General features: G+C 38.3%; 117 protein-coding genes, 1 other RNA gene, 1 pseudogene, 5 riboswitches and 1 other annotated feature (1 of these 125 running past the window's edge). Of the genes and pseudogenes, 90 read left to right on the top strand and 29 right to left on the bottom strand.

The features are described from left to right. Positions 1 to 481, bottom strand: partial view of a quinolinate synthase NadA gene (gene nadA, locus FHR85_RS07960; RefSeq protein ID WP_167262343.1) — the beginning only. The gene continues 620 nt to the left of window position 1, outside the view; only the first 481 of its 1,101 coding nucleotides appear in the window; it begins with the start codon at positions 479 to 481; its stop codon lies off the left edge, out of view. A 2-nt stretch (positions 482 to 483) separates the two neighbouring features. Next, a complete protein-coding gene (gene nadC / locus FHR85_RS07955) occupies positions 484 to 1,332 on the bottom strand; it encodes a carboxylating nicotinate-nucleotide diphosphorylase (RefSeq protein ID WP_167262342.1) in 849 nt (282 codons plus the stop codon). Positions 1,333 to 1,439: 107 nt separating this feature from the next. On the opposite strand from nadC, the gene FHR85_RS07950 reads away from it, so the two are divergent. The 14 genes from FHR85_RS07950 to rnr all read left to right on the top strand — a co-directional run bounded on the left by FHR85_RS07950 (position 1,440) and on the right by rnr (position 17,727). Beyond that, on the top strand, positions 1,440 to 2,564 hold the full coding sequence (locus FHR85_RS07950; protein ID WP_167262341.1) for an IscS subfamily cysteine desulfurase: 1,125 nt from the start codon (positions 1,440 to 1,442) through the stop codon (positions 2,562 to 2,564). A gap of 6 nt (positions 2,565 to 2,570) precedes the next feature. Continuing rightward, positions 2,571 to 3,110 (top strand): transcription repressor NadR, encoded by a 540-nt coding sequence (locus tag FHR85_RS07945; RefSeq protein ID WP_167262340.1) that lies wholly within the window; start codon positions 2,571 to 2,573, stop codon positions 3,108 to 3,110. 150 nt (positions 3,111 to 3,260) lie between these two features. Next, positions 3,261 to 4,676: an alanine/glycine:cation symporter family protein gene (locus FHR85_RS07940; protein WP_167262339.1), complete on the top strand. Its 1,416-nt coding sequence runs from the start codon at positions 3,261 to 3,263 to the stop codon at positions 4,674 to 4,676. A 201-nt stretch (positions 4,677 to 4,877) separates the two neighbouring features. Then, positions 4,878 to 5,135 (top strand): glutaredoxin family protein, encoded by a 258-nt coding sequence (locus FHR85_RS07935; RefSeq protein ID WP_167262338.1) that lies wholly within the window; start codon positions 4,878 to 4,880, stop codon positions 5,133 to 5,135. 156 nt (positions 5,136 to 5,291) lie between these two features. Further along, entirely contained in the window at positions 5,292 to 6,314 is a 1,023-nt protein-coding gene (locus tag FHR85_RS07930) for a sugar-binding transcriptional regulator (RefSeq protein WP_167262337.1), read from the top strand. A gap of 23 nt (positions 6,315 to 6,337) precedes the next feature. Further along, a complete protein-coding gene (gene gap / locus FHR85_RS07925) occupies positions 6,338 to 7,348 on the top strand; it encodes a type I glyceraldehyde-3-phosphate dehydrogenase (protein WP_167262336.1) in 1,011 nt (336 codons plus the stop codon). A gap of 65 nt (positions 7,349 to 7,413) precedes the next feature. Further along, on the top strand, positions 7,414 to 8,649 hold the full coding sequence (locus FHR85_RS07920) for a phosphoglycerate kinase (protein WP_424923981.1): 1,236 nt from the start codon (positions 7,414 to 7,416) through the stop codon (positions 8,647 to 8,649). Beyond that, entirely contained in the window at positions 8,650 to 9,411 is a 762-nt protein-coding gene (tpiA, locus tag FHR85_RS07915) for a triose-phosphate isomerase (RefSeq protein ID WP_167262335.1), read from the top strand. After that, a complete protein-coding gene (gpmI, locus tag FHR85_RS07910; protein WP_167262334.1) occupies positions 9,404 to 10,942 on the top strand; it encodes a 2,3-bisphosphoglycerate-independent phosphoglycerate mutase in 1,539 nt (512 codons plus the stop codon). The genes tpiA and gpmI overlap by 8 nt, the downstream gene beginning before the upstream one ends. 236 nt (positions 10,943 to 11,178) lie before the next feature. After that, positions 11,179 to 12,462, top strand: coding sequence for a phosphopyruvate hydratase (gene eno, locus FHR85_RS07905; RefSeq protein ID WP_167262333.1), 1,284 nt, complete (start codon positions 11,179 to 11,181; stop codon positions 12,460 to 12,462). A 638-nt stretch (positions 12,463 to 13,100) separates the two neighbouring features. Further along, positions 13,101 to 14,360: a dicarboxylate/amino acid:cation symporter gene (locus tag FHR85_RS07900; protein ID WP_167262332.1), complete on the top strand. Its 1,260-nt coding sequence runs from the start codon at positions 13,101 to 13,103 to the stop codon at positions 14,358 to 14,360. A gap of 79 nt (positions 14,361 to 14,439) precedes the next feature. Next, positions 14,440 to 14,673: a preprotein translocase subunit SecG gene (gene secG, locus FHR85_RS07895; protein WP_167262331.1), complete on the top strand. Its 234-nt coding sequence runs from the start codon at positions 14,440 to 14,442 to the stop codon at positions 14,671 to 14,673. Positions 14,674 to 14,796: 123 nt separating this feature from the next. Then, on the top strand, positions 14,797 to 15,543 hold the full coding sequence (locus tag FHR85_RS07890; protein ID WP_167262330.1) for an alpha/beta hydrolase: 747 nt from the start codon (positions 14,797 to 14,799) through the stop codon (positions 15,541 to 15,543). Between the two features lie 24 nt (positions 15,544 to 15,567). Beyond that, positions 15,568 to 17,727, top strand: a complete 2,160-nt coding sequence (gene rnr / locus FHR85_RS07885; protein ID WP_167262329.1) for a ribonuclease R — start codon at positions 15,568 to 15,570, stop codon at positions 17,725 to 17,727. 26 nt (positions 17,728 to 17,753) lie between these two features. Here rnr and FHR85_RS07880 read toward each other — a convergent pair whose 3' ends face one another. Further along, positions 17,754 to 18,623 (bottom strand): GNAT family N-acetyltransferase, encoded by an 870-nt coding sequence (locus FHR85_RS07880; protein ID WP_167262328.1) that lies wholly within the window; start codon positions 18,621 to 18,623, stop codon positions 17,754 to 17,756. 203 nt (positions 18,624 to 18,826) lie between these two features. On the opposite strand from FHR85_RS07880, the gene smpB reads away from it, so the two are divergent. Together smpB and ssrA are read left to right on the top strand one after the other, a co-directional pair. Beyond that, positions 18,827 to 19,285 carry an SsrA-binding protein SmpB gene (gene smpB, locus FHR85_RS07875; protein WP_167262327.1) on the top strand — a complete coding sequence of 153 codons (459 nt, stop codon included), beginning with the start codon at positions 18,827 to 18,829 and terminating at the stop codon, positions 19,283 to 19,285. Between the two features lie 85 nt (positions 19,286 to 19,370). Further along, positions 19,371 to 19,730: a transfer-messenger RNA gene (gene ssrA, locus FHR85_RS07870) on the top strand. Between the two features lie 196 nt (positions 19,731 to 19,926). Here the strand turns inward: ssrA and FHR85_RS07865 are convergent. Then, positions 19,927 to 21,156 carry a mechanosensitive ion channel gene (locus FHR85_RS07865; protein WP_167262326.1) on the bottom strand — a complete coding sequence of 410 codons (1,230 nt, stop codon included), beginning with the start codon at positions 21,154 to 21,156 and terminating at the stop codon, positions 19,927 to 19,929. A gap of 313 nt (positions 21,157 to 21,469) precedes the next feature. Between FHR85_RS07865 and FHR85_RS07860 the strand changes: the two genes are divergently transcribed. The 3 genes from FHR85_RS07860 (at position 21,470) to ftsW (ending at position 25,606) form a co-directional block, all read left to right on the top strand. Beyond that, positions 21,470 to 22,294, top strand: a complete 825-nt coding sequence (locus FHR85_RS07860) for an alpha/beta fold hydrolase (protein WP_167262325.1) — start codon at positions 21,470 to 21,472, stop codon at positions 22,292 to 22,294. Positions 22,295 to 22,414: 120 nt separating this feature from the next. Continuing rightward, positions 22,415 to 24,025, top strand: coding sequence for an ABC-F family ATP-binding cassette domain-containing protein (locus FHR85_RS07855; RefSeq protein ID WP_167262324.1), 1,611 nt, complete (start codon positions 22,415 to 22,417; stop codon positions 24,023 to 24,025). 441 nt (positions 24,026 to 24,466) lie between these two features. Continuing rightward, positions 24,467 to 25,606 (top strand): putative lipid II flippase FtsW, encoded by a 1,140-nt coding sequence (ftsW, locus tag FHR85_RS07850; RefSeq protein WP_167262323.1) that lies wholly within the window; start codon positions 24,467 to 24,469, stop codon positions 25,604 to 25,606. Positions 25,607 to 25,652: 46 nt separating this feature from the next. Here ftsW and FHR85_RS07845 read toward each other — a convergent pair whose 3' ends face one another. From FHR85_RS07845 to FHR85_RS07830, 4 genes are read right to left on the bottom strand one after another with little or no spacing between them, the layout of a single operon-like run. Beyond that, positions 25,653 to 26,063, bottom strand: a complete 411-nt coding sequence (locus FHR85_RS07845; protein ID WP_167262322.1) for a Fur family transcriptional regulator — start codon at positions 26,061 to 26,063, stop codon at positions 25,653 to 25,655. A 5-nt stretch (positions 26,064 to 26,068) separates the two neighbouring features. Continuing rightward, entirely contained in the window at positions 26,069 to 26,914 is an 846-nt protein-coding gene (locus FHR85_RS07840; protein ID WP_167262321.1) for a metal ABC transporter permease, read from the bottom strand. A gap of 17 nt (positions 26,915 to 26,931) precedes the next feature. Beyond that, a complete protein-coding gene (locus FHR85_RS07835) occupies positions 26,932 to 27,684 on the bottom strand; it encodes a metal ABC transporter ATP-binding protein (RefSeq protein ID WP_167262320.1) in 753 nt (250 codons plus the stop codon). 24 nt (positions 27,685 to 27,708) lie between these two features. Next, the gene (locus tag FHR85_RS07830) at positions 27,709 to 28,728 is read right to left on the bottom strand and encodes a metal ABC transporter substrate-binding protein (RefSeq protein WP_167262319.1); all 1,020 of its coding nucleotides are present in this window, start codon (positions 28,726 to 28,728) and stop codon (positions 27,709 to 27,711) included. Between the two features lie 154 nt (positions 28,729 to 28,882). Between FHR85_RS07830 and FHR85_RS07825 the strand changes: the two genes are divergently transcribed. From FHR85_RS07825 to FHR85_RS07775, 12 genes and pseudogenes are all read left to right on the top strand, one after another. Continuing rightward, positions 28,883 to 29,269, top strand: coding sequence for a DUF302 domain-containing protein (locus FHR85_RS07825; RefSeq protein WP_167262318.1), 387 nt, complete (start codon positions 28,883 to 28,885; stop codon positions 29,267 to 29,269). Between the two features lie 83 nt (positions 29,270 to 29,352). Continuing rightward, positions 29,353 to 29,559: a copper chaperone CopZ gene (gene copZ / locus FHR85_RS07820; protein ID WP_167262379.1), complete on the top strand. Its 207-nt coding sequence runs from the start codon at positions 29,353 to 29,355 to the stop codon at positions 29,557 to 29,559. 63 nt (positions 29,560 to 29,622) lie between these two features. Continuing rightward, positions 29,623 to 29,718, top strand: a pseudogene (locus FHR85_RS14620) (IS1595 family transposase); the annotation flags it as partial. A gap of 192 nt (positions 29,719 to 29,910) precedes the next feature. Beyond that, positions 29,911 to 30,468, top strand: a complete 558-nt coding sequence (locus tag FHR85_RS07815; RefSeq protein WP_167262317.1) for a SurA N-terminal domain-containing protein — start codon at positions 29,911 to 29,913, stop codon at positions 30,466 to 30,468. A 129-nt stretch (positions 30,469 to 30,597) separates the two neighbouring features. After that, a complete protein-coding gene (locus FHR85_RS07810; protein WP_167262316.1) occupies positions 30,598 to 31,515 on the top strand; it encodes a proline dehydrogenase family protein in 918 nt (305 codons plus the stop codon). Between the two features lie 199 nt (positions 31,516 to 31,714). Next, positions 31,715 to 34,099 (top strand): 3-hydroxyacyl-CoA dehydrogenase/enoyl-CoA hydratase family protein, encoded by a 2,385-nt coding sequence (locus FHR85_RS07805; protein ID WP_167262315.1) that lies wholly within the window; start codon positions 31,715 to 31,717, stop codon positions 34,097 to 34,099. A gap of 33 nt (positions 34,100 to 34,132) precedes the next feature. Continuing rightward, positions 34,133 to 35,308 (top strand): acetyl-CoA C-acetyltransferase, encoded by a 1,176-nt coding sequence (locus FHR85_RS07800; RefSeq protein WP_167262314.1) that lies wholly within the window; start codon positions 34,133 to 34,135, stop codon positions 35,306 to 35,308. 24 nt (positions 35,309 to 35,332) lie between these two features. Then, entirely contained in the window at positions 35,333 to 37,111 is a 1,779-nt protein-coding gene (locus FHR85_RS07795) for an acyl-CoA dehydrogenase family protein (protein WP_167262313.1), read from the top strand. 117 nt (positions 37,112 to 37,228) lie between these two features. Then, entirely contained in the window at positions 37,229 to 37,588 is a 360-nt protein-coding gene (locus FHR85_RS07790) for an arsenate reductase family protein (RefSeq protein ID WP_167262312.1), read from the top strand. 70 nt (positions 37,589 to 37,658) lie between these two features. Further along, positions 37,659 to 38,042 carry a glycine cleavage system protein GcvH gene (gene gcvH, locus FHR85_RS07785; RefSeq protein ID WP_167262311.1) on the top strand — a complete coding sequence of 128 codons (384 nt, stop codon included), beginning with the start codon at positions 37,659 to 37,661 and terminating at the stop codon, positions 38,040 to 38,042. A gap of 78 nt (positions 38,043 to 38,120) precedes the next feature. After that, positions 38,121 to 38,477: a toprim domain-containing protein gene (locus FHR85_RS07780; protein ID WP_167262310.1), complete on the top strand. Its 357-nt coding sequence runs from the start codon at positions 38,121 to 38,123 to the stop codon at positions 38,475 to 38,477. 3 nt (positions 38,478 to 38,480) lie between these two features. Next, positions 38,481 to 38,813 carry a thioredoxin family protein gene (locus FHR85_RS07775; RefSeq protein WP_167262309.1) on the top strand — a complete coding sequence of 111 codons (333 nt, stop codon included), beginning with the start codon at positions 38,481 to 38,483 and terminating at the stop codon, positions 38,811 to 38,813. A gap of 383 nt (positions 38,814 to 39,196) precedes the next feature. Here FHR85_RS07775 and FHR85_RS07770 read toward each other — a convergent pair whose 3' ends face one another. After that, positions 39,197 to 39,625 carry a TlpA family protein disulfide reductase gene (locus tag FHR85_RS07770; RefSeq protein WP_167262308.1) on the bottom strand — a complete coding sequence of 143 codons (429 nt, stop codon included), beginning with the start codon at positions 39,623 to 39,625 and terminating at the stop codon, positions 39,197 to 39,199. Between the two features lie 97 nt (positions 39,626 to 39,722). Then, positions 39,723 to 39,831: riboswitch (SAM riboswitch) on the top strand. A 91-nt stretch (positions 39,832 to 39,922) separates the two neighbouring features. Next, positions 39,923 to 40,035: riboswitch (SAM riboswitch) on the top strand. Between the two features lie 84 nt (positions 40,036 to 40,119). Here FHR85_RS07770 and FHR85_RS07765 point away from each other — a divergent pair. The 11 genes from FHR85_RS07765 (at position 40,120) to FHR85_RS07715 (ending at position 51,106) form a co-directional block, all read left to right on the top strand. Continuing rightward, positions 40,120 to 41,148 carry an ATP-binding cassette domain-containing protein gene (locus FHR85_RS07765; RefSeq protein ID WP_167262307.1) on the top strand — a complete coding sequence of 343 codons (1,029 nt, stop codon included), beginning with the start codon at positions 40,120 to 40,122 and terminating at the stop codon, positions 41,146 to 41,148. Then, complete coding sequence (locus FHR85_RS07760) at positions 41,138 to 41,806, top strand: methionine ABC transporter permease (RefSeq protein ID WP_167262306.1); 669 nt, start codon at positions 41,138 to 41,140, stop codon at positions 41,804 to 41,806. The genes FHR85_RS07765 and FHR85_RS07760 overlap by 11 nt, the downstream gene beginning before the upstream one ends. A 56-nt stretch (positions 41,807 to 41,862) precedes the next feature. Then, a complete protein-coding gene (locus tag FHR85_RS07755) occupies positions 41,863 to 42,702 on the top strand; it encodes a MetQ/NlpA family ABC transporter substrate-binding protein (RefSeq protein ID WP_167262305.1) in 840 nt (279 codons plus the stop codon). A gap of 236 nt (positions 42,703 to 42,938) precedes the next feature. Next, positions 42,939 to 43,079, top strand: a complete 141-nt coding sequence (locus FHR85_RS07750; protein WP_167262234.1) for a YuzK family famiily protein — start codon at positions 42,939 to 42,941, stop codon at positions 43,077 to 43,079. Between the two features lie 467 nt (positions 43,080 to 43,546). Continuing rightward, complete coding sequence (gene sufC, locus FHR85_RS07745; protein WP_167262304.1) at positions 43,547 to 44,332, top strand: Fe-S cluster assembly ATPase SufC; 786 nt, start codon at positions 43,547 to 43,549, stop codon at positions 44,330 to 44,332. A 19-nt stretch (positions 44,333 to 44,351) separates the two neighbouring features. Then, the gene (sufD, locus tag FHR85_RS07740; protein ID WP_167262303.1) at positions 44,352 to 45,659 is read left to right on the top strand and encodes a Fe-S cluster assembly protein SufD; all 1,308 of its coding nucleotides are present in this window, start codon (positions 44,352 to 44,354) and stop codon (positions 45,657 to 45,659) included. Beyond that, positions 45,659 to 46,882, top strand: coding sequence for a cysteine desulfurase (locus FHR85_RS07735; protein WP_167262302.1), 1,224 nt, complete (start codon positions 45,659 to 45,661; stop codon positions 46,880 to 46,882). Before sufD ends, FHR85_RS07735 begins: the two co-directional genes overlap by 1 nt. Further along, positions 46,872 to 47,321 (top strand): Fe-S cluster assembly sulfur transfer protein SufU, encoded by a 450-nt coding sequence (sufU, locus tag FHR85_RS07730; RefSeq protein ID WP_167262301.1) that lies wholly within the window; start codon positions 46,872 to 46,874, stop codon positions 47,319 to 47,321. The genes FHR85_RS07735 and sufU overlap by 11 nt, the downstream gene beginning before the upstream one ends. A gap of 44 nt (positions 47,322 to 47,365) precedes the next feature. Next, entirely contained in the window at positions 47,366 to 48,763 is a 1,398-nt protein-coding gene (gene sufB / locus FHR85_RS07725) for a Fe-S cluster assembly protein SufB (protein ID WP_167262300.1), read from the top strand. A gap of 602 nt (positions 48,764 to 49,365) precedes the next feature. Next, entirely contained in the window at positions 49,366 to 50,619 is a 1,254-nt protein-coding gene (locus FHR85_RS07720; RefSeq protein ID WP_167262299.1) for an aminopeptidase, read from the top strand. A 157-nt stretch (positions 50,620 to 50,776) separates the two neighbouring features. Further along, positions 50,777 to 51,106: a four-helix bundle copper-binding protein gene (locus FHR85_RS07715; protein ID WP_167262298.1), complete on the top strand. Its 330-nt coding sequence runs from the start codon at positions 50,777 to 50,779 to the stop codon at positions 51,104 to 51,106. Between the two features lie 133 nt (positions 51,107 to 51,239). Here the strand turns inward: FHR85_RS07715 and FHR85_RS07710 are convergent, their stop codons facing one another. Beyond that, a complete protein-coding gene (locus FHR85_RS07710) occupies positions 51,240 to 52,259 on the bottom strand; it encodes an aromatic acid exporter family protein (RefSeq protein WP_167262297.1) in 1,020 nt (339 codons plus the stop codon). Between the two features lie 176 nt (positions 52,260 to 52,435). Here FHR85_RS07710 and FHR85_RS07705 point away from each other — a divergent pair, with 176 nt between their 5' ends. The 6 genes from FHR85_RS07705 (at position 52,436) to FHR85_RS07680 (ending at position 59,513) form a co-directional block, all read left to right on the top strand. Next, a complete protein-coding gene (locus tag FHR85_RS07705) occupies positions 52,436 to 53,266 on the top strand; it encodes a sulfite exporter TauE/SafE family protein (protein WP_167262296.1) in 831 nt (276 codons plus the stop codon). Positions 53,267 to 53,331: 65 nt separating this feature from the next. Then, positions 53,332 to 54,705, top strand: a complete 1,374-nt coding sequence (locus tag FHR85_RS07700; RefSeq protein WP_167262295.1) for a bifunctional metallophosphatase/5'-nucleotidase — start codon at positions 53,332 to 53,334, stop codon at positions 54,703 to 54,705. Between the two features lie 62 nt (positions 54,706 to 54,767). Beyond that, positions 54,768 to 55,079: a YunC family protein gene (locus tag FHR85_RS07695; RefSeq protein WP_167262378.1), complete on the top strand. Its 312-nt coding sequence runs from the start codon at positions 54,768 to 54,770 to the stop codon at positions 55,077 to 55,079. Between the two features lie 55 nt (positions 55,080 to 55,134). Then, entirely contained in the window at positions 55,135 to 55,920 is a 786-nt protein-coding gene (yunB, locus tag FHR85_RS07690; RefSeq protein WP_243864193.1) for a sporulation protein YunB, read from the top strand. Between the two features lie 53 nt (positions 55,921 to 55,973). After that, positions 55,974 to 56,142, top strand: a riboswitch (Lysine riboswitch). Between the two features lie 131 nt (positions 56,143 to 56,273). Then, the gene (locus FHR85_RS07685) at positions 56,274 to 57,809 is read left to right on the top strand and encodes a Na+/H+ antiporter NhaC family protein (RefSeq protein WP_167262294.1); all 1,536 of its coding nucleotides are present in this window, start codon (positions 56,274 to 56,276) and stop codon (positions 57,807 to 57,809) included. Between the two features lie 321 nt (positions 57,810 to 58,130). Beyond that, the gene (locus FHR85_RS07680) at positions 58,131 to 59,513 is read left to right on the top strand and encodes a sodium-dependent transporter (protein WP_167262293.1); all 1,383 of its coding nucleotides are present in this window, start codon (positions 58,131 to 58,133) and stop codon (positions 59,511 to 59,513) included. 35 nt (positions 59,514 to 59,548) lie between these two features. Here the strand turns inward: FHR85_RS07680 and FHR85_RS07675 are convergent, their stop codons facing one another. Next, the gene (locus FHR85_RS07675; RefSeq protein WP_167262292.1) at positions 59,549 to 60,505 is read right to left on the bottom strand and encodes a M23 family metallopeptidase; all 957 of its coding nucleotides are present in this window, start codon (positions 60,503 to 60,505) and stop codon (positions 59,549 to 59,551) included. Positions 60,506 to 60,617: 112 nt separating this feature from the next. On the opposite strand from FHR85_RS07675, the gene FHR85_RS07670 reads away from it, so the two are divergent. Next, positions 60,618 to 60,890, top strand: a complete 273-nt coding sequence (locus FHR85_RS07670; protein ID WP_167262291.1) for a YutD family protein — start codon at positions 60,618 to 60,620, stop codon at positions 60,888 to 60,890. 40 nt (positions 60,891 to 60,930) lie between these two features. On the opposite strand, the gene FHR85_RS07665 is transcribed toward FHR85_RS07670, so the two are convergent. Then, complete coding sequence (locus FHR85_RS07665) at positions 60,931 to 61,203, bottom strand: cytosolic protein (protein WP_167262290.1); 273 nt, start codon at positions 61,201 to 61,203, stop codon at positions 60,931 to 60,933. A 15-nt stretch (positions 61,204 to 61,218) separates the two neighbouring features. After that, positions 61,219 to 61,503: an SAV0927 family protein gene (locus FHR85_RS07660; RefSeq protein ID WP_167262289.1), complete on the bottom strand. Its 285-nt coding sequence runs from the start codon at positions 61,501 to 61,503 to the stop codon at positions 61,219 to 61,221. A gap of 105 nt (positions 61,504 to 61,608) precedes the next feature. Here FHR85_RS07660 and FHR85_RS07655 point away from each other — a divergent pair, with 105 nt between their 5' ends. From FHR85_RS07655 to FHR85_RS07645, 3 genes are read left to right on the top strand one after another with little or no spacing between them, the layout of a single operon-like run. Next, positions 61,609 to 62,058, top strand: coding sequence for a DUF86 domain-containing protein (locus tag FHR85_RS07655; RefSeq protein WP_167262288.1), 450 nt, complete (start codon positions 61,609 to 61,611; stop codon positions 62,056 to 62,058). 1 nt (position 62,059) lies between these two features. Then, positions 62,060 to 62,827: a TIGR01457 family HAD-type hydrolase gene (locus tag FHR85_RS07650; RefSeq protein ID WP_167262287.1), complete on the top strand. Its 768-nt coding sequence runs from the start codon at positions 62,060 to 62,062 to the stop codon at positions 62,825 to 62,827. Between the two features lie 23 nt (positions 62,828 to 62,850). Continuing rightward, positions 62,851 to 63,816: a 2-hydroxyacid dehydrogenase gene (locus tag FHR85_RS07645; RefSeq protein WP_167262286.1), complete on the top strand. Its 966-nt coding sequence runs from the start codon at positions 62,851 to 62,853 to the stop codon at positions 63,814 to 63,816. 58 nt (positions 63,817 to 63,874) lie between these two features. Here FHR85_RS07645 and FHR85_RS07640 read toward each other — a convergent pair whose 3' ends face one another. Further along, positions 63,875 to 64,096 carry a NifU family protein gene (locus tag FHR85_RS07640; RefSeq protein WP_167262285.1) on the bottom strand — a complete coding sequence of 74 codons (222 nt, stop codon included), beginning with the start codon at positions 64,094 to 64,096 and terminating at the stop codon, positions 63,875 to 63,877. A gap of 178 nt (positions 64,097 to 64,274) precedes the next feature. Here FHR85_RS07640 and FHR85_RS07635 point away from each other — a divergent pair, with 178 nt between their 5' ends. From FHR85_RS07635 to FHR85_RS07605, 7 genes are all read left to right on the top strand, one after another. Continuing rightward, the gene (locus tag FHR85_RS07635; RefSeq protein ID WP_167262284.1) at positions 64,275 to 64,601 is read left to right on the top strand and encodes a YuzD family protein; all 327 of its coding nucleotides are present in this window, start codon (positions 64,275 to 64,277) and stop codon (positions 64,599 to 64,601) included. A 48-nt stretch (positions 64,602 to 64,649) separates the two neighbouring features. After that, positions 64,650 to 64,886, top strand: coding sequence for a YuzB family protein (locus FHR85_RS07630; protein ID WP_167262283.1), 237 nt, complete (start codon positions 64,650 to 64,652; stop codon positions 64,884 to 64,886). Between the two features lie 16 nt (positions 64,887 to 64,902). Continuing rightward, positions 64,903 to 65,778 carry a diaminopimelate epimerase gene (dapF, locus tag FHR85_RS07625; RefSeq protein WP_167262282.1) on the top strand — a complete coding sequence of 292 codons (876 nt, stop codon included), beginning with the start codon at positions 64,903 to 64,905 and terminating at the stop codon, positions 65,776 to 65,778. A gap of 47 nt (positions 65,779 to 65,825) precedes the next feature. Further along, positions 65,826 to 66,182: a HesB/IscA family protein gene (locus FHR85_RS07620; protein WP_167262281.1), complete on the top strand. Its 357-nt coding sequence runs from the start codon at positions 65,826 to 65,828 to the stop codon at positions 66,180 to 66,182. 348 nt (positions 66,183 to 66,530) lie between these two features. Continuing rightward, a complete protein-coding gene (locus tag FHR85_RS07615) occupies positions 66,531 to 67,142 on the top strand; it encodes a TetR/AcrR family transcriptional regulator (RefSeq protein WP_167262280.1) in 612 nt (203 codons plus the stop codon). A 49-nt stretch (positions 67,143 to 67,191) separates the two neighbouring features. Further along, positions 67,192 to 68,469 carry an MFS transporter gene (locus FHR85_RS14550; RefSeq protein ID WP_341770946.1) on the top strand — a complete coding sequence of 426 codons (1,278 nt, stop codon included), beginning with the start codon at positions 67,192 to 67,194 and terminating at the stop codon, positions 68,467 to 68,469. Between the two features lie 304 nt (positions 68,470 to 68,773). After that, on the top strand, positions 68,774 to 69,232 hold the full coding sequence (locus FHR85_RS07605; protein WP_167262279.1) for a hypothetical protein: 459 nt from the start codon (positions 68,774 to 68,776) through the stop codon (positions 69,230 to 69,232). Between the two features lie 455 nt (positions 69,233 to 69,687). Here the strand turns inward: FHR85_RS07605 and FHR85_RS07600 are convergent, their stop codons facing one another. Together FHR85_RS07600 and FHR85_RS07595 are read right to left on the bottom strand one after the other, a co-directional pair. Continuing rightward, complete coding sequence (locus tag FHR85_RS07600) at positions 69,688 to 69,858, bottom strand: hypothetical protein (RefSeq protein ID WP_167262278.1); 171 nt, start codon at positions 69,856 to 69,858, stop codon at positions 69,688 to 69,690. Between the two features lie 16 nt (positions 69,859 to 69,874). After that, positions 69,875 to 71,212, bottom strand: a complete 1,338-nt coding sequence (locus FHR85_RS07595) for an MATE family efflux transporter (protein WP_167262277.1) — start codon at positions 71,210 to 71,212, stop codon at positions 69,875 to 69,877. Between the two features lie 375 nt (positions 71,213 to 71,587). On the opposite strand from FHR85_RS07595, the gene FHR85_RS07590 reads away from it, so the two are divergent. Next, positions 71,588 to 72,199, top strand: coding sequence for a cupin domain-containing protein (locus FHR85_RS07590; RefSeq protein ID WP_167262276.1), 612 nt, complete (start codon positions 71,588 to 71,590; stop codon positions 72,197 to 72,199). A 251-nt stretch (positions 72,200 to 72,450) separates the two neighbouring features. Here FHR85_RS07590 and FHR85_RS07585 read toward each other — a convergent pair whose 3' ends face one another. Continuing rightward, positions 72,451 to 73,437, bottom strand: a complete 987-nt coding sequence (locus tag FHR85_RS07585; RefSeq protein ID WP_167262275.1) for an NAD(P)/FAD-dependent oxidoreductase — start codon at positions 73,435 to 73,437, stop codon at positions 72,451 to 72,453. A gap of 301 nt (positions 73,438 to 73,738) precedes the next feature. Between FHR85_RS07585 and FHR85_RS07580 the strand changes: the two genes are divergently transcribed. The 3 genes from FHR85_RS07580 (at position 73,739) to FHR85_RS07570 (ending at position 76,178) form a co-directional block, all read left to right on the top strand. Then, the gene (locus tag FHR85_RS07580) at positions 73,739 to 74,959 is read left to right on the top strand and encodes an NAD(P)/FAD-dependent oxidoreductase (RefSeq protein ID WP_167262274.1); all 1,221 of its coding nucleotides are present in this window, start codon (positions 73,739 to 73,741) and stop codon (positions 74,957 to 74,959) included. Positions 74,960 to 75,158: 199 nt separating this feature from the next. After that, positions 75,159 to 75,476, top strand: a complete 318-nt coding sequence (locus FHR85_RS07575; protein WP_167262273.1) for a YuiB family protein — start codon at positions 75,159 to 75,161, stop codon at positions 75,474 to 75,476. Positions 75,477 to 75,539: 63 nt separating this feature from the next. Continuing rightward, positions 75,540 to 76,178 (top strand): 3D domain-containing protein, encoded by a 639-nt coding sequence (locus tag FHR85_RS07570; protein ID WP_167262272.1) that lies wholly within the window; start codon positions 75,540 to 75,542, stop codon positions 76,176 to 76,178. Between the two features lie 52 nt (positions 76,179 to 76,230). Here the strand turns inward: FHR85_RS07570 and FHR85_RS07565 are convergent, their stop codons facing one another. Further along, positions 76,231 to 76,710: a divergent PAP2 family protein gene (locus FHR85_RS07565; protein ID WP_167262271.1), complete on the bottom strand. Its 480-nt coding sequence runs from the start codon at positions 76,708 to 76,710 to the stop codon at positions 76,231 to 76,233. 136 nt (positions 76,711 to 76,846) lie between these two features. On the opposite strand from FHR85_RS07565, the gene FHR85_RS07560 reads away from it, so the two are divergent. Next, positions 76,847 to 78,325 carry a leucyl aminopeptidase gene (locus FHR85_RS07560; RefSeq protein WP_167262270.1) on the top strand — a complete coding sequence of 493 codons (1,479 nt, stop codon included), beginning with the start codon at positions 76,847 to 76,849 and terminating at the stop codon, positions 78,323 to 78,325. Positions 78,326 to 78,366: 41 nt separating this feature from the next. Here FHR85_RS07560 and FHR85_RS07555 read toward each other — a convergent pair whose 3' ends face one another. Both FHR85_RS07555 and deoD read right to left on the bottom strand, forming a co-directional pair. Further along, positions 78,367 to 78,969: a biotin transporter BioY gene (locus FHR85_RS07555; protein WP_167262269.1), complete on the bottom strand. Its 603-nt coding sequence runs from the start codon at positions 78,967 to 78,969 to the stop codon at positions 78,367 to 78,369. A 132-nt stretch (positions 78,970 to 79,101) separates the two neighbouring features. Further along, positions 79,102 to 79,812 carry a purine-nucleoside phosphorylase gene (gene deoD / locus FHR85_RS07550; protein WP_167262268.1) on the bottom strand — a complete coding sequence of 237 codons (711 nt, stop codon included), beginning with the start codon at positions 79,810 to 79,812 and terminating at the stop codon, positions 79,102 to 79,104. A gap of 217 nt (positions 79,813 to 80,029) precedes the next feature. Between deoD and FHR85_RS07545 the strand changes: the two genes are divergently transcribed. Further along, positions 80,030 to 80,446 carry a hypothetical protein gene (locus FHR85_RS07545; protein ID WP_167262267.1) on the top strand — a complete coding sequence of 139 codons (417 nt, stop codon included), beginning with the start codon at positions 80,030 to 80,032 and terminating at the stop codon, positions 80,444 to 80,446. Between the two features lie 209 nt (positions 80,447 to 80,655). Here FHR85_RS07545 and FHR85_RS07540 read toward each other — a convergent pair whose 3' ends face one another. After that, positions 80,656 to 81,462 carry a VLRF1 family aeRF1-type release factor gene (locus tag FHR85_RS07540; protein ID WP_167262266.1) on the bottom strand — a complete coding sequence of 269 codons (807 nt, stop codon included), beginning with the start codon at positions 81,460 to 81,462 and terminating at the stop codon, positions 80,656 to 80,658. A 195-nt stretch (positions 81,463 to 81,657) separates the two neighbouring features. Between FHR85_RS07540 and FHR85_RS07535 the strand changes: the two genes are divergently transcribed. The 8 genes from FHR85_RS07535 (at position 81,658) to FHR85_RS07500 (ending at position 87,424) form a co-directional block, all read left to right on the top strand. Then, positions 81,658 to 82,314 carry a hypothetical protein gene (locus tag FHR85_RS07535; RefSeq protein ID WP_167262265.1) on the top strand — a complete coding sequence of 219 codons (657 nt, stop codon included), beginning with the start codon at positions 81,658 to 81,660 and terminating at the stop codon, positions 82,312 to 82,314. Between the two features lie 100 nt (positions 82,315 to 82,414). Next, a complete protein-coding gene (locus tag FHR85_RS07530) occupies positions 82,415 to 82,789 on the top strand; it encodes a hypothetical protein (protein WP_167262264.1) in 375 nt (124 codons plus the stop codon). Positions 82,790 to 82,898: 109 nt separating this feature from the next. Further along, positions 82,899 to 83,034, top strand: a riboswitch (FMN riboswitch). A gap of 39 nt (positions 83,035 to 83,073) precedes the next feature. Then, positions 83,074 to 84,177, top strand: coding sequence for a bifunctional diaminohydroxyphosphoribosylaminopyrimidine deaminase/5-amino-6-(5-phosphoribosylamino)uracil reductase RibD (gene ribD / locus FHR85_RS07525; protein ID WP_279588352.1), 1,104 nt, complete (start codon positions 83,074 to 83,076; stop codon positions 84,175 to 84,177). Further along, positions 84,177 to 84,830 (top strand): riboflavin synthase, encoded by a 654-nt coding sequence (gene ribE / locus FHR85_RS07520; protein ID WP_167262263.1) that lies wholly within the window; start codon positions 84,177 to 84,179, stop codon positions 84,828 to 84,830. The genes ribD and ribE overlap by 1 nt, the downstream gene beginning before the upstream one ends. A gap of 10 nt (positions 84,831 to 84,840) precedes the next feature. Continuing rightward, complete coding sequence (locus FHR85_RS07515; RefSeq protein ID WP_167262262.1) at positions 84,841 to 86,028, top strand: bifunctional 3,4-dihydroxy-2-butanone-4-phosphate synthase/GTP cyclohydrolase II; 1,188 nt, start codon at positions 84,841 to 84,843, stop codon at positions 86,026 to 86,028. 15 nt (positions 86,029 to 86,043) lie between these two features. Continuing rightward, positions 86,044 to 86,514, top strand: a complete 471-nt coding sequence (gene ribH / locus FHR85_RS07510; protein ID WP_341770945.1) for a 6,7-dimethyl-8-ribityllumazine synthase — start codon at positions 86,044 to 86,046, stop codon at positions 86,512 to 86,514. 90 nt (positions 86,515 to 86,604) lie between these two features. Beyond that, the gene (locus FHR85_RS07505) at positions 86,605 to 86,805 is read left to right on the top strand and encodes a hypothetical protein (RefSeq protein WP_167262260.1); all 201 of its coding nucleotides are present in this window, start codon (positions 86,605 to 86,607) and stop codon (positions 86,803 to 86,805) included. 49 nt (positions 86,806 to 86,854) lie between these two features. Next, positions 86,855 to 87,424 (top strand): superoxide dismutase family protein, encoded by a 570-nt coding sequence (locus FHR85_RS07500; protein WP_208379635.1) that lies wholly within the window; start codon positions 86,855 to 86,857, stop codon positions 87,422 to 87,424. A 47-nt stretch (positions 87,425 to 87,471) separates the two neighbouring features. Here the strand turns inward: FHR85_RS07500 and FHR85_RS07495 are convergent, their stop codons facing one another. Further along, positions 87,472 to 88,632 (bottom strand): MalY/PatB family protein, encoded by a 1,161-nt coding sequence (locus tag FHR85_RS07495; RefSeq protein ID WP_167262259.1) that lies wholly within the window; start codon positions 88,630 to 88,632, stop codon positions 87,472 to 87,474. Between the two features lie 286 nt (positions 88,633 to 88,918). On the opposite strand from FHR85_RS07495, the gene yugI reads away from it, so the two are divergent. The 3 genes from yugI to FHR85_RS07480 all read left to right on the top strand — a co-directional run bounded on the left by yugI (position 88,919) and on the right by FHR85_RS07480 (position 91,113). Next, on the top strand, positions 88,919 to 89,299 hold the full coding sequence (yugI, locus tag FHR85_RS07490; protein ID WP_167262258.1) for a S1 domain-containing post-transcriptional regulator GSP13: 381 nt from the start codon (positions 88,919 to 88,921) through the stop codon (positions 89,297 to 89,299). Between the two features lie 127 nt (positions 89,300 to 89,426). Further along, the gene (locus tag FHR85_RS07485; protein ID WP_167262257.1) at positions 89,427 to 90,590 is read left to right on the top strand and encodes an iron-containing alcohol dehydrogenase; all 1,164 of its coding nucleotides are present in this window, start codon (positions 89,427 to 89,429) and stop codon (positions 90,588 to 90,590) included. Between the two features lie 115 nt (positions 90,591 to 90,705). After that, positions 90,706 to 91,113: a YugN family protein gene (locus FHR85_RS07480; protein ID WP_167262256.1), complete on the top strand. Its 408-nt coding sequence runs from the start codon at positions 90,706 to 90,708 to the stop codon at positions 91,111 to 91,113. On the opposite strand, the gene FHR85_RS07475 is transcribed toward FHR85_RS07480, so the two are convergent. From FHR85_RS07475 to FHR85_RS07460, 4 genes are read right to left on the bottom strand one after another with little or no spacing between them, the layout of a single operon-like run. Next, positions 91,102 to 92,106 carry a potassium channel family protein gene (locus tag FHR85_RS07475; protein ID WP_167262255.1) on the bottom strand — a complete coding sequence of 335 codons (1,005 nt, stop codon included), beginning with the start codon at positions 92,104 to 92,106 and terminating at the stop codon, positions 91,102 to 91,104. The genes FHR85_RS07480 and FHR85_RS07475 overlap by 12 nt on opposite strands. A 52-nt stretch (positions 92,107 to 92,158) precedes the next feature. Next, positions 92,159 to 92,521 carry a TraR/DksA C4-type zinc finger protein gene (locus FHR85_RS07470; RefSeq protein WP_167262254.1) on the bottom strand — a complete coding sequence of 121 codons (363 nt, stop codon included), beginning with the start codon at positions 92,519 to 92,521 and terminating at the stop codon, positions 92,159 to 92,161. Positions 92,522 to 92,530: 9 nt separating this feature from the next. Continuing rightward, a complete protein-coding gene (locus FHR85_RS07465) occupies positions 92,531 to 92,920 on the bottom strand; it encodes a hotdog fold thioesterase (protein WP_167262253.1) in 390 nt (129 codons plus the stop codon). A gap of 49 nt (positions 92,921 to 92,969) precedes the next feature. Further along, positions 92,970 to 93,911 carry a 1,4-dihydroxy-2-naphthoate polyprenyltransferase gene (locus tag FHR85_RS07460; protein WP_167262252.1) on the bottom strand — a complete coding sequence of 314 codons (942 nt, stop codon included), beginning with the start codon at positions 93,909 to 93,911 and terminating at the stop codon, positions 92,970 to 92,972. Positions 93,912 to 94,081: 170 nt separating this feature from the next. On the opposite strand from FHR85_RS07460, the gene FHR85_RS07455 reads away from it, so the two are divergent. The 9 genes from FHR85_RS07455 to ytkD all read left to right on the top strand — a co-directional run bounded on the left by FHR85_RS07455 (position 94,082) and on the right by ytkD (position 103,207). Continuing rightward, the gene (locus tag FHR85_RS07455) at positions 94,082 to 95,485 is read left to right on the top strand and encodes an isochorismate synthase (RefSeq protein ID WP_167262251.1); all 1,404 of its coding nucleotides are present in this window, start codon (positions 94,082 to 94,084) and stop codon (positions 95,483 to 95,485) included. Continuing rightward, positions 95,466 to 97,181, top strand: coding sequence for a 2-succinyl-5-enolpyruvyl-6-hydroxy-3-cyclohexene-1-carboxylic-acid synthase (gene menD / locus FHR85_RS07450; RefSeq protein ID WP_167262250.1), 1,716 nt, complete (start codon positions 95,466 to 95,468; stop codon positions 97,179 to 97,181). The genes FHR85_RS07455 and menD overlap by 20 nt, the downstream gene beginning before the upstream one ends. A 12-nt stretch (positions 97,182 to 97,193) precedes the next feature. Then, the gene (menH, locus tag FHR85_RS07445) at positions 97,194 to 98,000 is read left to right on the top strand and encodes a 2-succinyl-6-hydroxy-2,4-cyclohexadiene-1-carboxylate synthase (RefSeq protein WP_167262249.1); all 807 of its coding nucleotides are present in this window, start codon (positions 97,194 to 97,196) and stop codon (positions 97,998 to 98,000) included. A gap of 12 nt (positions 98,001 to 98,012) precedes the next feature. Next, positions 98,013 to 98,831: a 1,4-dihydroxy-2-naphthoyl-CoA synthase gene (gene menB / locus FHR85_RS07440; protein WP_167262248.1), complete on the top strand. Its 819-nt coding sequence runs from the start codon at positions 98,013 to 98,015 to the stop codon at positions 98,829 to 98,831. Between the two features lie 104 nt (positions 98,832 to 98,935). Further along, complete coding sequence (locus FHR85_RS07435) at positions 98,936 to 100,387, top strand: o-succinylbenzoate--CoA ligase (RefSeq protein ID WP_167262247.1); 1,452 nt, start codon at positions 98,936 to 98,938, stop codon at positions 100,385 to 100,387. Between the two features lie 4 nt (positions 100,388 to 100,391). After that, complete coding sequence (gene menC, locus FHR85_RS07430; RefSeq protein WP_167262246.1) at positions 100,392 to 101,510, top strand: o-succinylbenzoate synthase; 1,119 nt, start codon at positions 100,392 to 100,394, stop codon at positions 101,508 to 101,510. Positions 101,511 to 101,563: 53 nt separating this feature from the next. Continuing rightward, positions 101,564 to 101,896 (top strand): hydrolase, encoded by a 333-nt coding sequence (locus FHR85_RS07425; protein WP_167262245.1) that lies wholly within the window; start codon positions 101,564 to 101,566, stop codon positions 101,894 to 101,896. A 247-nt stretch (positions 101,897 to 102,143) separates the two neighbouring features. After that, positions 102,144 to 102,707: a hypothetical protein gene (locus FHR85_RS07420; protein ID WP_167262244.1), complete on the top strand. Its 564-nt coding sequence runs from the start codon at positions 102,144 to 102,146 to the stop codon at positions 102,705 to 102,707. Positions 102,708 to 102,733: 26 nt separating this feature from the next. After that, positions 102,734 to 103,207, top strand: a complete 474-nt coding sequence (gene ytkD, locus FHR85_RS07415) for an RNA deprotection pyrophosphohydrolase (protein ID WP_167262243.1) — start codon at positions 102,734 to 102,736, stop codon at positions 103,205 to 103,207. Positions 103,208 to 103,480: 273 nt separating this feature from the next. On the opposite strand, the gene pckA is transcribed toward ytkD, so the two are convergent. Then, entirely contained in the window at positions 103,481 to 105,076 is a 1,596-nt protein-coding gene (gene pckA / locus FHR85_RS07410) for a phosphoenolpyruvate carboxykinase (ATP) (RefSeq protein WP_167262242.1), read from the bottom strand. A gap of 201 nt (positions 105,077 to 105,277) precedes the next feature. Beyond that, positions 105,278 to 105,383, top strand: a riboswitch (SAM riboswitch). Positions 105,384 to 105,598: 215 nt separating this feature from the next. Between pckA and metK the strand changes: the two genes are divergently transcribed. Both metK and asnB read left to right on the top strand, forming a co-directional pair. Next, positions 105,599 to 106,798, top strand: a complete 1,200-nt coding sequence (gene metK / locus FHR85_RS07405; RefSeq protein WP_167262241.1) for a methionine adenosyltransferase — start codon at positions 105,599 to 105,601, stop codon at positions 106,796 to 106,798. A gap of 193 nt (positions 106,799 to 106,991) precedes the next feature. Beyond that, entirely contained in the window at positions 106,992 to 108,899 is a 1,908-nt protein-coding gene (asnB, locus tag FHR85_RS07400; RefSeq protein ID WP_167262240.1) for an asparagine synthase (glutamine-hydrolyzing), read from the top strand. Between the two features lie 35 nt (positions 108,900 to 108,934). Here asnB and FHR85_RS07395 read toward each other — a convergent pair whose 3' ends face one another. After that, a complete protein-coding gene (locus FHR85_RS07395; protein WP_167262239.1) occupies positions 108,935 to 109,447 on the bottom strand; it encodes a gamma carbonic anhydrase in 513 nt (170 codons plus the stop codon). 73 nt (positions 109,448 to 109,520) lie between these two features. Between FHR85_RS07395 and FHR85_RS07390 the strand changes: the two genes are divergently transcribed. Further along, the gene (locus tag FHR85_RS07390; protein ID WP_167262238.1) at positions 109,521 to 110,318 is read left to right on the top strand and encodes an alpha/beta hydrolase; all 798 of its coding nucleotides are present in this window, start codon (positions 109,521 to 109,523) and stop codon (positions 110,316 to 110,318) included. 4 nt (positions 110,319 to 110,322) lie between these two features. Next, positions 110,323 to 111,393: a tetraprenyl-beta-curcumene synthase family protein gene (locus FHR85_RS07385; protein ID WP_167262237.1), complete on the top strand. Its 1,071-nt coding sequence runs from the start codon at positions 110,323 to 110,325 to the stop codon at positions 111,391 to 111,393. Between the two features lie 30 nt (positions 111,394 to 111,423). On the opposite strand, the gene mnmM is transcribed toward FHR85_RS07385, so the two are convergent. Then, the gene (gene mnmM / locus FHR85_RS07380; RefSeq protein ID WP_167262236.1) at positions 111,424 to 111,987 is read right to left on the bottom strand and encodes a tRNA 5-(aminomethyl)-2-thiouridylate-methyltransferase MnmM; all 564 of its coding nucleotides are present in this window, start codon (positions 111,985 to 111,987) and stop codon (positions 111,424 to 111,426) included. A 196-nt stretch (positions 111,988 to 112,183) separates the two neighbouring features. Continuing rightward, positions 112,184 to 112,396, top strand: a binding site (T-box leader). Positions 112,397 to 112,518: 122 nt separating this feature from the next. On the opposite strand from mnmM, the gene leuS reads away from it, so the two are divergent. Next, positions 112,519 to 114,933: a leucine--tRNA ligase gene (gene leuS, locus FHR85_RS07375; RefSeq protein ID WP_167262235.1), complete on the top strand. Its 2,415-nt coding sequence runs from the start codon at positions 112,519 to 112,521 to the stop codon at positions 114,931 to 114,933. Positions 114,934 to 115,343: the final 410 nt, after the last annotated feature.

Genomic DNA, 115,343 nt, shown 5'->3' with positions numbered 1-115,343 from the left:
ACGTTGTCGTTGCGCCACCATATTTACCGACAAAGGCTTTGATTGCAGCTGTAGAATTTACATAAGTCATCGGCAAAATTGTATCTCCAAGTTGATTAGTTAATTGTTCCCATGCTCGTTCTGTTTGGTTGATGTCAGCCATGTCGGCCATCGAACAACCTGCACGTAAGTCTGGTAAATAAACGTGCTGATCCTCATCTGATAAAATATCGGCCGTTTCTGCCATGAAATGGACCCCGCAAAAGACGATATGTTTTGCTGATGTATGAGCGGATTTCCGGGCTAATTCAAGTGAGTCACCACGAGCATCAGCAAAGGCAATCACTTCATCTTTCTGATAGTGGTGCCCAGGTATAAACAACTCGTCACCTAATTCATCCTTTGCTTGTTGAATAATCTGATTTAGACGGTCATGATCCAATTCTTTATAGTGTTCAGGAATTTGTGATACGGATTGTTCTATTTGTTGTAACAATGACATCGTTATACACGCTCCTTAATCGGCTGATGAGTAGCGCTTAGGTCTAGCGCTTGGATATGATGGGTTAAGTACCCCATTGAAATAATATCAATCGGTAATCCGCGGTATTGTGATAAATCTTCTGGTGTGATTCCACCAGATAATTCAATGGTTATGGAGTCAGGGATCAGTTTTACCCAGTCGGTTATAGTCGTTATGTCAGTATTATCTATCATAATCACGTCGACGTCTGCTTCAATGGCTTTTAGTAATTGCTCTTTGTCGTCGATTTCGACCTCGATTTTAATCATATGGCCGATTTGCCTTCGAATTTGATGAATCGCTTTTTGAATCGATCCGAAGAAGGCGATATGATTATCTTTAATTAAAACTGCGTCATCCAGGCGTAGCCTGTGATTGACTCCGCCTCCTACACGAACAGCATATTTTTCTAGCATTCTTAGTCCAGGTGTTGTTTTCCGCGTATCGGAAATACGAATATGGTGATCATTTAAATTTTCGACAGCCTGTGCCGTTGTAGTCGCAATACCTGATAAACGTTGAATCATGTTTAAAATAACCCGTTCACCTTTTAATAATGTGTTGATGGGTCCCGTTATGTAAGCAATGGCATCGCCTGGCGTAATATTTTCTCCGTCACGTACTAATAATTCAATATGCATGGTGTCATCTAGTAAAGTATAGCCCTCATAAATAATAGATTCACCGCAAAAAATACCTGATTCTTTCGCTGTGATCATAAGTTCGCTTCGGTCATGTTCATTAAATAAGTGATCAGTTGTCACGTCATAATCCCCGATGTCTTCATTAAAGAAATCAGTCAGCATTTGCTTTAACTTCAATTTGTTCAATATTCCCCAACCCCTTTATCACTTTGCGTTTACATGTGTCTTGACACCTATATTTACATATTATTAAATGAATAGCAAGGTGATGTTTTGAAAAAGGGGGATGTTGAGTGATTTATTTAGATTATGCTGCAACAACACCGATGAGCGATACGGCACTGAATGCTTATGTGAAATCAGCACGTCAATATTTTGGCAATGCGAATAGTATGCATGATTTGGGAAGTGAAGCTGAACAGGTTGTCCAAGTTTGCAAAAAGCAATTAGGTCAATTTGTTGGGGCTGAATCAGATCAAATTTATTTTACTAGTGGCGGTTCGATGGGAAATTGGTTAGCTTTAGAGCATTTGAAGCAGCAAGCAGTTGGAGATCATGTCATTTTATCAGCTGGTGAACATAATTCGCTTCGTCAAATGGAAGAGACGTTTAGACAAGAAGGGTATCAAGTGAGTGTGGTCCCATTTAATTCAAATGGTGTAATTGATTTAGACCATTTGAATGAGGTGTTAAGTGAAAAGACAGCGATTGTTTGTGTGCAACATAGTAATGGCGAAATAGGCACGCTTCAGCCTATTGAACAAATTAGTAAACTGTGTGCTGACTATCAGGCATTATTACATGTTGATGCTGTACAGAGTTTTGGAAAAGTAGACTTATCAAAGATCTCAGATTATGTTGATAGTTTGGCTGTTTCCAGTCATAAAATTTACGGCCCTAAAGGTGCAGGCTTTATTTATTTAAAAGAACATCCGAAATATGATCCGGCAAGCATGGCACAAAAATGGTTGAAAGGAAACACGGTAGATGTTCCAAGTGTGGTTGCCATGACATCTGCTTGTGAGGAAGCGGTTGAACGAATCGAAGAAGAACGCCACTATCAATCTCACTTAAGGACATTGTTCAAAGAATCGCTTATTGAACCAAGTGCGATAAAATTTTTCGAAGGAGAAAAATCGATTCAATTACCTTCGATCATCGGGATGGCGATCGAACGTATGGAAGGGCAGTATGTTATGTTAGAATGTAATCGACATAATATTGCGATCTCAACAGGTAGTGCGTGTGATGTGCGCTATCAACAATCAGCGAATGCAATGAACGCCTTGCAGATGGATGATGAAACAGCAAGGCAATTCTTCCGCATTTCATTTGGTCGTTATACAACTTATGATGAGGTAAAACAGCTAGCTGCATGCATAAATACATTAATCGAAACGAATGTTTTAATGAGGTGAATTCCGATGGCCAACCAACGATTGTCGAGCGATGAGCGAAGGCAACATATTTTAAATAAGTTAAAAGAAGAAAATGAACCGCAAACGGGTAAAGAGCTATCTGAAACGTATCAGGTTAGTCGGCAAGTAATTGTTGGCGATGTTGCGTTGTTAAAAGCGCAAAATGAGCCGATTATGTCCACGAGCCAAGGTTATGTTTACATGCGAGATCAAGCGGAAACTCATCGGTTTGAACGAACGATTGCGTGTCGTCACAATCGCGATCAAACCGAAGAAGAACTGACGATTTTAGTCGACCACGGAGTGTACGTGAAAGATGTCATTGTCGACCATCCAATTTACGGAGAATTTAAAGCAGTTTTACATATTTCCAATCGAGTCGATGTCAGGCGATTTATCGAACAAATTCAGTCATCAGAAGCGGCTTTATTGTCGGAATTAACAGGCGGAGTTCATCTGCATACAATCGCAGCAGACGATGAGACACTTCTCAATGAAGCAGAGCAAGCATTAAATGAGCGTGGTTTGTTAGTGAAAGACGTATGATTGATTCGAAACTCGGCAAAGGCCGAGTTTTTTTGCACGTTGACTAGTAAAAATTTTGAGATTCTATGCGTTAAAAACACAAAAAAACAATTCATTTGTCGCTAAAAAATTGATAAAATGATGACAACTATTTAGAAAGGAGAGGTGAAAATGGATTTTCTTAGTACATTAATTGGGATTGGTAACCAAATATTTTGGGATTATTTATTAGTTTATTTATTAATTTTTGCAGGACTATTCTTTACATTATACAGTCGCTTTGTTCAGTTCCGATTGTTTCCGGAAATGTTCAAGGTTATTCGCGAAGAAGCGGTTGAACAAAGTGGTAAGCGCGGAACAAATGCCTTTCAAGCGTTTAGTATTAGTATTGCATCACGTGTCGGGACAGGTAACTTAGCTGGTGTCGCTTTAGCCGTTGCGATAGGTGGTCCAGGTGCTGTCTTTTGGATGTGGATGATTGCGCTAATTGGCATGGCGACGGCGTTTATCGAAAGTACGCTTGCGCAAGTGTATAAAGTGCCCGATGAAAATGGGTTTCGCGGTGGTCCAGCCTATTATATTGAAAAAGCACTCGGCCAACGTTGGATGGCTGTATTATTCGCAGTATTAATTACAATTACATTCGGATTAGTATTTAATGCGGTACAAGCGAATACGATTTCAGGTGCTGTTGAGAAAGCATTTGATATTGATCCAATTGTGACGGGAATTGTACTCGTTGTTTTAGCCGGTATTATTATTTTCGGTGGTATTAAGCGAATTGCGGTTGTCTCAGGAACCATTGTGCCGATTATGGCGGTCATTTATGTCTTAGTCTCACTGGTCGTTGTGTTTATGAACTTGTCTGAAGTACCTCGTATTTTCATGATGATTGTGTCACATGCATTTGGCTTAGAACAGGCTGTTGGTGGCGGTGCTGGCGCTGCATTGATGCAAGGAATTAGACGTGGTTTATTCTCAAACGAAGCAGGTATGGGTAGTGCGCCAAACGCTGCTGCGACAGCAGGCGTTAGTCACCCAGCGAAGCAAGGTCTCGTGCAGTCATTAGCTGTCTTTTTTGATACAATTGTGGTTTGTTCACTGACGGCGTTTGTGATTTTGTTATACAGTGACTTTGCGAGTCATACAGAAGACGGCATTCAGTTAACCCAGACTGCTTTAAGTGCGCAAATTGGGGATTGGGCTGTTATTTTCTTAGCTGTGACGATCTTCTTATTCGCGTTCAGTTCATTAATTGGTAACTATTATTATGGTGAATCAAATATTGATTTCTTAAAACATAGTAAATTATGGCGTAACGTTTATCGCTTTGTCGTGCTATTTATGGTTATGTTCGGTTCGCTAGCTTCCATTGATATTGTTTGGAATATGGCTGACTTATTTATGGCGATGATGGCAACAGTCAACTTAATTGCTATACTATTACTCAGTCGCATTGCTTTCCGCGTTTTAGGTGATTATATCCAACAACGTAAAGATGGCTATGATCCAGAGTTTCAAGCTAGTAAGCATGGCCTGAAAAATGTTGAGTGGTGGGGCGAGCAAGATAAGCACCAGGATTCTTAAAATTGTTTAATCCGAAAGTATCCTTGAAACAGGATACTTTCGGATTTTTAATGTTTGAATTATTATAGGATATGGGAATGTTAGTGGTTAGGAGCTTTGATAGCGATTCGACTTTAATCAAGGATCGGAATGGACCCACTAATTTATAAAAGGTCGTTTATTTATGACCGTCATCTGAAACGGATAAGGAGTGTTCACCAAATGGCCCGTGACAGCGCAATAGTCTATTTTTATACGAAACAAAACTGTAAATTATGTGAAGACGTGAAACAATTGTTGCAAATTTTGCAGATGGATTATCATTTTTCAATTGTTGAGCAAAATATTTATCAAGATGAGCGATTACTTGAGGATTACTTTTTGTTGATTCCAGTTGTACGCATAGGATCACGCGAATTATCAGCCGATTCAATTTCATTCGCTACATTAGAACAATTTTTGCAAGAACACCTTACTTAATATTTGAAATCAGTAAGGGGTTCTGCTATTCTAATAGTAGATTATTTTTTTGCTGTAAGCGGGACATTTTTTGACTCACCAAAGGTCAATCGATGTCCACCACCATAACTGAGTAAGTAGAGTTATAAGACAAGGTGATAAGAAGGTGATGTCTTTTTGCACCGTATTTTTGATTTTCAAAAGAAGTTAGTACCTGATCTGTTAGAGAAGATGGATGCCAGGTATCATGTGTTAAAGATGATTGGCCAGACTGAACCGGTCGGTCGGCGTTCATTAGCTGAGCAATTAGGTAAAACAGAACGCCAAATGCGAAGTGAAACTGAGTTTTTAGATGAACAAGGCTTAATTTCAATTACTTCCAAAGGGATGTATGTTACCCAAGATGGTTCAGAGGTCATCCGCGCTTATCACCAAGTATTGAAAGAAGGTTCAGACCTTGATTTCATGGAGCAACAGCTCATGGAACGTCTGCCTGTAGAGCAAGTGAAAGTTGTTCCGGGTGATGAGGATACGTCACCACATGAAGTTAAATCATTATTAGGGAAAGAGGCGGCTAATTTATTGATTGCGTTTTATCATGGTGATTCAGTTGTGACAGTCACAGGTGGTTCGACGATGGCTGCGGTTGCCGATTACCTGCAACCAGTCGATGGCGTGAAACCACTATTTGTTCCTGCGCGTGGTGGTTTAGGTGACTTGCATGAATACCAGGCCAACTCGATTTGTGTCAAAATGGCGTCGCAGACAGATGGCGAATACCGATTGTTGTATGTCCCTGATTCAATTGGTGAAGAATTACATGCAAAAATGCAAGAAGAACCGACCATTGTTGAAGTATTACAGTTGATGAAGCAAGCCGATATCGTGATTCATGGAATCGGTGATGCTGAGACTATGGCGAAACGGCGTAAGACAGCAGCTGAAACATTAAATAAAATTAACGAACATCAAGCTGTTGGTGAATCTTTTGGTTATTACTTCGACAAAAACGGGAAAACTGTACACAGAGTCAATTCGATTGGTTTAGCCATGGATGATTTAAAAGAACGAAGTCGAATGATCACCGTTGCTGGCGGTCGTTCGAAATGTGAAGCCATTTCTGCTTATTTGAAATGGGGAGAAAGTGATGTCTTAGTAATTGATGAGGTTATTGCTCGTCATTTACTTGAAGAATATTAATTAAAAAATGGGAGGCATTTTTTATGGCAGTAAAAATAGGAATTAACGGATTTGGAAGAATTGGACGTCGCGTGTTTCGTGCAGCGTTAAACAATGATGATGTAGAAATTGTTGCAATCAATGATTTAACAGATGCTAATATGTTAGCGCACTTACTTAAATACGACACAGTTCACGGCACACTACCAGAAGATGTGGAAGCAAAAGGTGAAAACCTACTCGTAGATGGTAAAGAAATTAAAGTAATGTCAGAACGCGATCCAGCTAATTTAGGTTGGGGTGACTTAGGTGTTGAGGTTGTGATTGAATCAACAGGCCTATTCACGAAGCGTGAAGATTCTCAAAAACACATCGATGCTGGTGCGAAGAAAGTCATTATCTCTGCTCCAGGTAAGCAAGAAGATAAGACACTGTTAATGGGTGTTAACCAAAGCGATTATGACCCTAAAGCACACAATATCGTTTCTAACGCGTCATGTACGACAAACTGCTTAGCACCAGTTGCTAAAGTACTAAGTGATAAATTCGGATTAAATCGCGGTATTATGACAACCGTACACTCGTATACGAACGATCAACAAATTCTAGACTTACCACATAAAGATTATCGTCGTGCACGTGCGGCTGCGCAAAACATTATCCCAACAACAACAGGTGCAGCTGAGGTCGTTGGTAAAGTCCTACCAGAAGTTGATGGTAAATTAACAGGTATGGCAATGCGCGTCCCTTCACCAAACGTTTCACTCGTTGACTTAACAGCAGAGCTAGACAAAGATGTAACAGTTGAAGACGTTAATAATGCACTTAAAGAAGCAGCTGAAGGTGAACTAAAAGGCATTCTAGGCTACAGTGACTTACAGCTAGTATCATCTGATTACAATGGTGACCCACATTCTTCAATAGTTGATGGTGATTCAACATTAGTAATGGAAGATAATATGGTTAAAGTTGTTTCTTGGTATGACAACGAATCAGGCTATTCTAACCGTTGTGTAGATTTAGCTGTTTATATGGCAGAACAAGGCTTAGAGTAAATAACACAGCGAGTAAGTGTTTCTTTATCACAAGACTTGTTCTAAAATAGAAGGAGGGACTAGATATGTCCCTCCTTAAATTTAGCCTTGGAGGTATTCAAGTGAAACGAAAAATGAATTTACGTGATGTTGAATTACAAGGAAAAAGCGTCTTTTGTCGTGTCGATTTTAATGTTCCTATGTCAAAAGGTGAAATTTCCGATGATACCCGAATTCAAGCAGCTCTACCAACGATTATGTACTTAATACAAAACGGAGCGAAAGTCATTCTAGCAAGCCATTTAGGTCGTCCAGATGGTGAAGTGGTAGAAGAGCTTCGACTCGATCCTATTGCACAACATTTAAGTAATTATTTAGAACAACCTGTTTTTAAAACGGATGATGTCTATAGTGAAGATGTTTCTAAGGCAGTCGGTGAACTTGAAGAAGGTGACGTTATGCTTTTAGAGAATGTTCGTTTTGAAAAAGGTGAGAAGAAGAACGATGAAGCATTAGCGAAACAATTCGCGTCATTAGCAGATTTATATGTAAATGATGCATTTGGTGCAGCTCACCGTGCTCACGCTTCAACAGAAGGGATTGCTCACCATTTACCAGCTGTTTCAGGTTTCTTATTAGAAAAAGAAATCGAAGTACTAGGTAAAGCGTTAGACAACCCTGAACGTCCATTCACAGCAATCATCGGTGGTGCGAAAGTTAAAGATAAAATTGGTGTGATTGATCACTTAATCGATCGAGTGGATCACCTATTAATTGGTGGCGGCTTATCCTACACGTTTATTAAATCGCTAGGTCATGAGATTGGGCAATCATTATTAGATGAAGAAAATATTGATTTAGCGAAACAATTTATCCAAAAAGCGAAAGATAAAGGTGTATCTTTACATCTTCCAGTAGACGTCACAGTAGCAGATGATTTTTCTGAAGAAGCGAATACAAAAGTGGTACCAATTGATGAAATTCCTAGTGATTGGGAAGGCCTTGATATTGGTTCAGAAACAGTAGAGAACTTCTCACAAATCATCCGTGATTCTAAATTGGTCATTTGGAATGGTCCAATGGGTGTCTTTGAATATGAGGCATTTGCTAATGGTACGAAAAGTGTCGCTAAAGCTTTATCAGAAACTGAAGGCTATACCGTAATTGGTGGTGGCGATTCAGCCTCAGCTGTTGAGAAGTTTAATTATGCAGATCAAATGGATCACATTTCAACAGGTGGCGGTGCATCTCTTGAATTCATGGAAGGTAAGGTTCTTCCAGGTGTAGCTGCCCTTAACGAACTAGACGAAGAGGTGAAATAAATGCGTAAACCAATTATTGCAGGTAACTGGAAAATGAATAAATTAGCGGGTGATGGGGCTCGCTTTGTTTTAAACGTGCGTGAACAACTACCAGATGCTGAGCAGGTTGAAGCGGTTGTCTGCGCACCGTATATCCATCTGCCGTTATTAACGGAAGCAGCTCGTGAAACCTCTCTTGGAATCGCTGCACAAAACATGCATTTTGAAGATAGTGGCGCCTTTACAGGTGAAGTTAGTCCAGAAATGTTAAAAGACATTTTAGTCGATTATGTTGTCCTAGGACACTCTGAACGCCGTGAAATGTTTGGCGAGACAGACGAATCAGTTAACCAAAAGGTGAAAGCGTCATTCCAACATGACATGACACCGATTGTTTGTGTCGGTGAGTCTTTAGAACAACGCGAGAATAACGAGACGTTTACATTTGTCGAAAAGCAAGTGAAAGCTGGATTAGCAGATTTAACTGAAGAACAAGCCAAGCAAGTTGTGATCGCTTATGAACCGATCTGGGCGATTGGAACTGGAAAAACGGCAACAAGTGAAGAAGCGAATGATGTTTGTGCCCACATTCGCCAAGTGTTGAAGAATACTTTCTCAGAAGACGTCAGTGAAGCTGTCCGTATTCAGTATGGTGGTAGTGTAAAACCAGCTAATATTGATGAATTGCTAAGTCAATCGGATATTGATGGTGCATTAGTTGGTGGCGCTAGTTTAGAAGAAGATTCATTTGTGAAACTCGTGGAGGCTGGTGCTAATGCCTAAGCAACCATTAACCGCATTAATTATTCTAGATGGCTTTGCGATGCGTGATGAAGACTATGGTAATGCTGTTAGACAAGCTCATACACCAAATTTTGATCGTTATTGGAAGGAGTACCCTCATACAACGTTAACCGCATCAGGTGAAGCAGTAGGCCTTCCTGAAGGTCAAATGGGTAACTCTGAAGTAGGTCATTTAAATATAGGTGCTGGCCGCATTGTCTATCAAAACCTAACGCGTATTAACCTAGCGATTAAAGACGGTCATTTCCAAGGAAATGAAAGCTTCACGAATGCAGCGAATCACGTCAAAGAGCATGAAGGCGCATGGCATATATTCGGCTTGTTGTCAGATGGTGGCGTTCACAGCCATGAGAACCACATCCACGCGATGCTCGATGCGGCTAAATCACAAGGCATTAACGATGTCTATGTACATGCCTTCTTAGATGGTCGTGATGTTGGTCCGAAAACCGCTGTCACTTATTTAGAACGACTGCAAGCTAAGATGGATGATATCAATCTTGGCCAACTAGCCACTGTGTCTGGTCGCTATTATGCAATGGACCGTGATAAGCGCTGGGATCGTGTTGAAAAAGCGTTCCGTGCGATTCGTTTAGGCGAAGGTAAGCATGTTAAAGATGCTATTCAAGCCGTAGAAGCTTCTTATGAACAAGATGTCGTTGATGAATTTGTTGAACCATTTGTGTTAACGAATGAAAAAGATGAACCAATGGCAACAGTGAACAACGGCGATGCGATTTTATTTGCTAACTTCCGCCCAGACCGTGCGCAACAGCTGACAGATGTGTTTTCGAATAACCAGTTAGATCAATTCGAACAAGGTTACGACGATTTGAACGATTTATATATGGTGACGATGACACAATATAGTGATCAATTTGATGTGGATGTCGTTTATCCACCGAATTCACCGAAGAACACGATTGGTGAAGTCGTTTCTAATCAAGGCATGAGTCAACTGCGGATTGCTGAAACTGAGAAATATCCACATGTCACCTATTTCATGAACGGTGGAGCTGAGCAAACGTTTGAAGGTGAGAAACGCATTTTAATTGACTCGCCAAAAGTTGCGACGTATGATTTGAAGCCCGAGATGAGTGCTTATGAAGTAACAGACGCTTTATTAGAAGCTTATGATGAGGACGCCCCTAATTTAACGATTTTAAACTTTGCGAACCCAGATATGGTCGGTCATTCTGGTATGCTAGAGCCAACGATTCAGGCGGTTGAAGCTGTCGATGAATGTCTCGGAAAAGTTGTTGAGAAAATTCATTCCTTAGGTGGATCCGTAATCATTACTGCAGATCATGGCAACTCGGATATCGTTTTAAATGATGATGGTAGTCCGATGACAGCTCATACGACAAATCCTGTACCCGTAACCGTGACTAAGCCAGGTGTTGAATTACGCGAAGGCGGGGTATTAGGTGATTTATCACCAACGTTATTACAATTATTAAATGTCGAACAGCCTGAAGAGATGACAGGTCAATCATTAATTAAAAAATAGACTCTGTTAATGTTTAGTGTTGTTTTTCAAATGATGTAGCATTGAGTTGTTGAATTGTGAGAAGCGAAGGTGGCGACTCCAGTGGGAACAGCACGCGTCTCAAGACCCCGCAAGGCCACGCACTTGGGCCGAGGAGGCTTGAGCCGTGCCCCACGGAAAGCGTCCACCGAAAGCGGATCACAATTTCAACAACGGACTTTAACAAAGCTAAAAAATAAATCAAGGAGTGACAATCTATGCCTTATATTTTAGATGTCAATGCACGCGAAGTGTTAGATTCTCGAGGTAACCCAACAGTCGAAGTTGAAATCATGACAGACTCAGGTGCCTTTGGTAAAGCAATGGTGCCAAGTGGTGCTTCAACAGGTGAATACGAAGCAGTTGAACTACGTGACGGTGACAATGACCGTTACTTAGGTAAAGGCGTTGAAACAGCTGTCGAAAACGTTAATGAAATCATCGCACCAGAAATTGAAGGTTTCGACGTAACAGAACAACTTTTAATTGATCAAACTTTAATTGAACTAGACGGAACTGAAAACAAAGGACGCTTCGGAGCAAATGCCATTTTAGGCGTATCGATGGCAGCAGCTCATGCAGCATCCGATTTTGAAGGAAAACCTTTATATAAATATCTTGGCGGCTTCTCAGCAAGCACACTACCAACACCTATGATGAACATTTTAAACGGTGGTGAGCACGCGGATAATAACGTCGATATCCAAGAATTTATGATCATGCCAGTTGGTGCTCCTACGTTTAAAGAAGCCCTTCGCCAAGGTGCTGAAATTTTCCACGCGCTTAAGAAAGTACTTAAAGGAAAAGGTTATGCAACAGGCGTCGGTGACGAAGGCGGTTTCGCACCGAACTTGAAGTCTAACGAAGAAGCGCTTGAAACAATCGTTGAAGCGGTTGAAAAAGCAGGTTATACAATCGGATCGGACATTCAATTAGCAATGGACGTCGCGGCTTCTGAAATTTATCAAGACGGTAAATACAATCTTAAAGGTGAAGGCGTCACACGTACAGCTGAAGAAATGGTCGATTGGTACGAAGACTTAATTAACAAATTCCCAATTGTCAGTATTGAAGACGGCCTAGATGAAAATGATTGGGACGGTTTCAAAGTGTTGACAGAGCGTATCGGTGACCGTGTTCAACTTGTAGGCGATGACTTATTCGTAACAAACACGAAGAAACTAGAAGAAGGTATTGAAAAAGGAATCGGCAATTCTATCCTTGTTAAAGTGAATCAAATTGGTACACTGACTGAAACATTCGAAGCAATCGAAATGGCCAAACGCGCTGGCTATACAGCAGTTATTTCACACCGTTCAGGTGAAACTGAAGATGCAACCATCGCAGATATTGCTGTCGCAACAAATGCTGGTCAAATTAAGACAGGCGCACCATCTCGTACAGATCGTGTAGCTAAATATAATCAACTTCTACGTATCGAAGGCGATTTAATGTCTACAGCTTTTTACGCAGGCGAATCAGCTTTCTATAACCTAAAATAAGCGAGTAGGTTCACCCAAGGCGTGCTAACCGCCTTGGGTGTTTTTTATTTAGGAGAGGTAGCTTATATATATGTTGGAGTCGCTGATAAATTTGGTGAAGTCGCCGATATAATTGGAATCTCGCTGATATATGTTTTGAGGCGCCGATATATTCGGTAGGGCGCTGAAATAATCAGGATGCCGCTGATATATTTCATAAGTCGCTGATATGACAAAAATATCAGCGACCTACATGGAAAAAAGCTGCTCATCTCATGATCGCCGATCAATCTAGTAAAGTCGCTGATAAAATTGGTAAGTCGCCGATATTTTCAGAATGGCGCTGATAAAAATCGCGAGGCGCCGAAATAATCTAAAAGTCGCTGATATGCAAAATATATCGGCGCTCATAACCGCAATGGCGCTGATATATCAACTAAACCGCCGATAGATTGACATCAACTGTTCATCATTCGATTTCAGAGGTAGATTTAACAAAATTTGTATGACTCATTGCCCATATTAAATCTGACATAAAAAAACAATTGCAATTAACATTATTTTTACTATAATTTATAGCACGACTTAAAAATTATAATAGTTTTATATTTTTAGTAAGCGTTTGCATGAACATCTAAGAATATGAAGGAGGATTTACGTTGCAGAATTTAACGAAGCAAATCATCATTGCACTAATTCTAGGTATTGCTGTTGGTTTAGGTATGAACTTCTTTCTACCTGACTTATTTGGTCCAGTTGATCAATATGTTTTATCCCCAATTGGCGATATTTTCTTACGTTTGATTCAAATGATGGTTGTGCCTATTGTATTTGTTTCAATTGTACTTGGTACAGCAGGTCTAGGTGATCCGAAAAAGTTAGGGCGCATTGGTGGAAAAACGATCGGGTTTTTCCTTCTTTCAACAACTGTTGCATTAACCATTGCGATGTCGCTAGCATTGTTAGTTAAACCGGGAACACCAGGGTTACTTGATTCAGTTGAAATTGAAGAAGAATATCAAGCAGAGGAGACACCTTCTGTTGTCGAGACATTAGTCAATATTGTTCCGACGAATCCGATCGATGCCATGGCAAGTGGCGAAATGTTGCAAATAATCTTTTTCTCTATTTTTATCGGATTTGCTTTAGCTGTCTTAAGTAAGAAAACGGATAAGATCTATCATTTATTTGAACAAGCCTTTGATCTTGTGATGTATTTAATCAAAATCATTATGTATATGGCGCCATTGGGTGCGTTTGCTCTTATTGCTTCAGCTGTAGGTGGTGTTGGATTAGAAGCTATTCAATCAATGTTCGCTTACTTCTTAGTTGTCCTAGCTGCCTTACTGATTCATGCAGTCATCACGTACGGCTCTGTCATTAAATTTATGGCGAAGAAAAGTCCAGTTTGGTTCATAAAAAACTTTGCCCAAGCGATTAGTGTTGCGTTTGGTACAGCAAGTAGTAGTGCGACACTACCAGTATCCATGACAACCGCACAGAAGCGTTTAGGTGTGCGAGAATCGGTAAGTGGGTTTGTGCAACCAGTTGGTGCGACAATTAATATGGATGGTACAGCGATTATGCAAGGTGTCGCAACGGTCTTTATAGCTCAAGTTTATGCACAGAGCTTAAGCTTAACGGAAATGTTAACAGTTGTCTTGATCGCGGTCTTAGCATCGATTGGTACAGCGGGTGTTCCAGGTGTTGGTTTGATTATGCTCGCGATGGTATTAGACCAAGTTGGCTTGCCTGTTGAAGCGATTGGGCTCATTCTCGGTGTTGACCGTCTACTTGATATGGCACGTACGGCTGTTAATATTACGGGTGATGCAGCTTGTGCCTTGTACATTAATGAAACGGAACCCGATTTAGATGAAGAAGAAGATGACAAACCATCGCTTAATTCCAATGCCTAAAAACTATCTTGCATTGGTCGTCTTGTTTGTGCTAAAGTAAACTTATGGATTTGTGCGTAAGCATGAGGAGGTCAATGCAATGTATGGAGTTTTAGCGACATTATTATTTATTAATACGATTGCGTTAATTACCGTTGTTCTCTTACAACAAGGAAAAAGTGCTGGTTTATCTGGCGCGATTTCTGGTGGCGCTGAACAATTATTTGGTAAACAAAAAGCACGAGGTATGGAAGGGATTCTGCACCGTTTAACGGTCGTTTTAGGTGTGTCGTTTATGGTGGTTACATTCCTATTAGGTTATATCGTGCAATAAATAATACCGCTCATGGGAACAGCAAGTTATCAAACTTGCTGTTCTTTTTTAATCAAATAAGATGATTAAAAGTGGCATAATTAGGGAAATGTATCAATTAGTAGATTAGAAAGGGAGACCGACATGAAAATCAAAGAACCTAAACCATTTACATTCGAAGCAGGCCCACGCGCCGTTCTACTTCTACATGGATTTACAGGCCATTCGGCAGATGTCCGGATGTTAGGCCGTTATTTAGAAAAGCAAGGCTATACAACTCATGCACCCATTTACCGTGGTCATGGTAAGCCACCTGAAGAGCTAGCTAAAACAACAGCCGCAGACTGGTGGGAAGATGTAGAAGCAGCTTATGATCATTTGAAAGAATTAGGCTATGAAGAAATAGCTGTTGCTGGTTTATCACTAGGTGGAGTTCTATCACTCAAACTAGCAATGAATAAACCGATTAAAGGTGTTATTCCGATATGTACGCCGATATTTTTTGATAATAAGGACGAACTATCTGCTGGCTATCGATTCAAAGCCAAAGAATATAAACAGCTTGAACAGAAAGACAAAGAAACGATTGAACAAGAAGTAGACGAACTGATGGAACAGTCTACTGAAACGTTTGAAACATTAAGTCAATTAATAAATTCTGTTGAGCAAGACCTAGATACGATTTATACGCCTACGTTTGTATTACAAGCCGGTAGTGATGAAATGATTAACCAAGATAGTGCACAGCATATTTATGATAATGTTTCTTGCGATCAAAAAGATATTAAATGGTATGAAGGTGCACCACATGTTATTACTTTAAGTGATTATAAAGAACAAGTCCACGAAGATATTCACCATTACTTAGAGCAACTAGATTGGTCAAAATAAAAAATGAATGCAGAGGTGAACAATATGGAATTAGCAGAAATGAAACCAAGATTAAATACCTTTTTTCAAGAAGAGGCAACACGACCATTAAGTGTTGAAGAGGTACAAGACGAATTAGAATTAGAAGACAGCGAAGAATTGAAAACATTGGTGAAAGCATTAAATGAACTAGAAGAAGAAGGCATGTTAATTAGAAACCGTAAAGATCGTTATGGTTTACCTGAGAAAATGAATTTAATTCGTGGACGCATCCAAATGCACTCGAAAGGATTTGCCTTTCTAATCCCAGATCGTGAAGAACAGTCAGATGTTTATATTCATCAGTCTGATTTAAATTCGGCGATGAACGGTGACACGGTTCTAGTTAGAATCGAAAATGACTCCGCAAATGGTAACCGACCAGAAGGTACCGTGATTCGAATTGTTGAACGAAGCGACCAAAATATTGTCGGTACTTATCAAGATAACGGACGATTCGGCTTTGTGATTGCTGATGATAAACGAATTCCGGGTGATATTTTTATAAAGGAAGGCAATGAAAATGGCGCAGTTGATGGCCATAAAGTCATTGTAAAAATCAAAGAGTATCCTAAAGAGACTAAGAGTGCTGAAGGTGAAATTACACAAATTTTAGGTCATAAAAATGATCCTGGTATTGATATCCTAGCTATCATTCACAAGCATGGAATTAAAGCAGAATTTGATCAAGAAACACTTGATCAAGCGAATAATGTACCCGATACGATAGCAGATGATGATCTTAAGGGACGTCGTGACTTACGGGACAAGCAGATTGTGACGATTGATGGTGCCGATGCGAAGGATTTAGACGACGCTGTGCGGATTGAGCAATTAAATAATGGTAACTTTTTATTAGGTGTTTACATTGCTGATGTTACTCATTATGTGAAAGAAGGATCACCAATTGATAAAGAAGCATATGAACGCAGTACGAGTGCTTATTTAACAGACCGTGTGATTCCAATGATTCCGCATCGCTTATCAAATGGAATCTGTTCATTAAATCCTCAAGTTGATCGCTTAACATTAAGCTGCGAAATGGAAATTGATGATGCGGGCAAAGTCGTCCAACATGAGATTTTCCCTGCTGTGATTAAGACTGCAGCTCGTATGACTTATACAGATGTAAATGATATTTTAGCAGGTAATGAGGCTACGCGGAAAGAATACGAAACACTTGTGCCGATGTTCGAGACAATGGCATCTCTTGCGCAAACCTTAAGACATAAGCGTATGGACCGTGGCGCGATTGATTTTGATTTTAAAGAAGCGGAGATTGAAGTTGATGAAGAAGGCCATCCAACTGATGTTGTATTACGTGAACGTGGTGTAGCTGAACGCATGATTGAGGAATTCATGCTTGTGGCGAACGAAACGGTTGCGGAACATTTCCATTGGATGGACGTGCCATTTATCCACCGTATTCACGAAGATCCTGATTCAGAGAAACTACGCCATTTCTTTGAGTTTGTCACCAATTTAGGCTATCAAGTGAAAGGAACGGCTGATGATATTCATCCTAAAGCTTTACAACAAGTTATGGATCAAGTATCAGGTAGTAAAGAAGATCTCGTCGTTTCGAAATTAATGTTACGTTCGATGCAACAGGCGAAATATGCGGCTGAAAGTGTCGGTCACTTTGGACTGGCTACTTCTTATTATACGCACTTTACGTCGCCAATTCGACGTTATCCAGATTTAATCGTCCACCGTTTAATTCGCACTTATTTAATCCAAGATGACTTAAGTGCTGATACAACGGCTAAATGGAAGGAAGAACTTCCGGCTGTTGCGCGTCATACATCAGATATGGAGCGCCGTGCAGTTGATGCCGAACGTGAAGTAGATGATCTCAAGAAAGCTGAGTTCATGTCCGATAAAATCGGTGAAGAGTATGATGGTATCGTTAATTCAGTCACGAACTTTGGTTTATTCGTAGAACTTCCGAATACGATTGAAGGACTTGTCCATGTTAGTCACCTAACAGATGATTATTACAACTTCGACCAACAGCATCAAGTGATGATTGGTGAACGAACAGGTAATATATTCCGGATTGGTGATGAATTAAAAGTCCGAGTAATAGGTACAAATATCGAAGAACGTGTTGTCGATTTTGAAATCGTCGGAATGAAAAAACCGAAGAAAAAGAAAAAGGCATAAAATAAGAGGCTGCGAATCGCAGCCTCTTATTTTTTCCAATAACCGTGTAGAATCCAAGGATCTTGGAAAGTAAATGCTTCGTCATTTGGGATTAACTGTCGAGTTGATTCTGGAATATCAAAACGGAGGTTAAGATCATCTCCATATTGTTGCTTAAACTTACTTAACGTTTCATATAATGTTTTCATCAATCCAGGTTGTTCAAATAAGTCATCCCATAAATAGACGACATGTGCATATTGATTTTTCTTTTGATCATGTTTAACAATAATGAAACGATCTTGTGCATCATTTTCGAAAAACGTCCAACTTTCAAGTAAATCATCTGTTAATAAAGCTGGACTAGCTGGAAATGGATAATAAGATTCTAACGGAAAGATTACCGAGTCATCTTGTTTGATCGGATCAATCCAACGACGTTTTTCTTCTAGTGTCGTGAGTTCCTTCCAAGTATCGCCAGTAGCTTCCGGCATTTGTTCAGGTTGTGTCAAAACAGCAGGATATAACATCTCAAGTTGAGGTAATTTTAATTTCTCTAAGACACGTTTAGCAGCGAAATTATTTAATTGTGTGTTAGCCCCAATCCATTTGATAGGGTCTAATTGCTCTAACTCGTTAATTACATATTGAATAATGCTCGTTGCATGACCATTGCCTAAAAAGCGTTGATCACTTCTTAAACGCCCTAACATGCCATACTGACCTTGATAGACTGTGTAACCAGCGATCGAAGCGAGTTCTCCTTCAGAAAAAAGGCCATATAGTCGTTGGTTATCGTGAGTTACTAAACGCTCGAATACCCGAACCACATAGTCATCTTCAATACCTGTTTGCATGTTGGCAACAAGGGATTCATCATCTATAGTTAATTGTCGTATTTGCATTGTGTCGATCATAACAAAACCTCCATATCTTTCGTTTCCCTAATTAGTTAGAATGCCACAACATAAAAACAATTGTCTATTACAATGCATTAAAAATAACGAAAAAATTTTTGAATGATCATGACGAATTATAAGAAACCGTCAATCTAAGGAGAAGACAGTTTAAATGGACGCTTCTTTTTGGTAAAATAGCTTTTGCAGTGAGGAGGGTAAATATGCCGCAAAAAGATTCAAATGCCATTGCTACAAATCGTAAAGCAAGACATGATTTTCATATTGAAGAAACGTTTGAAGCAGGAATTGTGCTAAGAGGAACGGAAATTAAAGCGATTCGTGCGGGGAGAGTGAATTTAAAAGATTCATTTGCTCGAGTGTCGCGAGGTGAATTATACGTTCATAATTTGCATATATCGGAGTATGAACAGGGGAATCAATTTAATCATGAGCCAACACGTGCTCGTAAATTGTTATTGCACCGTAAAGAAATCAATAAATTGTCAGGCGAAACCCAACAAAAGGGTTATTCGATCGTGCCGCTGAAAATGTATATCAAAAATGGTGTCGCTAAATTATTGATTGGTGTCGGCCGTGGTAAGAAGAAATATGATAAACGTGAAGACTTGAAACAAAAGGATATGAAACGTGATGTCGAGCGTGCGTTGAAAGACTATTAGTGGAAAAGCTTACCGTTTTTCAAATGGCTACCCTCATGTTATAATAAGTTTGTAACGTTCGGTTAATAGCCAAACATCTTTAATCGGGGATGTTTTGGATTCGACAGGGATAGATCGAGCTCAGGTAGCGAGTCGAGGTGACGACTCGTTAAACGTCATTCAGTTAATAATAACTGGCAAACAAAACGATTTCGCTGTAGCTGCGTAAAGCAGGCTGCAGGATCCTTCCTGCCATCGCCCGTGTGGTAGATTGAAGGGTCTCAAAATGAAGCGGGCTACGCTAAAGGCCACCGTCTGAGGTCTTTAGAAGAGATTAATCAGACTAGCCATTCGGAAGCCTGTCGGTTGGCTGAAGAATCGGCGAATGACAATAAATCGAATACACTCGTAGAAGCCTGAGTGGCGATATCTCTGGACGCGGGTTCGAGTCCCGCCATCTCCATATGCATATGGTTAAGGATCGTTTGATGACTTTTCATCAAACGATTTTTTTATATTTTGCGGAGAAATGAAATAAGTCTTTAAACTTATTTCATTTCCCCGCTTATTTATTTGATTAGTTCACCGATTTATGAAATAACTTGAAATCACAAAATAAAACCAGGACTAGGTCTACCTAGTCCTGGTTATCATTTAACGTATTACTCTTTATTATTCATTTTCTCATCTAACTTCTCAAGTTGTTTCTTGGCAAAATCACGGCCGCCAATACCAAATGAAATGGCGAACGCAACAGCTAGTGAACCAAGAATAAGCATGAAGGCTAGGTTCACAATGCTAGGAGCAAATTGTAATTGATCCAGTGTCATGAAGACTGCAAACACAATCACCGTATATTTAACGAGTGTTGCAGATAGCTTGCTATTTGAATATTTCATCATAAGATTAGCTAGTAGGTTGGCTACGAATAAGCCTATTCCCAGAATAGCTAGAGCGCTAATTAGGAACGGTAGGTACGTAATGATCGCCGAACCAATTTTATTTAACACTTCTAATTGGAGGACATTAAACGCCTCGACTGTGAAGAATAGAATAATTAGTACTTTAACGGTCGTACCAATAATTTTAGCAAGATCTACATTAGGTTTATTAGCTTCATCAATGCCAAATGAACTGTAGATATTGTTAATCCCTGTACCATTTAACAGATTGGTTAGTAATGAACTAACGAGTGATGCAATGTAATAACCTGCAATCAATAAGATAATCGCAACTAAGATATTTGGTACTAATGCTAGTACTTGATCTAACACCATCACAATAGGGTCTGACACAGAAGAGATTTCTAGTGCTTCAAGTGCCACAGTAATAATAGGAATTAGAATAACGATGAATAAAATATTCGCTAAAACATTTGCTAAGCTGTCTTGATTTTCTTCTAAAGATTGGTCGTCTTTGTTCGGATTCACTTTGTTAAACCAATCATCAACTTTTAGACTTTGTAAAAACTTGAGAACGATCTCTTTAACTAATTTAGCGACAAAATAACCAACAATTAATATGATTCCTGCTGCTAATAAGTTCGGGATAAACCCAAGAATCTTGTCCATCATATTCGTGATTGGCTCTGATACACCATCCATATTTAAGGCATTAAGAATGGCTGGTATAAACAGAATGAATACTAAATAGTAAACAATCTTACCAACTGAACGTAAAGTGTGATCTGCTGATTCTTTGGATTCAGCGATTGGTGTTTTCTCTAATGCTGAACCAACTTTCGCTTTTACGAGTAATTTCTGAATAATAGCTTTGGAAATGCTAGCGACGATCCAAGCAAGAAGTAATAATAAAAGTGCTCCGATGACATTAGGTAAAGCTTGGATCAAGTCATTCATCATACTCTGCATAGATTGATTTAAGTCTGACATGTTCATTCTCCTCTCATAAATTTGTTAATGTGTTGCTTTGAGATCATCATTAATAAGTAAGAGACTTAATCCCTCCTTAAAAAAATTACGATTTTGTGACAAAATCCGATTCATTTCATCTCTACCCGTAAATACTACTTCATAATCATAAAAGGTGAATTTTTTCAAAAAATTAAAATAGATAACCGCTAAACTAGGAAAGATATAGAAGGTTGTCACATAATTGCCAATACGGCTTTGCATGACAGTTGAGTGAATATGTGATAAATTATAATAAGAATAATGTATGTTTAGGTTGTTGGGGAGGCACTTCATGTTATTAGATTATAAAATATATCAGCACGATTCGAGCCAGGAATGGGTTGTATTTTTACATGGTGTTGGTGGAAATCACACGATTTTTTATAAACAAGCTAAGCAATTTAAGAAAAACTTTAATTGTTTATTTATAAACTTTCCTGGACATGGAAAAAGCAAACCATTAGATGCCAAATATACGACACGCAATATAGCAGATAAAGTTTTAGAAGTATTAGATCATCTGAGTTTACGCAAAGCCCATTTCATCGGGATTTCATTAGGGTCGATGGTCATGACAGAAATTGGCCATAAAATGCCAGATCGTGTCGCATCGATGACGATGGGTGGCGCGGTTGTAAAATGGAAGTTTTGGACGGATATGCTATTCAAAATTGCATATAAAGTACGTTCATTTGTGCCTTATATGTTGTTATATAAGTTTTTTGCACGTATTTTAATGCCAAAAAAGAACCACAAAGATTCACGTACGACATTTGTGAATGAAGCCTCAAAACTGGGGCAACGGGAATTTGTTCGGTGGACAGAACTACTGACGGTTTCAAAAAGTTTATATAAGCGATTTTTATCCATGCCGAAACAGATACCTAAATTGTATTTGATGGGTGATGAAGATCATGTATTCTTGAAAGGAGCACAATTTGCTGCTGACCGTGATCCTAATGCGTCATTACAAATCATTGATGACTCCGGTCATGTTTGTAATATTGACCAAGCAAATCAATTCAATGATTATACAATTTCATTTATCGAAAAGCATACGGATGATGGAGCAAAGAATACAGATGAAAAATACAACGAAAATATAACGATTGCTTAACATCTACCCTTCAGTATAATTGCTGGAGGGTTTTATTTGTCTATATTAAAGAAATTATTCGGCAATGAATTTCATCCGTGTTATACTAAATGTGGTAAACTATGAAGTGGAGGAAAAGTCATGTTACAAGTTACAAATGTCGGGTTACGATTTTCTGATCGTAAACTGTTTGAAGATGTTTCTATAAAATTTACTAAAGGAAATTGTTACGGATTAATCGGTGCGAATGGCGCTGGTAAATCAACATTTCTTAAAATATTGTCCGGAGAAATTGAACAACAAGAAGGTCAAGTTTCGATTGGCAAAGATGAACGTATTGCCATGCTTAAACAGGATCACTTTGCTTACGAAGAAGAGAATGTATTACAAGTTGTCATGATGGGACATGAACAATTATATAATGTCATGCAAGAAAAAAACGCCATTTATGCAAAAGGTGAATTCACTGAAGAAGACGGTATGCGTGCAGCAGAACTTGAAGGTGAATTTGCAGAATTGAATGGTTGGGAAGCTGAAGGTGACGCCGCATCCTTATTATCTGGTTTAGGTGTTAAAGAAGAATATTACCATAAACAGATGAAAGACTTACCAGAAAGTGAAAAAGTAAAAGTCTTATTAGCGCAAGCATTATTCGGTAATCCAGATGTTCTTTTACTTGATGAGCCAACAAACGGACTTGATATTCAAGCGATTCGTTGGTTAGAAGAGTTTTTAATTAACTTTGAGAATACCGTTATTGTCGTTTCCCACGACCGTAACTTCTTAAATAATGTTTGTACGCATATTGCGGATTTAGATTTTGAGAAAATCACATTATACGTCGGTAACTATGATTTCTGGTATGAATCAAGCCAATTAGCACAAAAAATGGCGCAAGAAGAGAATAAGAAAAAAGAAGAAAAAGTTAAAGAGCTGAAAGAGTTTATTGCTCGATTTAGTGCCAACGCGTCTAAGTCACGTCAGGCAACATCTCGTAAGAAGTTGCTCGATCAAATCACGCTTGATGATATTAAACCATCATCCAGGCGCTACCCTTACATTGCGTTTAAACCAGATCGCGAAATTGGTAATGATCTTTTAGAAGTGAATAACTTGTCTAAAACGGTTAATGGTGAAAAGGTATTAAATAACGTTACATTCCGTATGAATAAAGATGACAAAGTTGTTTTACTCGGTGACGATTTAGCTAAAACAACATTAATTCAAATTTTAATGGGTGAATTAGAGCCAGATGAGGGTTCATTCAAGTGGGGTGTGACCACTTCTCAATCGTACTTCCCGAAAGACAATTCTGCGTTTTTCGAAGGGAATAATAAAACGTTAATCGAGTGGTTACGTGATTACTCACCTCAAGACGAAAGCGAAAAATTCTTACGTAGCTTCTTAGGTCGAATGTTATTCTCTGGTGATGAAGTATTTAAGAAAGCGAATGTGCTTTCGGGTGGTGAAAAAGTTCGTGCTATGCTTTCGCGGATGATGTTAAGTGAAGCGAACGTATTATTATTAGATAATCCGACGAACCACTTAGATTTAGAATCGATTCAATCATTAAACGAAGGCCTAATTAATTTTAAAGGCTCAATTATGTTCACATCACATGACCACCAGTTTATTCAAACAATCGCCAACCGCATTATTGAAATTACAGATGAAGGTGTCATTGACCGTGAAATGAGTTATGAAGAATATCTAGATGACGTGAAGAAAATCGAAACACCAACTTTATCTTAGACTTAGCCTTTGATGAAGTTCGTTGTTGATATTGTGATCCGCTATCGGTGGACGCTTTCCGCGGGCATGGCTCGAGCCTCCTCGGCAACTAAATGAACTTCGGCTAAGTACCGGACGTCCTGTCCGAACGCTGAAGTGACCCACATCCTGTGGCCCTCTGGGGGTCTCGAGACTCATGCTATTCCCGTGACGGCCTGGACGGCCTAATGTCGACGTTGGTCACAGGACGTGACCGCTTTTAGTCGACCAGGAGTCGCCACCATCGCTTCTCACAATTCAACAACTTTGTGTTAAATCATTTGAAACTCAATTCTAATCTTTAGTAGAACCCAGGTTATAAAACCCGCTGAAAATCAGCGGGTTTTAAATTTATCTCAAAATAGTCCTAAAATCTACTATCCATAGAAGTAAGTTATCCGTTATGATGGTAGATATAGGAGCGTGTTCGTATTGAAGCAGTTGAGACAACATTTAAAACATTTTGATTACCCGCTATTTGCGACTGTTATCAGCTTAGCTGTAATCGGAATTGTGATGGTCTATAGTGCTAGTTTTATTTATGCAGGGATGAATCCTGATATTAACGATTCATCACATTATTTTGATCGCCAATTAATGTGGTTGATCATCGGCATAGGTGTCTTTGTTATAGCTAGCTTATTTTCTTATCGCAATCTTGGTCGCTTAGTTAAACCAATGATCATCGTGACGCTCATATTATTGTTACTCGTATTAATTCCAGGAATAGGAGTTGAACGAAATTTTGCGACACGTTGGTTGAACTTTGGTCCGATTTTATTTCAACCATCGGAACTAGCAAAAGTAACGATGATCATTTACTTTGCCAAAGTTTATACCAATAAACAAAATAAACTTAATCACTTTGGACAAGGTGTTTTGCCACCCCTTATAGTGTTAGGTCTAGTGTTTGTATTTATCTTAATGCAACCTGACTTAGGTACAGCGGCATCGATTATAATGGCATGCGGAATGATATTATTATTTGCAGGGATACGACTTATTCATTTATTCGGTCTAGGAATTATTGCGCTTGGCAGTATGATTGGGTTGATTTTTTCATCTGAATATAGAACAGATCGATTTACGTCTTTCTTGGATCCATTTGCAGATCCGTCTGGTGAGGGTTATCAGTTAATTCATTCCTTAATTGCAATAGCGAACGGGGGACTGACAGGAGAAGGGCTTGCAAACAGTGTGCAAAAGGCTGGTTTCTTGCCAGAAGCTCATACAGACTTTATTATGTCTGTTATTGCTGAAGAATTAGGGATGGTCGGTGTGTTACTTGTCATTGGCTTGTACATATTCTTGATGTTCCGTGGTATATTGGTAGCTAAACGGGCTCCGGACCAATTTGGTAGGTTATTAGCGTTTGGTATTACATTCCAGATTATTACACAGGCGATGATTAATCTTGCAGCTGTATCTGGGTTGATGCCGATCACAGGTATTACATTGCCTCTTATAAGTTATGGCGGTTCGTCATTACTCATTACGTTTGGATTACTCGGTATTTTAATGAATATAGCGATTAAAGGCCATATTAATCGACGTGTAGAATAAAAATAAAAAGATCGAATTGAGGTTGTTAGACTCAATTCGATCTTTTTTATTGGCATGCTGGGCATTTTCCGTATATTTCGAACTTATGATTTTCGATCGTGTAACCCGGAAAATCTTGCTGAATATAATTCATCGGACAAGCTTTTATTGTTTTAGTTTTACCACATGAATGACAGATGAAATGATGGTGGTGCTCATCATGGCCGCATGATAAACGAAAATGTTTTTCTCCGTTTAAGTCTGTCGATTCTAGTATGTCTAAATCACGAAATAAGTGAAGGTTACGATAGACTGTATCATAGCTAAGACCATCGTATTTATCGGCCATATAATTTAATAGATCACTTGCGGTACGATAACCATCTTCTTCAGTGAAGAACGATAGAATATCTTCTCGTTTTTTCGTGTATTTATAACCTTCATTTTTTAATGTTTCTAACGCTTCATTTAGTCGCATGCCTCTCACCCTCTATAGATGTAAGCTAAATACCATTTTTTAATGAGTAATGTTAAGCCGAGTAGAATCGCTGCTGTGATCACGATCGTACCACCCGGAGGAATTTCAAAATAATAACCCGTAATTAATCCGATAATAACGGCAACTTCACCATAAATAATACTAAAAATAAGTGTTTGTTTAAAGCTTTTTGCTAGTCGCATAGCTGTTGCAACAGGTAGAGTCATAAGTGCTGAAACCAGTAATACACCAACGATTCGAATTGAAGCTGCAATCACGAGTGCGGTCATGATGATAAACAAGTAATGAATGATTTTGGCATGAATACCCGAAACAGTCGCGAATTCTTCGTCAAATGATAGAGCAAATAACTCTTTGTATAATAATGTAATGACAATCAAGACAAAAATTGCTGTAAATAAAACAACATACAAATCAGATTGACTGACAGCTGCCACTGAACCGAATAGATAAGCGTAAATATCGGTGTTAATTCCATCAGCCATAGCAATAAATACAACGCTCAGTCCAACCCCAACAGATAATGTGATGGGAATAGCAATCTCTTGAAAGGACTTATAAACATGACGAAGATTTTCAATCACGATTGCGCCAAGTACTGAAAAGAAGATCCCTGTATGGAATGGCGTAAACATGAGTAAGGTGTATTTCTTTTGCATCAGTAAACCAAATGAAATACCAGCAAGTGTAACGTGAGATAAACCGTCTGATATAAGTGATAATCGACGCACGACAATGAAAGTCCCTAATAAAGGGGCAAGTAGTCCCACGATTAAGCCTGTATAAAAGGTGTTGCGTAAAATTTCAAAGTTGAGTAAAGCGTCAAGCAAGAATGCCCCTCCTAACGTTAATGGTGATGTGTGATCGTGTTCATCGCATGGCCATAGATTTTCGAGCGTTGTTCATCAGACATACCTTCGAAATCATTTGGGTTACCATGATAATGAACAGATTTATTTAAACATAGTAAGTCATTGACATGAGTGGTGATTGTGCCAATATCGTGAGACACAAGGATTAATGTGATGCCTAGTTGCTCGTTTAATTGTGATAAGAGCTGATAAAATTGCTCAACATTTTCAGTGTCAACACCAACTGTCGGCTCGTCTAAGATTAATAGTTTTGGATTATTCACAATAGCTCTCGCGATAAAAATTCGTTGCTGTTGACCGCCTGATAAATCACCAATATTGTGATTAGCGTATTCCAACATATTGACACGGTCGAGTGCTTCGAAAATTAAATACTCATATTTCTTTGTTGTCGGTCGCCAAATACTAGCTTTAGTCGTTAACCCCATGCTCACAACTTCTTTTGCTGTAGCTGGAAAGTCACGACTGAATGAGTTTGCTTTCTGTGAGACGAAGCTAATATGACCTTTATTATGAAACTTTTCGATTGGTTTATCGAAAGCTGTAATCGACCCTTTTTGTACTTTTTCTAAGCCGAGCATCAATTTAATGATTGTCGTTTTACCTGAACCGTTAGGGCCTACTAACCCCACAAAGTCGCCTTCGGTAATCGTGAAACTAACATCATCCAACACTTTATGATGGTCATAGCGATGAGTGACGTTATTTACTTCAATTAAATGTGACATATTGAATCCTCCTCACGTGCTCAGTTAATCCTGATTAATCGTATCCTTTAAGACTTCTAAGTTGTTCTCCATAATATCGACGTAATCAGCGCCCTGTTCGATATTGTCTTCTGTAATTGTTTCTAGACTGTGTAATTCATAAACTGTTAAATCAAATTCATCAGCTATTGTTCGTGCTAAACTGTCATTACGATTTTTCTCTAAAATAACGTGGTTGAGATTGCGTTCTTCAAGTGTTCCAAAAAGCTCTTGTAATTCTTTTTGCGAAGGATCTTGAGATGATGAGAGTCCGCGAATGCCATGCTGTTCAATGCCATATTCTCGCTCCCAGTAACCAAAGGCTTCGTGAGCTACAAGAATATCGACAGATTGATTACTAAGAGTTGATTGAAACGATTGATCCAGTTCTTTCATTTTTTTTGAAAATGATTCAAAGTTCGTCTCAAATGTTTCAGCATGGTCTGGGTACATATCTTTAAGTTGTGCAAGAATTAGATCACCAGCTTGTGTCATTCGAGCTGGATCTAACCAAAAATGCAAATCAAGTTCACCGTTTTCATGATCGTGTCCATCTTCATGATGATGGTTGTCATCATCACCGTGGTTATCTTCATGGTTCTGTTCAGCCTGATCATCTGAAGCGTTATCGGCAAATAGATTATCAGCTTGATTGGCTAATGAGTAGGTTTCAACACCCTCGCCTTTAACGGTACTAGCTAGTGTATCCGCAAAAACTTCTAAGCCGTTCCCTACGTAGAAAAATGCATCGTGATTAGACATGTCAATCATGTCCTTGGTTGATGGTTCATACGTATGGGCATCAGCACCTGGTGGGATGACGGTTTCGACGGTAATCGTATCACCAGCAATTTCAGAGACTATATACTCTAACGGATAAATAGACGTGACGACGGTTCCAGTCATTTCTGAATCGTCAATATTGTTTTGGTTGGAGTTTTTTTCATTAGCTTGTTCCGTTTCTTCCCCACAAGCTACAAGCAAAATTGTTATAATTAAAATAAATGCAATTAATGAACGTCTCATTTGTTTTATCTCCTTCGTTTTAATAAGCCAAATAAGATTTTATCGTAATGATTACGATTTGTAAATAAGAATGATTACGATTTACTGTTGTGTTTGTTCATTATCATTTTTGGGTATGTTATGAATGGAATACTTATACATGGAGGGGTTTATGATGTTTGATTATACAGTGACGACAAATAAAACGATTGAACAAGCAATCGATGATCTTACAGCTTCGCTCAAAAATGTTCAATTTGGTGTGTTATGGGATTTTGATGTGAAGGAAACGTTGCATAATAAAGGGTTTGATGATTTTGATCAAACATTTAGAATTTTAGAAGTATGTAATCCTAAAGCCGCTAGAGATGTACTAAGTATGGAAGAAAAAGTTAGTTATTTCTTACCATGTAAGGTTGTTGTTTATGAAAGTCATAACGAGACCAGAATAGGTATGCCAAGACCAACGGCATTAATGAGTCACATTGATTCAAAAGATGTTCAGGATTTTGCATCTGACATCGAGGAAACGATGATTAAAGCTATTGATGAAGCCGTCTAAATTTTTAATATTTTTTATTTGAAAATTCTATACGTATGCGTAATAATAGGAGCAAAGCTATTAAGGAAGGAATGAATGAACGAATGGAAATGACATTGAAAGTCCAAGGCATGTCTTGTGGCCATTGTAAACAAGCTGTCCAAGGAGCATTGAAAGAGCTAGACGGAATTGTTTCTGTTGAGGTCAATTTAGATACTGGTAATGTTGATGTCACATACGATGAAGATACAGTAGGTAAAGAAGAAATGGAAGAAGCCATTGAAGAACAAGGTTATGATGTTCTTAACTAAATAAATTAACTAAAACCTCGGCGACTGCCGAGGTTTTTTCATGCCGTTAATAAATACCAATGACGGCTAAAAGGTTGGAAGCAACGTTTGAATAGCGTGGCGACGAAGTATTTGGATCATTATTTAGCGTGCACCCAAAACTTAGAAAACATTAAACATCTATGAAACGAATTTACAATGGACGACTTGATCAATTTAAGTAATTCAATTCCAAATAAAGGAACCTATGATACAATTAGTTTACCTGAATTTACTGCACTAAGTTATAACCTTATTTAACTATCTGGGCAGGATTATTGAAGAAGCCATGTATCACAAAGTTGGTACTTATACAGAATCAGGGGTGAACCAATGAACAAGTTAGTTAGCAGTATTATTTTGATAAGCTTAAGTTTTATAGTGGGATGTTCAGACTCAGCCACATATGACAATGACGAAGTAGCCGCTATTGTAAGGGGAGAAGAAATAACAGTTGGAGACATTCGCTTTTTCTTTGAGTTGGAAGATGAAGATTTACCTGAAGTTGTTGAATCAATGGTTAGGGAAACTGTTGTTATTCAAGAAGCTAAGGAAATGGGAATCGATGTATCAGATGAAGTCGAAGGCTCAATTGAATTCTTTGGTCAGTATCCTCCTGAAAATGTTGATACTGATGAAGCAAATGAGATTAGAGAATTTGCAAAGGCTCAGGCTGAGAGGTTTGATATGAAGCCAAAAGAGTATCATAAGGAATATATTGAGAGAAGTGCTAAAAGAAGTGCCTATCAAAATGAATTTTTTAAAGAACGTTTTGGTGAAAAGCAGCCTGAAACAGAAGAAGAAGCTGAAGAAATGAATCACGATATACAACAAACAATTGATGCGTTATTAAAAGAACACGAAGATGAAATTGAAATCCTAATTAAATAACTTGAAGAACTAATCTAATAAATAGAGGAAATTTTGAAATTTCAAAAGAAATAATTAAAATTTTGACTGAAAAATGATAAAATAGTAAACGGTTTCACAATCATGTTGGACACACTGGGGGAAAACGTCATGGAAAAAGTAATGCGTCAATTTTTCTTGTTTCTATCAAATAATCAACTATTAAAATCATTAGCTATGAAATACGGTTTTAAATTTGGTGCGAGTCGCTTCGTTGCTGGTCCAGATCTAGCTCATGCAGCTGAAAATATTCGTACCTTAAATAATAAAGGCATGGCTGTTACGCTTGATCACCTGGGTGAATATGTAACAGATGAAAGTGAAGCAGATGAACGTACTCGTGAAACGATTAAAACGATTAAAGTCATTGATAAATTGAATTTAGATTCACAAGTCTCAGTTAAAATGACGTCGATGGGACTTGATATTTCAGAAAAACTCGTCCTACATAATATGCGTCGCATTCTAGATGCTGGCGAGAAACATCAAGTACTCGTCACCATTGATATGGAAGATTATTCGCGTTGTGAGCAGACGTTAACGATTTTTGAAACACTTAAACGTGAATATGATTTAGTCGGAACAGTCTTACAGTCCTATTTATATCGTACGGTAAGTGACGTTGAGCGTTTAGATCCTTATAATCCGAACATCCGCTTTGTTAAAGGTGCTTATAAAGAATCTGAAGAAGTCGCTTATCCGAATAAAACGGATGTTGATGAAAACTTGAAGAAAGTAATCGCTATGCACTTGGATCATGGTCATTTCACAGCGATTGGCTCACATGATGATGCGATTATCGAGTTTACGAAACAGTATACGGATGAGCATAATATTCCACGTGATCAATTCGAATTTCAAATGTTATATGGCATGCGTGCAGAATTACGAGAGGAACTAGTTAAGGAAGGTTATAATGTTCGAGTCTATGTTCCGTATGGTCGTGATTGGTTCGGTTATAACATGCGTCGTTTAGCTGAAAGACCGGCGAATGTAGTGTTTGTTCTTAAAGGATTATTTAAAAAATAATCATCCTAAGCCCGGCATGTTCATCAACTTGAAATGCCGGGTTTACTTTGGTTATTTTTACAAAATAATGTTTGCGAAATGTCTGAAAATAATTTATAGTATAAATAGGTTAAATTTTGGATAGGCACTATCCAAAAAATTTTAGGTTAAAATGAATGAGTATTCATTCAAAAACATAAAACGGATAGGGGGAGCATTCATGAACGGAAGCATAAAACGTGCTGCAGTCTTAGGTTCAGGCGTTATGGGAGCTGGCATTGCGGCGCATTTAGCTAATTTAGGTATTCCGACGTTAATGCTAGATATCGTGCCAAACGATTTATCAGAAGAGGAAAAACAAAATCCGAAAGCACGCAATAAGATTGCTGCCGAAAACAAAAAGAAACTACGTAAGCAAAACCCATCACCTATTACTACGCAAAAAAGTCTTGATTTAATCTCAGTCGGTAACTTTGAGGATCATATGCAAGAGTTGAAAGACGTTGATTGGATCATTGAAGTTGTGGTTGAGAATTTAGAGGTTAAGCAAAAGGTCTATGCTCAAGTAGATGAACATCGCCGTGAAGGTTCGATTGTGAGTTCGAACACGTCAGGGATTTCGATTAATGCGATGGCTGAAGATCGTTCTGAAGACTTCAAAAAACACTTTTTAGGGACGCACTTCTTTAATCCACCGCGTTACTTAAAGTTACTTGAAGTGATTCCAAACAAAGAAACTGATCCAGACGTTCTCGCTTTCATGAAGCGCTTTGGTGAAGATGTTCTTGGAAAAGGTGTCGTTGAAGCGAAAGATACACCGAACTTTATTGCCAACCGCATTGGTACTTATGGTCTGCTTGTGACCGTACAAGAAATGCTTAGAGGTGGCTACAGTATCGGGGAAGTCGATTCAGTCACAGGTCCAATGATTGGCCGACCGAAAAGTGCAACATTTAGAACTTTAGATGTTGTTGGACTTGATACGTTCGTTCATGTTGCCAATAACGTGTACGATCAAGTAGAAGGTGACGAAAAGAAAGTCTTTGAAGTGCCAGAATTCATGAAACAAATGAATGAGAAGGGCATGCTTGGAGCGAAGACAGGTAAAGGCTTCTTCTATAAACATAAAGACAAAAATGGTAGTACGATTTATGAATTAAACCCTGAAACATTAGAGTATGAACAAGAGCAACAAAAACTGAAGACAGATGCATCCGGAGCAGCGAAACAAGAAAAAGGTCCAAAACGTAAGTTGAAAGCGCTTGTATCTGCCAAAGGTGACCGAGCTGGTGACCTCGTATGGAATATTACAAAGCCGACCTTAATCTATTCTGCTGAACTTCTAGGTGATATTGCTGACGATATTACACAGATCGATGATGCGATGAAGTGGGGCTTCGGTTGGGAAATCGGCCCGTTTGAAATGTGGGATGCGATTGGTGTTAAAAAAGCGACCGAACGCATGGAAGAAGAAGGATCTACAGTACCAGCTTGGGTTAAATCAATGCTCGACCAAGGTTTCGAGTCATTCTATAAAACAGAGAACGGAAAGCTATATTTCTATCATAATGGTGAATACGTCGAAAAAGCGGTTAACGAAAAAGAAATTGATTTGAAACTTCATAAACAAGCGAAAGGAGTCATTAAACAAAATAGTGGTGCTAGTTTAATTGATTTAGGTGATGATGTCGCTTTACTTGAATTCACATCACAGAATAACTCAATTGGCATGGACGTTATTCAAATGATTAATGACTCACTCGATGAAGTGAATAAGAATTACCGTGGACTCGTGATTGGTAACCAAGGTAAGAATTTCTGCGTCGGCGCAAACCTAGCCATGATCTTGATGGAAGCACAAGAGTTTAACTTCTTTGAAATCGAAATGGTGATCAAGCAATTCCAACAAGCGATGCAGCGTATTAAATACAATGAAAAACCTGTTGTTGTTGCGCCATTTGGTATGACATTAGGTGGAGGAACTGAACTCGTCCTTCCAGCAGCAGGTCAACAAGCATCACCAGAAACTTACATGGGCTTAGTTGAAGCTGGTGTTGGTTTAATTCCTGGTGGCGGTGGTAACAAAGAGTTCTATTTAAACCAGTTACGTGGCTTTCCGGAAGGTGTTGACTTAGATTTACAAAAAGTGGCGAACGATGTTTTTGTAAAAATTGCAACTGGTAAAACGTCAACATCAGCTGCTGAAGCAGTTGAATATGGCTTTTTAGATGATTTTGATTCAATTAGCTTTAATGGCGACCATCAAATCTATGATGCGAAGAATAAAGTACTAGCCCTTGATAAAGCTGGGTATCAACCGCCAAAAGAAGAGAAAATCCCAGTTGTGGGTGAGCCAGGCTATGCGACGATGATGCTTGGCGCCAAGCAATTACAGTTAAGTGGCTATGCATCAGATCACGATATTAAAATTGCTAGTCATCTAGCTCACGTTTTAGCAGGTGGCAAGATCAAATATGGAACGAAAGTAAGCGAGCAATATTTACTTGATTTAGAACGTGAAGCATTCTTGAGTTTAGTCAGTGAACAAAAGACACAAGAGCGTATGATGCATATGCTTCAAAATGGCAAACCATTACGTAACTAAGTGGGGAAATCCAACCGAAGAGGAGGTTCTATTGTGAGAGAAGCAGTTATTGTGTCAGGTGCAAGAACACCTGTCGGAAAAGCAAATAAAGGCTCATTTGCGCATACACGCCCAGATGATTTAGCCGCAACAACAGTTAAAGAAACTTTAAAACGAGCTAATAATTACGATGGAAAAATTGACGATGTCATTATCGGATGTGCCATGCCCGAAGCAGAACAAGGTATGAATATGGCAAGGCAAATTGCTGGATTAGCAGGTTTAGATCATGATGTTCCTGGTATTACGATTAATCGTTATTGTTCGTCAGGGCTACAAAGTATTGCATACGCAGCTGAACGCATTATGCTTGGCTATGCCGATACGATTGTTGCTGGTGGAGCTGAATCGATGTCGATGATCCCAATGGGTGGAAATGTTATTCGCCCGAACCCGACTTTAGTTGACGAAGCACCAGAATATTATATGAATATGGGGCATACAGCTGAAGAGGTGGCCAATCGTTATGGTGTTACAAGAGAAGATCAGGACGCTTTTGCTGCACGTAGTCATGAACGCGCTGCTCAAGCCCTTAAAGAAGGTAAGTTCGATGACGAAATAGTCCCTGTTGAAGTTGTGGATCGTTCAGTTGGAGAGGATAACACAGTCCAAGAACGTACTTTTACTGTTTCACAAGACGAAGGTGTCCGTCCAGACACGAGTGTCGAGAGTTTAGCTAATTTAAAACCAGCCTTTAATGTTAAAGGATCTGTGACTGCAGGTAACGCCTCACAAATGAGTGATGGTGCAGCTTCTGTGCTTGTCATGGACCGGGAAAAAGCTGAACAAGAAGGCTTAGAACCAATGGCGAAATTCCATTCGTTTACAGTCGAAGGTGTTGAACCAGAAGTCATGGGTGTCGGTCCTGTTAAGGCAATTCCTAAAGCGGTAGAACTAGCTGGTTTAACGATGGATGATATTGGCTTGTATGAATTAAACGAAGCTTTTGCGTCACAAGCACTTCAAGTCTGCCGTGAATTAGGTTTAGATGAAGACATCGTGAACGTGAATGGTGGGGCAATTGCGCTTGGACACCCACTTGGTTGCACGGGTACCAAACTAACCTTATCACTTATTCACGAAATGAAACGCCGTGACGTGAAATATGGCGTCTGTACCATGTGTATTGGTGGCGGCATGGGTGCTGCTGGTGTATTTGAATTACTATAATTCTAAAATCGGGGAGGATTTATTATGATAGAAGAAAAGGTATTTAAAGGTGGATCATTTTTAGTCGAAGATGTTGAGCCGAAAGACGTCTTAACACCAGAAGATTTCACTGATGAGCACAAAATGATTGCGAAGACGACAGAAGATTATATTAAAAATGATGTATGGCCAGTACTAGATGACTTAGAAAATCATGAATTTGATAAGTCTGTTAACCTACTTGAAAAAGCAGGGGAACTTGGTTTACTAGGCATTGATGTCCCAGAAGAATATGGCGGGTTAGAACTTGATAAAATCACGTCATCACTCGTGACAGAAAAAATGTCACTAGCTGGTGGTTTCTCCATTACTCATGGTGCCCACGTTGGAATTGGTTCACTGCCAATCGTTTTCTTCGGTAATCATGAGCAAAAGCAAAAGTATTTGCCATCATTAGCGACAGGTGAAAAAATTGCGGCTTATGCGTTAACTGAGCCTGGTTCTGGTTCTGATGCGTTAGGCGCGAAAACAACAGCTAAATTAAATGAAGCGGGTACACACTATGTATTGAATGGTGAAAAGCAGTGGATCACGAACTCAGCTTTTGCTGACGTTTTCGTTGTCTATGCAAAGATTGATGGTGAACACTTCACAGCCTTTATTATCGAACGTGACTTCCCAGGTGTTTCAACTGGCCCAGAAGAGAAGAAGATGGGGATCAAATCATCTTCAACTCGTACATTAGTATTAGAAGATGCTGAAGTACCAGTCGAAAATGTTCTAGGCGAAATTGGTCGCGGTCATGTGATTGCGTTCAATATTTTAAACGTTGGTCGTTATAAGCTAGCAATTGGTGGTGTTGGTAGTGCGAAACGTGCACTCGAACTAGCAGCAAGTTATGCGAACGAACGTAAACAATTCCAAACGCCAATTTCAAGCTTCCCACTAATTCAAGAAAAATTAGCGAGTGTCGCAACGAAAACTTATGCCAATGAAAGTGCGGTTTACCGTACAGTTGGTTTATTCGAATCTCGGCTCGGTCAGTTATCAAAAGAAGAGTTAAATGACGGGTCAGAAGTTGCCAAAGGGATTGCAGAATACGCGATCGAATGTTCTATGAATAAATATACGGCAACTGAACTACTTGATTTCGCAGCCGATGAAGCGGTACAGATTCACGGTGGTTACGGCTTCATGCAAGAATATGAAGTTGAACGCATTTATCGTGATTCACGTATCAATCGTATTTTCGAAGGTACAAATGAAATAAACCGCATGATCGTGCCAGGAACGTTCATGAAGAAAGCGATGAAAGGCGAACTTCCATTACTAGAAAAAGCAACGAATTTACAAAATGAATTAATGTCAATGATGCCTGAGACGCCAGGTGATGAAGCATTGGCTCAAGAGAAATATCTTGTCGGTAATGCGAAGAAGATTGGTTTATTAGCTGCTGGAATTGCAGCTCAGAAATATCAAGATAAACTAGAAAATGAGCAAGAGCTACTGTCTAATATTGCTGATATTGCAGCGGATATTTATAATATGGAGTCTGCTGTGCTACGTACTGAAAAAGCAATTGAAAAAGATGGTGAAGCCCAAGCTCGTCAAAAACTTCTATACACGCAAGTATTTGTCGAAGAAACATTAAATGACATTGAAGCACACGCAAAAGAAACATTAATTGCTGTAGAAGAAGGCGATAACCTCCGTATGATGCTGTCAGCGTTACGCAAATTAACGCGTCGTGAACACGTAAATGTGATTGCGAAGAAACGTGAAATTGCCTCACAATTAGTTGAAGAAGAGAAATACGTTGTATAATTAGTTTGTTCAAGTTGATCCGCATGGTGCTGACCATGCGGATTACTTATGCAAAATAATCAATTTTAATAACTGTTCATGTTAAAATGTATGAGAATGATAAAGGAGGGAAATCACATGAGTTTAACGGTCTATCAGTATCCCAAATGTGGGACATGCCGAAAAGCACTTAAATGGTTAGATGAACATAACCTGGAGTACGATTCAGTACATATTGTGGACAATCCACCAAATCAAACAGAATTAAAACAGGTTATTGAACGTAGTGACTTACCAACAAAGAAATTTTTCAACACGTCAGGTAAGAAATATCGTGAGCTCAATTTGAAAGAACGTTTACCATCCATGTCTGAAGACGAACAAATCGAGTTATTAGCGTCAGATGGCATGTTGATAAAACGACCAATTGTGACGGATGGTGAGCATGTAACTGTCGGATTTAATGAAGATACATTTGATGAAACGTGGAATTCATAACTTGTTAATGCATAATAGTTAACTTTATTGTATGATAAAATTATGATTTTGAAATTTTGGAGGGGATCGCATGAGTTTACCGAAAGAATATTTATATTCAGAAGAACACGAATGGGTGAAAGATGAAGGTGGCCGTGTACGCATTGGTATTACAGAATTCGCCCAAGATGAGCTTGGCGATATTGTGTTTGTTGAATTACCAGAAGAAGGCGATGAACTAACTTTAGATCAACCATTTGGTAGTGTTGAATCAGTTAAAACAGTTTCAGAATTATACGCACCTGTTTCTGGTAAAGTGGTTGAAGTAAACGAAGAGCTAGAAGATAGTCCAGAACTAGTCAACGAATCACCACATGACCAAGCTTGGATGGTTGTTGTTGAAGTATCAGATAAAACAGACTTGGACAAGCTAATGGATGCTGATGCTTATCAACAAATGGTAGATGATGAATAATTAAATAAATCATTTTAAAGACTGATCTTCATCACGAGATCAGTCTTTTCTAACTCAGATCAAATTTAGGTGAATAAGATGGAACCATTATCTCGTTTAATTATTGTAGAGGGTAAACAAGATCGTTATAAACTCAACCGTGTCTTAGAGCAAGAAGAAGATATTCTTTGTACGTTCGGTACGATTGGTGTCTATGCTTTAGATGAACTGATTGAAAACTATGATTTATTAGATCGAGAAGTTTATATTTTTACTGATGAAGATGAACCTGGCCGGAAATTGCGGAAGCAGTTGAATCAAGAGTTATCTCATGCAGAGAATTTATTTACTGAAACTCAATACCGCCAAGTTGAAGATACACCGGAACATGTGGTAGCCTCTATTTTACAAGCAGCTAATTTTAAAGTTAAGGTAAAATACTTAAAGGGGTCATAAATTATGCAAGAAGTAAATGGCAAACAGGCCCAGTTTATCGTTAATAAAAAGCAGTATCATTTGTTATTTGTGAATAGTCCATTTTGTGGCACGTGTAAAGTGGCTAAACGGATGTTGCATTATATTGAAGATACATTAGAAGATGAGAAGTTTTATGAATTAAATGCGACGCTTGCACCTGAATTTATGCAAGAGTTTAACATAACGAGTGTGCCTTGTTTGCTTGTGGTGAAACAAGGTCAAGCGGTTGAGCGACTTTATACGTTTAATTCTGTACCGTATTTATTGAAAGAGATGGGACCTTATTTAGTTAAAGAAGAGACGCAACAAACGTAAAACTGTGATTGTTATTCAATAAACTTTGATAAAGTCCGTTGTTGAAATTGTGATCCGCTATCAGTGTATAGTTTAGTTTCGCTGTATCAAGCGATGATTTCGCTGTATGTAAGCATGTTTTCGCTGTATAATGGAGAGATTTCGCTGTATAGAGCGCCAATTGCGCTGTATCATGCGCCTTTTTCGCTGTATCACTGTATCACAGCGGGATCTCGAGACACGCACTATAACATCGACGACCCAGAAGACTAATGTCGACACCAACGCTACTCACAATTCAACAACTAAGAGATTATAACTCAACATCAAATTAAGATAAAACTATAAAAGCTTAAACGTTAAAAGCCCCGAACTCACCTGATAAGTTCGGGGCTTTTAGTGATTTATTGAGCTGGGAAGTAATCGCCAATGATTTTAATGACTTCAACAAAGTCGTCTTTATCGCCGAAGTGACCGACAATATTTCCATCTAAATCAATTACAATGGTCGTCGGAACACCATCAGCTTGATATAGATCGTAAATTTCTCGACCACGATCCTGTAGGACTGGCTGAGTTAAAAATTGTTCTTGGAATTTATGCGCTTCAGACATATCGCGTTCGCGGCCAGATACATTGATCGTCATCATTTCAATATTATTATGCCGCATCGTCTTATAAAACTGTTCTTTTTTCGGCAAGTCACGTGCACAGTCTGGACACCATGATGCCCAAAAGGTCAAAACAATTACTTTTTCACCTAATAGATCACTAAGGTTAAACGTTTGATCAGGGTTATCTAAATAAGGCAATTCAAATGTTGGTGCTTTCATCTTTATCATCCTTTTATTGAAATTTTCTTTGAAGTTGTGTTTGACGATTATCTATTCCTATGCTAACATACAATTTATCGCAAGTTGAATAACAAACTTCTTATCCAGAGAGGCGGAGGGATAGGCCCTGTGAAGCCCGGCAACCGTCATGTAGCGTACATGATTGGTGCTAATTCCTGCAATGTGAAAGCATTGTAAGATAAGATTGAGTAATCCTCTTTCTTGTTCTTACAAGAAAGTTTTTTTGTGATTAACACATTAACAGATTAACGTATAAAAAGAATAATGCATTAAAATCTCTTATCAAGAGAGGTGGAGGGACAGGCCCTGCGAAACCCAGCAACCGTCATGCATGAGGCATGATAGGTGCTAATTCCTTCAAAGCTATATTTTGCTTTGAAAGATAAGAGAACAATTGGTTAATTCGTCAAACCTTTCTGTTCTCTTATTGGAGTAGAAAGGTTTTTTATTTTGACAGCAAGGAGGTCATAACTGTGATTAAGATCAATAATTTGTCTAAAACCTTTAAAACAAAAGATCAAACCGTACAAGCCGTTGATGATGTATCCATTGATATTGAAAAAGGTGATATCTACGGGGTGATTGGTTATAGCGGAGCAGGAAAAAGTACATTTGTGCGATTAATCAATCGCCTCGAAGATCCGACTGATGGTGAAATTATTTTAAATGGACAAGATATGACGGATCTCAGTAAGGCGCAATTACGTCTTGAACGACAGAAAATCGGAATGATTTTTCAACATTTCAACTTACTATGGTCACGAACAGTTTATGAGAATATTGCATTTCCATTAGAAATAGCAGGTGTTCCAAAGGCTGATCGTGAAGAAAAAGTGCTTGAACTCATCGAATTAGTGGGGCTTAAAGGACGTGAAAATTCTTATCCTTCTCAATTAAGTGGTGGTCAAAAACAACGTGTCGGGATTGCTAGGTCACTTGCGAACGACCCGAAAGTATTATTATGTGATGAAGCCACATCAGCACTCGATCCTGAGACAACGGATGACATTTTAGAATTACTCGTTTCGATTAATGAAAAGCTCGATTTAACAATTATTCTTATTACGCATGAAATGCATGTTATTCAAAAGATTTCTCATCGTGTAGCCGTGATGGAGCAAGGACATGTAGTTGAACAAGGTGATGTTTTAGATGTCTTTATGAACCCGCAATCGAAAACAACGAAGCGGTTTGTTCAACAATTAAATCCTCAAGAAGGATCAGTAGAAGAGTTAAAGGACTTTATTACATCAGATGATCGTTCCAAAGTAGTGAAGTTGCATTTTGTTGGGCATAATGCGAAACGGGCATTAATCAGCGATGTGTCGAAGCAATTTGATATTAACGTTAACATCTTACAAGGGTCGATCTCACCGACTCAAGAAGGTGCTTATGGCACGCTTTATGTTGAATTTCAAGGCGAGCCAGAAACGATTGAAGACGTGATGAATTACGTTGAGACAACTGGCGTGGGAGTTGAGGTGATCGATTATGTTGACTAATATATTTCCAAACGTCGAAATGGATAAGATGTGGGTTGCTACTTATGAGACCTTATATATGACATTTATTTCAGTATTAGGCACCTTTATTCTTGGAATCCTACTAGGGTTATTACTTTATTTAACGAATAAAGGGAATCTATGGGAAAACAAACCATTGAATTCAATTGTCGCAACCATCGTGAACGTATCCCGTGCAATTCCGTTTATCATTTTAATATTACTGTTATTTCCGTTTACCGACTTTTTAATTGGTACGATTCGTGGGCCGAATGCCGCATTACCAGCACTAATTGTTGGTTCAGCACCGTTCTATGCACGGCTTGTTGAGATTGGATTAAAAGAAGTTGATAAAGGTGTGATTGAAGCGGCCAAAGCAATGGGAGCTAAAACACGAACGATTATTTTCAAAGTGTTGCTTCCAGAATCTATGCCAGCGCTTATTTCTGGCATCACCGTTACAGCAATTGCGTTAATCAGTTATACTGCCATGGCTGGTGTGATTGGCGCTGGAGGCTTAGGGGATCTTGCTTACATGGAAGGATTCCAACGACGTAATACGGACGTCGTGCTAGCGTCTACTATCTTTATAGTTATCATTGTCTTCATTTTCCAATTTCTTGGTGATTGGATCTCGAAACGAATTGATCATCGTTAATTAATGAGTGTTCTACTCGTTAAGATATAAAATAAAAATTAAAGGGGAGTTTTATCATGAAAAAAGGTATTTTATTCGTAACGTCATTATTATTAGTCGCCGTTTTAGCAGCTTGTGGTACAGGTGAAGCTGAAGGTGGCGGAAGTGGTGACAGTGATGGACCAGTTGAATTAACAGTTGGTGCTACACCAGTGCCACACACAGAAGTGTTAGAAGAAGCAAAACCACTTCTTGAAGAAAAAGGCATTGAATTAACAATTGAAACGTTCCAAGATTATATATTGCCGAACGAAGCGTTAGCAGATGGCACGTTAGACGCGAACTACTTTCAGCACATTCCTTATTTAGAGGATCAAAAAGAACAAGCAGGTTATGATTTCGTAAATCTTGGCGGCATTCATATTGAGCCGATGGGAATTTATTCTAAAAATATTGATGATATTAGCAATGTAGAAGAAGGAACTGACGTCATCATGAGTCGTTCAGTTGCTGACCATGGACGAATTCTTTCATTATTACAAGAACATGACTTAATTAAAATTGATCCAGAAGTTGACCCTGATAAAGCAGAAATCGACGATGTCGTTGAAAATCCTAAGAATTTAAATTTTGATGCAAGCATTGAGGCAGGCTTCTTAGTTGAAAACTATAAGCGAGAAGAAGATGCTTTAGTAGCAATTAACACGAATTATGCTATTGAAGGTGGCCTGAATCCAACTGAAGATTCGTTAATCATTGAAGACTCAGACGCGCCGTATGTTAACGTCATTGCGGCCCGTTCTGAAGATAAAAATTCTGAAGCGTTACAGACACTTGTAGAAGTGCTACGTTCTGATGAAATTCAATCCTTTATGGAAGAAGAATACAATGGTGCGGTTGTACCTGTAAGTGAATAAAAAAGCAAATTTTGAGCATTTGGCTTTATTTATAAGCTATTAATACGATTTATTAAAAGATAAGAGTGTGAACATAACAGATATGTTCACACTCTTATTTACGTATTATATTGAGGATAAATGCTGTTTTTGCTTTCTAAGTGAGCGTGTTATGATTAATAACGTAAACAAATTGAAAGGATGATTTAGTCATTTTACAGAGTGATTTGAATTACACAAGTGATATGGAGAAAGCGATGCAACAGTCACACGGAATAGGTTATGAAGAGTACAGCCGTAAATTAGAAAACCAACTGGCTGTGGAACGTCGTCGCGAACAAGAATATCAACAATCACAGAAAATGATATCTGATGTGGATCGCATGATTCACCGCTAAAATATTAATTAAAGTAAGATTGAAATAACAAAATAACCCTTTAGTGCACCCCACCTTACATAAATTGAAGGTGGGGTTTTTTGTTTTTAGTTAAATATTAGCGCAAGTTTTAAGTTGATTAAGCAATTAGTTGTTGAATTGTGAGAAGCGAAGGTGGCGACTCCTGCGGGAATAGCACGAGCCTCGAGACCCCGCAGGCCACGCCTTTTGGCCGAGGAGGCTCGAGTCGTGCCCGCGGAAAGCGTCCACCGATAGCGGATCACAATATCAACAACGGAAATTGAGAAGATAATTATCACAATAGCTATACGTTTAAAAAGTATGTGTTTTTTATTATAATGATAGAGTGAGTGTTTATATGGTTATTCTATATCTGAGAGTTGATAATAATTTAGAAATGTTATAAACTAACAATGAGAATAAATTGAGAATGACCAGACTCGAAATAATGAACTGGAGGTATTCAAATGGCAGGATCAACTTTAGAAATCAAAGATCTTCACGTTGAAATTGAGGGTGAAGAAATTTTAAAAGGTGTAAACCTTACTATTAAAGGCGGCGAATTCCACGCGGTCATGGGACCAAACGGAACAGGTAAATCAACACTAGCAAGTGCAGTTATGGGACACCCTAAATACGAAATCACAAAAGGTGAAATTTATTTAGATGGTGAAGACGTACTAGAAATGGAAGTAGACGAACGTGCACAAGCTGGTCTATTCTTAGCAATGCAATACCCAAGTGAAATCAGTGGTGTCACAACATCTGACTTCTTGCGTTCTTCAATTAATTCTCAGCGCGAAGAAGGCGATGAAATTCCACTTATGCAGTTCATTAAAGAAATGGACAGTAAGTTAGATACATTAGAAATAGATAAAAACATGGCACAACGTTACCTTAACGAAGGCTTCTCAGGTGGTGAGAAGAAGCGTAACGAAATCTTACAATTAATGATGTTACAACCAGCGATTGCAATCTTAGATGAGATTGACTCAGGTCTAGACATCGACGCACTTAAAGTTGTTTCAAAAGGAATCAACGAAATGCGTAGCGAAAACTTTGGTTGCTTAATCATTACTCACTACCAGCGTCTACTTGATTACATTACGCCAGACCATGTACACGTTATGATGCAAGGTCGTATTGTAAAATCAGGTGGCCCAGAGCTAGCTCACCGTCTAGAATCTGAAGGTTACGACTGGATTAAAGAAGAACTAGGCATCGATGACGAAACAGTTGGCCAAGAAGCGTAATACGATAGGAGGGTAACGAATGGCAGTCGATACACAATTACCTTATGACAAGGAATATGTAGCTAATTATTCTGGTAAACGTAATGAACCAGACTGGTTTAAAGATATAAGACAAAAAGCAGTAGATTTGGCAGATGACTTACCAATGCCAAACCCTGAAAAAACACGTATTAAAAACTGGAATTTCACAGATTTTGAACATGATGTTTCAGGCGCTGATATTAAAAGTTTCGATGAACTTCCAGAAAAAATTCGTGTATTATTAGGTGATCATGTTGAAGAACGTAATCTGATTGTTGTTCGTAATAACAACATCGCTTATGCGAAATTATCAGATGAGTTAAAAGAAAAAGGCGTTATCTTCGAAGACATTTTCACAGCCATGCACGAACATGGTGATTTAGTACAGAAATACTTCATGCAAGATGGTGTTTCGGTTGATGAAAATAAATTAACAGCTCGCCATGCAGCACTCATGAACAGTGGTATCTTCTTATACGTACCAAAGAATGTTGAGATTGAAGAACCAATTCAAGTCATATTCTGGCAAGAAGATGATCACGCAGCTTTATTTAATCACGTATTACTTGTTGCTGATCAGCATAGCCAAGTGACATACGTTGAAAACTATGTGTCTAATAATGATGAAACAGAAACCGTTGCAAATATTGTAAGTGAAGTATTTGCATTAGACGGCGCTAAAGTTTCTTATGGCGCAGTTGATAACTTTGCTCAAGGAACCACATCATATGTTAACCGTCGCGGTCATGTTGAACGTGATGCAACATTAGAGTGGGCATTAGGCCAAATGAATGATGGTCACACACTATCAGAGAACGTGACTAACTTAGTCGGTGATAATTCATTATCACACGCTAAAGCGGTTAGTGTAGGACGTGGCAATCAAAAACAAGACTTCACAGCAAATATTCGCCACTGGGGCCAAGCTTCAGAAGGCTATATCTTACAACATGGTGTTATGAAAGATAACTCAGCATCAATCTTTAATGGTATTGGTAAAGTTGAAAATGGCGCGACGAAAGCAAACGCTGAACAAGAATCACGTGTACTCATGCTTTCAGAAGGCTCACGGGGTGATGCAAACCCAATTCTTTTAATCGATGAAGATGATGTAACAGCTGGTCACGCAGCGTCAGTAGGTCGTGTTGATCCAATTCAACTATTCTACTTGATGAGTCGTGGTATTAGTCAACAAGAAGCTGAACGTCTCGTCATTCATGGTTTCTTAGCACCTGTTGTGCGTGAGATTCCGATTGAAACCGTTCAATCACAATTGCGTGAAGTGATCGAAGGGAAAGTATACTAATGGCGATTTTAGATCATGTTCGTCGTGATTTTCCGATTCTAGATCAACACGTCAATGATCATCCACTCGTTTATTTAGACAGTGCTGCAACATCTCAAAAGCCGCAGCAAGTGATTGACGCAGTAGACAATTATTACAAACAATACAACTCAAACGTTCACCGTGGTGTGCATACGTTAGGTTCTTATGCAACTGATGGTTATGAAGGTGCACGTAAGAAAGTAAAAGACTTTATCAACGCACCTTCTACTAAAGAAGTCATATTCACTCGCGGAACGACAACAGCACTTAACACCGTGGCTTACAGCTATGCTCGTGCTAATTTATCAGAAGGTGATGAAATTCTGTTAACTAAAATGGAACATCACAGTAATTTGATCCCATGGCAACAAGCTGCTAAGGCAACAGGTGCAACATTAACTTATCTACCTTTACAAGAAGATGGAACCATCTTATTATCTGATGTTGAATCCATGATTTCGGATAAGACAAAAATTGTTGCGATGGCGCATGTATCAAACGTATTAGGGACAATCAACCCGATTAAAGAAGTGACAGAAATAGCTCACCGTTATGATGCAGTCACAGTTGTTGATGGTGCTCAAAGTGTTCCTCATATGCGAGTCGATGTGCAAGATTTAGATGTTGACTTCTACGCTTTCAGTGCTCATAAAATGGTCGGCCCAACAGGAGTTGGCGTATTGTATGGTAAGCAGTCCTTATTGAATGATATGGAACCAGTTGAATTTGGTGGAGAGATGATCGACTTTGTAAACTTATACGATTCAACTTGGAAAGAGTTGCCGTGGAAGTTTGAAGGAGGAACACCAATCATTGCTGGTGCGATTGGATTAGGGGCAGCAATTGATTACTTAGAATCAGTTGGAATGTCACAAATTGAAAAGCATGAGCATGAACTGGTACAATATGCATTAGAACAGATGAATACTATTGACGGAATCACGATTTATGGACCTCAGGAGCGTGCAGGACTTGTCACATTCAATTTAGACGATGTCCATCCGCATGACTTAGCTACAGCGCTGGATTCAATTGGTGTAGCTGTAAGAGCTGGTCACCATTGTGCACAGCCACTAATGAAAGAATTGAATGTTGTGGCTACAGCACGAGCAAGTTTCTATCTGTATAATACGAAGCAAGACGTCGATGTATTTGTCGAGGGACTGAAGAAAGCGAAGGAGTTTTTCGGAGATGTCTTTTAACAATCTCGATACACTATATAGACAAGTGATTATGGATCACTATAAAAATCCACGAAACAGAGGACAAATTGAAGGTGACCACTTATCTGTTGAATTAAATAACCCGACTTGTGGTGACCGAATTGATTTACAACTTAAGATCGAAGACGGTGTTGTTCAGGATGCGAAGTTCGAAGGAGAGGGTTGTTCAATCAGCCTTTCCTCTGCTTCGATGATGACACAAGTAATTGTCGGTCAAACAGTTGAAGACGCTTTGAAAATGTCGCAAATGTTTTCAGATATGATGCTAGGTGAAGAAATGGAAGGTTATGAATTTAACCTTGATGAACTTGGAGATATTCAAGCATTGCAAGGTGTTGCAAAGTTCCCGGCGCGCATTAAATGTGCGACGTTAGCTTGGAAAGCGATGGAGCAAGGCGTTGAAAAGGAAGAATCGTAAGGGCGATTTAAGTCTTTACAAAATCTTTAAAGGAGGGTGAAAGTATGGCTAAACAAGCACCTGAAATTGGTGATTATAAGTACGGATTTCACGATAAGGACGTTTCAATTTTCCGTACAGAACGTGGCCTTACAGAAAACGTTGTGCGTGAAATTTCACGCCAAAAGGAAGAGCCGGAATGGATGTTAGAGTATCGCTTAAAAGCTTACGAACAATTTCATAAAAAGCCTATGCCTCAATGGGGCGGCGACTTAAATGAATTAGACTTTGACGAAATCACGTATTACGTTAAACCATCTGATCAAACAGAGCGCTCATGGGATGAAGTACCAGAAGAGATTAAACAAACGTTTGATCGTCTTGGTATTCCTGAAGCAGAACAGCAGTATTTAGCTGGTGTATCCGCCCAGTATGAATCTGAAGTTGTTTATCACAATATGGAAAAAGAACTCGAAGATATGGGTGTTATTTTCAAAGATACGGATACAGCGCTTAAAGAAAATGAAGAGTTATTCCGTGAATACTTCGGTAAAGTGATTCCACCGTCTGATAACAAATTCGCAGCCCTTAACTCAGCTGTATGGTCTGGTGGCTCATTCATTTATGTACCGAAGAATACGAAAGTTGAAACGCCACTACAGGCGTACTTCCGTATTAACTCAGAGAATATGGGTCAGTTTGAGCGTACGTTAATCATCGTTGATGAAGGCGCATCAGTTCACTATGTAGAAGGTTGTACAGCTCCTGTTTATACAACGAATTCACTACACAGTGCGATTGTTGAAATCTTCGTTAAGAAAGATGCGTATTGCCGTTATACAACAATCCAAAACTGGGCGAACAACGTTTATAACTTAGTTACAAAACGTGCTTCTGCTGATGCGAACGCGACAATGGAATGGGTAGACGGTAACTTAGGTTCTAAGTTAACGATGAAATATCCTTCTGTCCTTCTAAAAGGTGAAGGCGCACGTGGTAACACATTATCAATCGCGCTTGCTGGTAAAGGACAGCACCAAGATGCGGGTGCGAAAATGCACCACTTAGCACCAAATACGTCATCGACGATCGTATCGAAGTCGATTTCAAAACAAGGTGGTAAAGTAACGTATCGCGGTATTGTTCACTTCGGTAAGAAAGCAGAAGGTGCACGTTCGAATATCGAATGTGACACGCTCATTATGGATAATGAATCAACATCAGATACGATCCCATACAACGAAGTGCTAAACGAGAACATTTCTCTTGAGCACGAAGCGAAAGTATCAAAAGTATCTGAAGAGCAGTTATTCTACTTGATGAGCCGCGGTATTTCTGAAGAAGAAGCAACAGAAATGATCGTCATGGGCTTCATCGAGCCATTCACGAAAGAACTACCAATGGAATATGCCGTTGAGATGAACCGTTTGATTAAATTCGAAATGGAAGGCTCAATCGGTTAAGGTTGATATGACAGTGTTTTCGGGGCATTGTTTTCATGTTTTGGGCTGTATGCCCCCAAGATGCCCCCAAAATCACTGATTAGGTAATTTGAGTATAAATCAAGAGCATCATCTTCAATTTTTTGAGTGATGTGTAGATACGTATCTGATGTGACTTTCACGGATTTGTGACCAAGTCTTTCGGATACGTATTTTTCTTTTTCATCAGCTTCTAATAAAGGCTCTAATATATTGGCTCTAATATATTTGTTGGGGTAGATACACAATTCAGCGTGAGGGTTTATTGTCGGCCGTTGGCGTCAGGCGATCCGCTTTCGGTGGATGCTTGCCGCGGGCACGGCTCGAGCCTCCTCGGCCGAAAAACATAGCCTGCGGGGTCTCGAGACGCGTGCTGTTCCCGCAGGCGTCACCACCTACGCTCCTCACCTGACACCAACTTAGCGGTTTGATGAGACAAAAAAGCACGCAAACTCCTTATTTGTTATCCTAGTTTTATAACACTTAAAGAAATACTAAGGAGCTGTTTGTATTTTCATCATAGCATGATCAAGCATAGAGTTTTGTAGTGAAATAATGCAATTTGTTCATAGGAGAGATGTGGAATGGATAACGAAATATATGAATTTGTAGATGATTCACAGTTAAAAAAGTATGCAGAACTTGGTGTTCGTGCTGGTGTTAATCTACAAGAAAATCAGTTATTGATTATACATAGTGATATTCAAAATGCTACGTTTGCACGCCTAATCCAAACGGTAGCTTATGAGGCAGAAGCTTCAAAGGTAATAATCGATTGGACAGACGAACAGTCGACCCAAGAATTCTATTTAAATGCAACAGATTCCGCCATCGATCAATTTCCTGATTGGCAGGCAACACGATATAAGGAATGGAACGATGCAGGCGCTGCATACATCCATATTATTTCTGAAAAGTTAGGTGCGTTTAAGGATGTTTCTCCAGAAAGGATAAGCCGTTTCCAAAAAGCATCTCGTACTAAATTGAGTCATCATTATGAGAAAATTAGAGCCCATGAGGTACGTTGGTGTCTTCTAGCTGTTCCGTCCATTGAATGGGCATGTAAAGTGTTTCCCAATCTAAGTGAAGAAGAAGCTGTCCGTTCGTTATGGAAGTTAATTTTAATAGGGTCTCGAGCAGATGGGGAAACTCCCATGGAAGATTGGATGAGTCACAATAGAGCCTTAGAGTCTCGGATAAAAAAACTAAACGAGAATCAATTTGAAGCGCTGCATTTTACCAATAGCCTTGGAACTGATTTATTAGTTGGTCTACCTGAAAATCATCTTTATATCGGAGGAAATGTCATGGATCAAAATGGAATACCTTTCTTTCCGAACATTCCTACAGAAGAAATATTTACTGCACCTCATAAAAATAAGGTGAATGGCAAATTAGTTGGTACTAAGCCCCTTATCTATGAGGGAAATGTTATAGATAACTTTTATTTAATTTTTAAAGATGGACGGATTACAGATTATTATGCCGAGAAGGGACATGAAGTGTTACAAACGATCATCGAAACAGATGAAGGTTCACATTATCTTGGTGAAATTGCCTTGGTTTCTAATCAATCTCCTTTGGCTCAAACAGATACTCTTTTTTACAATACCTTATTTGATGAAAATACGTCCTGTCATATTGGTATTGGGAATGCATCCCCATCTACTATTCAAAATGGTATGAATCAATCTGAGGAAGAGTTGAAAGCATCTGGACTAAACACGTCACTTTTGTTAGTGAATGTAACATTTGGTACAGAAGATATGAAGGTAGTGGGCACTAAAGAAGACGGATCTGAAGACTTGCTAATGAAGGATGGCGATTTTCGATTCTAAACAGAAAAGGTAATTTTCTGGAGGAGTTCGTTTGTCATCATGCTTCTTAGTAAATAGAGATTAATTAAGTTTAATTGGATAAATAATCATAAAACCTGTTTAAATGTCCAAACATAGGGTTATATACATGATAACTAGATCTGTAGGAGGTTTTATGATGAGTCATGAGAAGTATGCAAGTGTGATTGATGCTTTACATGAGTGTATGGAAGCGTGTAACCATTGTTTCACATCCTGTTTACAGGAAGATCATGTGCAAGATATGGCGAGATGTATTCGCTTAGACCGTGAATGTGCAGACATTTGTGCTTATTTTGAACAAGCATTGACACGCGATACACCATTTGTGAATGAGATTGCTCGACTATGTGCGAAGATTTGTCGTGAATGTGGTGATGAATGTGCTAAACATAAGCATGATCACTGCCAGAGATGTGCTGAAGCTTGCCATAAATGTGCAGATGAATGTGAGAAATTAGCTGCATAACCAGTTCATAGCACTTCGAATCATCCAATAATTTATGAAGAATAATATTCAAACAAACATTACCCCCTATATCATAAACTGACATAGGGGGTGACGTTTGTTCATAACAATTTCAATCAATTAGATAAAAGAGCTATTTCAATTTTGGTTTTTGACTATAATAATTTTCGACTAAATAAAAAATTGATACTAATTCATACAAGGCGATGATTTCAGCAGGGAAGGTTGTTGTATAATCTTCCTTATGCTCACTGAGCTCATCACTATCTTTCCAATATAAGGCCATCAATTGTTTCACTTTTTTCCGGTGAGTTTCTAAGTCAAAATACGTATTTTCTTTCATGGAATAAGCGAGTTCTTGAACCGATTCTAGGATCATATCACTTTCTTCTTCTGGTAAATCTAACTGGGTCAAGGGTGTATTCAATATATTATCCATGTGATAAATCATGAGCTTAATCCTAATCAGTTGTCGTTCTACCAGTTTTAATTCATCTCGTTCATCTGTTGTTAAGGGATGGTATTTCGCTTCATCCTTTTGATACTCAATTAATGACTCGATATTTTGTACTTCTTCTGTTAAACCATCCAATGTTAGCTGACAGTGATATTGATCAATATGATTGATTAAATAGCGATGAAAAATCTGTTCAACAGCACTTCCAGTTTGTTCAGCTACTTTATTTAGCCTTTGTTTAATATTACTGGAGTAGTCGGGTGGTAATATAAATAAGTTGATTAGTGTTGAAACAACCAACCCGATAGTGGTCGTCCCTAAACGGATAAAGAATGACATAATGACATTGGCGTGTATTACATCGATCATGGCAACAGATGTTAATGTCGCAACGAGTAATCCTGAATATAATTTTAAGCGATATGTTGTTACAATAGTAAAAACGGCAGCCAAAGCATATGTTAACGGTGAATGTCCGAATAAGGTGATAAATAACACCGCATAAAAAGAACCCACTGCAGATGCCGGAAAACGGACAAAACCTTTTTTAATTGATTGAGATACGGTTGGCTCGATGGTTACGATTGCCGTGATTACTGCAAAAACAGGGGGCCAGCCGAGATAATCACAAATTAACGCCGTTATAAATATAGCTAGTCCTGTTTTAATCACACGACTGCCAACGAATTTCTTCATAACGTCCACTCCTATATGTTGTCTATCACTATTCTTTCAATTCTTCTAGACATTTGCAAGGGGCTTTATAAGAAAGGAGCACAAATAAGGGTTTCACAACAATAGTACTCATCAATCCTTATAAAATTATGCTATGATAGAACCGTATGTGGAAATTTTAAGATGGGATGATGATAATGGTATTAACCATCATGTTTATCATTGGTTTGTTAAGTGCATTTGTAGGCAGTATCGCTGGTTTAGGCGGTGGTGTCATATTTGTGCCTGTATTATTATTTTTAGCTACCTTCTCTGATGCCTTTTCTTGGGTAACACCACAAAATGTTGTCGCGATGTCGTTAATTGTGATGATTTTTACGGGTCTTTCTTCAACATTAACTTTTTTAAAACGTCAACGTGTTGATGTGTTTAGTGGCTCGTTATTTTTAAGTGGCAGTATCCCGGGTGCTTTAACAGGCGTTTATGTGAATCAATTTGTAGCAGTCGATACATTTCAGTTATATTTTGGACTATTAATGCTTCTCGTAACAGCGATGTTTTTTGTAAAAAAGATGCTTATTAAGGAAAGTCATCCACCTAAAGTGAAAGATGGGCGACTTCGAGTGGTTCGTACATTTGAATTATCAGGTCACGCCACAACTTATTCTTATAATGCTGTTTTAGGTATTTTTATTGCCTTTTTTGTAGGGATGATGTCTGGTTTATTTGGCGTTGGTGGGGGTTCCTTAATGGTTCCGGCGATGATTTTATTATTTGGTTTTCCAGCTCATATTGCAGCGCCAACGTCTATGTTTATGATCTTTTTCTCAAGTTTCACATCTTCAGTTGCTCATATATCTGCAGGGCATGTCATGTGGCTATACACACTCATGAGTATACCAGGATCATGGTTAGGTGGTTATTTAGGAGCTGTTGTGAATCAACGATTGAACGGTCAAACAATTGAATGGATATTACGCATGATCATGATTATAATCGGCATAAGATTAATTATTCAATCTATATAAGAAAAGCGAGTTAGTGTTAAACTATATATATCAGTAACCTTGGTAGATGAAGGAGACGTCACTGTATGCAAGAACAGATTCATATATATTTCACGAGTGATTTGCATAGTTATTTTGATAATTGGCCGAACATCATGGCTGGTATTAAAAAATATCGGGGTATTCATGAGTTAGAAGGTGAAACGAGTTTATTACTTGATAATGGTGACCATTTAGACCGTGTACATCCCATTACGGAGGCGACGCTGGGTCAATCAAATGTTTCATTGCTAAGTGAAGCAGGCTATGATGTCGTTACATTTGGAAATAATGAAGGCATCACATTATCTAATGATCGTTTATATTATTTGTATGATGATGCTTCATTTGCAGTGGCCTGTGCTAATGTGCACCCTCAAAATCGGGAAGCACCTGAGTGGTTAAAACCCTATCAAATCATCAATTCAAAGCAAGGTGCTAAAGTTGGCATACTGGGCGTGACAGCTCCATTTCGTAAGTTCTATGAATTATTAGGTTGGTCAGTCGATGACCCTAAAATGATTTTAGAGCATTACATACCTGAGCTACGTCATCAATGTGACATAGTGGTTGTTTTATCCCATTTAGGTTTATATGAAGATGAAAAAATGGCTGAGCAATATCCGATCGATGTTATTATTGGAGGTCATACTCACCATTTAATTGATCAAGGTAGAGTTGAACACGGAACGATCATTAATGCTGTAGGTAAGCAAGGTTATCACTACGGCTATATTAATATAGCTTTTGATCATCAAATGGGACAGGTGACTTCTTTAGCCGGGGAAGCCATACCGATTTCAGATACTCAAGATGAGGATACCATACAACAAATTCAGGCATGGAATGATCAAGCGCATCAATATTTAGATCAGGTCGTGACATCCCTTTCTGAGCCATTTCCGATTGATTGGTTCCAGTCAACGAAGCTTATGGAAAGATTCGTTGAAGAATTAAGAAACTGGACGAATGCAGATGTCGCAGCACTTAACTCAGGTGTTTTATTATCTGGCTTTGAATCAGGACCTGTTACGAAAAAGCATATTCATGAAAGCTGCCCACATCCGATGAATCCATGTAAAATGACATTAACGGGACAGGAATTAATAGAAACGGTAAGATTATTTGAATCTGATCGTTTTAAGAATCATGAACTTAAGGGCCTAGGCTTCCGCGGTGAAATCTTAGGGAAGATGGTCTACTCTCAAGTTACCTTGCACTATAGAGCGGATGGTCAGTTGCTAGAAACGATTAGTATAGCGGGAGAACGTGTTGATCCTGACAAAAAATACACACTAGCAACAGCTGACACATTCTCATTTCCATGGCTTATTCCATCGATTTCAGAAGTGGATGACAAACAATATTATATGCCAGAGTTTTTGCGTGATGTCTTAACCAAGTGTCTGTCTAATGTATAAAAGTTAGACAGACACTTATTTTTGTTTCAAGACATATTGTATACAAAAGGAGGTCGATGGCATTGATTCATGTGGAACCGATTTGGATTGATGATCAACCTTTTACGTATACACATGTGGCTCTGCCAAAAACTAATTTACTGATTATATCGAATGATATTGGATATATCATGTGCGGAGCATTAGATATTGACTTGTTTAACGATTATTTAAAAGATCGGGAAATTATTGCGGCAAGGGCAGTGGGTGTTCGTACTGTTGATGCATTAATTCATGCCCCATTACAAAAGGTAACGACTTCAGCTCAGGAGAAATATGGGTGGTATGAAGGCATGATTGGGAAGCACGCCTTATTATCATTAAGCTCTTCATAAAGGAAGCACATTCCCTCTAACTTTTGTGCATAAATTAATTAGAGGGGGTGGTGGCTTGCGTCGAATCAGAGGTATACGACGATCGAAGAGAAAACCGAAGACATTCGGGCAAATATTCATGATGACCGTTGTGGTGTTCATTATAGCAACCCTCTTATCTGTATGGTTAATTAATCGAGGAATCGAACCCACTTTGATTGAAATGGCAGAAACTAAGACGAATCAATTTGCGCGAGAAGCTATTAATGAAGCGGTAAGCCGCCGTATTGTCGATGACTTGGAAGCTGATGAGATATTAGATATTGAAACAGATGAAGAAGGAAATATTGTATCAATGAATTGGAACAGTGTTGTCATTAATCGAGTCCTACGTAATACAACATTTCGAGTTCAAAATTTCTTGAAAAGAATTGAACGCGGTGAAATAACGCCTGAAGAGTCTCTGGATTTTGATTTAGAGCATGATGTTGTTTTAGAAGAAGATACAGTAGAAGACCACCGTGCTATTGTACGCATTCCGATTGGTCAAGCAACGAATAATGCGTTATTGGCCAACTTAGGGCCACAAGTACCAGTGAATTTTCGGATCATTGGTGACGTACAATCCGATGTAGAGCGAAGAGTAACAGAATACGGGATTAATAATGCGTTGATTGAATTAGATATTTTTATTCAAGCTAATGTTCAAGTCGTTATTCCGTTTGCGACTAAGACGACAACGGTCGAAACGCATGTCCCAGTTTCAATTGGAGTCATACAAGGAGAGGTACCGGAATTTTACAATCAAGGTGGTGGAAATTCACCGGATATTTCGATTCCATATAGGGATTTACAAGAATAAATGAGCGTGGTATAGTAATTTTTGTGCGAAATTGAATATATGACCTTATCAATCGATGAGGTAGAGGTGCATTGAGCATCAGTAACACGTGGGAGGATGACAACAATGACCATGTGTGAAAGGGTTGAATGCCGAAGTACTTAGAGTGTCAGACTTTAAGTATTGGTGTATTTTTGAATAAGAAATACACTCTCGTACAAGAGACGGGGAGCTACTGATCGAGAAATAACCGACTTCTAAAAGTAATGGTAGATTTCTCTATCATTACTTTTTTTATGATGTATAACATTAACATGCTACTGTGTTAAATCATAGAACGGCATTCTCGAATTCATTTTTTAAGGAGGATTATCATGGAAGAGACGTTTTGGTCATTGCTTCCACCTTTTATCATGATTTTACTCGTGCTTGTAACAAGAAGAGTCTTGTTATCACTTGGCGCTGGTATTATTGTGGGTGCGCTCATGGTGGAAAGTTATGACATATTAGCAACATTAGAACGAATTTGGTTTTCATTCCAGAATTTATTTTACGCTGAAGGTGCTTGGGATATCTGGAGTGTACAGCTCATCATCTTTTTATTACTATTAGGTATCTTAATCGCATTCTTAACAGCTACTGGAGGTGCCCAGGCATTCGGTCAGTGGGCCGTTAATCGAGTGAAAACGCGTAAAGGCTCACAGTATACGACTGGATTATTAGGTGTAGCCATTTTTATTGATGATTATTTTAATAGTTTAACGATTGGTCAAGTTTCCCGTCCTATTACAGATCGTCAGAACGTTTCGCGCGCGAAGTTAGCTTATTTAATCGATTCAACGTCAGCCCCTGTTACGGTATTAACACCGATTTCAAGTTGGGGAGCTTATATTATCGGAATTATTGCAACGATCATTTCAACACATGAGTTAACCGAATTATCAGCTTTAACGACGTTTGTCCAAATGATTCCGTATAACTTTTATGCGATTGCAGCAGTCTTGCTTGTCTTTTTAGCTATTTTCTTTAAACTTGAAATTGGCCCAATGAAAAAACATGAGCAACGTGCAGAAGCATCTGGAACATTAATCGACCCAGAGAATCCTGATGTACCAGGGGATTTAAAAGGTGGCGTGAAAGAAAATGGGCATGGACGTGTTTATCACCTACTGTTACCATTGTTAGTTCTATTGGTGACAACCATTACCATGATGATGATTACAGGTATTCGAGGAAGTGAAGATGGGGTAACGCTGGTTTCAATCTTCGCAAATACTGATGTAAATTTATCGCTTGTATTAGGTGGGACGCTTGCTGTCGTCTTATCGATGATTTTATATGCCGTGCAGCCGGGTGAGAAAACGAATTTCTTCGTTGTTACATGGGAAGGCATTAAGGCGATGCTTCCAGCTGTCTATATTTTAATTTTAGCTTGGATGATTGTTGCGATTATTGAAGCTATTGGAACAGACGATTACTTAGTAGGAATCGTTGAAGAAGCAAGCCTAAATGCAGCATATTTACCAGTCATGATTTTCTTAATAGCTGGAGTTACTGCATTTGCGACAGGAACCTCATGGGGTACCTTTGGTTTAATGTTACCAATTGCAGGCTCAATGGCTGTTGAATTAGATCCGACACTATTAGTCCCAGCATTATCAGCCGTTCTAGCTGGTTCAGTCTTTGGAGACCATTGCTCACCAATTTCTGATACGTCAGTTCTGTCATCAACTGGTGCCGGCTCGAATCACATTGATCACATTGTGACACAAATTCCGTATGCCTTAATTGCTGCAACATCAACAATTTTTGGTTATTTGGCATTTGCTTTAACTAGTTCAGTGATCATTGGTTTAGTGGTAACGATTGCGATTTTAATTGGCATTGTTTTATTGCTAAAAACTAAATAAGGCACTTGTAACTCAGGCTGTTTGACTTCATAAACAGCCTGAGTTTTTTTGACATTAACTTACATACTTCAAAGCATCAAAGTTTTTTTATAAATCATATTGTCAAAACATTTAGATATTTGGTATGATTGTATACGTTGTTGCTCACTTAATGATTGAATTTTGTGACTTTTTTGCTAAGACTAATGAAACTTTTTCAAAAAGTCTTGAAAAAAAGTTGTCAAAAAATTATAATAAAACAAAATAATCAATATATTTAAGTGAGGACCAGTACAACGACTTATCGTTGTACTGAATTATAATAGAAAGGGGAATATGATTATGCAAGGAAGAGAGCAGTTTGCAACTAGGTTTGGTTTTATTTTTGCAGCTGTTGGTTCAGCAGTAGGCTTAGGTAATATTTGGCGCTTCCCTTACATGTTAGGGGAAAATGGAGGATTCGCATTTTTAATTGCTTATTTTATTTGTATCGCCTTAATTGGTCTACCTGTTTTACTTGCTGAATTTACAGTTGGTCGACGTGGACAATCAGACGCCATTAATTCATTTGAAAACATCAAAGCCAAATCATTTGGTAAAATCGGTGGTTTTCTAGGCGTCTTATCAGGAACATTAATCCTGTCGTTCTACGGTGTTATTGCTGGTTGGGTCTTTTACTATTTATTTAGTTATCTTACAGGAGCGGCAGGCAATGTCGAATCTGGTGGATTTGAAGGATTCTTCGGTGATTTCATTGCTAGTTCAGTTGGTCCAGTTGTTTGGCAGTTCTTATTTATGGTTGTTGTCATTGGTGTTGTTTATTTCGGTATTAAGAAAGGGATCGAAATTGCCAACCGTACATTTATGCCAATGCTAGCGGTTCTTGTTATTATTTTAGCCGTGTTTGGTTTGACAATGGATGGTGCGGGCGAAGCACTTAGTTTTATGTTCTCACCTGATTTTAATGCTTTAGGTGACATTAATGTATGGGGAGCAGCTGTTGGTCAGGCATTCTTTACATTATCACTAGGTATGGGTGCTATGATTACGTATGCTTCATACTTACCGAAAGATTCTCGATTGCCTTCTGCAGCAGGAACGGTAGTTGTATTTGATACGTTCTTCGCTGTGTTCGCGGGTCTTATGATTTTCCCAATTGTTTTCTCATTCGGAATGGAACCAGGTGCAGGTCCAGGTTTATTATTCATGACGTTACCTGAGGCATTCGGACAATGGGGCTTAGGTGGAACGATCTTCGGTATTTTCTTCTTCCTATTTGTTGGTATTGCAGCTTTATCATCTGCGATTTCACTACTGGAAGTTTGTGTTTCTTGGGCAATGCGTCGTTTCAATGCTGGACGTAAGCCAACAACTCTAATTGCTGGTGCGATTGTGACGGTATTTGGTTTTCTATCAGCGTTATCACAAGGTGCTATACCAGCTTTAACTGAAATGAAATTGTTCGCGTTCCTTAATACAGAAGGCGCAACGATTACATTCTTAGATGTCTTAGACAAATTTACTGCACAATACACATTAGCGTTAGGTGGTTTCGTAACTGCGCTATTTATTGGTTGGGGCTGGAACAAGGTCGAAGCACTACGTGAAACAGGTCTACAAGATACAACTCTAGGTAACTTATGGATTTGGTTCTTGCGTATTGTCGCTCCTGCAGGCATCTTATACATTTTGATTACAAACTTAATTAGTATGTTAACTCAATAATAAAAAGGGTGTGTCTAATCCAGACACACCCTTTACTATTGTGATTGCTTTTCCCATCGTTTTAAATGTGGATAAGGGTCAAATGCCCATTCATTCTCACCATTATCTCGGTACATACCATAATGAAGGTGAGGTGGGAATTTACCAGAAGTTCCAACTGGTCCATATCCTGAAGCTCCGACATAACCTATGACATCACCTGGTTCAACAATATCGCCTTCTTCTAATTCGTCTTCAAATCCGTTCAAATGAGCGTAATAATGATATACATTGTCTGTATCTCGGATGCCAATTCGCCAGCCACCGTATTTATTCCAACCTTTGATTTCAACAATACCATATGATGTTGAGCGCACAGGCGTACCATAACTTGCGAATAAATCGGTACCTTCATGGATTCGTCTACCTCCATAACCACGTCCAGCTCCCCATGTAGAGCGGTAAGAATATTGGTTATAAGACGGAATTGGAAATGCGTGTTCATCTAATTCTATTGTTGAATAATGATTAAATAATTCGTTATATTGTTTGATAATTTGAGCTGCTTTTTCACGATCATAATATTGAGCTAAACTTTTTTCATAAGATATGCCTTTACCCAGCCGTTCATTTAGCCAATGTGCGAATGTGAATAAGACATCTTCGTCATTTTGGGGATTTGCGTATTGATCGCCATCACCATCTTTTCCAATCCCATTAAAAGCTTGAATCGTTGCTTCATAGTGAGATGGATTTTCGTCGACGGCTAATAACCCAAACCATTGATCAGGGTCAATTTGAATTCCAGTTACTCGATCTTCATCAATATCATTGATATTCCGTTCATATTGATCGATTGCCGCAATGAGGCTCCACGGGACTTGGGTTAGGGTAGCTGTTTTTTGATAAAGACTCAATCTTTCTTCAGATAAGGATTCGTCTTCAGCCCAACTAGTATTAGGTGTTAGGATGACAATGAAAATGAATAAGCCAGTTATGATACGGCGTTTCATGTAAAATACTCCTTTGCTTAATCAGTATGAATAGTGTTTCCGTCTTTTTTGAAATCATCAGAGCGAAAAGAAGGTTTGATATGATACACTAATAGTTATAGAGGTGATTCAGATGGAATTATTAGGGCAACAATATGAGCTCATTCACGATTACCGAGAAGGATTTCAAGAAGATGTGATAGAACAGCGTTTTAGCGATATTTTAACGAAATATGATTACATAGTCGGTGATTGGGGCTTTGGTCAACTTCGACTAAAAGGATTCTATGATGATCAGAATCAAAAGGCAACATTCGATACGAAAATTTCAGCATTAGAAGATTATTTGTACGAATATTGTAATTTTGGTTGTGCTTACTTTGTCTTAAAACGAATAGATAGTTAAATGACCGGATGCCCGCTTATCCGGTCATTTTTAATTGAATTCACCCTTGATCATCGTGTTCTGGATCTTCGTCATCCGGAAAATTATTTGGTTGATGGGCAAATGGATATTGTCTCGGTAGATCATGATGCAATTCTTTATTTTCATAGTTAAACGCTGAATAATGTCGGCGTTTGGGATCATATTCACGGGCCTCTAGAGGTTCATCATTAACAGGTTCACCATATGTCCCTTCAGGAAATTCTTCGGGTGTTTGCATATTCTGATGCATTTCGACAGGCTTAAAATCATCATTCTTTTTCTTCTTACCCATATAAATGCTCCTTTCTTAAGTTGCTTGCGGTTGCTGCAACAATTCAGTTAAATAATCGTGAATCGCTTCTGCTTCATACGTATTGAGATGTAAAAAGTGGCAAAAATAATCACTATCTTCTAGCTCATCATCATGAATCTCAGTGTAGCGTGATCTTTGTAAATCAATCACGAAACTTTTCGCTTGTTCTTGCTCGCTCTTAACAATGGCCAAATCAAAGCGTCGATCATCTCCTGTGAAACTAACATAACGAACATGGCCATCAGTCATTTCATCGTTAATCGTCTTAAAAGGCAACATCATTCAGCTCCTATTATTTAAAATCAGTTATAGTATGGCGCAAATATTTTTATATATAAGAATTAATTGTCTATGATAAACTAGAAATTGAAAGGAATGATGAAGATGTACTTTGTTGACCTTGAAAAAATGGATCAAACATCAACATATTTCAATAATTTATTAAGCACGTATGAACAGGCAACATTTGAATCAAATGTTGAACTATTCGGTCTTGAACGTATTGTACATATGACGATTGAAGCAATCGTTGACATAGGAAATATGATGATTGACGGTTTTATTATGCGAGACCCTGGTAGCTATGAGGATGTCATTGATATATTAGTCGATGAACAGGTCATCACAGCTGACCAAGAAGATGCTTTTAAACAAGTAATAGGATTAAGAGGAATACTTGTTAAAGATTATATGGTAATCGATCATCCACAGCTTCAAACAACATTGGATGATAGCTTACCCGTTTTAAAACAGTTTACGACACAAGTATATCGTTACTTAGAAAAAGAAATGGGGCCGATTACAGCATTTAAGAAGCGCGAAGGAGACGAATAACATGGCGAAATACCAGGCATACTTAATTGATTTAGATGGAACGATGTATCGAGGAAATGCGCCAATTCCTGAAGCGGCAGATTTTATTCGCTCATTACAATCAGAATCGATCCCATTTCGTTTCGTCACGAATAATTCCTCAAGAACACGTTATAAAACCATGCAGAAGTTAAGAGAACACGGCATAGAAGTCGATGAGTCCCATATTTTAACACCATCGATTATTGCCGCTGATTATATCAAATCACAGCAAGAGGGCGCTCGTGTGTTTAAGATTGGTGAACATGGTGTGGAAGAAGCGCTTCATTCAAGAAATCTTCAAATAACTGATGAAACACCTGATTACGTTCTAGTCGGGATCGATCGGCATGTGACGTATCATAAATTGAAAGAAGCTTGCCTTCATATTCAAAAGGGAGCCCAGTTTATTGCGACTAACCCTGATTTACGTGTGCCAACTGAAGAAGGGTTCGTGCCGGGAAATGGTGCTTATGTTGAATTGATTCGTCATGTGACGAAAACTAAACCCATTGTGGTAGGAAAACCTGACGCCTTAATGATTGATTTAGCATTGGAAGAATTAAATCTTTCTCATCGTGATGTGATTATGGTTGGCGATAATTATGATACTGATATTATGGCAGGTATTGAAGCGGGCATTGATACCTTGCATGTTGAAACGGGTGTAACATCACGTGAAGATTTAAAGAAAGTGTCGGTCAAACCAACGTATTCGGTTAAATCACTTGCTGACTGGAGTCATTTTTAAATTTAATGTTGGAGGGTTGAAACATGTCGAAGCCATTTGTTTTTGTAACACGACGTATAGCTGATGAAGTTATTCAATCGTTAGAAGAGTACTATGAAGTCGAAGTATATGATTCGGATGAAGTGCCTGTCCCACGTGATGTTTTAGAAGAGAAAGCGAGTCAAGCAGATGCTTTGCTGACGATGCTAACTGATTCAATTGATGAAGCTTTATTAGACCAAGCGCCGAACTTAAAAGTAATCGCTAATTTAGCAGTTGGTTATGATAATATTGACGTTAGTGCTGCTCAAGACAGAGGAATTGTCGTGACGAACACACCGGATGTATTAACAGATACGACAGCTGATTTAACGTTTGGTTTGTTGTTAGCAACAGCTAGACGGATTCCAGAAGCGACTCAATATATCGAAAACAATCAGTGGCAAGCTTGGTCACCTTATATGTTGGCAGGTGCAGATGTTCACCATAAGACATTAGGAATTATTGGTATGGGAAGTATAGGTGAAGCCGTTGCTAAGCGAGCGACAGGTTTTGATATGACTGTGTTATATCATAATCGTTCTAGAAAAGAACAGGCAGAAGAAGCATTAGGGGTTAAGTATTGTTCCTTTGCTGACGTTATTGAACAGTCTGACTTTGTTGTATGTATGACACCACTTACACCAGAGACTGAGAACATGTTTAATATGAATGTTTTTAAACGAATGAAGTCGTCAGCTATATTTATTAATTCGTCGCGTGGTGGGGTTGTAAATGAAGCTGATTTATATGAAGCTCTGAAATCGAAAGAGATCTATGCGGCAGGCTTGGATGTCTTCAAAAATGAACCGATTCAAGCAGATCATCCTCTGTTAGAGCTTGATAATGTTGTCGCACTACCACATATTGGATCATCAAGTTATGAAACACGGACTGAGATGATGTGGCTTACAGCGCAAAACATAATCGCAGTCTTAAGTGGGAATAAAGCTAAAACGCCTGTGAACTAATATCATGAAAAAAGCCCTCAATGTACTGATTACATTGAGGGCTTACTTATGAATTCATTTAGAAAATTTGTTCTACCTCTTGGACACCAGGAACTTCAGCGATTAATGCACGCTCAATACCTGCTTTAAGGGTGATCGCAGAGCTTGGGCAATTACCGCATGCTCCTTTTAGTCGAAGTAAGACGATGCCATCATCTACGTCGACCAATTCAACGTCACCGCCGTCACGTAATAAAAACGGGCGTAATTTACCTATAACTTCTTGGACTTGATCAAACATCGCACATTTTCCCCTTTCTTACTTTAATTATAAATAAATTCTAATTAAAAATCTATTATCGTGCTTTTATTTTAAAATATGTTGTTGAGAACCATTTTCATTTTAACTCGAAGCGAAAGTTTTGTAAAATATAATTAGCTAATCAATCGTCAAGTTTTAAAACAAAGAGGGGGATTTGATGAATCAACAAATTGAATTAGTCGTTTATGGAGCTGAGGTTCTTTGTGCTAGTTGTGTTAACTTACCGAGTTCTAAGGAACAATATGATTGGTTACAAGCAGCGATCTCAAGAAAATACGGGGATGATCATGTGATATATCGTTACGTCGATATTTATAATCCCCCGAATGAAGAACCTTATCAGCAATTCGCTGAAAAAGTTGTTGAAGATGATATGATTTTTCCAGTCGTCTTAGTCGAAGATGAAATTGTTGGTGAAGGGAACCCACGATTGAAGACAGTTTATAAAGCACTTGAGGAACGGGGTTTATCACCGTCTTCATAGATATGTGAAAGGGTTCACCATTAGGAATACAAGCGAGGAGTGGACGCCATGAACCCGTTAGTTGAGTTTTGTGTTAATAATTTAATGAGTGGCTCACAAGAAGCCTTAGAACAATTAGATAAAGATCCTGATATAGATGTTGTAGAGTATGGCTGTACTAGCAACTGTGCCATTTGTGCGATGAGTTTATTTGCTATTGCTGATGGTGAATTAATTATGGCTGATACACCAGATGAACTTGTTAAGAAAGTGTATCAATTTTTAGAAGAGGAACAATTAATATAGGAAATGAGGTTGTAGTATGAACATTCCTTTCACTAAAATGCATGGGCTCGGCAATAGTTATATTTATATTGATGGTTATCAAGTTAATTTACAAGAACAGGATTTACCTGAAATTGCTCGCCAAGTCTCAAGCGTCCATACTGGTATTGGTTCTGATGGATTGATTATGGTGTTGCCATCAGAGGTAGCTGATGTTCGTATGCGGATTTTTAATCGTGATGGATCTGAAGCCATGAATTGTGGCAATGGCCTGCGTTGTGTTGCGAAATTCGCTTATGAATATCAGTATGTGCAGCAAGAAACTTTCTATATCGAGGCAAAATCAGGAGTCGTGCAAGCAACTGTCCATCTAAATGATGATCAGTTGGTCGAAAGTGTAACAGTTGATATGGGTGAACCTATTTTAGCTCGATCAGCTATACCGATGGAAACAGAAAGTGGTGGCTTATTTGATGAGGTGATTCATGAGCAATTTCGTGTTGATGGTGATGATTTCCACGTCACAGCGGTTTCGATGGGAAATCCACACGCTATATTCTTTCAAGAACAGATTGAAGATGCGCCACTTTATACATTAGGCCCTAAAGTAACCAATGATGATCGTTTTCCAGAAGGTGTTAATGTTGAATTTGTCGAAGTGGTAAAACATGATGAAATTAAATTCCGTGTTTGGGAACGTGGCTCAGGGATTACTCAAGCTTGTGGAACAGGTGCATGTGCGGCCGTTGTGGCTTCGTCCCTTAATGGATACTTAGAACGTGAGCAAGAAGTAACCGTTCATTTAGATGGCGGTGACTTATGGATTACTTGGCTTGAATCAGGAAGTGTATCGATGCGTGGACCAGCCGTTACAGTTGCCCAAGGTGATCTCTGGGTAGAGTTAGATGTTTGAAGTAGGGGTTAAATGTTAGTATACTGACAATTAGGGAGGTATTAAATATGGCGATTAACTTAACTGAATCAGCAACGATTCAAGTACAAGAAATGTTGAAAGACGAGACAGCTGAAGAAGTCTACTTACGATTTGGTGTCAAAGGTGGCGGTTGCAGTGGTCTCTCATATAAATTAGGTTTTGATTATGAGGTTAACGAAACAGACCGTCAATTTGAGCAGGACGGCATCCCGATTGTAGTTGCGGAAATGGATGTTCCAATTATCGAAGGGACAACAGTTGATTTCAAACAAAACATGATGGGTGGCGGTTTCACGATCGATAATCCGAATGCCATCGTATCATGCGGTTGCGGCTCTTCATTCAAAGCACCGAATGTGGAAGGACAGCCGGAGAATTGTTAATACTGTGTTTAAGACTTTCTTAGCGCTAAAGTGCGTTAAGAAAGTCTTTTTTTATGGCGTTAAAAAACTGAAAGAGAGTGAAAATTTAGCGTGATTGTTAAAGGGAAACTCTGCAAGTATTTAAAGGTCAAAATGATGATCTTAGTCGTTTACCTTATGAGTACTTTGCGGTGATTGACCTACGAATTAATTCTTTAATGAGATATGATCGAAATTAGCTGAGTTAGAAACAGATCAAGCCACCCTTAACTAAAACATTTAATTTTTAGAATAATTAGTTTGCCACCTTGACTATATGAGATAATAACAGTATAATTTTGATTGATCGATCAATCATTTTTAAGGAGGATGATCTTCATAATGCAAAAGATGAATGATAAGAAAGAATTAAAACGATCAAATATTCTAAATGCTGCTATTAAATTATTTAGTCAGAATGGATTTGCGGAAACAAAAGTTGCTGGAATTGCAAAAGAAGCTGGTGTTAGTTTTGGTACAGTATTTTCGTATTTTAATTCTAAAGATGAATTATACGAATCAGCTATATTAGAACCGCTTGAAGAAATCAAGCCGTATTTTGTTGATATAGAAACTCATTTTAAAGGTGAACCAATTGATGTAGTTAAGACTATGATTGATGATCATGTACAGCTATTTTCTACAAGAAAAGAACTATTATTTTTAATACAACAAGTACTGGCAAGTCCTAACAGGTTTCCGAAATTGTTTGCTGAGTTAGATGACTTTGTGAATTCATTTGTAGATAGCATAGATACAATTATTGAAGAAGGACAAAAGCAAGGTTACTTTTACAATGATTCACCTTCGTTAATCGCGGAATCGTATTTATCTTTTATCAATGGAATTCGATTGACCTTTATTGATGATGAAACTAACCCTGTGTGGCAAAGCTTTAAAATCCAAGCTTTAAGGTTATTTGGACCGTTTTCAGAAAGTTAGGAGTGAGAGACTTGGTTTTTAAAGATATTCACCCCAACATCAAACTTCGATTAGCGGTTCAATTTCTCGGAGGATTAGTTTCGATGGCTGTCATCCCTTTTCTTGCGATTTATTTGCTAAGAAAATCGGTGCTTCTTTAACAGGTGTTATCCTTATTTGCGTTGTTATATCAGGGGTTATTGGAGCATTAGTTGGAGGGCATTTATCCGACAAAATTGGTCGTAGGAAAATTATGATCTATTCTGATCTTGGGATGTTCGTAACATATTTGTTTATTGCCTTGTGTAATTCCCCTTGGTATGACCTTCCTTATATTACAGCAGCTTTATTTGTCATCAATATGTTTTTTGGAGGAATCTTTCAACCAGCTGCTCAAGCGATGATTATTGATTTAACAGATTCTCAATCCAGAAAATTGGTTTTTACTATAAGTTATTGGGTAAGTAACCTGTCTACAGCAATTGGGGGAATTGTCGGGGCACTCTTATTTCAAAATTATTTGTTTGAGTTGTTTATAGGAATTTCATTAATATCTTTCATTTCTTTATCTATCACAGTATATTTGATCACAGAAACATACAAACCTACCTTCCATTCCACTTCTTCTACAACGAATAAGAGAACATCTTTAACGATTATGATTCAAAAATATTCAACCGTATTAAAAGATAAATTATTTATGTTTTATATTTTGGGTGCGGTATTAGTTTTATCGTTGGAACAATCGTTAACGAACTATATGGGAATTCGATTTGAAAAAGAGATTCATCCTCAATCAATATCAACGTTTGGTCTTGATTTCATGGTTGATGGTACCAAGATGCTTGGTTTTCTACGTACTGAAAATACAATTCTAGTGGTTCTCTTATCATCAATAACAATAATATTATTTAAAAAATTTAAAGATCGTTGGACAGTAGTGATTGGTATTATTATTTTTTCATGCTGTTTTAGCTTACTAGCTTTTATCAATAATATATGGATGCTTTTTATGATCATGTTTATAGGTACCATTGGCGAGCTGATGTATGTCCCTATTAAGCAAGCCATGATTGGAGACCTTGCACCAGCCGATGCCAGGAGCACCTATATGGCTTTATATAGTTTGACAACTTATGGAGCTATGGTGATTGCTTCTTTATTGATTATCGTTGGAGACTGGGTGCAACCCCTATTTATGGGAGGACTACTATTAATATTAGGGTTAGTTGGTGCGTACTTGTTTAATATAGTTACTAAACAATTAGAATTGAGAAAACATAACGAGAGTAAAAGTAATATACCATATGTGCAGAATAACGATGAAAAACTCGAACAGACAAAGTAAGGATAAACCGATGGAATTAGCAGCTAATTAAATGAAAACGAAAACTGTGATTAATTCAAATCACTTTTATAAAATTTTATTAGAATTGATTGTGGTAATTGTGAGATGTATTACTTAAAAAGCGGACAGTTTAATTAAAGTTAGATATCAAAAAGGTGATCTCGTTATTGATTCGAGGTCACCTTTTTTAGTTCGTTTAAGATAAAGGGTATTTATGTTAATTTAATTATAAAGTTTTGAAAAATTTTGATTAATTTAATTAACCGTATAGTTAAAGAAATTGTAAAATAAAGGGGGGGGTAAAATGGATAGGGAAGAATGGGATATACAAGAAGTAAAACAATTAAAAAAGAAAGAATTAATTCAACTAAACCTCGCAATGTTGCTGATTTTCGTATTTGCAATGTATTTTGCTTATAATGGTAATCATATGCTCATTATTGGAATGCTTATTTTATTAATATGGATTGGTGTAACATTTGCGTTGTATACCCTCATAACGGGGAGGAATATTGGAACGAAGGTAAGTAAACGGCTACAGGAATTTGAGCGGGGTCGTAAAGGAGATAAACGTTGGAAACGAAGAAAAATAACTGACGCTGTCATCATTTTTGTGATTGGTGTTGGTGTTACCGTTGTGTTTTTTGTACAGGATTTTAACTCTATAAGTTTTAACTTCTATGGTTTTATTATTCCATTTATTATGTCATGGATAGTCTTTAATATTAAAGGGGTTATAGGCATACGCATTTTGGATTGGTAAACAAAAATTAGGTAAACAATTTTTCTAGTCGTTGAACATGTGAAAGACATAGTTTGGTGGCTTCACGATCGATAATTCGAATGCCATCGTCTCACGTGGTTGCGGATCTTCCTTTAAAGCACCGAATTAAGTTCATTCTCCTGGGTTGCTTTTTTTTGTTATATTTAGTTGTTAACTAATTAAATATAGGCCCCTAGGTCATTCAGTTTTGACTGATTGACTGGAGCCAATTTGAAACAGATTACGCTCAAATGATGAAACCATCTGTTTGCAGTTCCTCTTTACATCATGACAGCTATGTGTTGTGGTGCATGAGCCACAATTGTTGCCTCAAAATTCACTAAGTGAAAAAGTATTCGTTGTACATATTCCGAATATTCATGTCCGGCATAAAAAACAAATAACATCAATGCAAGTAAAAACTGCAGTCTCTTTATAATGCTAAGATTCTCAATTTATTTCTTAGGTCTATTTTTAAACTTATCTACGATATCTTTTTCTTCTTGAGACCATTTTCCCTCAGTTCCTTTTATGACAGCTTTTCTAAACTTTTTGATTTCATCAAAGTCTTCTTTTGATTCAGGCCGAAAAATGAAAGTTTTGTTGAATTTTTTTATTATTCTCATGTTACTTCCTCGCTTTCTATAATATGATTTTTTTCCATCTTCCTGTTAAGTAAAGTGCATATGAATTAATTAACGTTAAAATCTGAACAATAGCTAAAGCAAAAAAAACACCAATCACTAAATCATCATACATGTTTGGAAGGAAAAGGAGCGATAAAATCACTATTGCATACATGTTTGAAATAATTAAATACATACTTGCTTTAGCATCTCCAGACCCTGAATAGAGAAAAATGTATATCATACTAATGTTTCCTAGAATCCAGGGTATTGAATAAATTTCTATAAACCTAATAAAATAGTATGCGGTTTCTGTTTGAGCCATGAATTCACTGATGTTATCTCTAAGTATATACAAGATGCTCACTACAGCAATTGAGTAAACAACTACAACATAGACCATATTCCTAACTATTTTCTTAATTTCCGTTAACTCACCTTCCCCTTTCAATCTGGATACTAACGGTAACAAACTAAAACTGAAATTCTGTACAAATACTCCACCTAGCATGAAAACATAACTTGCAACTGCAAAAACATTAAAAGCTTCTTCAGGGTAGTAAGATAGGATTATCATGTAGAGAAAGGTCGAAATACTGAATGTTAAACTATTAAATACTTGTGAAAAAATAAATGAAAAATTTCGTTTCATTAGTTTAAAGGACATATTTGGAATCAAATAATTTTTATTAATATTCAAATCTAAGTGATCTTTGAAGAACAATAACCATGATAGATAGAGGAGAGAAAATAAATTTGAAATTAACGTGCCCAATCCTGCTGCTATAATTAACGAATAATTGGTCTTTTCAAAAAAATACATTAAAAGTGGCGTAATAATGATATTGGTCAATATTAAGATCGCTAGGGCATAATAAACTATTTTAATTTTTTCGAAATATCTAGGTAGTATAAGAAGAAAATTATTCATAATAATAAAAACAAAGCCAAATAATAACGGTCTTAAATAATTTTGTGCATAGTTTATTGTAGTATCAGTTGCTCCAAATATATCTCCTAAAAACCCTAAAAGTAGCAAACCGATTGCCCCTGAAATTAAACCAAAAATAATTATAACTCCTACGGTTGTTCTTAAAGCATCATTTGCTCCATTTTTATTTCCAGAGCTAAAATTCTGACTTATGTATATGAGCATTGCTGAAGCAAATCCAACGACTATAGCTTCGATTAGCATAGTATAAGAAAAGGAAACTCTTATTGCTGCTAAAGCAGTCGAGTCTTCAATAAAATATCTAACCCATAACATATCAATCAAAGTAGTTAACATCTCTGCAATTCCAATAAATGTAATTGGTAAAGAGAACGTCAGAAGTTTCTTCCAAGATGTATCCATATAAAATCCCCCTTCTAAGTAAACTCCCATAAAATAACGGTACTTAACTTAACCTTTGTTAGACAATACTCCCTCGTAAGTTGGATAACGTTCGTTAACTTATTTTACCATATAAATGGTAATTTTCCTAAAATTCTTTCAATTATTTATACAATTTGTATATTGTGATTTTGCACTTCAAAACAGAACTACTTAGTATTATGTCGAGGTCACTTTTTTTGATTGAAAGAGAGTTGAAAAGTATTCAAAACCATATTTGAATTGGAGAACATAAAGTGTGAGTTATAGTACTTAGAGGTAAATGTTGGAATTATTTATCACAGCAGAAAAACTAAACTCATATCATACTTATGATCAAAGAGGAGGCTTTTAATTATGAGTATGAATGTTGATTACACATCTCCCTCAGCTCAATATTTTTTTGATATGAATAATAGCACGTTGTTTAAGGAAGATCATCAAAATTTCATAAATGTAGCGGGTCAAAATCAGTTGAACACACTTGAAAATACTTCACTGCTTGATATTTTTCTTAGTGCTGATCATGTCATCGAACCACATTACCACCAAAATGCAACTGAATTAGTTTACAGTATTTCAGGAGCTGCAGTTATTTCGATATTGAATCCATTTACAAAAGAGTTGCTGCATTTTACGGTAACACCCGGTCAAGTAGTAAACATTCCTCAAGGATGGTGGCATTATATAGTAGCTATCGATGAACATACACATTTTTTGGCAATTTTTGATGCACCAAACCCTGAAGTCGTATTGGGTTCTGATATTCTAAAATTCACGCCTGCAGATATAATGGCACACACATATTGTCTTAATGAAAACGAGTGGGAGCAAGTAACGGAGCCGATAAAGCCAAATACTTTTATAGGTCCGTATCAGGATTGCGACCAACAGGGCAATGTCTATCAAAATTATTATGAGTACAATCCATATAATCAAAATTCTTACCCTTTCGAAAACTGGTGTTGACTGGAAACATAAACTGGTATAGATGACTTTTGTCTTTTGGGCTTAGATCTACATTTAATTTATTAACATGAAAGGTCAATCAGAGGTGTGAAAAGTCGTTGACCAATAAACAATGCAGCGCTTTTAATTTAAGCGCTGCATTGTTTGATTAATTGTATTGAAGTTTTGTGTTGATCATGTTTTGCATGTTGAGTCCCTAGTTACAGTTATTAGCTCATCATAATAGTGGACAGTACTTTGATCAGAACTTTTTAATTAAACATATGTGTTGAGTGTTTTGGCTGAAGCCGTGCGTTAGGATCAATACGGCTCATAGCATTATTCACAGCTGTTGGCCCTTCGCCAAATCCAGAAGCAATGAGTTTGACTTTGCCTGGATAGGTAATAATGTCACCTGCGCCATATATGCCTTCAATGTTTGTTTCCATACGTGTATTCACGACGATATCGTTCTTCTCAATCTCTAAGCCCCAATCCTTGATAGGACCTAGTTGAGAGATAAATCCATAATTGACGATTAAATCATCAATTTCGACATCAATTGTGTCTTCTGATTTCGTTTTTTGAAGTGTCACGCGTTCAATTGAATCGTCACCATGAATTTCGACAGGTGAATAAGGTGTTAAGATATCAGCTGACGAATCTGATAACTGTTCGACACTATGCTCATGGGCGCGAAATTGATCACGGCGATGGACGATGCTCACCTTTTTAGCGATCGGTTCTAACATTAAAGCCCAATCTACCGCTGAGTCGCCTCCACCACAAATCATCACATGACGATCTCGGAATGATTCGAGGTTTGTGATGTAATAGTGTAAGTTTATATCTTCAAACTGGTCAATGCCATCGAGTTTTAACTTACGTGGTTCGAATGCACCGTTTCCAGCTGTAATAATGACAGCTTTGGCGTAGAATACTTCTTTATCTGTTGTTATTTTGAATAGATTTTCTTCTAATTTATCAATTGATTGGACAGCTTGATCTAATGTAATCGTGGGATTGAACGGTTTTACTTGTTCATAAAGATTATCTACAAGCCCTTGTCCTGTTACTTTTGGAAAACCAGCCACATCGTAAATATATTTTTCAGGATAAAGCGCTGTTAATTGTCCGCCTATATGAGGCAAGCTTTCAATGATTTGTACATCAGCTTGTCTTAATCCTCCGTAAAATGCTGTGAATAAACCAACGGGGCCAGCGCCAATAATCGCTATATCTTTAACTTCTTCGTTCATGTTTTAATTCCCCCATATATCTATTTCCTAATAAATCGATCATACACCGATAAATATTATAACATTCGACACATGAATTGATAAATATTTTGCAAACTAGGAGCAAGAGAACGCGCTAAATTATCTGAATGATTAGAAATCATTGTAAGGGTTGAAATTCACCGTGAAACATTCTAAGATTATATTTAGGTGAGTTTTACGTTTTTATGACAATTTCTACGTCAGTACGTGAATTTTTTCACAAAGTATCGTTGAATTTCACAATCAACTTTTTAAAATTATTGGGATGGATGTGATGTAAATGAACAAACCAAGTATTGTTGTGTTAGGCGCTGGTTATGGTGGCATTATGACGACCACGAAGCTACAAAAAATGATTGGCGACACAGAAGCTGACATTACTTTAGTGAACAAGCATGATTACCACTATCAAACGACATGGTTACACGAGAATGCTGCGGGTACACTTCACCATGATCGGACAAGAATTCAAATTAATGATGTTGTCGATTTTAACAAGATTAATTTCGTTCAAGACACGGTTCAATCAATTGACCCAGACAAAAAAGTCGTCAAGCTTGAAGATGGCGAGCTTACATATGACTATCTTGTCATTGGTCTTGGCTTTGAATCAGCAACATTCGGCATTGAAGGTCTTCTTGAATATGCGTACACCATTAGTAATATTAATAGTGCGCGTTATATTCGTGACCATATTGAGTATAATTTTGCTCAATATAATATGTTTAAAGAGGAACGTGAAGACTTATTAACGATCGTTGTTGGTGGTGCAGGCTTCACTGGTATTGAGTTTGTTGGGGAATTAGCTAATCGTATTCCTGAACTATGCCAAGAATATGATGTCGATCCGAGCAAAGTTCGTCTATTAAATGTTGAAGCGGGTCCTAGTGCATTAGCTGGCTTTGATGAAGAATTAGTTGAGTATGCAATGAACCGTCTCGAAGAAAAAGGCGTAGAATTCCGTCTAAATACGATGCTTAAGAAATGTACGGAAGATGGCATTATTGTAGAAAAAGACGGTGAACAAGAAGAGATTGCAACGAAGAATATTATTTGGGCTGCTGGTGTGCGCGGTAACTCAATCGTCGAAGAATCTGGCTTTGAAGTAAGTCGTGGTCGTGTTGCTGTACGTGATGACTTACGTACTCCTGATTATGATGATGTATTTGTTGTTGGTGATTGTGCTGTATTCTTTAACGAAGAAACAGAACGTCCATACCCTCCAACAGCTCAAATTGCAATGCAAATGGCAGATACAGCTGCTCATAATTTAAAACAGTTAGTCAATGGACAAAGTGATCTCGAAGGATTTGAACCAGATATTAAAGGTACAGTTGCTTCATTAGGTCATACGGATGCCATTGGTGTCATTCTTGACGATAAGAAATTATACGGTCGTTCAGCATCTGTTATGAAGAAAGTGATCGACAACCGTTACTTATTAAAACTAGGTGGCGTAGGCTTATTACTTAAAAAAGGTAAACTCGATATGTATCACTAAACCAAAAGGCAGCGACAAGCTGCCTTTTTTGTATATTTAGAATTGATGATGTTTCATAATTTAACAAATTTGTGTCTCTAACGTGTTTATCTTACTGAAAACATTTGTCTGTGATAAAATAAGGATGGTTTTGTCGAAGAATTTATAAGAAATACATGGTTTAAATAGCCAGTGGTTATTATACAGGAGGCACTCATTCATGAATATTGTGCAAGTGTTCGTGCTATCAATATTATTTTTCGTATTATTCTTTGGAATAGGCTTCATCTTAAATATGTTATTAAGGTCTACTTGGATCATGGCGATTATTTTTCCAATCATTGTTGTTTTAATCGTAGATGATGTCCCGTTTACGAATTATTTCACACAGCCTGGTGAATCATTTCCAGCTTTAGCTCAAGATTTAGTGAACTTACAAATAGTCGATCTATTTATACTGATTGTTGGTTTTATTGGAACCATCGTCTCAGGTATTATCATTCGAATCTTGCGAGCGAAAGGCTATCAAATGTTCTAAATAGCTTAACATGTATAAAAGTTTCTTATTGTGGTAACGCTTTGTGACAAAGAGGTGTTTAACATGCGTACTGCGATAAGAAGCTTTTTTATATTAGTAATCTGTTTGATTGCGATTGTTTGCACCGCAGTTTTAGCTCAAAGTATTTGGCATGAAGAAGATTATAAAGTAGCTGAAGAAGCAAAAGAGCAGCAGCTAACTAATCTGACAAATAAAAGCATCGAGGTTACATCTAGCTCTGAATCAGTTGAGTTAGCTAGTTATCAAGATGAACAAAGTGCTGAAGTAGCCTTTCGTCGTTTTCCGACGCGTACTGTACTGGCAACAGGTTATACAGCAGGATACGAATCAACCGGAAAGACGAAAGACCATCCGCAATACGGAATCACTTATTCCGGTTTACAAGTACAAAGAGGCTCACTTTCAACCATTGCAGCTGATTTAAATCAGTTTCCGCTGGGGACGGTATTGTATATCCCTGATTACGGATATGGGATCGTGATGGATATTGGTGGCGCTATTAAAGGTAATAAGATTGATTTGTATTATGAAGATGTGGATGATGTATATAATAATTGGGGTAAGAAAGAAGTAGAGGTTTATGTGATAGAAGAAGGGGATGGATCAGTAACTGAAGCGGATCTAAATCAATGGGAACAAGCGATTAGTACAGAAACAGTCCCTGTTGTCCAAACAAATTAGCCCAAGATGATCTCTAGTGGATCATCTTGGGCTAATTTAATGAGAAGAGGGCTTATAGGAAATAGGTATACGTTATAATGGCTAATAAAATACCTGTGACAGCACCAAAGAAAACTTCAACAGGTTGATGCCCTAGTAACTCTTTAAGTTCTTTTTGCTTTTCGTGTTCTTCTTTCTGTTGCCATTGAATGGCGTCATCCACGATTCGCTGAACATCTTTTACGAGCTGATTTAAAATCGTTGCATGTTCTCCTGCATGACGGCGAATGCCTGTAGCATCGTACATCACAATAATACTTAATACACAGGCGATGGCGAACAGAGGTGAGTCTAAGCCATGCTCTATGCCAATCGCTGTCGTTAGTGATGCAACGGCAGCTGTATGGCTACTTGGCATGCCTCCAGTGCTAAAAGCAATCCCTAAGTTTATTTTACGCGTTGCAATATACTGAATAGGAATTTTCACAACTTGTGCGAAGATGACTGCGAATAAAGCAATCCAAAGTGGTGTGTTTTCGAAAATCTCGACCATAGTTAGACGTCCTTTCCTCTTAATTATCATCATACCCGAATATTTAGCTTTAAAAAACGTTTTTCTAAAGAAATATTTATTTCGCCATTCGAAACTTTTTGGTATGATTAAATATATGATAATGGGAGGGATGTAGATGTTTACGATTATACAAGAAGATTTGACTAAACATAATACGGACGCTTTAATTGTTGGACTTTTTGAAGCGCCGAAAGAAACACAACCAGCTTATGAAATTTTGAATCAAGCTCTTCATAATCAGCTTGATGATCTTGTTGAGTCAGGTGATGTTTCAACGACACAAGGATATGTGTCCAAAGTACATACATTAGGACAATTAGATGCCAAAAGAATTTATTTTGTTGGGTTTGGTGACTATGACCAATTCACTGTTGACCGAGCGCGACAATCGTTTGGACGATTATTTAAACAATTAGCTGAAGACTCTATTCAATCTGCTAGTTTAGCGATCGACAGTTTATACAGCGAGGAACCAACTACATATGCAGAAGCCATTGGAGAAGCAGCAGTTATGGCTCCTTATCAATTGGAAACTTACCATACTGACCGTGATGAAAATCGTTACGAACTTGAGTCTTTAACGTTTTTAACAAACGATCATTCAGTTGCAGAAGCAGCACAGCAAGGTTATGCCTTAGGAAATGGGGCGAATATAGCCCGTCATTTAGTTAATTTGCCAAGTAATTTATTAACGGCTAAAGATTTAGCTGTATTCGCAGAAAATATTGCGGATAAACATCAGCTAAAAATTGATGTCTTTGAACGTGAGCAAATAGAAGAATTAGGCATGGGAGCTTTACTTGCGGTTAATCAAGGGTCAGACGAGCCACCACGATTTATTGTGATGTCTTATCAAGGACTTGATACTTGGGAAGATCCTGTCGCTCTTGTTGGTAAAGGAATTACATTTGATACAGGAGGTTACTCGCTTAAGCCGAAAGACGGCATTGTCGGTATGAAAATGGATATGGGCGGTGCTGCTTCAGTAATAGGAGCAATGGATGCAATTGGTCACCTTCAGCCGAAGACAAATGTGTTGGCCTTGATTCCAGCTACAGATAATATGGTGAGTGACAAAGCATTTAAACCCGATGATGTGATTGTGTCAATGAGTGGAAAAACAATTGAAATTCGTAATACAGATGCGGAAGGCCGTCTAGCTATGGCTGATGCGGTAACGTATGCGAAGCAACAAGGTGCGAGTAAAATTGTTGATATTGCAACGTTGACTGGCGGCGTAGTAGTGGCATTAGGCGATCAAGTAACAGGTGCCATGACAAATGATCAGGATTGGTATGATGAAGTGGTAACAGCAGCTAATCAAGAAGGCGAATTGATGTGGCAGTTACCTTATTTAGATGTTTACCAAAAACAAGTCGCAACAAGTCATATTGCCGATTTAAATAACTCACCTGGTCGAAAAGCTCACGCCGTTATGGCAGGAGCGTTTGTCGGTGCGTTTGCTGAGGAAACACCTTGGGTTCACTTAGACATTGCTGGTACTGCGATGGCAGAAAGCGCGCATGATTTAGGGCCTAAAGGTCCAACAGGCGTAATGGCGCGTACTTTAGCAAAAGCGATAATGAATCAATAATATTAAATCCCAACTTCTTGGAATAGAAGTTGGGATTTTTATTAAGTGTGGGATGTTAATTGGATATTGGCTGACTCAAGTCTACCTAAAATCTTCGGTAATAAGACAGCAGCTCCCATAGTAATGATGAAATCTTTAACGAAAAATGGCAGCATCGCGATCACACCTTGTCCAATCGATAATGGAACTTCCATAACGATATTCGTTGAAGCTACCATGAATGGTGTGCCAATCAGGTAGTTTGCCATTAAACCGAATAATGTGGCCACCAGATAAGTCTTAACAGTCGGTTGTTGACTCTTTTCGACAACCCAACCTGCAACCCAAGCTACAGCGATAAACGATAGCAAGAATCCTCCTGTTGGCATGATCAAGACTTGAGGTCCTGATGACATTTCAGCAAAGACTGGTACGCCGACAAGGCCAATTAAAATATAAGTAATAACTGCAAACACGCCAAGACGCTTTCCTAAAATTAATCCAGCTAAAATTGCGAAAAATGTCTGTAGTGATAAGGGAACAGATCCAGCGCCGTATGTAACTTTTAAGAATGGAAACCAAATTGCAATATTAGCACCAATCATTAATAGGACGACAAAGACTGACCCTAATGTAATTTCTTGAGCACTCATTTTTTGTTTCATTGTTTACCCTCCTCTTATGTATGGTTCACATTTAATATACAGGAAGGGTGATTTTATTGTCAACTTAATTTTGAAAATGGTGAACAATAGTGCTAAAAAAAGTCGCCTACTCATGTAGACGACTAATTGAGATTATTTAATAGCTGCATCTAGTGCAACTTCAATCATCTCGTTGAAGGTTGTTTGACGTTCTTGAGAAGTTGTTTCTTCTCCAGTGATGATGTGATCACTTACTGTTAAGACAGTTAGTGCTTCACGGTTGTATTTAGCAGCGATTGAATAAAGTGCTGATGTTTCCATTTCAACAGCAAGCACATTGTATTCAGCAAGCTTGTTGAACAGTTCCATCGCATTTTCACGGTAGAACGCATCACTTGTAAAGACGTTACCGACACGAAGGTTTAGCCCTTGTTCTTCACCTACGTCATAAGCATTCTTCAATAAGTTGAAGTCAGCTGTTGGAGCGAAGTCAATAGTACCAAAAACAGTACGATTGAGTTGTGAATCCGTCGTTGCAGATTGCGCTAAAATGACATCACGTACTTGTACATCTTCTTGAAGCGCTCCACAAGACCCAACGCGGATTAATTTTTGCACATCGTATTCTTGGATCAGCTCGTTAGCATAAATCGCAATACTCGGTACACCCATTCCTGTACCTTGAACAGAAATACGTTCACCTTTGTATGTACCAGTATAACCGTACATACCACGAACTTCGTTATAGCAGACAACATCCTCTAAGAAATTCTCCGCAATATATTTCGCACGAAGCGGGTCACCTGGAAGTAAAATTTTATCGGCGATATCGCCTTTGTTTGCACCAATATGAGTTGTTGGCATATGTGAATCCTCCTTATTTCTTCTTACGTATCAAACCTATCACAAAAGTAGTCGATAAACAATTTAAAGCCGCTGATTTAACGGAATTGTCATGAGTTGAGATGGATTTAGGGAGGGTTATCATCGAGAGGAGTGTATTTATCATCGATTTTTGAATTAGGTATAAGTGAAACACTATAGATCGTCGTTCGTCAAATGATTAAAGTGGGGTGGAATTTTGCCAAAAAGATTATTGTGTTTTATATTACTTGCTATAGTTCTCGGTGCTTGTAGTCAACAAGAAACAGGACAAAGCACAACTGATAACATTGATTTAGAAGAGGTAGAGACTACTCTACACGAACAAAATTTAGAGTTGAAAGAAGTGGATTTGCCTGCGAGCAACGCTTTTAGTCAAAAATTAAATGAAGTTTCACCTAAAGTATATTCCCTGGAAGACATGACGTTAGCTATTTATATTTTTGAATCCGTAGATGAACGCAAAGAGGGGATGGAAGCATTTGAAGAAATGAATGCAAGCGCCTCCTTAGAATCTTATAAAACCTATACTATTCAAAATGCTCTAGTGTTTTATGTAGAAGGGAAAAAAGAAATAAATAGTAAGTTAGGTGAAGCCTTAAACGATCTTAAGTAATTATTTTTATAAACTGATATCTATTCAGAACGTTAACAAATGATAAGTCCTTTCCTAGTTCAAGATGATCATGCTAATAGAGGAAGTTATCTTAGTTATCTGTTGCCATGATTGAAATCGTTCCAACCTAGCATCTAAATTAAACAACAATCAATAAAAAAAGGTTCCAATCAAATATGTGAAAATGAATGGAACCTTTCTGTAAATATTTATTGATCCTTGACTTCGTTGAGAACGCTCATTTCGTCAGAATCGAGTAAGTTTTTATTGATTTTACCTGTAATAGGTTTATTCATATTAGCTTCAAGTTCATCAACTTCATCACTATCGCCGACCATATAAATCTCAGCCCAATCATAGTCTTTAGCTAATTTATCTAGCTTCGGTGCAATGGATTTATACCAACGAGAGCGATTTTCTTCAAACCGTTGATCGAGTTCATCTTTCTTCGATGACTTAGCTCCGCCAGAACCTAAGTTAGAACCTGATTGATGAGGTCCTTGATGTTGTCTCCAGTCTTCAGTGTTCAGGTCTAATTCATAGAATAGAGTGTCTTTAACTGAAGCTAATTCAGCATCAATAATTTTGATGTGTTCTTTCTGTGTTAAAACAATACCTGTTTTCGGAAATTTTTCGTGTAATTGTTTTAATTGTCCAAGAACAGGCTCATCTTCCCAGTGGAATTCTGTTTCTACAGGCATTTGTAATGTATCAGCAAACCATACATCACCTTCACCTGTTGCGAAGATAATCACACTCTTCTTTAAGTTTAAACGGTTTTCTTCAATGAAATTCTCAACCTTTTCTTTTACAGCCCAGAAATTACGCTTTTCTTCAGAGCTATCGTCTTGAAGGTATGTTTCAAAGTTATTTAAACCATTCTTTAAATGTATTTTCCATTCGCCACCTTGTTGATCTTGGTCAGACGGGTCAGTATTTAAATACATTGAAAAAACACGATTTGGTGCTTCTGTTTGATAATGTTCTAGTTGATTGAGTACTTTCTTGATATCCATGTAACCACTCCTTTTTTAACGTGTCTAGTTGTTCTTTTCCCAAGAATGTAAGTTCTTAAACAAAAAAATAATGGACATCGTTTTTTAAATACCAAAGTTATATCTTTTTTTGAATTTAATAGTAAAAAATAACTAGTAATATGTTATTTTAAGAAGATTTTTTGTATAATGTTGGTATGAAAAAGGGGGATGATTATGAATAAAGTAGTAAACTTAGTGAAGTCAGGTTATTTTTTATCGACATTGTTAGTTGTAATAGCATTTATTATTGCTTATCAATTTGGCTACGGAAATGGTTTTGAAGATAAAAAAGCTTTAATAGATGAAGAAAAAGTCTCTTATGAATCACTTTCTGAACAAACAAATACCTTACAAGGTGATTTAAATAACTATGAGGAAAAAATTGAAACTAAGGAAAGTGAACTCGACGATCTTGAAACTCAAGTAGATAGTAAAAACAGTGAGTTAGAACAGTTAATTCAACTTGAAGAAGATCGTGATGATTTAGTTTCTGAAAAATCAACGTTAGAGTCAGATGTAAGCGATTTAGAAGATAAAGTAAATTCATTAGAAACTGAACTTTCTAACCTAGAAGGTGGTGTTGAAAAGGCTGAGGGTGAAAACAAACATTTAGGAGCTGGTCATTTTGTAGTTGGTACAGACTTACCTGAAGGTCGTTATGAAGTTTATCCAGAAGGAAGAGGGAGCAACTTTGTCGTACGGAATAGTGGAGGTAGCTTGAAGGTGAATACGATATTAGGTAGAAGTGGTGTTGAAAGTTATGTGTTCACAGCAACTGAAGGAGATACCATTGAAACTGAGGAATCAGTTAGATTTGAACCTGTAGAATAATACCTAAGTAAGCACTCAATTTTCTTCATTTGGCAGATTGAGTGCTTTTCTTAATTGATTGTTTTTAATACGTTATAAGTAAATAACTGGGGGAGAACTTATGGAGAAGAAATACAGAGACTTAAAAATTTTGACCATAACCTTGGGTGTTTGTTTAGCAATTATGATTGGATACTATATTTTTTATTTAACGCCGAAAAGCTCTTGGGATTTATACATGTCGATTAAGGGGGCGGATGATGTAGAGGAAATTGAGGAGTTGTCACATGAAAGTGTAGATATTCAATTACAGGAAGAAGACCTTAACTACATCCAAGATAACCTCGAAGTTAGGATTATGCAGCTAACGGCGATCGATTTTGGTGACAAATCATATATCATTACTACTCATCCTGGTAATGACAGAATGGAAATAACGAATTTAGAAGAAATACCGTCTGAACTTATGAATGAATTGAAAGAGCTATCGCCATAATGATTTTTCTTCAAAACTAAGTGATAGCGTTCGAAAGGCGAATATTGTATAATAATGAACAGAAAGTTGGTTAGAAATATAACCTATCATATTAAATTGAATAAATGGTTTAAAACTTCGGGGCAGGGTGTAATTCCCGACCGGCGGTGATGGCTGATGAAGCCTTAGTCCGCGACCCGCTTCATGCGGTGGAGCTAGTGAGATTCTAGGACCGACAGTTAAAGTCTGGATGGGAGAAGGATCAGATCGTTAATCCGGTTGTGTAAGTTAAAGGGGGTTAACGATTGAAAGACGAACAATTTTATATGCAACATGCACTTGAATTAGCACGGTTAACTATAGGCCAAACGAGGCCTAATCCGTCTGTAGGCGCCGTCATTATTAAAGATGGCGTTGTGGTTGGAACAGGTACTCATTTAGTGCCGGGTCAACCACATGCTGAAGTCTATGCGCTTGAGCAAGCTGGTGAACAGGCAAAAGGTGCGACCATGTTTGTCACACTTGAACCTTGTTCGCATTATGGCCAAACGCCTCCTTGCGCGAAAGCAATCATTGATGCAGGGATTGAGAAGGTTTATGTTGCGACATTAGACCCGAATCCAAAAGTTGCAGGCAATGGTGTGAAATGGTTACGCGATGAAGGAGTCGAGGTTGAAGTCGGCTTACTTGAACAAGAAGCGCAGCTGATTAATCAAAAATTCTTTCATTTTATGACATATAAGAAACCATTTGTGACGCTGAAAACAGCTGTTTCCATGGACGGTAAAACGTCCGCAAACAGCGGTGATAGCAAATGGATTACGAGCGAAGAAGCACGTCATGATGTTCATACACAAAGACATCAACATGATGCCATATTAGTTGGCAGTCAAACCGTTTTACGAGATGATCCTCATTTAACTACCCGCTTGCCCCACGGTGGATTAAATCCAACACGTATCGTCCTCGATACACATTTAGCCATTCCGTTAGATACTCATGTCTTAACTGATCAACAAGCGAATACAATTGTGGTTTGTGGAAAGCAAGCTGATGAAGATCAAGAAGCACAATTCAATGCTTTGAATCATGTCAGTGTGTGGCGTATGGATACAGACCAGATTGATTTAGAAATATTATTATCACGATTAGCCGAAGCGAAATTAATGAGTGTCTATGTTGAAGGTGGTGCCACCATTCATTCCGATTTTATTCAACATCAATTATTTGATGAGATCCATTTATATATGGCACCGAAATTAATCGGTGGTGAGTTGAGCAAAGTATTTTATAATCAACTCGGTTTCGATTATGTCGCTGATGCCGTGAACGTGACTTTTCATAGCGTTGACATGATTGGACCAGATATTAAAGTTGTCGCCAAACCGCAACACGAGGAGGACGCTTAATGTTTACAGGGATTATTGAAGAAGTAGGGACGATTCAGTCAATTCAACAAGGGGCTGAATCACTAGAATTAACGATTCGAGTTAACAAGATCACCCAAGACGTGCAATTGGGAGACAGCATTTCAGTGAATGGCGTTTGTTTAACGGTTACTGATTTTACAAATATATCTTTTAATACTGATGTGATGCCAGAGACCTTTCATCAGACAGCGTTAAAAGGGTTGAAACAAGGGTCGACTGTCAATCTTGAGCGAGCCATGCCAGCGAATGGTCGTTTTGGAGGTCATTTTGTCTCAGGGCACGTCGATGGTGTCGGTCAAATTACAGGGCGTGAAACGCAAGATAATGCAGAGTATTTTTATATTGATGTGGGCGAAGATATAGCTAAGTATATGATGTTAAAAGGTTCCGTCAGTATTGATGGGACGTCTCTGACCATTTTTGGAATTGAAAAGGGGATTTTAACGATTTCACTCATTCCGCATACACAAGACGCTACGATTCTGACGTCAAAGTCAGCGGGAGATCTTGTGAATATTGAATGTGATATGCTTATGAAATATGTGTATCAATTAATGATGCCGAGTGAAAATAATCAGAAACAGGGTGTGTCACTAGAAACGTTACGTGAAGCGGGTTTCTTAAACGAATAGGAGGGGAAGCATGTTTGATTCAATTCATGAAGCAATAGAGGATCTGAAGCAGGGGAAAGTTGTAATTGTTGTCGATGATGAAAATCGTGAGAACGAAGGCGATTTTGTTGCACTTGCAGAACATACGACACCAGAAGTGGTTAACTTTATGGTGAAAGAAGGTCGTGGTTTGCTTTGCACGCCAATCACACAAGATAAAGCCGATGAGATTCAGCTCGAGTTAATGGCTGATGTGAATACAGATAGTCATGGGACAGCGTTTACAGTCAGTATTGATCATGTTGAAACAACAACAGGAATTAGTGCAGGAGAACGTTCGAAATCAATTATGCGTTTAGCGGATGATGATATTGTACCCACTGAATTTAAGCGCCCAGGCCATATTTTCCCCTTAATTGCGAAAAATGGTGGCGTTTTACGTCGTGCTGGCCATACAGAGGCTGCGGTCGATTTAGCGACATTAGCTGGCGGTACACCAGCAGGGGCTATTTGTGAAATTATGAATGAGGACGGCTCGATGGCACGCGTTCCTGAATTGAGAGAAATTGCTGATGAGCATGGTCTAAAACTCATTACCATTGAAGATTTAATTAAATATCGTCGCAAACATGAAAAGCTTGTCACGCGTGAAGTTGAAGTGTCACTTCCAACATCATATGGTGATTTCAGAACAGTCGCTTATACGAATGATATTGATGGTCGTGAACATGTCGCGTTAGTAAAAGGTGAAATTGATCCAACTGAACCGGCACTTGTACGTGTACATAGTGAGTGTTTAACTGGCGATGTGTTTGGATCGAATCGATGTGATTGTGGTCCTCAATTAGAGGCTGCGTTGAATCAAATAGAAGAGGCTGGAAAAGGTGTATTATTGTACATGCGTCAAGAAGGTCGTGGAATCGGCTTGCTTAATAAACTTAAAGCTTATAAACTTCAAGAAGAAGGTTATGATACCGTCGAAGCGAATGAAAAATTAGGCTATCCAGCTGATTTGCGTGATTATGGTATTGGTGCTCAAATTTTAGAAGACTTAGGTGTACGTAAGATGAAATTATTAACCAATAACCCACGTAAAATCAAAGGGCTTTACGGTTATGATTTAGAAGTTGTCGACCGCGTACCATTATACATGACACCCAATAAAGATAACGAAAAATATTTAGAAACGAAACGCGATAAACTAGGTCATTTATTTTAAATCGAGGAGGTTTTAATCATGAAAACATATGAAGGAAATTTAGTCGCTAGCAATTTAAAAATCGGTATTGTCGTTGGACGTTTTAACGGCTTTATTAATGAAAAATTATTAGATGGCGCATTAGATGGTTTGAAACGCCATGGAGTGAATGAGGATGACATCGAAGTTGCCTGGGTTCCTGGTGCGTATGAAATTCCATTAGCAGCTAAAAAAATGGCGGAACATGGATCCTATGATGCTGTGATTACATTAGGTGCTGTTATTCGTGGCGCAACACCACATTTTGAATATGTGAGTGGTGAAGTGTCTAAAGGAGTTTCCTCGGTCAGTATGGAGACTGGCGTGCCAGTGATCTTTGGTGTATTAACAACGGATACAATTGAACAAGCAATTGAGCGTGCTGGTACAAAAGCTGGTAATAACGGTTACGGCGCAGCGATGAGTGCGATTGAGATGGCTAATTTACTACAGTCATTCAAAGCTTAGATTGTCATAAAGCTGAAACATTCCATTATACGCAGTGTCTAATGATTTGTTATAATGAAAAAAGACGAATTAAAAGTAGGTGTATGCGCTATGATGGAATTTCTTTATTTTCCTGAGGATAAAACAGCTTATATTCCAGCGCTTATAACATTAATCATATTTACAGCCTTTGCGTTTTTGTTTTTCCGCTGGATTATTAAAGTTTCGAATAAAGAACAGAAAACGACAGAAGAACGTTTTCCAGATCAAACAAGAGTTGACGACACGAACACTTCACATAACGATTCTTGACGTTTAAATCCATTTTATTCTAACCATACTAAGTATGAGGTGGTTATGAATGAAGTGGATTTTTTTATGTTTAATAATATTCCTCACGGCTTGTGGGGGAAGCCCCAGTGTTTATAAAGCTGATATCATCAATTCTAATTATGATGTGGTAGGAGAAACAACATTGTCAGAAGATGCGAATGGAGTTAATGTAAAAGTAGAACTAGTGGGCCTTTCTCCAGGTTTTCACGGGATTCACTTACACGAAAATCCAACATGCGAAGGTCCAACCTTTGAGTCAGCAGGTGGTCATTGGTCTAACAGCGAAGATGCTGTCCATGGTCTTATGCAGCCAGAAGACCAACATATAGGTGATATGCCGAATATGGAAGTGAAGGCAAGCGGAGAAGCATCTTATGAATATGTGGTTGAGAAAGCAACCTTGCAAGACGGAACAGGGTCTTTATTTAATGAAAATGGCGGAAAAGCTTTAATCATCCATTCTGGCCAAGATGATGGTGTTTCCCAACCAGCAGGAGACTCAGGCGACCGGTTTGCTTGTGCAGAGATTACTAAAGACGAAAAAGATGAAGAAACGGATAATCCTGCTGAAGGCGTAGAGGAAGATCAGGAAGAGTAGCCGAATTAAAATAAGCTGCCTCGTAAAATGAGGCAGCTTTTAATTATTTATCCAAATGTGCTCACAAGCCGTTTAACAGCATCTTCAACCATTTCACGTGGACAAGCAATATTCATACGCATAAATTGATCGCCGTGTTCTTTACTGAAGCTTTGGCCATCATTGAGCCCGACTTTAGCTTCGTGGTTTAATTTTCGTTTAATTTCTTCATGATCTAATCCAGTCTCAGAGAAATCGAGCCAGATTAAATAGGTGCCGTCTGCTTTTACAGGTGTAATAGGTGTCTGTTTAAGTTGTTCTTGTAAATAAGCATAATTATTTTCTAAGTGTTTAATTAAATCTTCTAACCAAGGTTCACCATGTTGATAGGCTGCTTCCATTGCTGTATAAGCAATTGTGTTCAACATGACGGCTCCTTGTTTCATTAATTGTTTGTCGAGAACCTTCTTTGAGTCTTCATCTGGACTGATTGTAAATGATGCTTGTAATCCAGCAATATTGAACGTCTTAGATGGTGCCATCATAGTAAATGTTAAAGCGCTAATATTTTCATTCAGGTCTGCAATAGGTCGATGCTTATGACCTGAGAAGATAATATCGCTATGAATTTCATCAGAGAACAGGTAAACATTATAAGTGACGCATAATTCAGCGAGTTGCTTAAGTTCACTCTCCGTCCAAACACGTCCGACTGGATTGTGAGGGCTACATAATATAAATGCTTTTGCTCCTTGCTTAAATTGCTCTTCAAGCTGATCGAAATTCATTCGATATGTATTATTTTCATAAATGAGTGGATTTTCAAGAACGGTACGATCATGACTTTCAACCACTGAGAAAAATGGTGGGTATACAGGTGGTTGAATAACAATTTGATCGCCCTCTTCTGTAAAAGCTTCGACTAATGCATGTAACGCAGGGATAACACCTGGAGAGAACGAGATTAAATCAGTATTTACATCAAATTGATAACGTTTTGTTAACCAATTTTGGATGGTTGATAGTAGTTCGTCGTCATGTGTGGTATAACCATATATATTATGCTCTGCACGAGCCATAATTGCATCTTGAATGGCTTGTGGAGCAGGAAGGTCCATATCCGCGACCCACATTGGTAACACATCATTGCGTTCAAATAGTTTTTCTCGGAATTCGTATTTTACTGCACGTGTATTTTCTCGGTTAATCTTCTTATTAAATTCTGTCATTCTAAATCCCTCCTCAATCATTATCTTACACCGAATTCTTGTTCAAAAGCAAAAAAAAGACAAAGCGATTAATCGCTTTGTCAAAGGGGGAATACGAGAAAGTATTACATTAATAGTTATAACCGTTTTGAAAAATATTAAACATGATTTTATAAATTTTTTTAATTTTTTGTGGAAATTTGTTATTTATTCTGAATCATCGGCGTCAGGCATTTTTGAATGGGGGTTTGTGATTATGTTAAGATAAAAAGTGGAAGATATAGAAAAGCTTTAGGAGTTGTCGATCATGAATGTACAAGAAGGAGATATCATTAAAGGTGAAGTGACAGGAATTCAACCTTATGGTGCCTTTGTAAAAATTGATGATGATAGACAAGGACTCGTTCATATTTCTGAGATTACACATGGTTATGTGAAAGATGTGCATGACTATGTGTCTGTGGGTGAAGTTATTCAGGTCAAAGTCGTTGATGCGGAACCTTCAGAAGGGAAGTTTTCGCTTTCAATTCGTGCGACACAATCACGGCCAATTCATGCTAAGACAAGAGCAGAACAAATTCGTGATATGCAACATAATCAAGACGAAAATGGGTTCAATATTTTAAAAGACAAGCTTAATGAATGGATTGAACAATCGAAGGATCGTGAACAAACCTATCGTCATTAGAGAAGTAAACCTCCAATTAGTTGGAGGTTTTATTTAATCGTAGGCTTTTTAATTAAAGTATATCTTTTGCGTCTGAAGGATTATTACGACATAATAAATAATTAGAGACATTGAAAGGAGTATTGATATGGAGAATTTTACATTTTACAATCCAACGAAATTAGTATTTGGTCGTGGCCAAACAGAGCAATTACCATTCTTAATCCCAGAAGGTGTTAAACGCATTCTTGTCACATACGGTGGCGGAAGCATTAAGCGCAACGGAATCTATACGAATGTTATGAAAAAGTTATCAGACAACGGTTATGAAACGTTTGAATTAAGTGGCATTGATCCAAACCCTCGTTTAACGACTGTTAATGAAGGCGCAGATTTATGTAAGCAAGAAGATATTGACTTCATCTTAGCAATTGGTGGCGGAAGTGTTATTGACTGTTCGAAGACAATTGCTTCAGCAGCTAAATATGATGGTGATGCTTGGGATCTCGTTACCAAACAAGCTACACCTGAAGACGCTTTACCATTAGGTACGATCCTTACGTTAGCAGCAACAGGTTCTGAGATGAACGCTGGTGCGGTTATTACGAACTGGGAAACAAATGAAAAATACGGATGGGGTTCACCGTTATCATACCCATTATTCTCCATTCTAGACCCAGTTAATACGTATTCTGTACCGAAAAATCATACGGTATACGGCATAGTTGATATGATGAGTCATGTGTTAGAGCAGTATTTCCATCAACCGACGAATGCACCTGTTCAAGATCGTATGGCTGAAGGGATCTTGAAGTCAATTATTGAAACGGCTCCTAAATTAATCAATAACCTTGAATCATACGAGTACCGTGAAACAATCATGTATGCAGGTACAATGGCATTTAACGGTATTTTACAAACAGGTTATAAAGGTGATTGGGCAACACACAATATTGAACATGCTGTATCAGCAGTTTATGATATTCCGCATGCTGGTGGTTTATCGATCTTATTCCCTAACTGGATGAAGCATAATTTATCAGTGAATCCAGAGCGTTTTAAACAATTAGCTGTTAGAGTATTTGGCGTTGATCCAACAGGCAAGTCTGATGAAGAAACAGCGTTACAAGGAATTGATCGTTTACGTGAGTTCTGGAGTTCCTTAGGTGCACCGACTCGCTTAGCGGAATATGACATTGATGACAAGAATTTAGAATTAATGGTTGATCGTGCGATGAAACGAGGGCCATTTGGTAACTTTAATGCATTATATGATGAAGACGTTCGTCAAATCTTACGTCATTCTCTATAAAACAAGGAAACGTCGGTCTTTTAAAGGCCGACGTTTTTTTGTTTTTAATCCTCACTTATGAAAACGAATAATCCGGTCATACTACGAGTGATTAAAAATTGTTAGAGGTGATTATATGGAACAGATTCAGTCAGGTATCGAAAATCAAGCTTATCCTTTTGAAGATTTAGAAGCGATTTTAAACCGTTTTGCCTTTAGTGTCGGAGGTAGTTGGGAGTACGATCATGCTTACTTTGATCATAAACTAGAACAAACAGATGAGGGATACGCTTTTCTCCGCATTCCCGTCACTACAGAAATAGGAACGATAGGCGAGAAAGACGCACACGTACGTATTGGCTCGCCATTTGTTTTAGTTCATCGATTTGAAGCAGGCACTGATCAACAAGGCATATCAGGTAATATCCAAGGGAGCTTTAATCAATTTCAGTCACCAGAAGAGCCAGATGCTGACATTGATGAAACCTATATAGAACAAGCAGAGACTGTTATACAAGAAGTAGAGAAAGTATTACTCCAGTAATGTTTTCGTCATAATGACTTGATCATCTTCTTGAAGGCGTTCATTTGGGTCAGGATTTATTTTGATTTCGTTGTCACGGATAAACCCTAAAAGTAATTGCCCCTCTTGTTTAGTGATCTCAGATAGTTCAAGAATAGATTGATCAATCCATTCATCATAAACAGAATCGATGATGAATTGTTGTTGTGACAGCAATGCCATCACGTAATCAAACGCTTTGACATATTCATTGCCAGTTAATTCATGATAGAACAAAGTACTCGTTGTTTCATTTGAACAAATTACTTCTGTCGCGCCTGCTCGTTCAGCATTCCGCTTTTGTTTTTCGGTTAATATTTCACCTAAAATCGGAATGTCGTGTTGTAAGCCTCGAACTGTAAGAATAACAAGGATTGTGTGGACGTCAGCCTCTTTTTCGATTTTGGTTTGATCTGCGGTCACAATAACTTTATCTGCTTTAGGAAGATTAGCTTTTTCCCAAGTATCATCAATGGTGGGATCAGAGTGAATAAAATGAACATTGGTATGATTCACAGGATCTTCTTCTAAAGTTTCATCGATTAAAACAAGATCAGTTTGTTTCCCGTATTGTGTTTCAATTAATTCAATCAGTCGACGCGTCCGCTCGTTCCACCCAACAATAATCATATGATCTTCGCCATGAAATGCCACTTCCCCCTTCTTATAATCATCTTCTCGTTTAATGGCACCACTTGAAAGTGTCACCATATAGAACGTTAATAACCCACCTCCAGCTAAAATCAGTAAAATAGTGAGCAGTTGACCTAAGACTGTTTCGGGTACGAAATCTCCGTAACCAACAGTGGCCCCTGTAATAAAAGCAAACCATACACCATCAAACCATGTCGTAAACTCGTCTGGCTCTGCCCAATACATAATCGTCCCAAATAAAAGCATGATGCTTAAGACGGTTAATAATAAACGTAAAAAGATTGGGATATGAAAATAAAAACGGACAAAACGGTATAACATGTTGTCACTTCCTTTCACACGTCATATCCATTTTATCCGTTTATGCTTCGTTTTATAATTCGTCATGAGAATGTTTAATGGTATACCTAGCTGTCGGCATAGCTTGTAGTCTTTCTAAGGGGATAGGTTCACCTGTTTTTTCACAGATTCCGTAAGTTCCATCATCCATCTTATTTAATGCATGATCAATTTCTTCGAGCTGTTCTTTAGCATGCCGAAACATGGTCAGATCCTTTTGCCGTTCATATAATTCTGTACCGCTGTCTCCAGGATGTTGATCGTCTACAGAATTTAATTCACCTACAGATTCTTCGATTAAAGCAGGAAGATCTTCTGCTTCTTTTACCCGTTGTTCAAGTCGATTTTTTTCTTCCGTAAGTTGAACCCGAAGTTCATCCCACATTGGATTATACATAGACGCACCTCACTTGTTAGACCGTTCGACAACTCCAATCGTACAACGCGACGTGCAGATAAGCTGATCATTTTCATCTTTCATTTGAATGTCCCATACCATTGTCATTCGACCAATGTGAATAGGAGTAGCGACGGCTGTTAAGATGCCATCACGCTTACTCTTAATGTGATTGGCATTAATTTCAAGGCCGAAGACATTGTAGCGTTCTGGGTTAACATTTAAGAAAGCTCCGTAACTGGCAGCCGACTCTGCGAGAGCAACTGAAGCTCCCCCGTGTAAAAAGCCCATTGGTTGATGCACGGTTTCATTAATAGGCATCGTTAAAACGACGCGTTGTGGCTCTGCTTCTTGGATGTCGATTTGTAACGTTTCAAATAATGTATGACGAAGATCCATCGTCATCCTCCTTTATTACGGTATCCGTTTTTAGATTGAACATACATGTTTATATTAGCCAATTTGTGAGATGTTCTAGAACAAAACTAAGACCGAAGAGAATACCAAAAATCGTGTTTGTTTGTGCCGTGAATTTCATCGCTGGCATCATTTCAAGTGGTGTGTTGTTTTGTTTGAACGTCTGATAAGCTTTATAAGCTTTGATTCCGCTTAACCAAGTTAATAATCCCCAAATCGGCATCATTCCTAGACTAATAAAGATAACAGGTAAAATGAGTGCGGTTAGGAAAAATAATGCTAAGACACGAATCGCTTTATAACGTCCAACTAAAATAGCGATTGTTTTCCGCCCATTTTCTTGATCGCCTTCTAAATCACGAATATTATTTGATAACATAATCGCTCCAATAAGTATGGCTGCAGGAATGGATAACCAGACAATTTCTGAGGTAACATGGCCTGTTTGAATAAAGAAACTAATACCAATAATCACGGTACCCATAAAAAATCCTGAGAATAATTCACCGAATGGCGTGTAAGCAATTGGATATGGACCACCTGTATATAAATAGCCGAATAACATGGAAACAATTCCAATGACAGCGATCCAAAACGTTGTTTCCATACAAATATAAACCCCTAAAAGAATAGCTATTCCGTAAAATATAAAGGCCAAATTCCTAACCTGTGATGGTGGAATGCCATCTCTTACGATCGTGCCACCGATTCCGACTGATTCTTCTGTATCTAAGCCTTTAACGAAATCATAATATTCATTAAACATATTGGTTGCAGCTTGAATTAACATTGAAGCAATTAACATGGCTAAAAACAACCCAATGTGTATGGATGTATCCATACTAGCTGCTGCTGTACCAATCCAAACAGGTACAAATGAAGCCGTTAACGTGTGAGGTCGTAGCATACGCCACCATATTTGAAAGCCTGATCTTTCCCCAAGTGCATCTTGAACAGATTGTTGTTGTGTCATGGTTTCTCCCTCTCTTTTTTACAACATACTAAAATAAGTTTAGATAAACGACATGCCTGTGTCAATCAGCTTGTATAGTGTAATTCTTGTCGTTTTCAAAAAAAAGTCATAAAATAGTCTGTAGGCATGTGTTCGACATGCTGGTTGTAATACTATTGGAGGCAACGTTTATGATTAAAACAGATCGTGTTTCATTAGAAGCACAATTGAATCAAATAGAACAGATTGAACAAACACAATACATTTCAATTGTACAAAAGGTTAGTCCTATTGATCCAATCAATCTGTTTGCCTATTTTGATCATTTAAAAGGCGAACGTTTCTATTGGTCAAATGCTACAGGTGACCTAACATTTGTGGGCTTAGGGACTTTTAAAGAATTATATGTCAATTCATCGGATGACCGATTTACGGCAATAGAAGATCAGTTGAATCATTTGAAAGAGGACATCAACGTCTTACATGACTTTGATATAGAAGGAATAGGACCTGTTTTTTTCGGAGGTTTTTCATTTTTTGATACACCACATCAAGATGAATGGGAAGCTTTTCCTGAAAACAATTTTGTCCTAGCTAAACAAATGCTGACCGTGAAACAAGGTGACTATTTCTTAACCCATCATTTAGAAGTGTCACCTGATGATTCTGTTGAAGCATTATTGAATCAAATTGAACAAGAGACTCAGGCGATTTATGAAGCGGAGCCGTTTGTTCAAAAGACTCGCTCACTTGTAGAGGTTCAAGATCAATTGAGCTTTGATCAGTGGTCGTCAATGATCGCACATGCGATTGAAGAAATCAGCGCAACCAATCTCGAGAAGGTTGTATTAGCACGAGAGGTTGAAGCGGTATTTGATCGCACGATTCCAACAAAAGATTTAATATCTGCGCTTACTAATCAACAACAGTATAGTTATGTGTTTGTTATGGAACAAGGAGAAGACGCGTTTATCGGTGCTAGCCCTGAACGATTGGTCTCAGTAACAAACCATGTGATGTATTCGGCTTGTCTAGCTGGAACGATGAGTCGTGGTGAGACGATGGATGTAGATGATTTATTAGCATGGCGATTATTAAATGACGAAAAGAACTTAGAAGAACATCGTTATGTAGTCGATATGATTCGTGAAGCTGTACAGCCAATATGTACTCATTTAGATATTCCGAATGAACCGCAAATATATCCTTTAACGAATGTTCAACATTTATATACGCCTGTCCAAGGTCAATTAAAATCAGGAGTTACACTGTTTGATACATTAAAACAATTGCATCCTACTCCAGCTTTAGGAGGAGAACCACGTCAGGACGCGATGAACTTTATTAAGACGCATGAACCCATTGAGCGTGGTTGGTATGCCGCTCCAATTGGCTGGTTCGATCAATCATTAAATGGTGAATTTGCAGTGGCCATTCGATCTGGATTGATTTCTGACAACCGGATTAAATTGTTTGCTGGATGTGGTATTGTCGCTGATTCTGATGCTAAAGCAGAATACGACGAAACAAACTTGAAGTTAACGCCTATGTTGAATGCGTTGGGAGGTAACCGTGATGACGACCATGGGGAATAATACGTATTATGTCTCATATTTCGTAGATGAATTATATCAAAATGGATTAGAGCATGTCGTGATTACACCTGGTTCACGGTCTACGCCGTTATCAATGGTTATCGCGCATCACCCGTCCATTCAAGATTGGATTCATTTTGATGAACGATCAGCAGCCTTTTTTGCTTTAGGGATTGCCAAAGCAACTCAAAAACCTGTTGCGTTGGTTTGTACTTCGGGGACGGCTGCTGCTAACTATTATCCAGCTATTGTTGAAGCCTATTATAGTCGCGTGCCATTAATTGTGTTAACAGCTGATCGACCGCAAGAATTAAGAGATAATGGTGCGCCCCAAGCGATTGATCAGGTCAAAATGTATGGGGACTATGTTAAACATTTTCATGATATGGCAGTCGCTGAAGCAACGCCATCATTACTGGATTATAGTCGTAGACAAGCTAGTCGCGCTTTTGCGTTAGCCAATTCAAATCGTAAAGGGCCGGTCCAGTTTAATTTTCCGTTTCGAGATCCATTAACACCTGATCTAAGTTTAGATCATTTATGGGGTTCAGCTCAGACACCTTATGTTTCTGCAGTAGGTGGTCATGAAAAGTTATCCGTTGATGAATCTGAATTACTCGCTTCTGAATTAGCAGGCAAACATAAAGGATTAATCATGTGCGGTGAATTAACAAGTGATCAAGAAGCGAAAGCGGTGTTAGAACTAGCTCGTCAGTGGCAAGTTCCTGTATTGGCTGATCCATTAAGTCGATTGAGGCAAATGGGAGAAACAGACGAGTTAATCATTTCAACTTATGACGCATTACTAAAACAAGAAGCTTTTCAGCAATCAATTGAACCAGACTTTGTCATTCGATTTGGACCTATGCCAATCTCGAAAGCTTATTTCCAGTGGATGGCGAAAGTGACTCCATCAACTCATATGGTGGTTGATCAACAGGCAGGTTACCGTGAACATTCTAATATTCGAACAACAATGATCTATAGTGATATCACAGCATTCGTGCACCAGGCTAGTCAGTTCGAAATCGAACAAGATCCTGAATGGACTAAGCAGTGGATCGAATTAGATCAACGCGTCCAACAAACTTTAAAAGAAATAGCACATGAATCATTGACTGAAGGTTCAGTTGCTCATGTGTTAGCTGACTCTGTTGCTGATGGTGAAACAATTTTTGTTGGTAGCAGTATGCCGATTCGCGACATAGATACGTTTTTCTTACCTAAGAATAAACAAGTGAGAGTATTAGCTAATCGTGGTGCAAATGGTATTGATGGTGTCATCTCGTCGGCTATGGGTGTAGCAGCTTCAGGCGAACAGGTGACCCTGCTCATTGGCGACCTTTCCTTATTGCATGATTTCACGTCAATATTAATGGCTAAAAAACAGCAACTAGCGCTCCGGATTGTTGTGATTAATAATAACGGAGGCGGTATTTTTAACTTTCTACCGCAGTACCAACACGGTCAACATTTTGAAAAGATATTTGGGACGCCGTTTGATGCACCGATTGGCGATATGGTGTCATCCTTAGACATTCCCTATCAGTTTGTAGAAAGTAATGATGAACTTACGGAACAAATCAACAAACCAGTTAACCAATTAGAAGTAATCGAAGTTCAAACAGAGCGAGAGGACAATTTCTTCTGGCATCAACGAATTAAATCTAATATCGAAAGTCTACTAGATACTTAAAGGATGGATGAAATGTATATAACAGTAGGTGATCATCACTACCACGTGAATGTGATAGGAGAAGGAACCCCGCTCGTTTTATTACATGGTTTTACAGGGACATTGGCCACGTGGAATGAAATAATTTCTTACTTGGAGGTCAATAGACAACTGGTGCTCATTGATTTGCCAGGTCATGGACAGACAGACGCTAAGCATGTATCAAACTTGTCGGATGTTTGTCACGATTTAAAATCCATTATTCATCAACTTGGGCATAACCATTTCGATTTACTCGGGTATTCCATGGGTGGTCGTACAGCGTTAATGTTTGTTCATTACTTTCCTGAGATGGTCAATCAACTCATATTAGTTGGCGCTTCACCTGGCTTATCAGGTGATAAACGCCTAGAACGAGAAGCGCAAGATCAGAAATTAGCAAATATGATTGAGCGTGAGGGAATTGAATCCTTTGTTGATTACTGGGAGAGAGTCCCTTTGTTTGCTACGCAAAAACGTCTGTCCTCAGCAAAGCAAGAACAAATTCGTGAAGAGCGGCTATCACAAGCACCAGAAGGCCTAGCATTATCTTTGCGCACAATGGGGACAGGAAAACAAGCAAGCCTTTGGGAAAGTCTAGGACAATTGACAACTGAGACGTTATTAGTTGTTGGTGAGGAGGATGAAAAGTTTGTTTTAATCAATGAACAAATGCATGAATCCCTACAAAATGCTCAATTTCGAAAAATTTCTCAAACAGGTCATGCTGTATATCTGGAAAGTCCCAAAATTTTTGGTAAAATAGTAAGTGAGTTTTTAACTAAATCAGATTCAATCTAAGGAGGTTACATAATGGCAGTTGCATGGACTAAAGAACGCGATTACGAAGAAATTAAGTATGAAACGTATAATGGAATTGCGAAGATTACGATCAACCGCCCAGAAAAGCGCAATGCTTTTACCCCGTTAACAGTACAGGAATTAATCGATGCGTTTGCTCGCGCACGCGATAATTCAAATATTGGGGTTATTGTATTAGCAGGTGAAGGTGAAAAAGCATTCTGTGCAGGTGGTGACCAATCTGTACGAGGCCATGGTGGCTATGTAGGCACAGATGAAATTCCACGTTTAAATGTACTAGACTTACAACGTTTAATTCGTACCATTCCGAAACCTGTTGTAGCCATGGTATCGGGTTATGCGATTGGTGGCGGACATGTGTTACACGTTGTCTGTGACTTAACGATTGCTGGAGACAATGCTGTGTTTGGGCAAACTGGTCCGAAAGTTGGTAGCTTCGACGCTGGATATGGTGCAGGTTTATTGGCTCGCATCGTTGGCCATAAGAAAGCCCGTGAAATTTGGTATTTATGCCGTCAATACGGTGCTGAAGAAGCACGTGAGATGGGGCTTGTTAACACGGTCGTACCTGTAGACAAGCTTGAAGAAGAAACGATTCAGTGGTGTAACGAAATGCTAGAAAAATCACCAACAGCCCTTCGTTTCTTAAAAGCGTCATTTAATGCAGACACAGATGGTTTAGCTGGCCTGCAACAAATGGGTGGCGACGCAACACTACTATATTACACAACAGAAGAAGCAAAAGAAGGTCGCGACGCATTCAAAGAGAAGCGTAAACCTGACTTCGATCAGTTCCCACGTTTCCCTTAAGTCGCTAAATGAAGTCAAACAAGTTGGTTGGTATCAAATGAATAATCGTTTGATACCAACCTTCTTTCTTTAGTTTATACATAATTAAGAAAGGGACATGCTCTATGACGACGATGATCAACTGGTTGGAGAAACGCGCTGATTTATCACCACATACTGATGCGGTGAAGTTACCAGATGGCACAACCTATTCCTTTTCACAACTTTATCACCATGCCAAATCAATGGCTTCACAATTAAAACAAGAAGGTATTAAATCAGGTGACCATGTTAGCGTTATTTCACCCAATCATTATCGATTCCTTGTGACCATCCATGCTTTGAATCTTATCGGCGCTGTCAGTTTTCTCATCAATATTCGCCTGTCCTCAGCAGAAATTGCCTTTCAGTTACAGGATGGCGACGTATCAGCTGTTATTTTAGATCCACGCTATGAAAACTTAGTTGAGGGTGACTTGAACGTGATTGACATCCATAGTGGGAATCTTGATCAGCCACTTGAGCAAGAAAGTCACAGCATAGACTTAGATGACCTATCCCATGTGATTTACACGTCTGGGACGACGGGACAACCCAAAGGTGTGGAACTAACATATGGGAATCATTGGTGGAACGCGAATGGCTCAGCGCTTAACTTAGGTCTGTATCCACATGATCGCTGGTTGTTAAGTTTGCCGATGTTTCACGTGGGCGGTTTATCCATCGTTTATCGCAGTGTAATTTATGGTATTCCGCTTCATTTACACGAATCATTTGATGTTGAAGCGATCCATAACGAAATCATGAATCAAGGTGTAACGATTATGTCTGTCGTATCGGTCATGTTAGATCAATTGTTGGAACGATTAGGAGACGATTATTATCCTGAACAATTCCGTTGTATGCTGTTAGGTGGTGGCCCTGCGCCTAAACCGCTATTAACTCGAGCTCGTGATAAACATGTTCCTGTTTATCAAACATACGGCATGACTGAAACAGCCTCACAATTTTGCACCCTTGATGATCAGAATGCCTTCGACAAACTAGGTTCTGCTGGGAAACCATTATTTCCGAATCAACTGGATATTGTACAAGATGATGAGTCATTATCCGCACAACAGGTTGGCGAAATTGTCGTTCACGGACCGAGTGTCACAAAGGGTTATTATAAACGAAATGATGAGACGGCGGCTAAACTCCAGAACGGATGGCTTAAGACAGGTGATTTGGGCTATTTTGATGAAGATGGTTTTCTCTATGTCGTGGATAGACGCAAAGATTTAATTATCTCAGGTGGAGAAAATGTTTATCCTGCTGAAATTGAAAGTGTGTTAAAAGGTCATCCGCATATCGCCGATGCTGGTGTAGTTGGTCAGAAGAGTGATCGTTGGGGAGAAGTACCTGTAGCATTTATCGTTGAACGTGAACCAATTGATGAACAGGAGTTAACGACTTATTGTCAAAACCATTTAGCGAGTTATAAAGTCCCTAAAGCTTGGTACAAAACAGATGAATTACCCAGAAACGCCGCTAAAAAATTATTACGCCATCAATTACAAGCACGTTTAGAGGAGTGATCAGATGAATATAAAAGAGGTTACCGTTAGGCAGGTTGCGATGAAGTTGAAGCAACCCTTTCAGACGGCTAACGGCCTAGTTGTCACCCGTGATACGTTAATCATTGAAGTATATGATCACAACGGTCATGTAGGATATGGGGAATGCGTTGCTTTTGCTGATCCATTTTATACACCAGAAACGACGACAACAGCATGGGATATGTTAAAGCATTTTATCCTACCTGTTATTCAAAAAGCGCAAATAGATCATCCAAATCAAGTTCATCGTACTTTAAGTGGTATTCAGGGTCATCAAATGGCCAAAGCTGGTATTGAAACAGCTATGTGGGATTTATATGCTAAACAACTCAACAAACCGCTTAAAGAGATAATTGGTGGTACTTACAACCATGTCGAAAGTGGCGTGGTCCTGTCATTAACGGATGATTTAGCATCACAAGTGAAAACTTACATGAAAAAAGGCTATAAACGGTATAAGTTAAAGGTTCAAAAAGGGCAGGAACGTGAGACCATTGAACAAGCGAAAGAATTATTAGGTGATCTGCCTATTATGTTTGATGGTAACGGTATTTATGAACCAGAGGATATGCTTCATTTAACGAAACTTGATGATCTTAATTTACATATGATCGAACAACCATTTCGACAAGATGATTTGTATTACCATCACCAATTGAAGAAGGAAATGAAGACACGAATTTGCCTAGATGAATCCATTAATTCAGAACATGACGCTTTTCAGGCAATTGAGTTAGATGCTGCAGACACGATTAATGTGAAATTAGGACGAGTTGGTGGATATGAAGTCGCTAAGATGATTCATGAGTATGCTAAAGTTGCGAGCATGCCGTTGTGGTGTGGTGGTATGTTAGAAACAGGAATTGGTAGAGCTCATAATGTCATTCTGGCTTCACTGGAACAATTTAAATTACCAGGTGATCTATCAGAATCAGAACGTTACTGGGAACAAGATGTTATTAAGCAACCTTTTAAAGTCAAAGATGGACTAGTGGAAGTGCCAACTAAACCAGGCATTGGTGTGCAAGTCGACCAAAAACGTCTTGAGAAGTTAACGGTAAGACAGTTCGATTTTGATATGAAAACGACTCAACAATTATAGTTTGGATGTATATTTTCGAACCACCGACTAATATTAAGTGATGAGGTGGTTTGATGGATCGTCGAAAATTTTATGTCAGTATTGAGTCTGGTGAAATTTCAGAAGCGAAGGCAGGTAATAATGATGATTTCGTCATATATGGTAACCCTGATGAAATCATCTCATTGCGTGAGTGTTTTGATGAACTACAGGGTGCAGAAGATGCAACTGCATTCCGAGCGACATTACCTTTTAAAGAATACCATCGTGATGAAGAAAATGATGCTTATGATTATTACATGATGAAAGGTTTTAAGATGCTTTATAACCTGGGGGATCATGAAACGAAACAGCATATCGAATCAATGCCTTTCTTTGATCAATTTGATCGAATTGAAGATGAATAAATTTAAAGTGAAACGAAAATAGAAGATGAATCGTCTAATAAAGTAAGTTCGCATAAATCATGTGGACTTACTTTTTTGTTTATTAGACTTAGGCCTAGGTTGGTGGATGATTATGGATATTATCAGAGCTAAATGGCGTGAATGAAAATTTTTTGTGACTTTTATGTTTCAATCGATCATTAATCAGGTAAACAGTTCATATAAATAATATGAGCGTAAGCAGCAAATAGAAAGGTGGATAACAAAAATGAAACGTTCAATTGTAGGACTAGCAGTCGTTAGCATAGCATTACTCGTACTTATTCCTTTTTCATATTCACAACTTAATGCAGCACCCAGTCAATATCAAAGTTCAGAACAATCGAATATAAATTTTGAGGAACGTGAACGTGGCGAAGTTAATTTAGCAAGCAAAGAAAATCCACAATTGAGTGAAGGTGAAGTTGTTCAAGTAACGAAAAGTTTTATGGATCAATTGCTTCAAGATACCAATAGTCAATATGAAGTAAAGAATTATGACTCCATGAAAGCTTATAAAGATAGTTTCAGTGATATAGCAGAACCGAAAGTGGTCAACAAATTCGTGGATCGATATTACGAAGAACGCGATGGTAACCTTTATATCATCCCAACCGAAACACCAGCATGGTTCCAAGTCGGTGAAGATTTTGAACAAGAAACGACAGAAGATGGTAACATTCTTATTACACAAACAAATCAAACAGAACTTGATGGAGAATATACAATTAAGTTTGAACTTCAATTGAAGGATAGCGGTCAACCGTATATAATGGATATACAGTACGAATAAGAAATGAGATAAAGGACCGTGTTCCAGTGGAAGTTTTTAAGGATTATTATAATAATACCGTGAAATTCGTTAAAGGTCAGATGCCGTTTTCGAATAGTGCAAAACATGTTTGGGTCATTGCTCGTTATCAAGATAAATGGTTGTTAACGCAACATCGTGACCGTGGAATAGAGTTTCCTGGTGGCAAAGTTGAACCAGGTGAAACAGCTGAAGACGCAGCTAAACGTGAAGTTTACGAAGAAACGGGTGGCGTTATTTCTACATTAACTTTTATCGGTCAATACTACGTTGATGGTAAAGGTGGCGATATTGTAAAAAATGTATACTTCGCTGATGTCCAGTCATTAGATGAGCGAAAGCATTATTTTGAAACGGAAGGCCCTGTATTATTAGACGAATTACCGAAGAACGTAAAGAAGAATAAACAGTATAGTTTTATGATGAAAGATCAGGTATTGAAAATTTCTTTAGATGAAGTCAATAAACGCTTTTTATCATAAGCAAGGTGGAATTGTTCTCGTTAAACAATTCCACTTTTTTTATGTGATTTATATTAGGATGATTGATTCGTGAGGGTGAGTTAATTGAAATCGATGGTAAATCTCCAAGACTCGCTGGAAAACGGACGACAGTCGCTGGTAACTATGAAAACTTGATGGTAAATGCCCTGAACTCGATGGAAAACTTATTTAGCTAATCTAATCACTCGTGCTTGCACACATAAAAATCCGAACGAACTCAGCTAAGAATTCGTTCGGATCAAGTTGAATCATTTATGTGTGTTTAAATGTAGGGCCTGCTTCTGCGATGTCTTTCGTCACATAATTGAATTGTTTGAAGTTATCGTGGAAGTTAATCGCTAATTCCTGAGCTTTTGCATCGTATGCTTCGTCATTATTCCATGTTTTCTTAGGGTTAAGAACATCACTAGGGACGCCAGGACAAGTAGTAGGCATGTATAAACCGAAAATGTCATCTTGGATGTAATCGACATTATTTAACTCGCCTTCGAGTGCTGCATGCACCATAGCGCGAGTATGACTTAATTTCATGCGCTCACCATCGCCATAAGCACCACCAGTCCAGCCTGTGTTAACTAGGAAAACTTGCACATCATGTTGGTCAATCTTCTCGCCTAACATTTTAGCATAATTAGCAGCAGGTAGTGGCAAGAAAGGTGATCCAAAGCAAGCTGAGAATGTTGCCTGTGGTTCAGTAATACCGCGTTCAGTACCAGCTAACTTACTCGTATAACCACTTAAAAAGTGATACATAGCTTGTTCTTTTGTTAATTTACTGATTGGAGGTAACACACCGAATGCATCTGCCGTTAAGAAAATAATAGTGTTAGGGTGACCTGCAATACTTGGTTCAACAATATTGTCGATATGATCAATGGCATATGCCGCGCGAGTATTTTCCGTTAAATTCGTATCATCGTAATCTGGTAAACGAGTTTTTGCATCAATCATGACATTTTCTAATACGGCTCCAAATCGAATCGCATTATAAATTTGCGGTTCTTTGTCAGCTGATAAGTTAACCGTCTTGGCGTAACAACCACCTTCAATATTGAAAACGCCGCTTTGTGACCAACCGTGTTCATCATCACCGATTAAACGACGGTTCTCATCAGCAGATAATGTTGTTTTTCCTGTCCCTGATAGGCCGAAAAATAAAGCAACATCGCCTTCTTCACCAACATTGGCGGAGCAATGCATCGGTAAAACATTTTGTTTCTCGGGTAACATGTAGTTCATCACGGAGAAAATCGATTTCTTAATTTCACCAGCATATTCTGTTCCACCGATTAATACAATTCGATGCTTGAAGGAAACAATAATAAAAGTTTCTGAATTCGTTCCATCCGTTTCTGGATCCGCTTTAAAGTGCGGAGCAGAAATAACGGAGAATTTGGTTTCATGTTCTGCTAATTCCTCAGCACTTGGACGAATGAACATCTGATTAGCAAACAAATTATGCCACGCAAATTCTGTGATCACTTCAATGGGAAGGCGATGTTTTTCATCGGCTCCAGCAAATCCTTTAAAGGAAAATAGTTGGTCACGTTCAGCTAAATAATCCGTTACTTTATGCAAAAGATTATTAAATACGCTTTCGTTTATAGGTTGATTAACCTCGCCCCAATCGATGCGATCTTTCGTCTCTTCATCTTCAACGATGAATTTATCCTTGGGTGAGCGACCAGTATAATGGCCAGTTGTTGCTCTGATGGCACCAGTTGAGGTTAAAATCCCTTCATCACGTGCTAAAATATTTTCAACTAGTTCCGCAATGGATAAATTTTTATCCGTCTGATTAGCGTTTGATAATTGTGATACCAGTGTATCAGCTTCAATAGTTTTCATTACCAGATCACCCTTTATATAAAATATGTATTTATGTATATGACATAATTCGTTATTAGTATAACACATTTTATAAATTAAACCACACTATTTATAAAATTTTTACACGGATTTTAGTGAAATCTTGCCATTACTAAATGAAGGCGTCAAAAGTTGACACGAAATAAGCCTCACGTTATGATATAGCAGTAAACGGTATTTCTCTTATCCAGAGTAAGTGGAGGGAACAGGCCCGATGAAGCTCGGCAACCATCACATTTGTGACAGGTGCTCATCCTGATGCAAGGGGACCCTTGGACGATAAGAGCGAAAGGCTATACATACCTTTCCCTTGTCTAAATTGGGAAAGGTTTTTTTATTGGTATAAGGTTTGTTTGTATTGAAACTATGAATTAACTTTATTCTAACAGAGCCGATTATCGAAAATAAAGCAAAACTATAAAGGAACCATGAAGTGAACCCATGCTTTGTACAAAGGGTATGAAATCCGTTCCATTAAACAAATGAGGAGGATCTCTAGTTATGACGAAACAACGTCGTCTCTTTACATCTGAATCTGTGACAGAAGGCCATCCTGACAAAATGTCTGACCAAATTTCCGATGCGATTTTAGATGAAATCGTTTCTCGTGATCCTAATGCACGCGTCGCCTGTGAAACGACGATCACAACAGGACTAGTCTTAGTATCAGGTGAAATCTCAACATCAACTTATGTCGATATTCCCACGATCGTGCGTGATACAGTAAAAGATATTGGTTATACGCGTGCTAAATATGGCTTTGATTATGAAACATGTGCTGTATTAACATCGATTGATGAACAGTCAGCTGATATTGCCCAAGGGGTTGATGAGGCTTATGAAAAACGGGAAGGTCAAATGTCAGATGAAGAAATTGAGGCTATAGGTGCTGGTGACCAAGGTTTAATGTTTGGTTACGCTAGCAACGAGACGAAAGAATTAATGCCACTGCCCATTTCATTAGCTCATAAACTATCCAAACGAATGGCAGACGTCAGAAAAACTGAATTAATCCCGTATTTACGTCCAGATGGTAAGACACAAGTGACTGTGGAATATGATGAAAATGGACAAGCAGAACGTGTCGATACGATTGTCATTTCAACACAACATCATCCTGAAATTGATCTTGAACAAATCAAGGCCGACTTAAATGAACATGTGATTAAGCCGGTTGTATCAGAGAACTTAATTGATGATGATACGAAATTCTTCATTAATCCAACAGGTCGTTTCGTAATCGGAGGTCCACAGGGTGATGCTGGCCTGACAGGACGTAAAATCATTGTCGATACTTATGGTGGTTATGCACGGCACGGTGGCGGTGCCTTTAGTGGTAAAGACGCGACTAAAGTAGACCGATCAGCGGCTTATGCGGCTCGTTATGTGGCGAAAAATATTGTCGCAGCAGGACTTGCTGATCAATGCGAAGTTCAATTAGCTTATGCGATTGGTGTGGCTCAACCGGTATCAATTGCTGTTGATACGTTTGGAACAGGTCAAGTTTCAGAAGAAAAATTAGTCGAAGCGGTGCGCGACACGTTTGATTTACGCCCGGCAGGTATTATAAAAATGTTAGATCTCCGTCGTCCAATTTATAAGCGAACGGCAGCTTACGGTCATTTTGGCCGGTTGGATGAGGATTTCACTTGGGAGAGAACAGATCGAGTCGAAGCATTAAAATCAAGAATCAATCAATAGGTTATTGTTTAAGCTACCAAACTTAAGTTTGGTAGCTTTTTTACGTCTTTTGCCAATTTGTATGTCCGCAATGAAACCTAAATGCACAGAAACCCGTCAGTTATAACAGGAACAATTTATTAAGTTTAAATATGAGTGGTAAGACTGCGGTTGTATAATTGTTCTATTTATTGACGGAAAAGAGGTTTACAGCATGTGTGGCTTCATTGGATTAATTAGAAACGAAGAAACTGAATTAACTGAACAAAGTAAGGATTTAGTTAAACAACAGAATGACATAATTACCAACCGTGGACCTGATGATGAAGGTTTTTATTTTGATAGTTACATTTCATTTGCATTTAGACGGTTAAGTATTATTGATCTTGAGGGCGGTCATCAACCGCTACCTTACGAAAATGATCGTTATTGGATCGTTTATAACGGTGAAATTTATAATTATGTGGAATTAAGAACTGATCTGATTAATGACGGTTATGAGTTTGCCACAAATTCGGATACGGAAGTAATCTTGGCCATGTACGCGAAATACGGTGAAGAAGCATTTAAGTATCTGCGTGGGATGTTCGCTATTTTAATCTGGGATAAAGAAGAAGAGCTCTTAGTAGGAGCAAGAGATGAATTTGGTATTAAACCATTATTCTATAGCAGACAAGAAGAAGGTGTTTATTTTTCATCTGAGAAGAAAAGTATCGGTTTAGCAATGGATCAACAGACAGTCGATTCAGAAAGTCTCCAACATTATCTAAGCTTTCAATTTGTACCTGAGCCCAAGACGATGACAGAAGGTGTTCATAAAGTGGAACCAGGTCATTCGTTTAAAATGAAGCCTGGTGACGAACCAGTGTTCAAAAGGTACTTTCATGCTCGATTCACACCAGTACAGACAGAAAAGAAAAAATTAATGAAGCAAATAAGAGATGTAATGTTTGATTCAGTGAATGTTCATATGAGAAGTGACGTACCAGTTGGGTCATTTTTATCAGGGGGCATTGATTCTACCATAATCGTTGCAATGGCAAAGGAATTAAATCCTAATATCAAAACTTTTTCAGTTGGGTTTGAGCGAGAAGGGTACTCTGAAATTGATGTGGCACAGGAATCTGCTGAGGAGCTAGGCGTTGAGAATATTTCTTATGTCATATCTGCAGAAGAGTACGTCAAAAATTTACCCAAGATTATGTGGCATAATGACGATCCATTAGCCGATCCTGCCTGTGTCCCTCTGTACTTTGTTGGTCGAGAAGCATCAAAGCATGTGAAAGTTGCTCTTTCAGGGGAAGGAGCGGATGAGTTGTTTGGTGGTTATAATATCTATCGTGAGCCAGAATCACTGAAGGTTTTTGATTCCATTCCAGGACCAGCAAAAGAGCTGCTACAACGTGTGGCTAAGGTTATTCCAGAAGGTGTAAGAGGGAAGAGTTTTCTAGAACGCGGAACGACCCAATTATCAGAACGCTATATTGGTAATGCAAAAATGTTTGAAGAACAAGAAAAAAAGAATTTGTTAAAACAATATAATGAACAATCAACTTATCAAAATTTCACCAATCCCTTATATCGTGAAGTAGAGAATGCTCACCCAGTGAATCAGATGCAATATGTTGATATACATACATGGTTACGTGGTGACATACTTTTGAAAGCTGATCGTATGACGATGGCGCATTCTCTCGAACTAAGGGTTCCATTTCTAGATCAAGAAGTGTTCCGTGTAGCGAGTTCAATCCCAACTGATTATAAAATTGCTAATGGGACGACTAAGTCAATATTGAGAGAGGCGATGGAAACAGTTGTACCTCCACATGTGCTGAACAGGAAGAAACTTGGATTCCCTGTACCCATTAAACATTGGTTAAGACACGAACTTTACGATTGGGCAATGGTACTAATCCGCAATAGCCAGACAAGTCATTTACTAGACAAAACTGTGATCGAAAAAATGTTAACGGCTCATCGAGAAGGTAAGAATGATTATAGTAGAAAGATATGGACTGTACTTATGTTTATGTTATGGCATCAAATTTTTGTGGAGGGTGTCTATGATATAACGGAATTACAGAAAGAAGAATCACAAGAAAGCAAGCTTATTATGAATTAAACATAGTAAGCTTGCTTTTCTATTATTAAGAGGATTTATTCTTGGTTTTGTTTATAAACTTGTCCTTTATCAACATAACTTTTACGGATTCGGTTCATTTCCTGAATATCTTCATCCGTAATATCGCGAATGACTTTGGCTGGACGCCCGAATGCTAAAGTGTTTGCTGGAATAGTTTTTCCTGGTGGTACTAAGCTGCCTGCACCAATGAATGCATTTTCACCGATTTGAGCTCCATCTAGAATGGTTGTCCCCATCCCGATTAATGCATTTTCGCGTATTTTACAAGAATGGAGTAACACTTGATGGCCAACTGTGACCCCATTCTCGATTTCTAAAGGCATATTAGGACTCTGGTGTAACATACTTTGGTCTTGAATGTTGACGTTTTCACCGATTATGGTTGGTGAAACATCACCACGGATCACCGTTTTAAACCAAATACTACTGTAGGCCCCAATCGTTACATCCCCTGAAATAACAGCATCATCAGCTATGTAAGCCGTCTGATCAATAGATGGGAATTGTTCATAATATGGTAAAATCATGTTTGTCCTCCTATTCGCAATTTATGGTAAGATAATTATATCAAATATTTCGGAATTTTTGGGAGGTCATCACATGGTCATTCATAAAAGTCGGAATGGAAAAGCTGTCATTGTGATTGTACACGGAGCGTTCGAGCATTCTGGTCGTTATGAATGGCAGATCAGTCAGTGGAATGAAGCAGGTTATCATGTGATTATAGGTGATTTGCCGGGGCATGGTGAATCAGAAGGTAAACGTGGCCATGTCAATTCATTCGACGAATATATTAAGACCGTACAAAAGTGGCTAGATGAAGCCAAGTACTTTGAATTACCAGTTTATTTACTTGGTCATAGCATGGGTGGTTTAATTGTGATTCGTACTTTGGAAGAAACGAAAGAAGCTGTGACAGGAGTTATATTATCTTCTCCGGGGCTTGGTTTGCAGACGGTTCCGCATAAACCAGTCTATCACCTTTCAAAGTTGCTCGATAAAATCATGCCATCCATTCGGTTTAAAACGAATGTTAAGCCACAACTCGCAACACGAAACGAAGCTTTTCATATAAGAGATGAATCCGATCCGCTTTTTTTACATAAAGTTTCAGTACGGTGGTTCCATGAATTCGAACGCGGTATTGATCAAGCTTTTAATCAAATTAGATATTATCCTGATCTACCAACTTTATTCATGCAAGCTGGAGAAGATAAACTTGTGTCGGTATCAGATGTTGAGAAGTTTTATAATAAACTAGCTGTACAAGATAAAAAATATATTTTTTGGCCAGACTTGTATCATGAAGTCTTTAATGAGCCAGAAAGAGATGAAGTATTTGAAGTAGCCAAGGATTTCACGGATGCCTTATTACCTAGTGATCAGGAGGGTTCATAACGTCATGAAAACACCGACTTCGTTGTGGCAGGTGCTAAACGTGTCTTATCGAAACCTGTTCCCAGAAGTAAATCGTCAATTAGCCTATTGGCGGAAAAAAGCTGAGAGTATACCGAATAAAGAGTTAAGATCACAGGCGCTTGCTAGTATAGAGGCTAAGACTTTCCATTGTGAAGGTGGTTCGATTTACGCTAGTTTAGCAGGAGATTCTTGGCGTGATGCAGTCCGTTTTATAGTGGCTTATCAAACAATCAGTGATTATTTAGACAATTTATGCGATCGTAGTTTATCCCTTGATCCTGAAGATTTTCGACAACTACACGAAGCACAATTGGATGCCATTCGGCTCAACTCAGATTATGATAAGAAAAATTACTATCAGTATCGAGAGGATCAAGATGATGCTGGTTATCTAAAGGACCTCATTGCAGAATGCCAAACGGTCATTACGCAAATAAATCACTACGATTTGATTCAAGCTGATATTGGACGATTAGCTTCGCTTTATGTAGATTTACAAGTACATAAACATGTCACGCATGAAGAGCGTGTTTCTCGGTTAACGAAGTGGTATGAAAGCGAAAACGATGATCCTGATTTAAGTTGGTTTGAATTTTCGGCGGCTACTGGATCTACGTTAGGCGTTTTTTGTATCGTGTCATATGGTTTAGCAGGTCAAGATCGTGCCCATATGATGAGAAAGGCATTATTTCCGTCCTTACAAGGGTTACATATTTTATTAGATTACTTAATTGATCAACGTGAAGACGAAGTGGAAGGTGACTTAAATTTTGTTTGGTATTATCAGGACGAGCATGAGCGCCATAAACGATTAAAACAGTTTATTCAAAATGCTAAACAAGATTTACATGGTATTCCAGATCAAACGTTTCACCAATTAATAGTTGATGGACTGGTAGGCTTATATCTATCTGACCACAAAATGCTTGAGACCAAAGAGCAAAAGGAAGTGGCAAAATCTTTATTGAGTGAAGCGGGATGGCGCGCTAAAGTGGTTTATTTTAACGGCCGTACTTACCGTCGATTCAAGAAATTACGAAAAATCAATTCATGAATAACGCTTTTAGTCTAATCGCTAAAAGCGTTATTTTTTATAGATTCCAACGACAAAGGGTGCGTTATTACTACGATTAACCATGTGGTACATAGCGACATCCATTTTAGCAGCAGGTTGCTTTTGCAGGTGTTGGATTAATAAATCTTTTTCAATTTGTCCGGAGTCATGACCTGGATATATGACGATCACGATCATCCGATGACGCATCAATAGTTCAAATAAACTATCAATGGCTTGTATCGTTGAGTCTGCTTGTGTCGTGATGGATTCATCACCACCTGGTAAAAACCCTAAGTTGAAGATAACCCCACCGATTGATGAGATACCTTGTTTATTTAAGTAGCCCTTTGCCTGCTCATGCCCTAATTTTACGGATGTAATATTGTTAATATCATTTTGATTGAACAAAGACTGTGCTTGATCAATAGCTGATTGTTGTATGTCAAAGCTATAAACATGGCCGTTAGGTCCGACTTCTTGACTTAACGCGACGCTATCATGCCCGTTACCTAGTGTGGCATCGACGACAATATCGCCTGAATTTAATGTTTCACTGATCCATTGATGTGCGAAGGGGATGATTTGTTTCATGATTTTTCTCCTATCTTCATTAGTAAACAATACTCATCATAACATGGTAGAAGGACCCTAAGGAAAATGAATAATAAATGGATGGAAAGTGTAAAAGTTATGTTTTAAAATGGAAGGTTGAGAAGAAAGTCCGAACACTCACTTGACATTTAGCATATGCTTAAGTAAACTATGATTGAACTAATATTAATTTTATAAGCAAACGATCATGAAGGAGTAGTAAGTTAATTGACATATATAGAGAGGCAACGGTTGGTGAAAGTTGTTTATGTCGAAACTGAACTCGCCTTTTAGTTTCACACATGAATTAAGTGGTAGTGTGTGACGTGTTTCCGCGTTAAGGAACTCGAGTGAGTCATCTTAGGGTGACTAATTTGGGTGGTACCACGGGTAATCTCTCGTCCCATTGTATATGGGGCGGGAGTTTTTTATTGTTTTCACGATTAGAATCATTCATTTTGGTTAAGAGCTGTCTTTAAGAATGGTTCGAAGCCGAGATAGACACATTTATAAATAAGGAGGAGCTAGTCAATGGCATTTAATCATCGTCAAATTGAACAAAAATGGCAACGCTTTTGGGAAGAAAATAAAACGTTTAAAACAAACACTGAATCATCGAAGCCTAAGTTCTATGCACTCGATATGTTTCCTTATCCATCAGGAGCAGGGCTTCATGTCGGTCATCCAGAAGGCTATACAGCGACAGATATTGTTTCACGAATGAAGCGCATGCAAGGGTATGAAGTGTTACATCCAATGGGTTGGGACGCTTTTGGTTTACCCGCAGAACAATATGCGATTGATACGGGGAATGATCCATCTGTTTTCACTCAACAAAATATCGAGATCTTTAAGCGCCAAATTAAATCGCTTGGTTTCTCGTATGATTGGGATCGTGAAATCAATACAACAGATCCAGACTACTACAAATGGACACAATGGATTTTTGTTAAATTGTACGAACAAGGTCTAGCTTATATTGATGAAGTGCCGGTTAACTGGTGCCCAGCGCTAGGAACTGTTCTAGCTAATGAAGAAGTTATTGATGGCGTTAGTGAGCGCGGTGGGCATCCTGTGACCCGTAAGCCGATGCGTCAGTGGATGCTTAAAATTACCGAATACGCTGATCGTTTACTAGAAGACTTGGATGAACTTGATTGGCCAGAAAGCTTAAAAGATATGCAACGCAACTGGATTGGAAAGTCAGAAGGCGCTGAAATCACCTTTAATATCGAAGGGTCTGACCACCAATTTCAGGCGTTCACAACTAGACCCGATACGATTTTCGGAGCAACATATGCTGTCTTCTCACCTGAGCATCCTTTAGTAGATAATATTACAACATCTGAACAGCGCGGGAAAGTTGATGCTTATATAGAAGAAGTAGGGAAGAAAAGTGAACTAGAGCGTACTGACTTGGCAAAAGAAAAAACAGGTGTATTCACTGGAGCATATGCCATTAATCCAGTAAGTGGTCAACAAATGCCAATTTGGATTGCGGACTACGTGTTAATGTCTTATGGTACTGGTGCGATTATGGCAGTTCCGGCACATGACGAGCGTGATTATGAATTTGCGAAAGCATTTGATTTGCCAATTGTAGAGGTTGTTTCAGGAGGGAATATTGATCAAGAGGCTTATGTAGAAGATGGCCCACATGTTAATTCAGACTTCTTGAATGATTTATATACAAACGAAGCAATTGAAAAAGCAATCGAGTGGCTAGAAGCAAACGAATATGGTAAACGTCAAACAACGTATCGCCTACGTGATTGGCTGTTTAGTCGTCAGCGTTATTGGGGTGAACCAATTCCGATTATCCATTGGGAAGATGGTTCGATGTCAGCCGTTAATGAAGAAAAGCTTCCGTTAGAACTACCGAAAACGAGTGAGATTAAACCATCTGGTACAGGAGAGTCACCACTTGCTAATATCCAAGAATGGGTAAATGTGACTGACCCAGAAACAGGTATGAAAGGCCGTATTGAAACCAATACCATGCCACAATGGGCAGGTAGCTGTTGGTACTATCTACGTTATATTGACCCTAATAACGATGAAATGCTAGCGGACCCAGAGAAATTGAAAAAATGGCTTCCAGTCGATATATACATTGGTGGAGCTGAACATGCTGTGCTTCACCTATTATATGCACGTTTCTGGCATAAGGTATTATATGATCTAGATGTTGTACCTACGAAAGAACCTTTCCAAAAGTTATTTAACCAAGGCATGATTCTTGGTGAAGGTAATGAGAAAATGAGTAAGTCTAAGGGGAACGTCATTAACCCTGATGATATTATTAATTCTCATGGTGCTGATACCCTACGTTTATATGAAATGTTTATGGGACCATTAGATGCGTCAGTTGCCTGGAGCACCAATGGCTTAGAAGGAGCGCGTCGTTTCTTAGACCGTGTTTGGCGATTAATGGCTGACGAAAATGGTAATCTTTCGAGCAATGTGAAAGACGAAGCGAATCAAGAACTCGATAAAGTCTATCATGAAACAGTCAAGAACGTATCGGAGTACTTTGAAGAATTACGCTTCAATACAGCTATATCACAAATGATGGTTTTCATTAATGAATGTTATAAAGCAGAATATGTACCACGTGACTATGCAGAAGGTTTCGTGAAACTAATTACGCCAATTGCCCCACATTTAGGTGAAGAACTTTGGTCAGTCTTAGGATATGATGGAACTATTACGTATCAGTCTTGGCCAACTTATGACGAAGCCAAACTAGTTGAAGATACAGTCGAAATTGTCCTACAAGTTATGGGCAAAGTAAGATCAAAAGCAGAAGTTCCTAAAGATGCAACAGAAGATGAACTACAAGAGATTGCCTTAAATGATGAAACGATTAAGGAATGGATCGACGGTAAAACGGTGCGTAAAGTTATTGCAGTTCCTGGCAAACTGGTCAATATCGTGGCTAATTAAATTGAGTTTTAAACCCTTAAGTTGATTAATCGACTTAAGGGTTATTTTGTTCTTGACGAAGCATAATTATCAAGTTATACTCGGTTTTGTCGTTTTTAAAAGGACGACTTAACTCGAAATGTTTATGAGACAATCTTATTGACATTCTTAGTTAGCTATTATATAATATTTCATACACATTAATAGAGCTTGTCTCAAATTTATATAGACTATATAGATTTTGAGTCTCAATAATTTGTTTCAATAAGTTATTGACATTAATCGTGATAACTTGTTATATTAATGGATGTCGCTTTTTGAAGGCGAAATCGATTCAAACAATCGATTAAAAAGATTAATAAAAAGTTGTTGACTTCCGGTTTTCAACTTGGTATATTAGTCATTGTCGCTTTCGAACGCGACACACATCG

It is taken from the genome of Alkalibacillus almallahensis (assembly GCF_011761495.1).
In the GTDB taxonomy this organism is placed as follows: Bacteria; Bacillota; Bacilli; order Bacillales; family Alkalibacillaceae; genus Alkalibacillus; species Alkalibacillus almallahensis.
Note: the sequence above shows the minus strand (reverse complement) of the source record. Positions and strands in the feature narration are given on the sequence as shown.

Excerpts from the sequence above, each read along its gene's own strand:
- FHR85_RS07500 (WP_208379635.1), top strand. The coding sequence starts at position 86,855 with ATGAAGTGGATTTTTTTATGTTTAATAATATTCCTCACGGCTTGTGGG.
- FHR85_RS07505 (WP_167262260.1), top strand. The coding sequence starts at position 86,605 with ATGATGGAATTTCTTTATTTTCCTGAGGATAAAACAGCTTATATTCCA.
- rnr (WP_167262329.1), top strand. The coding sequence starts at position 15,568 with ATGGAATTAGCAGAAATGAAACCAAGATTAAATACCTTTTTTCAAGAA.
- FHR85_RS07565 (WP_167262271.1), bottom strand. The coding sequence starts at position 76,710 with ATGGTCGAGATTTTCGAAAACACACCACTTTGGATTGCTTTATTCGCA.
- FHR85_RS07640 (WP_167262285.1), bottom strand. The coding sequence starts at position 64,096 with ATGTTTGATCAAGTCCAAGAAGTTATAGGTAAATTACGCCCGTTTTTA.
- FHR85_RS07755 (WP_167262305.1), top strand. The coding sequence starts at position 41,863 with ATGAAAAAAGGTATTTTATTCGTAACGTCATTATTATTAGTCGCCGTT.
- FHR85_RS07515 (WP_167262262.1), top strand. The coding sequence starts at position 84,841 with ATGTTTGATTCAATTCATGAAGCAATAGAGGATCTGAAGCAGGGGAAA.
- FHR85_RS07845 (WP_167262322.1), bottom strand. The coding sequence starts at position 26,063 with ATGCGACTAAATGAAGCGTTAGAAACATTAAAAAATGAAGGTTATAAA.
- FHR85_RS07825 (WP_167262318.1), top strand. The coding sequence starts at position 28,883 with ATGTTTGATTATACAGTGACGACAAATAAAACGATTGAACAAGCAATC.
- gcvH (WP_167262311.1), top strand. The coding sequence starts at position 37,659 with ATGAGTTTACCGAAAGAATATTTATATTCAGAAGAACACGAATGGGTG.
- sufC (WP_167262304.1), top strand. The coding sequence starts at position 43,547 with ATGGCAGGATCAACTTTAGAAATCAAAGATCTTCACGTTGAAATTGAG.
- FHR85_RS07615 (WP_167262280.1), top strand. The coding sequence starts at position 66,531 with ATGATCTTCATAATGCAAAAGATGAATGATAAGAAAGAATTAAAACGA.
- FHR85_RS07710 (WP_167262297.1), bottom strand. The coding sequence starts at position 52,259 with ATGAAGAAATTCGTTGGCAGTCGTGTGATTAAAACAGGACTAGCTATA.
- FHR85_RS07700 (WP_167262295.1), top strand. The coding sequence starts at position 53,332 with ATGCAAGAACAGATTCATATATATTTCACGAGTGATTTGCATAGTTAT.
- FHR85_RS07650 (WP_167262287.1), top strand. The coding sequence starts at position 62,060 with ATGGCGAAATACCAGGCATACTTAATTGATTTAGATGGAACGATGTAT.
- FHR85_RS07530 (WP_167262264.1), top strand. The coding sequence starts at position 82,415 with ATGGAGAAGAAATACAGAGACTTAAAAATTTTGACCATAACCTTGGGT.
- FHR85_RS07685 (WP_167262294.1), top strand. The coding sequence starts at position 56,274 with ATGGAAGAGACGTTTTGGTCATTGCTTCCACCTTTTATCATGATTTTA.
- mnmM (WP_167262236.1), bottom strand. The coding sequence starts at position 111,987 with ATGAAACAAATCATCCCCTTCGCACATCAATGGATCAGTGAAACATTA.
- FHR85_RS07585 (WP_167262275.1), bottom strand. The coding sequence starts at position 73,437 with ATGAACGAAGAAGTTAAAGATATAGCGATTATTGGCGCTGGCCCCGTT.
- FHR85_RS07560 (WP_167262270.1), top strand. The coding sequence starts at position 76,847 with ATGTTTACGATTATACAAGAAGATTTGACTAAACATAATACGGACGCT.
- FHR85_RS07385 (WP_167262237.1), top strand. The coding sequence starts at position 110,323 with ATGAAAACACCGACTTCGTTGTGGCAGGTGCTAAACGTGTCTTATCGA.
- FHR85_RS07555 (WP_167262269.1), bottom strand. The coding sequence starts at position 78,969 with ATGAAACAAAAAATGAGTGCTCAAGAAATTACATTAGGGTCAGTCTTT.
- FHR85_RS07815 (WP_167262317.1), top strand. The coding sequence starts at position 29,911 with ATGAACAAGTTAGTTAGCAGTATTATTTTGATAAGCTTAAGTTTTATA.
- FHR85_RS07675 (WP_167262292.1), bottom strand. The coding sequence starts at position 60,505 with ATGAAACGCCGTATCATAACTGGCTTATTCATTTTCATTGTCATCCTA.
- FHR85_RS07830 (WP_167262319.1), bottom strand. The coding sequence starts at position 28,728 with ATGAGACGTTCATTAATTGCATTTATTTTAATTATAACAATTTTGCTT.
- FHR85_RS07715 (WP_167262298.1), top strand. The coding sequence starts at position 50,777 with ATGAGTCATGAGAAGTATGCAAGTGTGATTGATGCTTTACATGAGTGT.
- FHR85_RS07655 (WP_167262288.1), top strand. The coding sequence starts at position 61,609 with ATGTACTTTGTTGACCTTGAAAAAATGGATCAAACATCAACATATTTC.
- FHR85_RS07865 (WP_167262326.1), bottom strand. The coding sequence starts at position 21,156 with ATGTCAGACTTAAATCAATCTATGCAGAGTATGATGAATGACTTGATC.
- FHR85_RS07835 (WP_167262320.1), bottom strand. The coding sequence starts at position 27,684 with ATGTCACATTTAATTGAAGTAAATAACGTCACTCATCGCTATGACCAT.
- FHR85_RS07945 (WP_167262340.1), top strand. The coding sequence starts at position 2,571 with ATGGCCAACCAACGATTGTCGAGCGATGAGCGAAGGCAACATATTTTA.
- FHR85_RS07620 (WP_167262281.1), top strand. The coding sequence starts at position 65,826 with ATGGCGATTAACTTAACTGAATCAGCAACGATTCAAGTACAAGAAATG.
- secG (WP_167262331.1), top strand. The coding sequence starts at position 14,440 with ATGTATGGAGTTTTAGCGACATTATTATTTATTAATACGATTGCGTTA.
- FHR85_RS07470 (WP_167262254.1), bottom strand. The coding sequence starts at position 92,521 with ATGTATAATCCAATGTGGGATGAACTTCGGGTTCAACTTACGGAAGAA.
- FHR85_RS07860 (WP_167262325.1), top strand. The coding sequence starts at position 21,470 with ATGTTATTAGATTATAAAATATATCAGCACGATTCGAGCCAGGAATGG.
- FHR85_RS07395 (WP_167262239.1), bottom strand. The coding sequence starts at position 109,447 with ATGATTTTACCATATTATGAACAATTCCCATCTATTGATCAGACGGCT.
- FHR85_RS07420 (WP_167262244.1), top strand. The coding sequence starts at position 102,144 with ATGAAACGTTCAATTGTAGGACTAGCAGTCGTTAGCATAGCATTACTC.
- FHR85_RS07760 (WP_167262306.1), top strand. The coding sequence starts at position 41,138 with ATGTTGACTAATATATTTCCAAACGTCGAAATGGATAAGATGTGGGTT.
- FHR85_RS07880 (WP_167262328.1), bottom strand. The coding sequence starts at position 18,623 with ATGATCGACACAATGCAAATACGACAATTAACTATAGATGATGAATCC.
- FHR85_RS07540 (WP_167262266.1), bottom strand. The coding sequence starts at position 81,462 with ATGGATATCAAGAAAGTACTCAATCAACTAGAACATTATCAAACAGAA.
- FHR85_RS07770 (WP_167262308.1), bottom strand. The coding sequence starts at position 39,625 with ATGAAAGCACCAACATTTGAATTGCCTTATTTAGATAACCCTGATCAA.
- leuS (WP_167262235.1), top strand. The coding sequence starts at position 112,519 with ATGGCATTTAATCATCGTCAAATTGAACAAAAATGGCAACGCTTTTGG.
- FHR85_RS07935 (WP_167262338.1), top strand. The coding sequence starts at position 4,878 with ATGGCCCGTGACAGCGCAATAGTCTATTTTTATACGAAACAAAACTGT.
- FHR85_RS07670 (WP_167262291.1), top strand. The coding sequence starts at position 60,618 with ATGGAATTATTAGGGCAACAATATGAGCTCATTCACGATTACCGAGAA.
- FHR85_RS07635 (WP_167262284.1), top strand. The coding sequence starts at position 64,275 with ATGAATCAACAAATTGAATTAGTCGTTTATGGAGCTGAGGTTCTTTGT.
- sufB (WP_167262300.1), top strand. The coding sequence starts at position 47,366 with ATGGCTAAACAAGCACCTGAAATTGGTGATTATAAGTACGGATTTCAC.
- FHR85_RS07485 (WP_167262257.1), top strand. The coding sequence starts at position 89,427 with ATGGAGAATTTTACATTTTACAATCCAACGAAATTAGTATTTGGTCGT.
- FHR85_RS07590 (WP_167262276.1), top strand. The coding sequence starts at position 71,588 with ATGAGTATGAATGTTGATTACACATCTCCCTCAGCTCAATATTTTTTT.
- FHR85_RS07580 (WP_167262274.1), top strand. The coding sequence starts at position 73,739 with ATGAACAAACCAAGTATTGTTGTGTTAGGCGCTGGTTATGGTGGCATT.
- FHR85_RS07750 (WP_167262234.1), top strand. The coding sequence starts at position 42,939 with ATGCAACAGTCACACGGAATAGGTTATGAAGAGTACAGCCGTAAATTA.
- FHR85_RS07660 (WP_167262289.1), bottom strand. The coding sequence starts at position 61,503 with ATGTTGCCTTTTAAGACGATTAACGATGAAATGACTGATGGCCATGTT.
- FHR85_RS07465 (WP_167262253.1), bottom strand. The coding sequence starts at position 92,920 with ATGGATCTTCGTCATACATTATTTGAAACGTTACAAATCGACATCCAA.
- FHR85_RS07790 (WP_167262312.1), top strand. The coding sequence starts at position 37,229 with ATGAGTTTAACGGTCTATCAGTATCCCAAATGTGGGACATGCCGAAAA.
- FHR85_RS07735 (WP_167262302.1), top strand. The coding sequence starts at position 45,659 with ATGGCGATTTTAGATCATGTTCGTCGTGATTTTCCGATTCTAGATCAA.
- FHR85_RS07425 (WP_167262245.1), top strand. The coding sequence starts at position 101,564 with ATGGATCGTCGAAAATTTTATGTCAGTATTGAGTCTGGTGAAATTTCA.
- FHR85_RS07455 (WP_167262251.1), top strand. The coding sequence starts at position 94,082 with ATGATTAAAACAGATCGTGTTTCATTAGAAGCACAATTGAATCAAATA.
- menC (WP_167262246.1), top strand. The coding sequence starts at position 100,392 with ATGAATATAAAAGAGGTTACCGTTAGGCAGGTTGCGATGAAGTTGAAG.
- FHR85_RS07435 (WP_167262247.1), top strand. The coding sequence starts at position 98,936 with ATGACGACGATGATCAACTGGTTGGAGAAACGCGCTGATTTATCACCA.
- FHR85_RS07605 (WP_167262279.1), top strand. The coding sequence starts at position 68,774 with ATGGATAGGGAAGAATGGGATATACAAGAAGTAAAACAATTAAAAAAG.
- FHR85_RS07680 (WP_167262293.1), top strand. The coding sequence starts at position 58,131 with ATGCAAGGAAGAGAGCAGTTTGCAACTAGGTTTGGTTTTATTTTTGCA.
- FHR85_RS07805 (WP_167262315.1), top strand. The coding sequence starts at position 31,715 with ATGAACGGAAGCATAAAACGTGCTGCAGTCTTAGGTTCAGGCGTTATG.
- FHR85_RS07775 (WP_167262309.1), top strand. The coding sequence starts at position 38,481 with ATGCAAGAAGTAAATGGCAAACAGGCCCAGTTTATCGTTAATAAAAAG.
- FHR85_RS07630 (WP_167262283.1), top strand. The coding sequence starts at position 64,650 with ATGAACCCGTTAGTTGAGTTTTGTGTTAATAATTTAATGAGTGGCTCA.
- tpiA (WP_167262335.1), top strand. The coding sequence starts at position 8,650 with ATGCGTAAACCAATTATTGCAGGTAACTGGAAAATGAATAAATTAGCG.
- FHR85_RS07720 (WP_167262299.1), top strand. The coding sequence starts at position 49,366 with ATGGATAACGAAATATATGAATTTGTAGATGATTCACAGTTAAAAAAG.
- FHR85_RS07645 (WP_167262286.1), top strand. The coding sequence starts at position 62,851 with ATGTCGAAGCCATTTGTTTTTGTAACACGACGTATAGCTGATGAAGTT.
- ribE (WP_167262263.1), top strand. The coding sequence starts at position 84,177 with ATGTTTACAGGGATTATTGAAGAAGTAGGGACGATTCAGTCAATTCAA.
- FHR85_RS07595 (WP_167262277.1), bottom strand. The coding sequence starts at position 71,212 with ATGGATACATCTTGGAAGAAACTTCTGACGTTCTCTTTACCAATTACA.
- copZ (WP_167262379.1), top strand. The coding sequence starts at position 29,353 with ATGGAAATGACATTGAAAGTCCAAGGCATGTCTTGTGGCCATTGTAAA.
- FHR85_RS07575 (WP_167262273.1), top strand. The coding sequence starts at position 75,159 with ATGAATATTGTGCAAGTGTTCGTGCTATCAATATTATTTTTCGTATTA.
- FHR85_RS07920 (WP_424923981.1), top strand. The coding sequence starts at position 7,414 with ATGTCCCTCCTTAAATTTAGCCTTGGAGGTATTCAAGTGAAACGAAAA.
- FHR85_RS07890 (WP_167262330.1), top strand. The coding sequence starts at position 14,797 with ATGAAAATCAAAGAACCTAAACCATTTACATTCGAAGCAGGCCCACGC.
- gap (WP_167262336.1), top strand. The coding sequence starts at position 6,338 with ATGGCAGTAAAAATAGGAATTAACGGATTTGGAAGAATTGGACGTCGC.
- menH (WP_167262249.1), top strand. The coding sequence starts at position 97,194 with ATGTATATAACAGTAGGTGATCATCACTACCACGTGAATGTGATAGGA.
- menB (WP_167262248.1), top strand. The coding sequence starts at position 98,013 with ATGGCAGTTGCATGGACTAAAGAACGCGATTACGAAGAAATTAAGTAT.
- FHR85_RS07570 (WP_167262272.1), top strand. The coding sequence starts at position 75,540 with ATGCGTACTGCGATAAGAAGCTTTTTTATATTAGTAATCTGTTTGATT.
- FHR85_RS07475 (WP_167262255.1), bottom strand. The coding sequence starts at position 92,106 with ATGTTATACCGTTTTGTCCGTTTTTATTTTCATATCCCAATCTTTTTA.
- FHR85_RS07390 (WP_167262238.1), top strand. The coding sequence starts at position 109,521 with ATGGTCATTCATAAAAGTCGGAATGGAAAAGCTGTCATTGTGATTGTA.
- sufD (WP_167262303.1), top strand. The coding sequence starts at position 44,352 with ATGGCAGTCGATACACAATTACCTTATGACAAGGAATATGTAGCTAAT.
- dapF (WP_167262282.1), top strand. The coding sequence starts at position 64,903 with ATGAACATTCCTTTCACTAAAATGCATGGGCTCGGCAATAGTTATATT.
- FHR85_RS07535 (WP_167262265.1), top strand. The coding sequence starts at position 81,658 with ATGAATAAAGTAGTAAACTTAGTGAAGTCAGGTTATTTTTTATCGACA.
- FHR85_RS07600 (WP_167262278.1), bottom strand. The coding sequence starts at position 69,858 with ATGAGAATAATAAAAAAATTCAACAAAACTTTCATTTTTCGGCCTGAA.
- FHR85_RS07480 (WP_167262256.1), top strand. The coding sequence starts at position 90,706 with ATGGAACAGATTCAGTCAGGTATCGAAAATCAAGCTTATCCTTTTGAA.
- FHR85_RS07795 (WP_167262313.1), top strand. The coding sequence starts at position 35,333 with ATGATAGAAGAAAAGGTATTTAAAGGTGGATCATTTTTAGTCGAAGAT.
- smpB (WP_167262327.1), top strand. The coding sequence starts at position 18,827 with ATGCCGCAAAAAGATTCAAATGCCATTGCTACAAATCGTAAAGCAAGA.
- sufU (WP_167262301.1), top strand. The coding sequence starts at position 46,872 with ATGTCTTTTAACAATCTCGATACACTATATAGACAAGTGATTATGGAT.
- FHR85_RS07940 (WP_167262339.1), top strand. The coding sequence starts at position 3,261 with ATGGATTTTCTTAGTACATTAATTGGGATTGGTAACCAAATATTTTGG.
- eno (WP_167262333.1), top strand. The coding sequence starts at position 11,179 with ATGCCTTATATTTTAGATGTCAATGCACGCGAAGTGTTAGATTCTCGA.
- asnB (WP_167262240.1), top strand. The coding sequence starts at position 106,992 with ATGTGTGGCTTCATTGGATTAATTAGAAACGAAGAAACTGAATTAACT.
- FHR85_RS07810 (WP_167262316.1), top strand. The coding sequence starts at position 30,598 with ATGGAAAAAGTAATGCGTCAATTTTTCTTGTTTCTATCAAATAATCAA.
- pckA (WP_167262242.1), bottom strand. The coding sequence starts at position 105,076 with ATGAAAACTATTGAAGCTGATACACTGGTATCACAATTATCAAACGCT.
- metK (WP_167262241.1), top strand. The coding sequence starts at position 105,599 with ATGACGAAACAACGTCGTCTCTTTACATCTGAATCTGTGACAGAAGGC.
- deoD (WP_167262268.1), bottom strand. The coding sequence starts at position 79,812 with ATGCCAACAACTCATATTGGTGCAAACAAAGGCGATATCGCCGATAAA.
- yugI (WP_167262258.1), top strand. The coding sequence starts at position 88,919 with ATGAATGTACAAGAAGGAGATATCATTAAAGGTGAAGTGACAGGAATT.
- FHR85_RS07855 (WP_167262324.1), top strand. The coding sequence starts at position 22,415 with ATGTTACAAGTTACAAATGTCGGGTTACGATTTTCTGATCGTAAACTG.
- FHR85_RS07460 (WP_167262252.1), bottom strand. The coding sequence starts at position 93,911 with ATGACACAACAACAATCTGTTCAAGATGCACTTGGGGAAAGATCAGGC.
- gpmI (WP_167262334.1), top strand. The coding sequence starts at position 9,404 with ATGCCTAAGCAACCATTAACCGCATTAATTATTCTAGATGGCTTTGCG.
- FHR85_RS07495 (WP_167262259.1), bottom strand. The coding sequence starts at position 88,632 with ATGACAGAATTTAATAAGAAGATTAACCGAGAAAATACACGTGCAGTA.
- FHR85_RS07705 (WP_167262296.1), top strand. The coding sequence starts at position 52,436 with ATGGTATTAACCATCATGTTTATCATTGGTTTGTTAAGTGCATTTGTA.
- FHR85_RS07665 (WP_167262290.1), bottom strand. The coding sequence starts at position 61,203 with ATGGGTAAGAAGAAAAAGAATGATGATTTTAAGCCTGTCGAAATGCAT.
- FHR85_RS07780 (WP_167262310.1), top strand. The coding sequence starts at position 38,121 with ATGGAACCATTATCTCGTTTAATTATTGTAGAGGGTAAACAAGATCGT.
- menD (WP_167262250.1), top strand. The coding sequence starts at position 95,466 with ATGACGACCATGGGGAATAATACGTATTATGTCTCATATTTCGTAGAT.